The following is a 115343-nucleotide window of genomic DNA, read 5'->3' as shown; positions in this document are numbered from 1 at the left end:
CGCGCCGTGTTCGACTCGGTGCCGGGCCACGTACTCGCGCGCCCTCAGGTCGGGGTGGTCGCCGCCCTGGTCGCGATGGACGCGGGCGACGTCGTGGCCGCCGACCGCGTGCTCGCCGGGCTGGGCGGCGAACCGCTTGCCCTGCGCCAGGACCGGGTGCGCGTGCTGCACGCGACCGCGTTGCTGCGCCGCGGCCGGTTCGACGCGCGTCTTGGTGAGGCGCAACAGGTCATGGCCCGCACGGCGGCCGGGCGCGGCGGCCTCGACGCCGAGGTCGCCGCGCTGCTCAACCGCGGCGTCGCCGCACTGCTGTCCGGCGATCACGCCGGCGCGGAGCACGACCTGGTGCGGGCGGCCGCGATCGGCCGGCAGGAGCGGTTCGACCACGCCGTGCTGGACTGCCAGGTCCACCTCGCGGCACTGACCAGCGCTGCCGGCGACATCCAGGCGGCAGCGGTGCAGGCGGGCGTGGCGGTCGAGTTCGCCGAGGAGAAGGGCTGGCAGTCGCACTTCGTCTGCGCGCTCGCCTACGCGTTGCTCGGCGCGCAGGCCTACCTGCGCCTGGACGATGTCCGCGCCGCGGAGCTCGCGGGTCACGCCGTCCGCGCGCTGGGCGACCGTCCCGACCCGGCCACCGGGCTCGCGGTGTCCACTTTGGACGCGGCGGTGTCGTTCCCGACGGCGGGCGATCCGCGCGCGGTCGTCGGCCGCATCCGCGAGCAGTGGCGCGATGTCGCGGCCCGCCAGGTGATTCCGCACGTCGTCGCGCACATCGCGCCGACCGTGCAGCGCATCGCGTTGCGCTCGGGCGACGAACAGTGGGCCACCGCCATGTCCGACCAGGTCGAGGCGATGTTCGGCCCGTGCGGGGAACAGGCGGTGCTGCGCGCCGTCGTGCACACCCTGCACGCCCGTTTGGGCCAGGCCCGCAAGATCCTCGAACCGCTGCTGTCCGGCGAACTCCCCACCGTGGCGGCACCGACGATCGTCGAGGGCTGGCTGCTGGAGGCCGTGCTCGTCGACCGCTCCGGCGACCAGCGCCGGGCGCACGAGGCCCTCACCAAGGCACTGGCCTTCGCCGAGCAGGCCGGCGCGCTGCGCCCGTTCCTCAACGCGGGCCAGCCGGTCCGCGACCTGCTGGCCCGCGGCGCCGGCCGGTTCGGCAGGCTGGAACCGTTCGCCACCACCACGATGACCGCACTGCCCGCCGCCGACGCCGCCTCGACCGATGTGCTGACGAGCAGGGAACGCGACCTGTTGCTCGAACTGCCCTCCATGCGCACCGCAGAGGAGATCGCCGACTCGCTGTTCGTCTCCGTCAACACCGTGAAGACCCACCTGCGCGGCATCTACCGCAAGCTCGGCGTGAACCAGCGCCGCGACGCCGTCCTCGTGGCCAGGCGGCTGGGCCTCATCTAGCGGGGGAATGGCCCCTTGGGGGCACCGGCGCCCCGCGCCACACTTGATCCACGCGAGCCCGCCGACACAATCGCCCGGCTCGTCTCACTCGCCATCGGCGAGCTTGCACCCACCCAACGGCACCCCCGGCCGTGCGTCGCTTTGGCGTGCGCACGGCCGGGTGAGGTGCCGCCACCGTCACAGCCGCCCGACCTCCGAGGCGGCGAGCAGGAAGGCGCCCACACCGAAGTTCGTGGTGTCGTTGCGCCCAACGGGCTGGTGGTCGGACGGCTGCTGCCCCACCCCCTGCACGTAGCCGAGCCTGCCGGTCGTCTGCAGGGCCAGGCGCAGCATCCCGTCCCAGCCCTTCATCGCGACCGGGCGGTAGGTCGCGTCGTTCAGCACTCCCCTGCGCACACCCCACGCCAGGCCGTAGGTGAAGAAGGCCGTCCCGCTCGTCTCCGGACCGGGGTAGTTGTTGGGGTCGCCCAGGTTGACGTTCCAGAACCCGTCCGCCCGCTGCACCCGCGCGAGCGCCGCCGCCATCGCCCGGAAGTCGGCGAGGTAGCCGGCCCGGTAGGGCGAGGTCTGCGGCAGGACCTCCAGCACCTTGGCGAGCGCCGCGAGGACCCACCCGTTGCCGCGCGACCAGTAGATGTTGCGGTTGACGAACCTGCTGTCACGCCACCAAAGGCCGAGGTTGTTGTTCCACAACCGCTGCCGCGACCACCGGTAGAGCCGGTCGCCGTACTCGGCCTTGCCCAGCCGCGCGAAGATCGGCATCGCCATGTGCAGCGCGTCGCACCACCACCAGTAGTCGACCCTGCCGGTGGCGATCGTCGCGTCGATCTCCCGCACGATCGCAGCCCGCCGGCGTGGTTCCGGGTTGTCCTCGTAGAGATCGAGGTAGGCCTGGCCCGCCGCCTGGTGGTCGGCGAAGTGCGGGTTGCTCGACGACGAGCGCAACGCGAAGTTGTGCCGGTTCGCCCAGGCCAGTGTGTAGTCGCGGTACCTGGTGTCCTGCGTGGCCTTGTACAGCGCCATGACGCCGCTGTGCAACGTGGCGTCGTGCCAGTCGTTGCCGCCCGAGCTCATGGTGCGCATCCAGTAGTCCGCCGCCAACCGGCCGGCGTCGAGCGGGCCGGCCAGTCCGGCGCCGACGAGTGGCAGGGCCGATGCCCCGAGGAGGAACGAACGCCGCCTCACCATCAGGTTTCTCCAACCTGGACATGGGCGGCGTCGTACGCCATTAGAGCGGGGGCCTGGGCCGCATGGCCAGGGTTTCGGCAGATCCCGGTCCACGAGAACGCCGGTGCGGCCGTGCGCAATCCGCCATTTCGACCATAAAGAAATGCCGATCGAATTGGACCAATTCCGCGTTCGCGAGGAAACGAATGGAGTCAATAGGCCAAGGGAGTGTCCTTGCGCACTTTCCGTAGTGTCGCACGCAACCCTGTTCGGATCTTCCGGACCGCGTGATGAGTTGAGAGAATTCGCGCGATTCCACCCCGCCGAGCCAAAGACCCGAGTCGCTCCCCTGCCGAGTAGGAGACCCCCAACTTGAGCGCGACACCCGTCTCTGTGCGCGATTTCGCTGTTCAGCAACTGCAGAACCTCCTCCACGCCGTCGATATGTCCGCCTCTTCCCAAAGGGCGGCGAAACTGCTAAGCGCCGCATTGGGCAGTGGCGGTCTCCGACCACTCGCACAAGGCCCGTTATGGCCATCCGGCGTAGCCGACGACCACTCACCTGTTGAATTCTCCGTGGCTTTCGCGGAAAACGAGCCCTCCATCGTGCGCATGATCGTCGAGTCTCTCGGGTCGCACCCGCACAGAGGTTCGAATCTTGCCGAGGCGATTGGTGTGCTCGACGTGCTGAATCGGGAGTTCGACCTGGATCCCGGGCAGCTCGACCTCGTGCGCGACCTGTTCCTGCCCCCGGACCCCCAGGGGCTCTTCACGTTCTGGTACTCGCTGATCATCCGGCCGGGCGCGGCACCGGCGATCAAGGTCTACCTCAACCCCGAGGTGCGTGGACGCGCCCGCGCCACGGGTCTCGTCCGCGAGGCCCTCACCCGGCTCGGCCTGGGCAAGGTGTACCCGACCGTCGCCGGGCACGCGTTGCGCCGCGACCAGCTCGACCGGTTCTCCTTCTTCGCACTCGACCTCGTGGACCAGCAGCGGGCCCGGGTGAAGACCTACGTCTCGCACGACGGCGCCGCGATACCCGACATCGCACGAGCGGCGGCCGCGGCACCCGGCGTGGACGCGGAACTCCTGTCGGACGTCTGCGAGCTGGCCTGCGGTGGCACCGGACCGTTCACCGGCCGGCCGCTCATGTCCAGCTACACCTTCCTGTCCGGCGACACCGGCCGGCCCAGCGGCTACTCCCTCTACATCCCGATTCGTGACTACGTGCGCGACGACCTCGAAGCGTGTGAGCGCGTCCACGCGATCATGGCCAGATACGGGCTCGACCCGGCGCCGTTCGACCGGGCGCTGGCGAGCATCGCCCGCCGGCCACTGGCCGAGGGGGTCGGGCTGATCGCCCACGTGTCACTGCGCCTGGGCAAGCCCCGGCCGGGAATCACGGTCTACCTGTCGTCCGAGGCGTACGGCGTCACGCCGCCCCGGAGCAACGCTCGTGCCGATCTAGAAGGAGCAGTGCGCACATGATGGAGCCGTACCGGATCAAGGTGGTCGAACCGATCCCCATCACGACCCGGTCCTACCGGGAACGCGTGTACGGCGAGGCCTGGTACAACCAGTTCAACCTCACCGCCGACGACGTGACGATCGATCTGCTCAGCGACTCCGGCACCGGTGCCCTGTCCGCGGAGCAGCAGGCGGCGGGCATGCGCGGCGACGAGACCTATGCGGGCGCGCGGTCGTTCTTCCGGTTCCGCGACGTGGTCGAGGACCTGACCGGCTACTCGCACATCTTCCCCGTGCACCAGGGTCGTGCCGCCGAGCGGATCCTGTTCACCGCGTTGCTCAAGCCCGGTCAGATCTCGCTCGGCAACACGCACTTCGACACGACCAGGGCGAACCTCGAACTGCTGGGCTGCGTGGTGCGGGACATCCCCTGCCAGGAGGCCAAGAACCTCGACAGCGACGACCCGTTCAAGGGCGACATCGACCTCGTCGCTCTCAAGAAGGCGTTGAAAGGGCCGGACGACGTCGGGATCGTGCTCATGACGATCACCAACAACGGCGGCGGCGGGCAGCCGGTGTCGATGGCGAACCTGAAGGCGGCGAGCAAGCTGTGCCGCAAGCACGGGGTGCCGTTCATCCTCGACGCGGCCAGGTTCGCCGAGAACGCGTGGCTCGTGACCCAGCGGGAGGAGGCCTTCCGCGACCACACTCCGCTGGAGGTCGCGAGGCTCGCGTTCGGGTTGGCCGACGGTTGCGTGGCCAGCCTCAAGAAGGACGGCATCGTCCACATGGGAGGGATGCTCGGGGTCAACGACCCGGAGCTGGCCAAGCGGTGCGAGCTCCTGCTGATGGCCACCGAAGGCTTCCGCACCTACGGCGGGCTTTCGGGACGTGACCTCGACATGATCGCGCAGGGCCTGCTCGAGGTGACCGACCCCGAGTACCTGCGGGCGCGCGCCGCGGCAACGGAGTACCTCGCCGAGTGCGCCCGTCAGGCCGGTGTGGACAGTGTGCGCCCGGCCGGCATCCACGCGGTCTACCTCAACGCGGGCCGGCTGCTGCCGCACATCCCGCCGAGCCGGTTCACGGGCCATGCCCTCGCATCCGAGCTCTACCTGGCGGGCGGAATCCGGTGCGCCGAGCTCGGTTCGCTCTACCTCGGGGAGATCACCGAGTCCGGCGAGCTGATCACGCCCGCGCCGTTCGAGCTCGTGCGCCTGGCGATTCCGCGCCGCGTGTACACCAAGAGTCACCTCGAGTACGTGGGCGAGACGCTCGCGGAGATCGCCAAGAACGTCGAGAAGGTGCCGGGCTACCGCCTGGTCGAGGCACCCGCGATTCTGCGGCCGTTCCGCGCGCGGCTCGAGCAGGTGCGCTAGTGCCATGAGGGTGACCTTCATGGACCTGAGGTCCATGAAGGTCACCCTCATGGCACACGAACGGCACTGCGGTGCCGGCGCCGACCTACACTCGCCGATGTGCTGATGGGGCGCGAGTCCGAGCGTCGACAGATCGAGCGGCTCGTCGCGAGCGCCCGGATCGGGCACGGCGGTGTCCTGGCCATCACGGGTGAGCCCGGCGTCGGCAAGACCGCGTTGCTGCACAGCGCGGATGACTGCGCCACGGGCATGAACGTCCTGTGGGCCGCCGGCAGCGAGCCCGAACGGGAGATTCCCTTCAGCGCCTTGCACCAGGTGCTGCGCCCCGCGCTGGACCGCCTCGACGAGATCCCCGAACCCCAGGCCCAGGCGTTGTCCGTCGCTCTCGCGTTGCGCCCAGGACCGGTGGGTGACCGGTTCGCGGTCGGCGCCGCCACGCTGAGCCTGCTCTGCCGGTTCGCGGAGGACCGGCCGCTCGCGGTCCTGCTCGACGACCTGCACCTGTTCGACCGGCCGTCCGCGGACGCGCTGGCGTTCGCGGCCAGGAGACTCGTGGCCGATCCGATCGTTCTGCTGGCCACCACGCGGTCACCGGATCCCGGGCTGCCGACGCTACCGCTGGCGGGCATCGACCTGGCCGCCGCGGGTGAGCTGGTCTCCAGCCGGTCCGACGTGCCCGTGTCACCCGAGCTGCTCGCGCGACTGCACCTCGCGACCGCGGGCAACCCGCTCGCGCTGATCGAACTGGCCGCAGGGGCGCACCGGCTGGAACACGCCTCTCCCGAGGCGCCGCTCCCGGTGTCCGCGGCGCTGGCCGACGAGTTCGCCGAGCAGGCGCGGTCACTCGGCGCGGCCGGGCGCGCGGCGCTGACCGTCGTCTCGGTGGCGGGCAACGACCTGCGGGTGGTCGGCGGTGCGTGCCGGCTGCTCGGCGTCGCCGTGGACGCGCTGGCCGAGGCCGAGAGCGCCGGGCTGGTCCGGATCGCCGATGACCGGGTCGAGTTCCGTCATCCGCTGATCCGCGCGGCCGTGTACGGCGACGCCACACCTCAGCACCGCCGGTCCGTCCACCGCGCCGTCGCCGAGGTGCTCGGCCCGCACGACGCCGACCGGCACGCGTGGCACCTGGCCGAGGCGACGCTCGGGCCGGACGCCCGCGTCGCCGATCTTCTTGTCCTGGCGGCGAAGCGAGCACACGAACGAAGTGCGCACGACATCGCCGCGACCGCCTACGAGCGGGCCGCGCGGCTCAGCCCTGATGTCGAACGGCACGCGTCGCTGTGCGTGGCGGCGGCGGAGTCGGCGTGGCTGGCCGGCACCACGCCGCGCGCCATCGCGTTGCTCGACGAGTCCGGCGATCTGACCGAGCCGAAGGCCGTCGAACTGCGCGGCGCGATCGCGGCACGGACCGGCTCCCTGACCGAGGCGCGTGACCTCTGCCGGACGGCCGCGCGGCGGTCAGGCAACGCCGACGAAGGCGTCGTGCTCCTGGCTGACGCGGTCAACGCCTGCTTCTACCTCGGTGACGCCACGACCGGGGTCGAACTGGCCCTCGAGATCGAAGAACTGCTTGGCCAGGTGACAACGCCGCGGGCACGAGGCCTTGGCCAGATGGCCGCGGGCGCGGCGCGGATCCTCGCCAACCGCGGCGGCGCCGACCAGATCCGGGCCGCGATCGAGCTGCTCGCCACCTCCGGGCGGCTGCGCGACGACCGGCACCGGATGCCGTGGCTGATGATCGGGCCGTTGTTCCTGCGCGACTCGGACTCCGGGGCGGAGCTTCGGCGCATCGTCGGCGAGGCACGCGCGGACGCGGCCGTCGGGACGCTCCCGGCGTTGCTGTTCCACGTCGCGCGGGACGAGGCCACCACGAACCAGTGGGTCCGCGCCGAAGCGACCTACGACGAGGCCACCCGGCTCGCGAGGGAGACCGGGCAGAACACCGATCTGGCCATGTGCCTGGCCGGGCTGGCGTGGCTGCGGGCGCGCCTCGGCGACGAGGCGCAGTGCCGCGCGCTCGTGGCGGAAGCGCTGCCGATCTGCCGCGCCCGCGACATCCACGTCGGCCGGGTCTGGTCGCTCTTCGCGTTGGGAGAGCTGGAACTCGGGCTGGGCGACCCGCGCAAAGCGCTGGCACACCTGGAAGAGCTGGCCGCCCTGCTCGACGAGCTCCAGCTCACCGACCCGGACCTCTCCCCCGCACCCGAGCTCGCCGACGTGCTGGTGCGACTGGGCCGGCGCGAGGACGCCTGGCGGGTCGCGCGGCGCTACCGGTCCGAAGCGGCGGCGAAAGGCCAGCCGTGGGCGATGGCACGCGCCGAACGGACGATCGGCGTGCTCAGCCCGGCCTTCGACGTGCACTTCGAGGCGTCACTTCTGTTCCACGACCGAACCCTGGACGACTTCGAGACCGCGCGCACCCGGCTCGCCTACGGTGCCCGCCTGCGCCGCGCCCGGCGGCGGGTGGACGCCCGGCCACAGCTGCACGGCGCGCTGGAGACGTTCGAGAACCTGCGTGCGGTGAGGTGGGCGGATCTCGCCGCGATCGAACTGGGGGCGACGGGCGAGACGATCCAGCGACGCGCACCCAGTGACGCACAAGCCCTTACGCCACAAGAACTGCAGGTGTCGCTCCTGCTCGCGGAGGGCAAGACCACCCGCGAGGTCGCCGCCGCCCTGTTCCTGAGCCCGAAGACGATCGAGTACCACCTGCGCAAGGTCTACACGAAGCTCGGCATCAGATCACGCGCCGAACTGGCGACCCGGCTGCCCTGACGCTCTCACACGGAACTCTCGCGCAACTGCGCGAGCAGCTCGTTCTGCCCGGCCAGCAACTCCGTCAGGATCCTCCTGGCCGCCTTCATCAGATCGGCCACGTCACCGCCCGCGAGCGCGTACACCACCGTCGAGCCCTCACGGGTCGCCGTCACGATGCCGGATCTGCGCAACACAGCGAGCTGCGCGGAGAGGTTGGACGCCTCCACGTCGATCTCGGCGAGCAGATCACGCACGGCCTTCGGACCGTCCTGCAACAGCTCCAGCACCCGGATGCGCACGGGGTGGCCGAGCATCCGGAAGAACTCCGCCTTCGCCTGGTACAGCGGAACGGGCACCGCTCACCCCTCCTCGGGCGCGTCGAGGACCACTCCGTGCTCGGCGGCCAGGCGCCGCAGGTTGGCGAGATCGGCGCCGTGCACCTCGGCGGCGTACTCGTCCTGCTGCTCCACGGCCCGGCGCACCGCCTCCTCCGCCTGCTTGAGACGGATGAGCAGGCTGTCCTTGAACTCGTTCACAGCACCACAACCTGTCGAATTGAAGAATTCTTCAATTCGACACTCTACAAGTCCGACAACTGCCGTGCACGTCCCGAACAGGTGGTTGTAGCGTGGATCGATGATGGCGCTGACCGCAGACGACGAGCTAGCGATGGCACTGACCAACGCCATCCGCACCGGAGACGCCGACGGTCTCCGCGACCTCCTGCGGGACCGTCCCGACCTCGTCACCGCGCGCATCGACGGCCGCTCACCACTGCACATCGCCACCGACTGGCCCGGCCACTTCCCCCACGTCGCGACCACCATCGCCGTCCTCGTCGAATCGGGTGCGGAGGTGAACGCGCGCTTCCGGGGCACGCACACCGAGACGCCGTTGCACTGGGCGGCCAGCAGTGACGACGTCGAGGCACTCGACGCGTTGCTGGACGCCGGAGCCGACATCGACGCCGACGGCGCCGTCATCGCGGGCGGCACCCCACTGGCCGACGCGCGCGCCTTCGCGCAGTGGCGCACCGCCCACCGGCTCGTCGAGCGTGGCGCCACGACGACGCTCACCGACGCGGCGACGCTCGGACTCCTCGACCGCGTGCGGACCTACTTCCCAGGCGCCGCAAGCGAAGAGGTGAACCTGGCGTTCTGGGGCGCGTGCCACGGCGGCCGGCGGGAGTGCGCCGAGTTCCTCCTCGGCCAGGGCGCCGAGCTGAACTGGATTCCGCCGTGGGAACCGATGACGCCGCTCGACGCCGCCCAGCGCGGTGAATGGCACGACCTCGTCGCCTGGCTGCGGGATCAAGGCGCGACATCGGCTGCTCGCTGACCGCGCGGGTGATTCGCGGCGCGGTTCCACAACGGGCCGCTGATGCCGTCGTGAGGTGCCCACCCATCGCAGGGGTGCCGCTGACGGGAGAACCGGGTCCCGAGCCGCCTGGTGCGACCTCCACACCAAGACGCGGCGTGGTCGAGCGGCGGCACGGACAGGTCTATCATCGGTGGTGATCAAGTTTCCCGGTCCGGCGGTCCTCCGACTCGCCGGCAGGGTGTGATGCTCGGCCGCTCCGGACCCCGGCGGTGCCCCTTATCTCCCGTCTGCACGCCTGGAGACTCGCCGTGGCCGTTTCGGATGTCCTTCCCGTGCCCCGCCAGATCGGCGGTTCCGACGTGTCGCGGCTGGAGGCGGACATCCGCGCGTTGCGTGCGATGGACTACCGGCACGGCGGCGAGGCGTGCATCGGCGCCGTCCGCGCTCGGATGCGCGAATGCAGGGGAATGGCGGCGGCCTCCGCGACGGAACCGGTGCGTCAACGGCTGCGCGTCGCCCTGGCCGATCTGCACAACCTCGCCGGATGGGTGTGCTTCGACGCCGGTCTGGTCAGCGCCGCTCGCGCGTACTTCTCCCACGCCCTGGTGCTGGCGGGCCGTGGCCGCAACGACGGGCTGGTCGCCAACATCTGCTATCGGCTCGGCCGCGTGTGCCTGCACGAGGGAAGCCTCGCCGAGGCGCTGGACTACTTCGAGCTCGGTCACGTCGACGTGGCGCGGCCACGCGACGAGGTCGGGGCCAGCCTCCTGTCCATGAACGCCGCGTGGGTGCACGCCAAGCAGGGCGACGAAGCGACGGCGTGTGCTCTGCTCGATCGCGGCCGCGACCGGTTCGCCACCGCCGACCGCACCTCCGTGCCGGGGTGGGCCAAGTTCTTCACCGAGAACGACATGGCGGCGCTGACGGGTGCCGTCCACACCGATCTGGCCCGCACCGCGGATCCGCGGCACACCCGCGTCGCCGTTCCACTGCTCACCGGCGCGATCGCCGGCTACAGCAACGCGATGGCTCGCAGTCGCGCTTTCAGTCTGATCCTGCTGGCGACCAATCACCTCATCGAGGGAGACCTCGACCGCGCGGTGGACGTCGGGTTCCGCGCGCTGGTGTCCACAGAGGACCTGGATTCCGCGCGCGTCCGCGATCAGCTCCGCTCACTCGGCCAACACGCGCGCCGGCACGACTTCCACGCCGGCGCACGGGAACTGGCCGCTCGAACGGCCGCCGTCACCGCTCCCCCGTCCCGCGGCTGACACGTCACACGGGATCCGGCCCGATCGTCGCCGCGGCCGGTTCGTCACCGCCGGTGTCCAGCCGGAAAGGCGGATAGGTGTCGGTCATCAGCCCGGCGTAGGCGGCGACACGCAGTGCCCAGCGGTCCATGCCCAGCAGGAAGTCGAACAGTCCCTGCGGATAGCGCCCGGTGAACAGCAGCGCGACGCCCGCGAACAACGCGATCAGGCTGATCAGACCGCCGCCGGAGTTGTACACCCGCTGTCCTGCCTCGTAAGCGACGTAACTGCCGCCACCGACGAAGATTCCCACGATCGCGTAGTGCGGAATCGCGAGCAGCCACCACTTGACCAGCACCAGTCCACGCGAGAGGTGCTCGGGGTAGGCGACGTCGAGCGTCGCGGGGTAGTCGGGCTCCTCGCCGAGGCTGAACGGCGGGTACTTGTCGGTGGCCAGCGCACCGTAGGTGTAGTAGGCGACGCGCCACGTCCAGCGCAGCACGCCCACGTTGAACTCGAACAGACCGCGCGGGTAGCGCCCGGTGAACAGGATCGCGAAGAAGGCCACCACGCTCACCACGATGAACGCGAGCCACAGGAAGGCGAGCACGAGGTAGTGCGGGATCGCCAGGAACCACTTCACCAGCCACAGCCAGCGACTCAGTCCGGGGTCCAGCCTCCCGTGCACCCGCATCGGATAACCGGCTGTCGCCGTCGTCATCTCGTCCTCCTCGAGCAGCAGTACTCGTTGCGAGGTCGTGCGATGTCACGGCATCGTCCTGTTCGGACTGTTCCTGCGATTTTCGTCGACAGGTCCGCCGGCGGGACTCTCGTCGCGATGTGCCAGTCGACGACCCTCAGGCTGAAATCACACCGGGGTCCAGGGCACTTGTACCCGACCCTACGCCCTTCCACCCCAAAGCTCTACGTACTCGTTCGCCGGATCGCGGCGGGAGAACAACGGCACCGGAGCAGGGTCTTTCGGCACGCTCGCACGCCCCCGAACAAGCGCACTGTGAAGGAGACGGAGAGTCCGGCGTGTTTTTCGGCCGACCTCACCGCATCTGGATGGAGCGTTCTCATGAGTGCCTGGATCGTTTTCGGCATCATCGCCCTGGTGGTGTTGCTCCTGGGGCTGTCAGTGAAGGTGGTCAAGCAGTACGAGCAGGGTGTGTTGTTCCGCCTGGGACGGGTGCACGGGGTCCGCATGCCGGGCCTGCAGCTGATCATTCCGGTGGTGGACGTCCTGCACCGGGTGACGTTGCGGATCATCACGCTGCCGATCCAGTCGCAGGGGATCATCACCAAGGACAACGTCAGCGTCGACGTCTCCGCGGTCGCGTACTTCAAGGTCGTCGACGCGGTGAAGTCGGTCGTCGCGATCGAGAACGTCTACCACGCCATCGACCAGATCGCCCAGACCACGCTGCGCAAGGTCGTCGGGCAGCACACCCTCGACCAGACGCTGTCCGAAACGGACCAGATCAACATCGGCATCCGCGAGATCCTCGACGTCACCACCGTCGAGTGGGGCGTGGAGGTCACTTTGGTGGAACTGAAGGACATCCAGCTGCCGGACAGCATGAAGCGCGCCATGGCGAGGCAGGCCGAGGCCGAGCGGGAGAAGCGCGCGAAGATCATCAACGCCGAGGGCGAGTCGCTGGCCGCGGCGGCGCTCGGCGACGCGTCGGACACGATGATGGCTCACCCGCTGGCGTTGCAGCTGCGCAACCTGCAAACGCTGGTCGAGCTCGGCGTGGACAAGAACACCACGGTGGTGTTCCCCGCACCGTTGATGAGCACCATCGGCGAACTCGGCTCCTTCCTGGCCCGCGAGTCCGCCGCGGCGGCGTCCACGATGGACGGACCGGCCCCCATCCCGATGCAGCCGCTCGGCACACCACAAGCGAAAGAGATTCCGGCGAACGGCGAACCACTCCCCGCCCCGCGGTAGAAGTTCGCTCGCCCGGCCGGTTTCATCCAACCCCTATCGAAGAAGGCTGTCATGGCAGGTCTGCAGAGCATCAGTTTCGACAAACCTGAGGAAACACGCCCGTTCGAGCAGAACAAGGGCCACCTGGACCTCGTCAACATGGACGCCGGGCCGGTCGGCCGCGCGGTGTTCGAGCCCGGCTGGCACTGGGCAGAGCACGTCAAGCCCATCGCCAAGACCGAGAGCTGTCAGTCCGCCCACATGGGCTACTGCGTCTCCGGCCACATGAAGATCGTCATGGACGACGGCCAGACGGCCGAGTTCGGGCCGGGCGACTTCATGATCGCCCCGCCGGGGCACGACGCCTGGACCGTAGGCACCGAGCCCTGCGTCATGATCGACTGGCAGGGCGTGGCGGACTACGCCAAGAGCCACTGACACGGGCCGGCGTACGGGGCTTCTAGACCGATGGTGCCAGGTGGCCACCTGAACGAGTGGTGGCCACCGAGCGCCGCCGCTGTCGCGGCTCCTCGGCTGGCCTGGGTGAGATTCGTCGGGTCGAGTTCGGCGCACTCCGGCGATCCTGCGGCCGCTGAGCCACATCCGGCTGGACACCATGTTCGACGTGGTGCCCAGCCCCGAGCCGCGTCCGTCCGAAGTGGACTCAACCCGGCCCTTCGCTCACGGCCGCACGATCGCCAGAGGACAGGGCGCGTGGTAGACCAGCGCCTGACTCGTCGAGCCGATCAGCATCCCGGCGAACCCTCCGTGCCCGTGGCTGCCCACCACCAGCAACTGAGCCTGCTCACCGAACCCCATCAGCGCCCGCACCGGCCGATCTCGCACCACGACGCGCTGGACCTGCACGTCGGGATACTTCTCCTGCCACCCGGCGAGCCGTTGCGCGAGCAGCCGTTGCTGCTCCTCTTCGACGTGATCCCAGTTGATCTCGACCTGCGGCGCGCTGCCGATCATGAAGTTGTGCCACGCCATCACCACCGTGAGTGATGTGTCCCGCATCGAGGCGGCCTCGAACGCGAACGCGATCGCCGCCTCGCTCGCCGGTGACCCGTCCACGCCGACCACGACAGGACCGCGGGGAGGCGGTGTCCCGCGCACGACCACGAGCGGACACCGGCCGTGCGACGCCAGCGCCAGCGCGGTCGAACCGACGAGCAGTCCGGTGACGCCGCCGAGTCCCTGCGACCCGAGCACTATCAGCCGGGCTTCGCGCGATTCCTCGATGAGCAATGTCGCCGCGCCCCAGGTGGCGACGTGCGTCGTCACCTCGATGCCGAGTGCTTCGGCGCGTGCCACCTCGGCGGCCGCGTCGAGCCACGTGCGCGCTTGTGCCTCGATCGCGCGGCGGACCTCCGTGCTCGTCAGGAGTGCCTCCGGAAGGCCGTGGGTCGGCAGGAGATAGCCGTGCACCAGGCGCAGCGGGGCGTGGTGGCGGGTGCAGTCGTCCGCCGCCCACCTGACCGCCTCGAGCGCCGAGGACGAGCCGTCGACACCGACCACGACGGGAGCCGCGGGTCCCTTCATCACAGGTCTCCTTCTGCCAGAGCAAGTACGCGCGTGTGATGCCGGCGCTGTGCGAGGGAATGTCTCCACGACTTCCTTGACGCGTCAGCGATTCCACGCGAGTGCCGCCAAGGTCCGGAGCGGATGCATCACTCAGCGTAGACCTTCCCGGCTACCGCTGAACAGGATCGCCCTCGTCCGGCGGCGTTGGTCCACTGTGGATGGTTGTGGCGGCGCGTCCGGCACTCCGCCGAACGCCAGCAGCGTCCCGGGGTCGTGCCGGCACCCGCCTGGTGCCATTGGTCTCTGCCTCTGCGCCTTCACACGTAGCAGGCTTGAGGCGGAAGGGAACCCACTCGACAGGAGCGTCGGCATGAAGTCTCGTGTGATCGTGGTGGGCGTGGACGGATCGGCGGCCGGGCGGGCCGCGTTGCGATGGGCGCTGGAGGAGGCAGGACGTGGCGACGCCACCGTCCAGGCGATGATGGCGCGGCTGCGCAGGCGCGCACTGGTGGCCGTCGGGCCGTCCGGGGTGCACCCCTGCACCGAGTTGCCCAGCGGGCGGCACCCCGCCCACGAGTTGCACGCTCTCATCGTGGAGACGCGTGCCGAACTGCCCGGCGCACCGGAGACCGCGGAGATCACCGTCGTCGGCGACACCTCCGCCGCGTTGATCCAGGCGTCCCGGCGGGCCGATCTGCTCGTCATCGGGGCGACCGAGGCGTTCCAGGGCAGCGTGGTGGCGGACTGCGTCCAGCACGCGGCATGTCCGGTCGTGGTGATCCCACCCGGAGTGGCCAGAGCGTCTTCGGTTTGACGCCGACGCCGCCAACGTCCAGAGCGGAGTTTTCGTTGCACCACAATCCGCGTCGCTGGCCGGCGCGGCCGGCGGTGCGCTCGGGTCAGGTGACCGGTATTTCTCAGCGTAGACCTCCGCAGCACCTCTGAACAGGGCAGATGCCCGGCCGGGGAGGGCGCGCGAAGGTCTTCTGCCGCCCGGTGGGCGCCGGACCGGTCTAGGCTGGTGTTCTCATCCCTTCCGTCCGCCTCGACCTCGCGGTCGCACTCGACCGGAACCCAGCTTCACTCCACTAAGGACAGTGAGTAGATGAGCGTTCTGCCGGAAGACACCGCGGTGATCGCCCAGCGACTGCACCTCGCCACCGGCTTCCACGCGAACGAACGCGACTGGGTCGTGGACCGTCTGGCCGCACTCGGCGCGCGGCTGCGCTCGTTCCGCGACGATCAGGTCGAGCTCGAGATCAGCCTGAAGGACCGGCGCGGCGTCGAACAGCGAGTCACCCTGGAGTGCTGGATCAACCGCACTCCCCGGCTGCATCTCGTCGCCACCTCGACCGAGCACGACCTGCCTGCCGCGCTCAACGAGGTCCGCAACGAGCTCATCCGTCAGGTGGACGAGGCCAAGACCCGGACCGAACCGCGCCACAACCGCGCCCTGAGGTCGGTCCCCGATCTGCCCGAGCTCGGCCGGCCCCCGGCGTCGCCGAACTGAGGCCGATCGCGGTCACGGACGCGGCGGCGCGCCAGGCCTCCTGCGCGGCACCTTCGGCAGCGCGTCCTCGTCGAGCGTGCCGTCGATGATCTGTGCGGCGACGTCGGTCAGGCGGCGGTTGTGGCTGCGGGCGTAGTCGCGCATGAGCAGGAAGGCCTGGTCCATCGGCAGCCGGGCGCGTTGGGCGAGCACGCCTTTGGCCTGTTCCAGCTGGACGCGGCTGGTGAGGGCGGTCTGCAGCTGGACGGCGAGGAGTTCGCCGGCGGCGATGACGCGTTCCTGGATCAGCCCCACGGTCGCCACGTCGGCCATGGCCTGGCCGATGGCCAGATCGGCCTCGGTCAGCTTGCCGGGACGGGTGCGGAACAGGTTCAGCGCCCCGATGGTCTCCTCGCGCAGGCGCATCGGGAGTGCCTGTGCCGACTGGAAACCGACCTGCTGCAGCCGCTCGGTGAAGGTCGGCCACGTGACACGCATCGCGGCCGGGTCGTAGCACGCCACGGGAAGCCCCGTCCGGAAGCAGTCCAGGCACGGGCCTTCGTTGTTCTGCAGTTCGCAGAGTTCCAGCAGGCGCGCCTCTTCAGTGGAGGCGGCCATCACGTGCAGGCCGCCCTGCTGGTCGGCCAGCATGATCCCGGCGGCGTCGGCGTCGAGCAGCTGCACGCTGCGGGCGGCCAGGGTGTGCAGGAAGTCGATGACGTCGAAATCGGCCACCAAGGTGTCGGCCAGATCAACGAACGCGCTGGCCAAGAGTCGTTCCCTGCTCGTCATGAGCCTGCTGCCTCTGGTACGTCGATGCTCATCGCGATTCCTGCTGTGTCGTCGTGCCGGACTCGCTGTCGTCGAAGGACGTTCGGCGGTTGACCACATCGGTGGCCACTGCCGACACCGTCCGTCCCGCAGCGTACGCGTGCGCGCGGAGCCGCAGGAGTGCCTCAACGAGGCTGACATCGAGTTGGACCGAGATCATCCCGGTCGCCTGGTGGACCACGGCCTGGCTGTCGATCGGCCCGCCGAGCGCCGAATCCGTGCCAGCACGCCCGTCGTGCTCCTGCAGATGCAGCACCACGACGGTGGCCGCCTCCGCGAACGCCTGTGCGTCGGCCACTTCGAGGGTGGCGAGGAGTCCCGGGGTGTCGCGGTAGAGGTCCAGAACGCCGACGCGGATGGCGCCGACCCGCAGCGGGAACGCGAAAACCGCGCGCACACCGGCGGCGAGCACGGCCGCGCCGAAAAGGGGCCAGCGGGCCGGCCCCTGCACCGCGAGGTCCGGTTCGAGCACCGGGCGACCGCTGTTGGAGGCTTCGACGCAGGGACCTTCACCGAGGGCGAACTGGAGCTCCTCCAGCTTCCTGGCCCGTGCGTCGGTGGCAGCGAGCACGACCCCGCTCGGCCCGGCCGCGGTCATCAGCGCCACCCCGGCCCCGCTGACCGGCAAGACGGACAGGCATTCCGCGCACAACCTGGCGGGCAAAGTCGTCCGTTCGCCACGGTCCTGCGCGATCACGGACAGGATCCCGGCGACCCGCAGACTGCGCATGGAGTGCTATCCGCTCAAGCGCAGCAAGGCGCCGGTGAGGTCGAGGTGGAGGTCGAATTCGTCGTTCAGCCCCGTGATCCTCAGCGGCCGCAACACCGAGCGGGTGTTCGCGACGACGCAGAGCCTGACCCTCGCCGCTGCCGCCGCGTCCCTGACGGTGACCAGGACGGTGAGACCGGCCGCCCCGAGGAAGCTCACGCCGGTGAGATCGATGATCAGTGGTGGACCTGTCGACCGCAGGTGCGCGAGGAGCCTGTCCTGCAGCTGGCTGCTGGTGCACGGGTCGACCTCGCCGCACACGGCCAGCACGACCACGCCGGGCACGTCCCGGCGGGCGGTGACGGTCAGCCGCTCCGCTTCCGCGGGGAGCAGCGGGACGAGGGTTGCGGGTGAAGGCTGGAGTACGGCGGTCATGAGGGCTTCTCCTTGGTCGAGACGACATTGCGCCGTTCCCGATCGTTCGAGGCGCGGAAGCGAGCACGACCGTAGGACCAAGGCCGAGATGTGCCGCGGAACGACTCCTCGGTCGGCTGTCTTCACGCCGGGGTCCAGGGCACTTTCCTGAAACCATACTCGCCTTGACCGGGAAGATGTTCGGAACTTCCGGGGAACTTTCGGCTTCGGCACGCGGCGGGAGGATCCACAGTGGACGGGTCTGCTCCTCGGTTCTGGATGCGAAAGGTGAAACCCTTGACGAGACGATCACCGAAGTCCCCTGGCCCCCGGCGAAGCTCGCCCGCCACTCTGTCCACTCAGGACACCGACCAGGCACACGACGACCTGGAGCCGGCTGCAGTGGCAGTCACGGCAAGGTCGGCGAACGGCACTCCACCCACGCGATGTGGCAGCCGGAGCTGCGAGCGGAAACATCTCCGCGACCTCCCTGGCGCGTCAGCAACTCAACGCTTGCGCCGCCGAGGTCTGGGGCGGATGTTCACCGCACCACGATCCACCGCGTCGAATCGACGGGCCCGGCAAAGGCTCGGATCGGATGGGTCGTCTCGCAGCGTAGAACTCCGCGACCCCCGCTCAACAGGGCCGATGAGGTGACGGCGACCGATCCGCTGCCTGCTTTCGGGTAGGGCGGGTAAGCTTTGCGGAAATGCCCCGGACCCCGGCGTGAGCACATCCGACCGAGGACTGATCCATGGCACATCTCGATCTGAGCCCCACCACCGCGAAGGTCGAGGGGATCGCGGAACCCCACCAGAACACGGTCGCCGACATCCTGCGTGCCGTCGGTCTGGGCTTGGTCAGCACAGCCGAGGCCGACCTGATGATCGGCAGGATCCGCGCGCTCTCAGCCAGGTGGCACGGCGGGAACACCGCCGGTCCCGATGAGACAGTCGGATGACCATCAGGACCCGTTGCCGGGGAAAGCGAACCGAAGCACCCGCTTCCACACGCTCGCGGTCTGCCGCAGCAACGGCCCGGTGTTGTACGGCAGGCTGAAGCGCTCGCACAGTTCCCGAACCCTCGGCGCGATCTCGGCATAGCGGTTGCTCGGCAGGTCCGGGAACAGGTGGTGCTCGATCTGGTGGCTGAGGTTGCCGGTCATGATGTGGAACAGCGTGCCGCCGCCGATGTTCGCCGACCCGGACAGCTGGCGCAGGTACCACTCCCCGCGGGTCTCGCCGTCGAGCTGGTCCTCGGTGAAAACGACTGTGCCGTCCGGGAAGTGGCCGCAGAAGATGATCGTGTGCGTCCACACGTTGCGGATCACGTTCGCGGTCAGGTTCGCGAGCAGCGTCGGCAGCGCCGACGGTCCGGCCAGCAGCGGGAACGCGACGTAGTCCTTCACCACCTGGCGGCGGGCCTTGCCGAGGACGCCGCGCAGTTCGGTCAGTGCGTCGCGCCAGCTCTTCTCGCCGCGCCAGGCCTTTTCGAGCTCGACGTCGTAGATCGAGATGCCCCATTCGAAGAACATCGCGAGTGCCAGGTTGTAGAACGGCTGCGCGAGGTAGACGGGGTGCCACGGCTGCTCCGGGTGGATGCGCAGCGCGCTGTAGCCGATGTCGCGGTCCTTGCCGAGCACGTTGGTGTAGGTGTGGTGCACGAAGTTGTGCGAGTGCTTCCACGCCTCCGCCGGGGTCGCGAAGTCCCATTCCCAGGTGGTGGAGTGGATCTCGGGATCGCACATCCAGTCCCACTGGCCGTGCAGCACGTTGTGGCCGATCTCCATGTTCTCGAGGATCTTCGAGGTGGCCAGCGCCGCCGTGCCCACGAGCCACGCGGGCGGCAGGATCGACACGAACAGCAGGGCTCGGCCGCCGGCCTCCATTCCGCGCTGCACCGCGATCACCCGCCGGATGTACCGCGCGTCGTCCTCCCCGCGGGCGGCTATCACCTCGTCGCGAATCCGGTCGAGCTCACGGCCGAACTCGTCGATGTCGCACTCGGTCAGCTGCTGGGTGGTCGTCATGCGCAGGCTCCTCCAGGTCGATCTCGACCGCTTCGGCTCCTTTGCCGCTACGGAGGTCTCCGCCAACCTACGCCTACGTAGCCGTAGGTACAGATTGCGCACGTTTCCCGGAGGTGAACTGTTCCGCGGCACCCGTGGAGAGGCCGTCGCACCGGCGGCCTCTCCCCCTTCGTCAGCCGAGACCGATCTGCTGGAAGAAGGTCTGGTTGTCCCAGAACAAGAACTCCTCATCCATCGTGCGACCGCGGTTCCACAGGCCGATCGTGGCCATGTTGACGGCGTACGCGCGGCCGGTGGGCTTGATGAAACCGCCCTTGCCGTCCGGCATCGGCCTGGTGAAGGTGCCCTTCATGACCCCGGCGACGGCGGTCAGTCCCCCGTTGGCGACCCGCAGGTAGTGCGACTCGATCCGGGTGTCCGGCGCCCAGACGAACAGGCCCTTGAGGTCCTCGATGTGCCTGTCGATGCCGTCGGTGTAGTGGCCGTCCGGCCAGTGCACGCGGATGTTGCGCGCGTGGCTTTCGCCGAGCCTGTCCCACTTCTGGTGGGTGAAGACGTCGAAGTCGAGCTCGTCGAACGTCTCCAGGTTGCGCCGCTCCTCGCGGGTCAGGTCCTTGGCGAACGGCGGGTTGGGCACCGGCGTGGTGGCCGGGTCGGGCAGCGGCGTCCACGGCGAGTACCCCGCGGGAGCGGCCTCGGCGACACCGGTGCCGCTGGTCACCGCGGCGAGCGCCAGCGCACCGAACGCGGCGGTGCTGCCGTGGGTGATGAGCGATCGACGGTTGATCATCTCAAGTCCTTCCGTTTTGAACTACCTCGACAGACTTGCACTAACTTTTTGAAAGCGCAATACCCCGGTTAGCGGCGCCGAGTTTCCATTCGTCCAAGGCGGGAACGCCTGGGCGCTGCGACGATTGCGCGCATGGCGACGTGGGATGACGTGGTGACGACGGCCTCGCGGCTGCCCGAGGTCGAAGAGGCGACCTGGTTCCGGACGCCTTCGTTGAAGGTGGCGGGCAAGGGCTTCGCGCGGCTGCGGACTGAGGCCGAGGGCGGGCTCGTGCTGATGTGCGGCCTGGACGAGAAGGCGGCGCTGCTCGCGTCCGGCGACCCGGCTTTCTACACCACACCGCACTACGACGGGTACGGGGCGATCCTGGTCGACCTGACGAAGGTCGACCCCGAGCAGCTGGCCGAGCTGATCGAGCAGGCGTGGTGGATCAAGGCGTCCGCCCGGCTCCGCAAGGCAGCGGATCGTGAGTGAGGCGCTCGCCGCGGCCCGGCGGATCGCCGACGAGGTGCTGTTTCCCGCCGCACCCGCGGTCGACGCCGCCGATGAGGTTCCGCGGAGTCACCTGGATCTGCTGGCGGAGCAGGGTTTCTACGGTCTCGCGTCGCCGGAGTCCACTTTGGACGTGCCGGACTACCCGGCGGTGCAACGGATCGTGGAGACGTTCGCCGGCGGTTGCCTCGCCACCGCGTTCGTCTGGATGCAGCACCACGGTGCGGTGATCGCCGTGACGGAGTCGGGCAACGAGACCCTCCGCTCGAAGTACCTGTCCGGCCTCACCACGGGCACGGTCCGCGCCGGACTCGCCGCGGGAGCCGCCGTCCGGCCCGGCCCGCCGCTGCTGCGCGCCACACCGGCCGACGGAGGCTGGATCTTCGACGGCACGGCGCCGTGGGTGACCGGCTGGGGATTGGTCGACCTGCTGCACATCGCGGCCCGCACCGACGACGACACGCTGGTGTGGGCCTTGATCGACGCCGTCGACCGGGCGGAGATCACCACCACGCCCGTGGAGATGGTCGCGGCGCAGGCCAGCCGGACGGTGACGATGCAGGTCGAGCGACTGTTCGTGCCGCGCGACCTGGTCACCTCCACGATGCCGCTGGCCGAACACCGCAAAGGCGACCCGGAATCGTTGCGCTTCAGCGGATCGCTCGCGCTCGGCGTGGCCGGGCGGGCCACCGGGCTGGCAGACCTCGACCCCGCCGAGCTCGACGCGGCACGGGACGGGCTGCACCACGCGAGCCATGACGAGATTCCACGGGCTCGGGCGGTCGCGGCAGAGTTGGCCCTGCGATCCGCGGCCGCACTCGTCGTGCACGACGGAAGCCGGGCGGTGCTCACACATGAGCACGGCCAGCGTCTTCTGCGCGAGGCCGGGTTCCTGCTCGTGTTCGGGTCACGACCGGCGATCAAGGCCGCGCTGCTCGACCGCCTCAGCCCTTGATCGGCGTTCCGTAGTGGGTGGCGACCGCGGCGGCCCGATCGCGCAGCGACGTCCGCAACCACTGCGGGGCAAGGGCTTCCGCGTTCGTGGCGAGCTGCCACAGCGCCCACTCGGCGTGCCTCGAATCCTGGAAGGTCACCTCCAGCCGCAGCCAACCGTCCGGGTCGGCTTCCTCGGCCAGGACCGCCAGGGCAGTGCCCACCAGGTCCTCGCGCCGCACCGGGTTCAGCCGCACCAGCACGGCGACCTGGTCGCCGCCCGTCCGGAACCGCGTGCTGCGTTCCTGCCAGGCCCGGTCCAGGTCGACCCGGTCCGGCCGCTCCGCGGGTTCGGCGAGCTCCTCGGCGGCGAGGACCCGGGACAGCCGGTAGGTGCGGTCCGAGCCCGACCTCGTGGCCAGCAGATAACCCTGCTCGCGCACGGTGACCAGGCCGATCGGATCCACCGTGCGCCACTGCGGGGCCTGGCCCGCAGCCGCGTAGTGGATGCGGAGCTTGTGCCCGGCGAACACCGCGCGCCTGACCTCGGCCACCACGGTGTCCGGCACCTCCTCGGCGACGACCCGGCGCGAGAGCAGGTCGGTCCCGGGGTCGATGAGCAACCGCTGGGCCGCACCGGCGGCGGTGGCCCGATAGCTCGCCGGGAGCGCGTCCACCACCTTGCGCATGGCCGACGCGAGCGCCGAGCCGAGACCGAACGCCTGCGCGCCCCGCCGCGATCCGGCGACCAGCAGGGCGAGCGCCTCGTCGTGGTTCAGCCCGGTCAGCTCCGTGTGGAAACAGGGCAGCAGGGCGAAACCGCCGTGCCGGCCGCGTTCAGCGTAGACCGGGACGCCGGCCGCGGACAGCGCCTCGATGTCGCGCAGCACGGTGCGGGTGGACACCTCGAGCTCGCGGGCCAGCGCGGTCGCGGACAGCCGGCCGTGCTGGCGCAACAGCAGCACCAGCGAAACCAACCGGTCGGCGCGCATGCGAAAACTCTAGAGGAATACACGACACAGGATGTCGTGTATTCCTCGGCAGGCTGACCAGCATGACGAGCAAGACAAGGGCCACCGAGCCGAACGATCTGGGCAGGTACTTCATCGAACGCGGCAACGCGGGTGACGTCGACGGACTGGTGGCGTTGTACGAGCAGGACGCCGTGCTGGCGTTCCCGCCGGGCAACCTCGCGACCGGGCACGCGGAGATCCGCAAGGTGTACGAGCAGTTCGTCGCGGCCGCGCCGGCACTCGTGCCGGGCAGGCAGCACCCGGCGCTGGTGAGTGGCGACCTGGCACTCACGGTGTCCACGCTGACCACCGGTGAGATGACCGTCGAGATCGCCCGGCGCCAGCCGGACGGATCGTGGTTGTGGGTGCTGGACCAGCCGGTGCTCGTGCCGTAAGTCGGCGGTGGTGGGCGCGGCCGCGCCCACCGCCTCTCTGCGAGGAGGCAGCGATGAAGCGAATCGCGACCATCGGCGTCTACGGCCGCACGGCCGAAGCGTTCGTCGAGCAGCTCACCGGCGAGGGCGTGGGGCTGCTGCTCGATCTTCGCCAGCGCCGCGGTGTTCGAGGATCCGAGTACTCCTGGGCGAACTCGGCCCGGCTCCAGCTCGTGCTCGCCGCGGCCGACATCGGCTACCTGCACGTGAAGGAGCTCGCGCCGACGACGGAGTTGCGGCAGCTGCAGTACCGCGAGGACGACCGGCAGGGCGTGGGCAAGCGGAACCGCGTCGCGCTGGCGCCGGAGTACGCCGAGCGCTACACCCGCGAGATCCTCGATCCGTTCGACCTCGGCGCGCTCCTGGCCACGCTGCCGGACTGCCCGGTCGTCGGACTCCTCTGCGTCGAGCGCGACCCGGAGGCCTGTCATCGCTCGCTCGTGGCCGCGAGGGTGCACGCCGAGTTCGGCCTCCCGGTCACGAACCTCTGAGAGTTCATTATAGCGAACGTCACGTTCACCAGTTCGTCTGCGTTTGATATAGTGAACGCATGGTTCACCGAACTGCGCCCCGTCGATGACGCCCCCGCCCGCTCGCCAACCGGTGAGCAGCACCGCGGCCGCGGTCGGCGCGAAGATCCGCCTCCGCCGGCAGCAGCGCGGGATGAGCGCCGCGGAGATGGCCCGGCGCGCCGGGCTGAGCAAGGCCACGTTGTCGCAGCTCGAGGCCGGCAACGGCAACCCGACGGTCGACACCCTGGACGCGATCGCGATCGCCCTGCGCATCCCGATCACCGACCTGCTCGCGCGCGACGCCGACACCGGGCCGGTCTTCCGGCCGGGCACCGACGTCGAACCAGGCGAGGTCTCCCGGGAACTGCTGCGCCGCATCAGCAGCGGCAACAGCCTGGAGATCTGGCGGCTGCGCATCCCGGCCGAGACCGAACTGGCCGGCGTTCCGCACGCCACCGGCACGATCGAGCACCTGCTCGTCGCCACCGGGCACGTCATCGCCGGCCCCGTCGACGCGCCACAGGAACTGGGTCCCGGCGACATGCTCGCCTTCGCCGGCGACGCCCCGCACTTCTACCGCACCGATGCCGAGGAAGTGGACATCACCGTCGTCTTCGCCTCCCCCATCGTCACCTGAGCCAGGGAACGCCCTCATGAGCACCACCTTCGCGACCAACCGCGCCTTCATCAGCGACAACATGGCGGGAGCGTCCCCGCAGATCGCTCAGGCGGTGGCCGACGCGGCCGCCGGGCAGGTCCTGCCCTACGGCAACGATCCCTTCACCGCGAGCGCCCGCCGCAGGCTCAGCGAGATCTTCGAGCGGGAGGTCGACGTCTTCCCCGTCACCACCGGCTCCGCCGCCAACGGCCTGAGCCTGGCCGCCCTCACCCCGCCGTGGGGCAGCGTGCTCTCCCACCCCGACAGCCACATCAATCACGACGAATGCGGCGCGCCGGAGTTCTTCACCAACGGCGCCAAGCTCGTCGGCGTTCCCGGCCCCGACAGCAAGATGGACCCCCACGCGCTGCGGAAGGCGGTGCGCCGCAAGGCCGGTGACGTGCACAGCGTGCAGCCCTCCGCGGTGAGTATCAGCCAGGCCACCGAGAGCGGCAGCGTCTACACCGTGGACGAGATCCGCGACCTGTCCACCATCGCCAAGGACGCCGGGCTGCGCGTCCACATGGACGGCGCGCGTTTCGCCAACGCCCTGGACCACCTCGGCGCCACTCCCGCCGACCTGACCTGGAAGGCCGGCGTCGACGTGCTTTCCTTCGGTGCCACCAAGAACGGCGCGATGACCGCCGATGCCATCATCTCCTTCGACCCCGCGCTCGCGGCGGAGCTGGCCTTCCGCGCCAAACGGGGCGGTCAGCTCACGTCCAAGATGCGCTTCCAGACAGCCCAGCTCGACGCGTACCTGACCGACGACCTGTGGCTGCACAACGCCCGTCAGGCCAACGCCATGGCCACGAGGCTCGGCGACGGTCTCAAGGCCCTGCCGTGCGCCGGTCTGCTCGCCACACCACAGGCCAACATCCTGTTCTGCCGGCTGCCCCAGCAGGTCACCGAGGGGCTCCTCGCCGAGGGGTACGCCTTCTACCACGATCGCTGGGAGCCGGGGATCGTCCGGTTCGTCACCGCCTTCTCCCACTGCTCCGACGACATCGACCAGCTTCTCGGCGCGGTCGAGCGGTATTCCTAGGCATCTGGCCGCAGCCGTGTCCAGAACCTCCTGTCCTCGTTGGCGCCGTGCTCTCAAGCCCCAGTGGCCTGTTGGTGGTAGGAAAGTGCTTGTTGATGTTGAGCTGGTGGTACTTGCAGACGCCATCAGGGCAGGAGTGGGGTCGCTAGAGACGGGCGGTGGCGCGGGTCACGGGCCGTTTCGCCTCTCGAGATGAAACGGAATAGCTATTCCGGTATGCTCGCACCAACGACAGAGTGAGGTGCGATGTGAAGACAGCCCGACTGTGTGCCGGACTGATGGCCGTCCTGGTCCTGACGGTGAGCGGGTGTTCGGCGGCCGACCAGGCGCAGAACCCGTCCCCGACGAGCGCGGCGGCCCTGACCAGCTGCCCGGCGACCCCGCTGCAGGCACCGGCCGGCAACGGTCAGGCGCCGCAGGGCCCGCCGATGAACGAGCTCAAGGTGCCCGTGGACACCAGCACGAGCAAGGTGATCGACCCGGCGGGGGCCAAGCAGATCCAGTGTGGACGGACGCAGCTCAAGACGACCGATGACGTCGCGTACTCCACCGCGACGCTCGCCAACGGCACCGCGAAGCCGCTGCACCTCGACATCCAGGTGCCTGCGGGAGACAGCGCGAAGCCTCTTGTCGTGTACGTGCCCGGCGGTGGTTTCTCGTCGGCCAACCGCAAGCAGACGCTGAACCTGCGCACGTTCGTCGCGGAGTCCGGCTACGTCGTGGCGAGCATCGAATACCGCGTGCAGCCCGATGGCGCGACCTACGCGGACGGCCTCGCCGACATCAAGGCGGCGGTCAGCTATCTGCGTACCAACGCCGCCACGTACGGCATCAACCCGGACAAGGTGGCCCTCTGGGGCGAGTCCGCCGGCGGCTACCTCGCCTCGATGGCCGGGGTGACCGACACCGACCCGAAGAGCCGGGTGCAGGCGGTGATCGACAAGTTCGGTGCCTCCGACATCTCCAAGCTGATGGCGGACTACGGCCCGCAGATCGAGCAGGGGTTCGCCAACTCCCCCAACCCGATCGGCCAGTACATCACCGGCAGTCCGGCGAAGTCGCTCGCCGCGAGCCCCGAGGCCGTCACCGCGGCCAACCCCGTCACCCACGCCGACGCGGGTGATCCGCCGCTGCTGATCTTCCACGGCGACAACGACCGGGTGATCTCGCCGAGCCAGACCTTGCTGCTGCACAACGCCATGACGAAGGCCGGCGCGACGAGCACCCGGTACGTGGTGCACGGGGCCGATCACGGCGACCTCGCGTTCATCGGGGATCCCAACGCGGTCTCACCCTGGTCCACCGAACCGGTGGTCAGCGCGATGGTCGACTTCCTGAAGGCGACCCTGTCGTAGCGCGTTCTTATGCTGCTTTGCGGATTGCCTGCGATGCTGGTCGACCTGCACGGATGTGGGAGGTTGCCGTTTCTCGTCAGGTGCCGGAAGTGGTGGTCGTCGATGACGACAGGGGCGTGCGCGAGGCGCTGCTGCGCGGGTTGAGCCTGGAGGGCTTTCGCGTGCGGGAGGCCGCGGACGGCACCCTCGCGCTGGCGGAGATCGCCGCGCGACCGCCCGCGGTGGTGGTGCTCGACGTGGTGATGCCCGGCCTGAGCGGCGTCGAGGTGGTCAGCCGGTTGCGGGCGGAGGGACGCACCCTGCCGGTGTGCATGCTCTCCGCTCGCGACGAGGTCGACGACCGGGTCGCGGGCCTCGCCGCGGGTGCCGACGACTACGTGGTGAAGCCGTTCTCGCTCGGTGAGCTGGCGGCGCGGTTGCACGCGTTGATCCGGCTGCACGCCGCTCGGGACCAGCGGCCGCTCGTGCTGGGCGACCTCGCGATCGAACCGGTCCGGCGGGTCGCCACGCGCGAGGGCAGGGAACTCGGGCTGACCACCCGTGAGTTCGACCTGCTGCTGGCGCTGGCGCGGCGGCCCGGTCAGGTGCTCAACCGGCGGCAACTGCTGGAGCAGGTGTGGGGCTACACCTGGGACGTGGACAGCAACGTGGTCGACGTGTTCATCGGGTACCTGCGCAAGAAGCTCGAGGCCGCCGGCGAGTCCCGGGTGCTGCACACGGTGCGCGGTGTCGGGTTCGTGTTGCGGATATGACGGTGATTCCACGGGGTGTGCGCGCGCAGATCACGGTCTGCGTCGCGGTGCTGGTGATGCTCGTGGTCGCGGCCGCGGGGCTGGTGATCACGCTGCGGATCGACCACCGCGACCGGGAGGACGTCGACCGTCAGCTGATCGGCCGGGCGCAGAAAGTCCAGGAGGACACGGAAAAGCTGCTCTCCGGTGGCAACCAGCGAAACGACGACTACGGCGGTCTGCTGGCCGGTAGCGCCTCGCTGGTTCGGTTGCTGTCCGGTGGCCAGGTGGTCGCCGCCCGCGGTGAGGAACCTCGCGCGCCACTCCCCCTGCCCGACGCGGACGGGTTCAGCACGGTGACGGCCGGCGGGCAGATCTGGCGGTCGCTGGTCCTGCCCCTCGACAACGGGGCCGGGCACCTGCAGGTGCTGCAGAACCTCGACTCGCTGGAACACCGTCTCGCCGACAACCGGCGGGTCGCGATCGTGGTCGCGATCATCGCCACCGCGGTCGCCGCCGCGGGGGTCTGGCTGATCGCCGGGCTGGTGCTGGCGCCGTTGCAACGGTTGCGGGCGGGTGCCCGGCGGATCCTGCCCGGTGAGGTCGGCCAGCGGTTGCCGGAGGTGCACCGGCCGCGGGAGGTGGCGGACCTGTCCGCGACGCTCAACGGGATGCTGGAACGGCTGCAGGACAGCATGCTCGCGACCCGGCGGTTCACCGCCGACGCGGGGCACGAGCTGCGGACACCGTTGACCGGCCTGGGGATGGACCTGGAGACGTTGCGGCGCCACCCCGAGCTCCCCGACGCGGATCGGGTGCGGACGCTGGACGCGATGGCCGTGGAGCACCACCGGATCGTGACGCTGCTCGACGGACTGCAGGCGCTCGCGCGCGGGGACGCTGCCGCACTGCCGGCACCCGGCCTCGTCGATCTGGCCGATCTGGTCCGCGCGGCGGTCGTGCGGGCCCGGCAACGTCATTCCGGCGTCACCTATCAGGTCCACGGGGCATCGGCCGTCGTGTCCGGGTGGGACGCGGGTCTGCGGCTGGCCGTGGACAACCTCCTCGACAACGCCGCGCTGCACGGCCGTCCACACGGGACGGTCGACGTGTCGGTGTGGACGGACGGCCACGAGGTGCGGATCGCCGTCGCGGACGACGGTCCCGGTATTCCGCTCGACCGGCGCGAGGACGTCAAACGGCGGTTCGCCCGCGGTGAGCACCCGCGCGGCAACGGCTCCGGGCTGGGCCTCGCCCTGGTGGACCAGCAGGCTCACCTGCACGGCGGCACGCTGACCCTCGGCGACGCCCCGGGCGGGGGGTTGCTCGCCACCTTGACTGCACCGGCGGGACGCGACTCTTAGAGCAGTCACAAACACGCTCGTCACGCTGGATCACGTGACGAGCCAACCTGTTTCCGCGCAACCGGACGAGCGCACCGCGGTCACCGCGACGGTGGAGATCGTCGTTCCGGTGTTCAACGAGGAACGGTCGCTGCCGGGATGCCTCCGGGTGCTGCACCGGTTTCTCACCGACGAGTTCCCGTACCCGTGGACGGTCACGGTCGCGGACAACGCGAGCACCGACGCAACGCTCGCCGTCGCACGTGCCCTCACCGCGGAACTGCCTGGGCTGCGAGTGCGCCACGTGGACGGCAAGGGCCGGGGGCGCGCACTGCGCGAGGCCTGGGCGGCGAGCGACGCGGACGTCGTGGCGTACATGGACGTCGACCTCTCCACCGGACTCGAAGCGCTGCTGCCTCTGGTGGCACCGCTGGTCAACGGTCACTCCGATCTCGCCATCGGGTCACGGCTGGCGCCGGGTGCGCGCACGGTGCGCGGTGCGAAGCGGGAGTTGCTGTCCCGCGGCTACAACCGGCTGATCCGGTTGACCCACGGGGCGCGTTTCACCGATGCGCAGTGCGGGTTCAAGGCCGCCCGCACCGACGTCGTCCGTCCCCTGCTGCGGCACGTGCACGATGACGGGTGGTTCTTCGACACGGAACTGTTGCTGCTGGCCGAGCACAACGGGTTGCGGGTGTACGAGGTCCCGGTCGACTGGGTGGAGGACGTCGACACCAGGGTCGCCGTCGGGGCGACCGTCCGCGACGACCTGCGCGGCCTGATCCGGGTCGCCCGCGCGAAAGCGTCCGGCGGCGCACGGGTCGACGGCATTCCCCGGCGCCCGGAGCCGCGGGCGGTGCACCCCGACGCGGTGCTGGGACGCCGGGAAGGCGGACTGTCGTGGCAGCTGCTGTCGTTCGCGGCGATCGGGGTGGTGTCGACGGTCGCGAACCTCGCGCTCTACGCGTGCTTCCGGACGGTGTGGCCGGTTCTGGCGGCGAACCTGGCCGCGCTGGTCATCACGACGTTGCTCAACACCGAGGCGAACCGCCGGTTGACCTTCGCCGCACGCCACCACTCGACTGGCCGGGTGCACGCCCAGGGGTTCGTGGTCTTCGGCCTCTACTACCTGTCCACCTCGGCGGCCCTGCTCGTGCTGCACGCGGTCGAGCCGGATCCCGGCCGGCTGGTCGAGCTGTCGGTGCTGGGCGCCGCGTCCGTGCTCGGTACCGCGGGCCGGTTCGTGCTGCTGCGCGGCTGGGTTTTCCGCACCCCGCAAGGAAAGGAAACCGCATGAACCGCGAGAGGCTGGTGCTCCTGGCGCTGCTGGGAGTCACCGCGGTGCTGTACCTGTGGGGGCTCGGCGCGTCCGGGTGGGCCAACGAGTACTACGCCGCGGCCGTGCAGGCCGGCACGCGGAGCTGGACTGCGTGGTTCTTCGGCGGACTCGACGCGGGCGGTGCGATCACGGTCGACAAGCCGCCCGCCTCGCTGTGGGTGATGGGGTTGTCCGGCCGGATCTTCGGGTTCAACGCCTGGAGCATGCTCGTCCCCCAGGCGCTGATGGGCGTGGGGTCGGTCGCCCTGCTGTACGCGACCGTGCGCCGCTGGTCCGGCCCGGCCGCGGGCTTGTTCGCCGCCGCGGCACTCGCGGTGACGCCGGTCGCGGTGCTGATGTTCCGGTTCAACAACCCCGACGCGCTGCTGGTGCTGCTGCTCGTGGCCGCCGCGTACTTCCTCGTGCGAGCGTGCGACACCGGCGGTGTCTGGTGGCTCGCGCTGGCGGGCGGGGCGATGGGGTTCGCGTTCCTCACCAAGATGCTGCAGGCGTTCCTGGTGCTGCCCGCGTTCACGCTGGTGTACCTGCTGGCCGCGCATGCTCCGCTGCGGCGCAAGCTGTGGCATCTGCTCGTGGCGAGCGGGGCGATCGTGGTCTCGGCCGGGTGGTGGATCGCCGCAGTGGCGCTGTGGCCCGCCGCCGCACGGCCCTACATCGGCGGTTCGACCACCAACAGCGTCCTCGAACTCGCGCTCGGCTACAACGGACTCGCCCGTCTCGCGTCGGAGGATTCCGCCAAGGCGGGCGGCGGCAACGGTGGCGGGGACGAGTTCGCCGCCGGTGCCGGCCGGCTGTTCGGTCCGGGGATCGGCGAGCAGGTGGCATGGCTGCTGCCGACCGCTTTGGTGGCACTCGTCATCGGTCTGGTGCTCACCCGCCGTGCACCGCGAACCAGCCGGACTCGGGCAGGGTTGCTGCTGTGGGGCGGGTGGCTGCTGGTCAGCGCCGCGGTGTTCTCGATCATGGGCGGCAAGTTCCATCCGTACTACACGGTGACGTTGGTGCCCGCGCTCGGCGCCGTCGTCGCCATCACCAGCGGGGAGCTGTGGCGCCGCCGGGATGAGTGGACCGGTCGCGGCGGGCTCGCCCTGCTCGCCGCCACGACCGGGGCGTGGGGCTTCGTGCTGCTCGCCAGGGCACCGGACTGGCATCCCGAACTGCGCTATCTCCTAGCGGCGGCAACGGTCTTCGCGGTCGCGGCACTGCTGCTCCCCGGCCGGACCGCGCGAATCGGTCTGGCCGCCGCCCTGGTCACGGCCCTGGTGGGCACCAGCGGCTTCGCCGTCGCGACCGCGGCCGTCCCGCACACCGGTGCGGAGCCCACTGCGGGTCCGGCCGTGGCCCGGTCCGGTGGCGGACGGAAACCGCCCGCCGATCAACAGGTCAGCGGCGAGCTCGCCGCCCTGTTGCGGGAGACGTCGACCCGCTGGGCCGCCGCGACCAGCGGTGCCCAGTCCGCCGCTCCGCTCGAACTGACCAGCGGGCGTCCGGTGATCGGCATCGGCGGGTTCACCGGCATCGACCCCGCGCCCACCCTCGCCCAGTTCCAGGACCACGTCGCCAGCGGGGAGATCAGCTACTTCGTCGCCGGTGGTGTCGAGGAGGGCAAGACCGGCCGCGGGAGCACGGGCAGCGGCGCGGAGATCAGTGCTTGGGTCGCGGAGAACTTCACCGCGACTTCCATCGGCGGCGCGTCCGTCTACGACCTCACGGAGGAGAATCGATGACCAGGCTGTTCGTGGTGGTCGCAGCGTGAGCGCCACCCTCACCCGCCCGGCCAGGACCCGCTCGAGACGCCGCCCGTTCGGGTGGGCCGACCTGCTCGGCCCGCTCGGCATCGGCACCATCGTCGCCGTCCTGTTCCTCTGGCTGCACAACCAGGGCCTCGCGAGTGTCTACAGTGGATCAGGGCGCACGATCGGCTCGCTGGGCCTGCTGACCGGGTTGCTGTCGGCGGATCTGATGCTGCTGCAGACGTTCCTGCTGGCCCGCATCCCCTGGGTAGAACGGGCCTGGGGCCGCGATGTGCTCGTGCAGCGGCACCGATTGTTCGGGTTGTGGTCGTTCTGGCTGATGGTCGCCCACGTCGCGCTCTTCGCCGTGGAACGCTGGGGCCGCAACGGGTGGGCCGCGGTGTGGGCGGTGTTCGTCACCGACTCGTGGATGCTGTTCGCCACCGCCGGCACCGTCATGATCATCGGGGTCGTCGTCACGTCGATCCGCTGGGCGCGGCGGCGGTTGCGGTACGAGTCCTGGCACCTGCTGCACCTCTACGCCTACCTGGGCATCGGGTTCGCGTTCCCGCACCAGCTGGTCGACGGCGCCGATTTCCACGGCCCGATCGCCCTCGCGTTCTGGTGGACGCTCTACCTCACCGCGCTCGCCGCGGTCCTCGTCTACCGGGTCGGGCAACCGTTGTGGCGCTCCTGGTACCACCGGCTGCGCGTGACCGGGGTGGTCACCGAGGCACCCGATGTCGTGTCGGTCACCGTCCACGGCCGCCGGCTCGAGAAACTCCGCACGCGTTCCGGGCAGTTCTTCACCTGGCGCTTCCTCGGCGGGCCTGGCTGGACCCGCGGTCACCCCTACACCATCTCCGCCGCCCCTCGCCGCGATCACCTGCGCGTCACCATCCAGGTCGTCGGCGACGGCAGCGCCCGCGCCGCCCAGCTCGAGCCCGGCACCCGTGTGCTGGTCGAGGGCCCCTACGGCACGATGACCGCCAGGCAACGAACGCATCCGCGCATGGTGCTCATCGCGGCCGGTGTCGGCATCACCCCGATGCGCGCCCTGCTGGAGGACTCTCCTTACGCACCAGGCGAAGCGACGCTGATCTACCGGTTCCGGGAGCACGCGATCTTCGTCGACGAGCTCAACGCCATCGCCGACAAGCGCAAGGCCGAGCTCCTCTACCTCCCAGGGCCTCGCCGCGCGGACGGCTCGTGGCAACCGGCCGGCAGCCGTCGTGACGACGCGCAGGCGTTGACCGACCTCGTGCCCGACCTCGCCGATCGCGACATCTACGTGTGCGGCCCACCCGCCTGGAACGCGGCCGTCCGTGCCGCGCTGCGCCGCGCCGGAGCCCGTTCCGACCAGATCCACAGCGAAGATTTCGGCTGGTAGCAAAGGAGAAATGGCATGAAGCGCATCACGATCTGGATCACCGCCACGCTCGCCGCGGTCGCCCTGCTGGTCGCCTTCCAGCTCAACGCGACCGGGAACGGGGGCAAGTCCGGCGAGAACGACCGGCAGCATTCCGTGTCCCCCAGCGGCAAACCCGGCGAGAACAAGTGACGGCACGCCGTCAGCCGGTGGGCAGCGTCACGCTCGATCCAGCGCAGTCGATCGTGTACTCACCGGCTTCGGGATTGCGGGCGAAGCGCGGATACGCCCCGCCCGAGATCTGCAGGCGGATGCGGTGCCCGGCACGGAACCTGTGCGAGCACGAACCCAGTGTCAGCCGCACGGTGCCGGATTCGACGCGGCTGAACGTCTCGGCCACGTTCCAGGAGCGGCCGCGGGAATCCACGTCGCACAACCGGACGAACAGGTCCGGCCGGGAACTCGTCGCGTCGAGCACGAGTTCCACCTCCGGTGCACCGAAGACGTCGAACGGGGCTTCGAGCACACCCGAGGTGAAGGTGATGACGTCGGCGCGGCTTTCCAGGGGGCGGTTGTCGCGCCGGCCGGCCTTGGGGGACATGTGGCGGCCGCCGAGTGACGGGGTGGGGTCGGCCGGGTCGTAGTTGAAGGCGACGGTTCCGGTGCGGCGGTGCTCGCCGAGGCGTCCGTCCGGGCGCAGGGCGAACTTCAGCCCACCGGTTCGCGCGGGCCAGGAGTCCGTGCCGCGCCACAGGTTCGCGCCCGTCTGGTAGAGGCGCACCCGCGCTTCACGGGTGGCACCGAGGTCGGCGACGTGCTGGTCGAACCACGCCAACGTCTCGACGTCGGTCACCCGCGCGGATTTCGCGGTGGTGTCCAGGTGGGTCCACGGGCCGATGGTCAGGGCGGCGTCGGCGAGGCTGCCGAACTGTTCCAGGGTCTGGTCGAGGAACACGTCGTGCCAGCCGCTGATGAGCAGCGTGGGCACCTTCGTCGCGGCGAGCGCGGGCGTGGCGTTGTACGGCTCCCAGAACGGGTCGTCGAGGTCGGGGTGGCTGAGCCACTCGGAGAACCACGTCGGCTCATCCCCCAGTGCCACCCGAGCCGCCTCTCCGGGGGACGACGAGCGCAACGCTGTCTTGAGCCGGCCTTGGACCGCGAGGAGCGCGCGCAGGCCGCCCTTCTCGCGTGCCTTCATCATCGCGCTCCACAGGAGGAAGTCCGCCAGCGCCAACGATCCCGTGCCGTGCAGCGCGCGGGAGAAGTCGTGCGGGCCGACGAGGACCACGCTGGCGCGAAGCTCCGGCGGAGGGTCCTGCAGGAGCGCCCACTGCGTCCAGCCCAGGTACGAACCGCCGAAGGTGGCCAGGCGTCCGGTGAACCACGGTTGCTGCCGCAGCCAGGCGACGGTGTCCTGGGCGTCGGAGGACTCCTGCGCCATGGGCCTGAACTCACCGGTGGAGCCCGCGGTGCCGCGGACGCTCTGGAGCACGACCTGGTAGCCGTGGTCGGCGAACGCGCGGCCGTGGAACAGGCTCACCGGCAGGCCGCGGCCGTAGGGCGTGCGGATCAGGACGGTGCCGCGTGCCTCGCCGACCGGCCGGTACACGTCGGTGAGCAGCGAGGCGCCGTCCGCGGCCGGAACCTCGAGGCCGCGTTCAACGGTGTACGGCACTCCCCCTGGCGGCAGGCCGAACACCTTCCGGTGCACCGCGGTGAGGAACTTGGCCATGAGCACTCCTCTTCGGATACAAGGTAGCGATGACGGCGGCCAGCGCCAGTGCAACGGCCGCGCCCCAGAACGCGGCGTGGTAGCCGGCGAGGTCACCGCCGGAGCGGGTGGCCGACAGCGACAGGCCGGTGAGCAGGGCGATGCCGATCGAGCCACCGATCTGTTGGGTGGTGTTGATCGTCGCCGAGGCGATTCCGGTCTGTGCCGGGGAGACACCGTCGGCCGCGGAGCCCATCGTCGAGCCGAACACCGCGCCGAGGCCGAGCCCGGCCATGATCATTCCGGGTAGGACGGTCGCGTACGAGCCGCCCGCGGCGGTGAGCGCGACGAACCCGATGGCGGCCACGAGAGCGCCGCCGGCGACGGGCGGGCGGATGCCGAACCTGGGCACGAGCACGGCGCCGGACGTCGCCGAGCCCACGGCGACGGACACGGCCATCGGCAGGAACGCCACGCCCGCGAGCACCGGGGTGAAGCCCAGGGTGCGTTGCAGGTAGTAGGCGAGGAACAGGTACACCGAGAACATGCCGACCGCCGCGAGGAACATGACCGCGTAGGACGTGCCGCGCACTCGGGAACGCAGGATCGTCAGCGGGAGCAACGGGGTCTCGGTCCGCGCCTGCACGATCACGAACGCCACCAGCAGCACCAGACCGGCGCCGAGCGTGATCAGCGTGGTGGCGCTCCCCCAGCCCAGCGCCTCGGTGCGGCCGAACCCGAGCACGAGCGCGAACAGGCCGGCGACCGCCAGACCCGTTCCCCACCAGTCGGTCCGCGGCTTCACCCTGGTCGTCGACGGCAGGGCGAACAGGCCGCCCGCGATCACCACGACCGCGATCACGACGTTCACGAACAGGCACCACCGCCACGACAGCAGGTCGGTCAGCACGCCGCCGAGCAGGAGCCCGATCGCTCCGCCGCCACCGGCGACCGCCCCGTACACGCCGAACGCGCGGCCCTGGTCCGGCGTGCCGCGGAAGGTCAGCGACAGGACGGCGAGCGCGGCCGGGGCGAGCAGCGCGGCGAACACGCCTTGGGCCGCGCGGGCTGCGACCAGCACGGCGAGGTTCGTCGCGAACCCACCGACCGCGGACGCGAGCGCGAACCCGGCCAGCCCCACGACGAACCCGGTCCGGGCGCCGAGGCGGTCGTTGAGGCGGCCGCCGACGAGCAGCAGGCTGCCGAAGCACAGCGAGTACGAGATGACGACCCACTGCCGGTCCGCGTCGCCGAAGCCCAGATCGGCCTGCGCCGCGGGCAGGGCGATGTTCACGATCGTCGCGTCCAGCACCACCATCAGCTGGGCCAGCGCGACCACCGCGAGCACCCATCCCCGTCGCTCGACCGAAGCCATGGACACCTCCGTTGCGGAATAGCTATTCCGGATAGTATCCGGTCGGCCCGTTCGACGGAAGAGGGGTGGCTCACAGTGGACAGGCGCCAGGCCGTCGCACCACAGAGGACCGCAAACGCAAAGCCCCCAAGATCAAGTGCCATGAGGGTGACCTTCATGGACCTCAGGTCCATGAAGGTCACCCTCATGGCACTTGGGTTCCTGGCGAGCGGGCGCGCGAGTGACCGAGGCGGTGATCAGCAGTGACCGCGAGCGCCGCTAGCATCGGTCAGATGAGCACCCCTCGCCGCCGCGACGCGCAGGCCAACCTCGCGCGGGTCCTCGCCGCCGCGGCAGAGGTCTTCGCCGAACGCGGCTGTTCGGCGACCCTGGCCGACGTCGCGAAGGCCGCCGGCGTGGGGGTCGCCACGGTGTACCGGACGTTCGAGACCAAGGACGACCTGATCTACGCCGTGTACGAGCCCAAGGTCGCGCAGACGCGGCAGCAGGCGCGGGAAGCGAGCGAGGATCCGGACCCGTGGCGCGGCATCGTCTCGCACCTGGAGCAGTCGGTGCCGACGCTGGCCGCGGACCGCGGGTTCCGGGAGCTGCTGAGCGGCTCCTACGGCGAGACCCTGGGGTGGTCGCGGCCGCGGACGCCGCACCGGCTGGCGAAGCTCGTGGAGGACAGCCACAACCAGACCGGCCAGCACCTCGAGCGGCTCGTCGACCGGGCCCGCGAGGCCGGTCTGGTGCGGGACGACCTGGTGGCCGGGGATCTGCTGCTGTTGTCGATGGCGGTCCACACGGCGGTCGAGTTCGGCGGGCCCACGCATCCGTTGCTGTACCGGCGGATGATCGGTTTTCTGCTGGACGGCATCAGGCCGTCGCGCGAGGGGCCGACCCCGCTCGCGGAGCCCGGCCTGACCAGCCCGCAGATCGCCGCGCTGGAGCGCGAGCGCAGCGAGCGGATGGCCGGGGCTCCGCAAGCGTGAGGGGTCAGACCGCCTCGGCGGCCTGCTTGATCAGGTCGGCGACGGCACCCGGCTGCGACTCGTAGATCGCGTGGCTGCCGGCCACCTCGGTCACCGTCGCACCGGCCCGCTCGGACATCTGGCGCTGCGCGGGCGGCGGGATCATCTTGTCGTCCGTGGCGACGAGGTACCAGCTGCGGTTGATGCGCCACGCGGGCTCGCTGACCGCGCCGGCCAGTGCGCCGACGCCCCACGGGACCTGCGAGTCGGCGAGGAACCTCGCGCGCGCCTCCGGCAGGTCGCCGGCGAACGACTCGTGGAACTTCTCCTTGTCCAGGAACAGGAAGCCGTCCTGCGGGGGCAGGATCGGCGGCACCGGCGCGCCGGGCGGCGGGTCGGCGATCAGCGTGTTCACCGACTCGCCCTTGTCCGGCGCGAAGGCCGCGATGTACACGAGGGCGGCGACGCGTTCGTGGGTGCCGGCCTCACTGATCACGGCACCGCCGTAGGAGTGGCCGACCAGCACGGTGGGGCCGTCCTGCTGGTCGAGGATCAGCCGGGTCGCGGCCGCGTCCCCCTCCAGCGACAGGGTCGGGTTCTGCACGACGCTCACCCGGTAGCCGTCCGCGACCAGCAGGTCGTAGACCGCCTGCCAGCCGGCGCCGTCCACGAAGCCTCCGTGAACGAGAACGACGTTGCGCGCACTCATTTTTCCTCCTCAGGATCGGTGATGCGATACCGAGGCTAGGTCGGTGCCGCGTGGCCCGAATCAGTCAAATGACTGCGTCACTCCGTGTGGTCGTCGAGCTCCGTCAGGGCGTCGCGCAAGGCGGCGCGGGACGTGATGCCGAGTTTCGGGAACAGCTGGTAGAGGTACGCGCCGACCGTCCTCGGCGAGAGGAAGAGCTGCGCGCCGATCTGCTTGTTCGTCAGTCCCGCCGCGGCCAGCGTGGCGATCTGATGTTGTTGTGCGGTCAGCGCAACGGACGGTCGTGGCTGGTCGGATCGTGCTCCGGTCGCCCGCAGCTCTGAACGGGCCCGCGCCGCCCACGGCTGGGCGCCGAGGCGGTCGAACCGTTCCAGCGCGGCGGCGAGGTGGCGCCGGGCCGCGGCGACGTCCCGGTCGCGCCGCAGGCGTTCGCCGTAGTACAGCTCGGCACGCGCCAGGTCGAACGGCCATCGCTCCAGGCCGGGTGCGGCCAGTGCCGTTTCGAACAGCTCCGGCCGCTGCGCCATCGCCTCCGCCACCAGGCTGACGAACGTCAGGCGGGGTGAGATGGCGCGGATCTCCCGTGCGGCGAGGGCGTGGGCGAGGGCCTCGGCGTGCCTACCGGAGTTCTCCGCGGACTCGACGAGGTCGAGGATCGTCCACAACGCCGTCGGGGCGTGCGGTGCGAACGTGCCAGGTGGCGTGATCGAGGTGGTGCGGCGGTACGCGGTCTCGAAGTCACGCCGGCCGAGGGCTTCGAGCGCCTCGACGTGCCACGCGTGGTGCTGGTCGAGCCCCTTCTCCGTCGGCTCGCCCCGCGCAGCGGCGACCAGCGCGCCCCCGTACTCCCACTGACCGGTCTGGAAGGCGTCGGCGGCCAGCAGCGACCTCGCCTCGGCCGCCTTCGTGGCCGGACCGCGCCGGACCACGCGGAGCAACGGCTCGCGGCAAGCCGACAGCCGGTCGACGTACATGGCGGCGACACCCGTCTGCACGATCCGAGCCGGGGACGTCTCGTTGGCCAGGCCGGCGATCATCTCGTCGAGACGGTCGAGCAGGGGCCGCGTCGACCTGGCCGGATCGCCGGACGTCGTCGCCGCGATCTCCAGCAGTTCCGGACTCGCCGGCAGGTCGTCAGGCTCACCGGCGACGACGAGCAAGCGGATGCTCGTACCGGCCAGCCGTCGTGCCACGAACTGGAGAACCTTCGAGGTCTCCCACTGAACTTCGTCCACGATCACCAGCAGCGGACCGCCGACCTCGGTGATCCGCGCCAACGCGCGGTGCGCCTCGGCCAGATCGCCCAACTCACTGCCGAAGTCCGCCCCGGTCATGCGCAACACCTTGTTGCCCGCCGTGGCCGCTTCCAGCTGGTCACGATCAACGAACGTGAGCACGTCGTTCATCCGCGGTCCAACCGCCGCAACGCGTCGCGCAAACCTGCGCGCGAGGCCACGCCGAGCTTCGGGAACACCTGGTAGAGATGGGTTCCGACGGTCCGCGCGGACAGGTTGAGCCGCTGCCCGATCTCCTTGTTGGTCAACCCCTCCGCCGCCAGCCGCACGATGGTGAGCTGCTGGGCGGTCAGCTCGCTGTCGGGCCGGTGCGCGTCGGCCGGTCGCAGTTCGCGTTCCGCCCTGGCCACCCAGCGCTCCGCACCGAGGCCGGCGAAGATCTCTCGTGCCTTCGTCAGCTGCACCCGCGCGAGCTGGTTCTTCCTGGCTCGCCGCAGCTGTTCGCCGTGCAGCAGCAGGACTCGCGCGTGTTCGAACGGCCAGTTCTCCACGCCGGGCTGCGCCAGCACGTCCTCGAACGGGGCCGACGACGTGAGCGCCTCGGCCGCACCGACCAGCAGGACGTGCCGCGGTGAGATCTCCTCCAGCCGAGCCGCCCTGGCCGCCTTCACGTGTGCCGCGGCCTCGTCCCGCAGTCCGAGCCGCAGCGCCGACTCGACGAGGTCGAGCACGAACAGCGGCGCGGCGGGCACGTGCGAGGCGAGTTCGCCCGACGGTGACACGGTCGAGGCGTGCCGGTACGCCGACTCGTGGTCGCCGCGGCCGATCGCGGCCAGGGACAACGCCTGGGCGGCCAGGCTGGTCAGCAGCGTGGCCCCGCGCGGGGCGGCCCAGCCGATGATGCGGTTGGTCAGTTCGGTGACGGCGCGGTCGTCACCCCGGCCGGCCGCGACCATGGCCCGCGGATAGAGCCCGAGACAGCGCAGCAGGCCGTAGCCGTGCGCGTCGGCCAGCCGCACGTGCTTGTCGGCGAACTCCACCGCTTCGTCCCAGTCGCTGGCCGCGAGGCGTTCCAGCGCCAGCAGTGACATCGTGTGCAGCTCCGCGGTCGCCGGCAGCCCCGGTCTCTCACACAGGCGCCGCAACGGTTCACAAAAAGCGGCCAGCCGGTCGACGAAGACGCCGGTGAGGCCCGTGCGCACCAGGTCGACCGGCGGCACGTGGTCGTCCAGCGCCTCGATCATGCGGTCCAGGTCGTCCAGTGTGGACAGTGCGGTGCGCACCGGGTCGGCGCAGAACGCGCGCAGGAGCTCCACCAGGGTGGGCAGCTCCCCCATCCGCGAGGTGATGTGGTGGAACGCCTCCCACCAGCGCGGCCCGCCACCGAAGTAGCAGACCCAGCCGAGCGTGATCACGGCGTCGGTGACGGTGTCGTCCGGCTCCTCGAGCTTCTGCATCTCCAGCGCGCCCGCCAGCAGCCGGTGCGCGGTGTCGATGTCACCGTCACCGCTGAACAGCAGATAGTGGGCGGCGGCCACGGCGATCTCCAGCGACGGCAACTCGTCGCCGTGCCGCACCTCGTCGAGCAGTTCGGGAACGCGGCGCAGCTGCCCGTCGGCCAGCGCGCCGATGTACGCGGCCTCGGCGAGCCGGCGCCCGCGATCGGCGATGGACGCGCTGAGTTCCGCCGCCCGGATCAACGCGGACACGGCACCGACGGTGTCACCGCGCCGCCGCGCGTACGCGGCGGCCTCTTCCAGGAGCGTCGCGATGTGCTCGTCGTGTTCGTCGGCCGTCTGCGCCAGGTGCCAGGCGTGGCGGTCGAGCCGGTCGGGCATCCGTTCCGCGAGAACGGCATGCGCCCGCCGCCGTTCCTCACTCGTCGACAACGTCACGACTGCCGACCGCGCCAGCGGGTGCCGGAACACCACGACACCGCCGGTCAGGTCCACCAGGCCGATGCGCTCGGCGGGCGCGAGGTCCCGCGCCGAGGTGAACAGGTCCAGGCGGGCGGGGCTTTCCAGCGCTGCCAGCAAAAGACCCTGCCGGGTCGCGTCCGGCAGGGCGCTCACCCGTGCCGCGAACACCTCGCGCAACCGCTCGGAAACCGTGTCCTGCCGTTGTTCCGAGGTCAGCGCGGCCGGGAGTTCGAGCAGCGCCAACGGGTTGCCGCAGGCGTCGTCCACCAGCCGCTGACGCACCGCCGGTGCCATCGCCGGGAACCGTTCCTCCAGCAACTCCCCCGCGGCACCGTCGGACAGCGGCCGCACCACCCGGATCTCCGCACCGGCGACGTGGCCCGCCTGCTCACCGCGCATCGCGAAGAGGAAACCCACGCCGCCCAACGACCTCTGCACGACCTCGTCCAGCACCATGACGCTGGGCCGGTCGAGCCAGTGCAGGTCGTCCACGGTCACCAGCAACGGCCCGGCGGCGGAGAGCAGGTCGCAAACCGCCTCGACCACCCCAGGCCGGTTGGGCGGCGGCCCCTGCGCCATGCCGAGCGCGACGGCCAGCGGTGGCGCGATCTCGGCGCCCGGCAACAGACTCACCAGCTGGTGCAGTCCCGCGAAGGCGAGCTCGGACTCGAACTCGGCGCCCGACATCGGCAGGACCCGCAGGTCCAGGCTCCTGGCGTACTCGGCGGCCGCGTCCAGCAGGGCCGTCTTGCCCACGCCGGGATCGCCTGCCAGCACCAGCGCGGTCGTCTCCGCCGATGCCCGGTCCACGAACGCGTGGAGCGCGGCCAAGTCGTCGTCGCGGCCGATGAGGCCCATCAGGCGCCGCGCACGCGCAGGCCGTTGAACGGCACCGCGATCATCGTGCCGGCAGACTCGGCCTTCCGCGGCCACGCGTGGTCATGGCCCGCCCTGCCCCGCCGTCTGCGCATCACCGGTATGACCCTCCCGCCGCAAGTCCAGGCCCACGATATCCGTGGTGCGCGACGGTCCGCGCCCAGTGCCTGGCTCGCGAACGGACGGCTGGACCGGCTCGGGACCCGTTGGCCACGTGTCGCGCTGAGCCCTTCTCCGGATCATCGAAACCCCTCCAGACCTCCGATCTGTTCCCCGAAACCGGGACAGATCCGGTCCGCAGCCCCCTTGACCGTGGTTTTACATCGGATGTTGACTGGTTGCGGCACCGCCCGTTCACCTTCACCCTGCCTCGGAAGGTGCTCCATGAGGTCGCTACGCCTGTTGCCGGTCGCCGTGCTCGTGGGTGCCACGCTGACCGTCGTTCCCGCCACGGCCGCACCCACCGACGCCGCGTTCTCCACATCGGCGGGCCGGCTCGACGTGGACCACGCGAGCTACCTGGCGAAACACGATGTCGTCTACAACCGGCCGAACACCAACCCGGATCACGGCCTGACGGTGGGCAACGGCCGGACCGGTGCGATGGTGTGGCAGTCCGGCGGGCTGACGATGCAGGTGTCCAATGTGGATGCTTCACAGCAGACGGCGTTCGGCGCCGGGCTGCTCAACCTCGCCACCTCACCGGCGATGGACTCCGGGTACAGCACGTTCCAGCAGCGGCTCTCGCTGTACGACGGCACGTTGACCACCAAGTACGACAACAACCGCACCGTCACCATCATGGGGCAGCCCAACTCCGAGGTGATGGGCATCCACGTCGAGGACACCCGTGGCGGCGTCAACGCCGTGACGCTCGAGTTGTCACTCTGGGACGTGGCGAACCTCGGCAACAGCGGCGACGTACCGGACATCAACACGTGGCGGACGGTCAGCGGTTACGCCGACGCGACCGGCGCGGGGATCAGCCGGGGCCAGGCAGACCCACAGCGCTTCGGCTACACGCTCGCCGCCACGGTCGAAGGCGCGAACTACAGCGCGTCGGTCGTGAACAACAGCCGCGTCCGCCTGTCGATCACTCCGTCGCCGAGCTACACGGTGTGGTTCACCGCCTCCACCCGGCTCAACGCCCCCGGCAACAACTCGGTCGGCCAGGCGAGGAGTGCCCTGAGCGCGGTGAAGTCCACCGGCTACGCCACGACCTTCGCCAACTACCGCAACTGGTGGCACAGCTTCTGGGACAGGTCGTTCGTCCAGTACGGCGGGCTCGGCGGCGACGCCGACTACCTGGAGAACGTGTACTACCTGTCCACCTACCTGATCGCGGCGGGAGGGTACGGGAACTACCCGTTCCACTTCATCAACGGTGTGTTCCGCGCGACCGGTGACGCGACGAAGTGGAGCAACGCGTACTGGTACTGGAACCAGCGCGATGTCTACAACTCGTTCCTCGCGTCCAACCACATCGATCTGATGAACACCTTCAACAACCTCTACAGCCGCAACTACGCCGCACTGAAGGCGTACACCCAGACGCGCTACGGCGTGGACGGCCTGTGGGTGCCGGAGACCATGGGCTGGGACGGCAACGCTCGCGGCACGGTGAACAGCGACTACACCAAGAACGTGCTGTCGACCGGGTACGAGGCGGCGTTCAACATGTACCTCCAGTACCGGTACACCAACGACGGCGCCTACTTGCGAAACGTCGTCTATCCCTACATCCGTGAGGTCACGAAGTTCTACTCGCGGATCCTGTCGGTCGACGGCAGCGGCAAGTACTACATGGCGAACTCCAACTCCCACGAGACCTACTGGAACGTGCGCAACGCGATCACCGACCTCGCGGCCGTGCGCAGCCTTTTCCCGATCGCCCTGGCGGTGTCACAGCAACTGGGTGTCGACGCCGCGCTGCGACCGGAATGGCAGCGAATCCTGGACAACCTGGTCGCCTACCCGCAGGAGAACGGCGCCTACCTGCCGCACCAGCCTCCGTTGTCGCAGACTCGCAACAACGAGAACGTGGCGGCCGAGCTGATCTGGCCGTACAACACCACCGGGATCGGCTCCCCCGACCACCAGACCGCGCTGAACACCTGGAACACCAGGCCGTTCCCGTACGGCAACGTGTGGGCCAACGACGCGATCCAGGCCGCCCGCCTCGGCCTGGGCGACCAGACGTTCGCCGGCCTGAAACGAATGCTGCAGCAGTACCAGAACTACCCCAACGGGTTCACCAACAACACCAACGGCGTCTTCGAGTACCACGGCGTGCACCTGTCGGCGATGAACGAGGCGTTGCTGCAGTCGTACAACGACAAGATCCGCGTGTTCCCCGCCGCGCCCGCCGGCTCGTCGTTCGTCGGCAAGTTCACGCTGCTGGCGAAGAACGGTTTCCTCGTCAGCTCGGAACGGGAGGCGAACGAGACCAAGTACGTCGGCCTGCGCAGCCAGTGGGGCGCCACCGCGCGGGTGGTGAACCCGTGGGGTACCCAGCAGGTCCGCGTCCGGCGAGGATCGGACAACGCGGTTCTGCTGACGACCTCGGCCGCCGAGTTCGAGTTCGGCACCACCGCGAACACGACCTACGTCGTCGAGCGGACGGCCAAGCCGCTTGGTTCGTACGCGACCACCCGTCTCACCGGCAGTTCGAACCAGGGTGCGAAGTCGTTGAGCGGCACGGCCTCCACACTCGGGCTCGACGCGACCGGCAGCGGCCTGGTGAACAACACCCAGGGCAACTACGACAGCAACTGGCACCTGACGACCGGCCGCGGCTACGGCGACTACAACGACGACACCCACCACTCGACCACCGTGAACGCCACCGCCACGTACACGTTCACCGGCACCGGTATCCAGTACCTCTCCGAACGCAACGGGGACATGGGCACGGTCGACGTCTACCTCGACAACGCGTTCGAGGCCACAGTGGACCTTCGTGCCGCCGGTGCCCGCCAGGTGCAACAGGTCGTGTGGCAGAAGTCCGGACTCGCCCGCGCACAACACACCATCCGCATCGTCAACCGCAGCACGTCCGTGGGCATGATCGACGCATACCGCATCACCCCCTGATCCCAGCACGCCCGGCCGTGGTCGCGTGCATCACCAGCCGCGGCCGATGAGACCCATCAGGCGCCGCGCACGCGCAGGCCGTCGAACGCCACCGCGATGACGGTTTCGGCGAGGTCGGCGGGCTTGAGACCGCCGTCCGGCCGGTACCACTCGATGAGCGAGTTGACCATGCCGAAGAGCAGCCGCGTGGTCGTGGCGGGATCGACGTCGGCGCGCAGATCCCCGTCGGCGGCGGCCTGGGCGACGAGGTCGGTGACGATGCGGTCGAACTCGCGGCGGCGGGCCAGTGCGGCGCGCTCGGTCTCGGTGTTCCCCCGCACCCGCAGCAGCAGCGTGACGAACGGCAGTTCCGCGACGAGCACCGCGATGCTGCCGCGGACCAGCTGTTCGAGGCGGTCGACCGCTCGGCCGCCGCCGAGCTTCGCCACCTCGGCGAACAGGCTGTCGAGCGCGCGGCCGACGGCCAGGCCGAGCAGGGCCTCCTTGCTCGGCACGTGGTGGTAGATCGCGGACTTCCCGACGCCGAGGCGGTTCGCGAGGTCCTGGATGCTGGTGCCGTCGTAGCCGCGCTCGTAGAACAGTTCGGCGGCGGCCGTGAGCAGCCCCTCCAGGTCGTAGCCCGGCCGGCCGCGCCGCCTCGCTGTCTCCGTCACCGCTGCAGTGTCCCAAACATCGTCACCACCGGTAGAAACCCTCTCCGGTCTTGCGGCCGAGGTGCCCGGCCGCGACCTTGTCCCGCAGGACCTGCGGCGGGGCGAAGCGCGGCCCGAGTTCGCGTTCGAGGTGTTCGGCGATCGCCAGTCGCACGTCGAGGCCGACGATGTCGGTGGTGCGCAGTGGTCCGACCGGGTGCCGGTAGCCCAGGGTCATCGCGTTGTCGATGTCCTCCGCGCCGGCCACGCCTTCCTCGACCATCCGCATCGCTTCCAGTGCGATCGCGACGCCCAGGCGGCTGCTGGCGAAACCGGGCGAGTCCTGCACGGTGATCGCGTGCTTGCCCAGGCCCCGCACCCACTCCTGCGCCTGGCCGACGAGCGCGGGCGCGGTGCGCGCGCCGACCACGACCTCCACCAGGCCGCTGGCCGGGACGGGGTTGAAGAAGTGCAGTCCGATGAGGACGGACGGGTCGGGCAGCGCGGACGCGAGCGCGTCGATCGACAACGAGCTGGTGTTCGTGCCGATCACCGCGTCCGGCGCGGAGCGCGTGATGGCCGCGAGCACGGCGTGCTTGATCTCGACGAGCTCGGGCACCGCCTCCACCACCAGGGTCGCGGACGCCAGGGCCGCCGGATCGGTGACCACGGAAACGGTTCCGCCGGCGGCGGCGCCCAGTTCGGCAGACTTCGCCAGGCTCTTCTCGACCCTGGCACGGGCGGCCGCCGCGGCGGGCTCGTCGTTCTCCACGACGGTGACGGCGCTGCCCGCCACCGCGAACGCGTGGGCGATGCCGGCGCCCATGCGTCCACCGCCGTACACACCAACAACGGCAGGAACTGTCATCGGAACTCCTGAAGGCGACGATTTACTGACCGATCGTTCTGTTATACCGTGGCGACGGCCGCCCACGAAAGGATCCCGACCGTGACCGCATTGCTGGAGAGCTACGCCGCAGGCAGCTGGTACCGCGCGCAGGCCGACGGCGAACCGCTGCTCGACGCCTCGACCGGCGAGGTCGTCGCGCGCCTGTCCAGCCAGGGTCTCGACCTGCGGGCCATGGTCGAGCACGCGCGGCGCGTCGGCGGGCCGGCCATCCGCGAGCTGACGTTCCACCAGCGCGCGTTGCTGATCAAGGAAGTCGCCAAGCACCTCAGCGCGGACAAGGACTTCCTCTACGAGCTGTCGTTCCGCACGGGTGCCACCAAGCGCGACTCGATGGTCGACATCGACGGCGGGTTCGGCACGATGTTCAGCTACGCCAGCAAGGGCGTGCGGGAACTGCCGAACGACACCGTCGTGCTGGACGGCGGCCTGGAGCGGCTCGGCCGGGAGGGCACGTTCCTCGGCCAGCACATCTACACCTCCCGTCCCGGTGTCGCGGTGCAGATCAACGCCTTCAACTTCCCCGTCTGGGGCATGCTCGAGAAGCTCGCGCCCGCGTTCCTCGCCGGCCTGCCGAGCATCGTGAAGCCCGCGAGCCAGACGTCGTACCTGACCGAGGCCGTGGTGCGGCGGATCATCGAGTCGGGCATCCTCCCCGAGGGTTCGCTGCAGCTGCTGTCGGGCAGCCCGCGCGGCCTGCTCGACGAACTGACCGAGCAGGACTCCGTGGCGTTCACCGGATCCGCGCACACCGCGGGCATCCTGCGCAACCACCCGTCGGTGCAGCACGGCGGTGTACGCCTTGGCGTGGAAGCGGATTCGCTCAACTGCTCCATCCTCGGACCGGACGTCACCCCGGCCGACCCGGAGTTCGGCCTCTTCGTCAAGGGCGTCGTCACCGAGATGACGGTGAAGGCGGGCCAGAAGTGCACGGCGATCCGGCGCACGATCGTGCCGGAGGCCATCGCCGACGCCGTCGTCGAGGCGATCAGCGCCCGGCTCGCCAAGATCACCGTCGGCAACCCCGCCGACGAGAGCGTGCGGATGGGTCCGCTGGCGTCGCTGGCCCAGCGCCAGGAGGTCCGCAAGGCCATCGAGTCCCTGCGCAACGCCGCCGACGTCGTGTTCGGCGACAGCCAGGCCGACCTGGTGGACGCCGACGCCGAACGCGGCGCGTTCCTCTCCCCCGTCCTGCTGCGCGCGCGGCCCGGAGCCGCCGAACCGCACGACGTCGAGCCGTTCGGCCCGGTCAGCACCGTGCTCACCTATCGTTCCGTGACCGAGGCGATCGAACTCGCGGCGCGCGGCAAGGGCAGCCTCGTCGGCTCGCTCGTGACGCACGATCCCGGTGTCGCGCGGCAGATCGTGCTGGGCGCCGCGCCGTGGCACGGCCGGATCTTGGTGCTCAACCGCGACGACGCGGCCGAGTCGACCGGGCACGGCAGTCCGCTGCCGATGCTGGTGCACGGCGGACCGGGTCGTGCGGGCGGCGGCGAGGAACTGGGCGGCATCAGGGGCGTGCTGCACCACATGCAGCGCACCGCCGTGCAGGCCTCCCCCGACATGCTCACCGCGATCACCGGCCGCTGGACGACCGGCTCCCAGCGGACCGTGGACGAGGTGCACCCGTTCCGCAAGAGCCTCGCGGGGCTGCGCATCGGTGACACCGTCGTCTCCGCGACGAGGCAGGTCACGCTCGCCGACATCGACCACTTCGCCGAGTTCACCGGCGACACCTTCTACGCGCACACCGACCCGGAAGCGGCGGCGGCCAACCCGTTGTTCGGCGGCATCGTCGCGCACGGCTACCTGGTGGTGTCGCTGGCGGCCGGGCTCTTCGTCGAGCCGAACCCCGGTCCGGTGCTGGCCAACTTCGGCGTCGACCACCTGCGGTTCCTCACGCCGGTGAAGGCCGGTGACACGATCGCGGTGAAGCTGACCGTCAAGCAGATCACGCCGCGCACCAACGCCGAGTACGGCGAGGTCCGCTGGGACGCCGTCGTCACGAACCAGGACGACGCGCCGGTCGCGACCTACGACGTACTGACCCTGGTGGCGAAGACGTACAGTTGAAAGTGACATCACTTTCACCGTGACGGGTTCGGGAGGCCAGCCGTGACCAGGTCGAAGTCGGACCGCGCAGCCGAGGAGTTCAAGGAGGCGGCACGGCGGGTCTTCGCCAGGCAGGGCTACACGGCCACGAAGATCACGGACATCACGGCGGAGGCCGGTCGCGCCACCGGTGGCATCTACCGGTACTTCGACTCGAAGGCCGCCGTGCTCAAGGCGCTCGCGACCGACTTCCTCGAAGCCCGGCACGACCGGGTCGTGCACGCGTCCGGCCACGACCACCTGATGGAGACCGAGCAGGACGTCCGCGACCACGTGCGGGCGTACTGGAAGTCCTATCAGGACTATCTGGCCGAGATGGTCGCGATCTACGAGGCCGCCGCGTCCGACCCGCAGTTCGCCGAGATCCAGCACCAGATCCGGGCCAAGGACCTCACCATCTGGCGCGCGCACATCAAGGAGCTGCGCGCGCACATCGGCAAGCCGGTGACCAACGCCGCTGCCCTGGCCGACATGGTGGTGAGCCTGCTGGAGAGCTACTGCTACACGACCCTGCGGCTGGGCAAGGCCACGCGCAAGAACGTCGACACACTCGCCGGGTTCGTCTACGGAGGCATCACGAACTGATCGGTTTACATGTAAACTCGTTGGTGTGGCAGACAATCTGACGAACGGCGAGCTGGAAATCTGGCGCTCCGCTCTCAAAATCGCCGACCTGTTGCGCTACCGGGTCTCGCTGGACGTCAAAGAAGTCTCCGACCTGTCACAGGCGGAACACAGCGTTCTGATGCACATCAAGGAAGCCGGGGCCTCGATCGGGCAACAACGGCTCGCCGACGCGATGTACTGGTCCAAGAGCCGGCTCTCCCGGCAGCTGACGAGGATGCAGACCAAGGGGCTGATCGACCGGCTGCTGTGCGACGACAAGTCGGTGCTGGTCAAGCTGACGACGCAGGGGCGTGGCGCTCTCGACGTGACGGACGCGATCCACGCGGAGTCGGTGCGGCGCAACCTGTTCGCGGTCGCGACCGAGGAGGAGCTGACGACGTTGCTGCGTCTGGCCGATCGGCTGGTCCGGGAGGATCAGTAGGGCCCCGCCGGCGGGGCTAAGCCAGGCCCGCCGGCGGCGACCACGTCAGCCGCGGGTCGGTCTGCACCACGACGCCGAGCAGGTGGTCGATGCGGGTGAGCACGTCCAGGTCGAGCCGCACCCCCGCGGCCTTGGCGTTCTCGGTGACCTGGGCCGGAGTGCTCGCACCGACGACGGCGGAGGCGACCCCGGAGTGCTGCAGGGTCCACGCGATGCCCAGCTGTGCCAGGGAAAGCCCCGCGTCGTCGGCGACGCCGCGCAGCAGCTCGATGCGGTCGAGCACCTCGGGGATCAGCAGACCGCGCACCGCCACCTGCTGTTCCTCGGTGCCGGCCGCGCGCGAGCCGGCGGGGATCCGGCCGCCGCGGTACTTGCCGGTCAGCACGCCCTGCGCCAGCGGAACGGACGCGAACTGCCCGATGCCCAGGCGTTCGCAGACCGGCATGACCTGGGACTCCGCCACCCGCCACAGCATCGAGTAGTGCGGTTCGTTGACCACGAACGGCACGTCGTAGCGCTCGGCGATCGGCGCCGCCCGCAGCAGCTGCTCGGCGGACCACTCCGAGGTCCCGACGTAGAGGATCTTGCCCTGCCGGACGAGGTCCGACAGCGCGAGGAACGTCTCCTCCAGCGGGGTCTGGTAGTCGAAGCGCAACAACTGGTAGACGTCGATGTAGTCGGTACCGAGCCGTCGCAACGATCCGTGCACCGACTTCACCAGGTGTTTGCGGCTCAGCCCGGAGTCGTTCGGCCCGGTCCCCTCCGCCCAGAAGACACCGGTGCACAGCACCAGGTCGTCGCGCCGCACACCATCCAGCGCCGTGGCAAGGCTTTCCTCGGCTCCAGGCCACGCTGCGGCGGTGTGGAACGTGGTGATCCCCGCGTCGAGCGCGGCCTGCACGCAGTCAGAACGGTGGTTCAGCCAGTTGCCGTAGGCGACCTCGCTGACCGCGAGACCGCTCGCACCCACCCTGCGAAACTCCATGATCAGAGTCCTTCCGCGATCATCTGGTCGATCCACTCGCCGGGGTCCCTGGCCTTGCGCGCGTAGCGTTCGCGCACGGATTCGTGGGGCAGGATCAGGAAGTCCTCGTCCCGCATCCCGCGCACGGTGGCCTCCGCGACCTCGGCGGGTTCGAGCAGCGGCGCCTGCCTGGCGATGGCCAGTGCGGCCGGATGTCCTGCCAGCACAGCGGGTTCGAGCAGGGCCGTCCGGACGCCGAGCGGGCACAACGCGCTGACCGTGACGCCTTTCGGCCGGTAGGTCATGGCGAGCCACTCGGCGAGCCCGATCACCGCGTGCTTGGTGACCGTGTACGGCGCATCCCCCGGCGCGCCCAGCAACCCCGCCGCGGACGCGGTGATCAGCAGGTATCCCTCGCCGCGGCGGGCCATCGCGGGGAGCACCAGCTGGGCCGCGTACACGTGTTGCATCACGTTGACCGCCCACGACGTCGCCCATTGGTCGCCGGACGCGTGCACGCCCGTGCCGAAAGCAACGCCCGCGTTCGAGCAGAACACGTCGACCGGCCCGAAGTGTTCTTTGGCGGCCCTCACCAGCGCTTTCAGGTCTTCCTTCGACGAGACGTCCGCCGGGTGGGCGATCGCCTTTCCGCCGGAGGCGACGATGTCGGCCGCCACCGCCTCGGCGCCGCCGGGGTCCAGGTCGGAGACGACGACCCCGGCGGCACCCTCCGCGGCGAACCGGCAGGCCAGCGCGGCGCCGATCCCCCTGGCGGCCCCAGTCAGCACCACCACACGTCCAGCCAGTTCCACAGCGGCTCCATTGCCGATATCGCAGGTGGTTGACATGTATACCCACAATGCGTCATCGCGGACATCTCCACATGGAGAGGGTCGGAGAATTTCTCCGGCTTCCCTATTGCATTTGTCACAGATGATGCGTTCTCCTTACACCCGCCCTGGTGAACAAGGAGGTACGCCAGTGAGCGGCGATTTCCCTGCGCGATCAAGAATCCTCGGACTGTGCCCTGACACCCGGCTCGTCACCGCGGTCGCACGCGGTGGGGGATTCGGGTTCCTCGACCTGACCGGCATGACCGCGGCCGACCTGACGGCGGCGGTCACCCTGCTCGACGGAGTCCCGTTCGGCGTCCGGATCCCGGCGGACTGCGCCATCCCGCCCGAGGTCATCCGGTCCTGCGGCGCTTCTGTTGCCCTGCAAGGAGATGGCAGTTGCGGACTGCCGTTCCTCGCCGAAGTGTCGTCGTTGCAACAAGCGGCGCTGGCCGTCGCGAGCGGCGCGTCCGGGCTGGTCGCGATGCCGGGCGAGTTGTCCGCTTTCGTGCTGTTGCAACAGATTCTCGCGAAGAACACGGTGCCGGTGTGGGCGACCGGCGTCGGCCCGCGCACGGCCGTCGGCGCTGTCGCCGGCGGTGCCGCCGGCGTGCTGCTCGCCGAACAGCTCACGCTGCTCGCGAACCCTGGGAGCCGACCGTCCTCAACGGACTCTTCGCTGGCTCCCCTGTTCGCCCAGCGGTATCGGGACGTCGAGAGCGCGGTCCGCTCGCTTCGGGCTGCTGTGGAGCACGTTCCTGAGTCGGTCGACGGCGCGCCCCTGTCGTTGGGCAGCGCCTTGCCGATCGCCCAGGGGCCGATGACCAGGGTGAGCGATCAGCCCGGGTTCGCGGCCGCGGTCGCCGAGCACGGCGGTTTCCCGTTCGTGGCGGTGGCGACCCTGTCCGGGAAGCAGACGGCCGATCTGCTGGCGACGACCTCGCTGGCGCTGGGTGATCGGCCGTGGGGTGCCGGGATGCTCGGCTTCATCGACGCCACGACCAGGGACGAGCAGCTCGCCGCCGTGCTCGCGGCCCGGCCGCGGTGCGCGTTGCTGGCGGGCGGAAAACCCGCCCAGGCCAAGACACTCGAAGCAGCGGGCATCGCCACGTACGTGCACGTGCCGTCGCCGATCCTGCTCCAGCAGTTCCTCGACGCGGGGCTGCGCCGGTTCGTGTTCGAGGGTGCCGAGTGCGGCGGGCACGTGGGACCGCGGCCGAGTTTCGCGTTGTGGGAGCAGCAGCTCGACGTGCTGCGCGGGCACGGGCCGGGGCTGGAGATCCTGTTCGCGGGCGGCGTGCACGACGCGCGTTCCGCCGCGATGGTGTCGGCGAGCGCGGCCGAACTGGCGGCCGCCGGCGCGGGCATCGGTGTGCTGATGGGTACCGCCTACCTGTTCACTCAAGAGGCCGTGGCCACCGGTGCCATCACGGATCTCTTCCAGGACCAGGCGATTCAGGCCGATTCGACGGTGACGCTGGAGACCGCGCCCGGTCACCGCACGCGCTGCCTGCCCAGCCCGTACACGGAGCGGTTCGAGGAGCTGAAGTGGGAGCTCGGCGCCGAGGGCGTGCCGGCTCAGGAGGCCTGGCAACGGTTGGAGGAGTTGAACACCGGGCGGTTGCGGATCGCCAGCAAGGGGTTGACGCGTCAGGGCGCTGAGCTGGTGGCTGTCGACGCCGACGCTCAACTGGGGCAGGGCCTGTACATGGCGGGCCAGGTCGCGGCGCTGAGAGACGCCCGGACGACGATCGCCGAGCTGCACACCGCCGTCACGGATGGTGCGGCGGAGCTTCTGCGGAAACGAGGCACAGCACGCGTTCCTCGTGAAGTGACCGGAAACCGGGACATCGCCGTGGTCGGCATCGCCTGCACCTTCCCCGGAGCCCCCGACCTTCCCGCGTTCTGGTCCAACATCCTCAACGGCGTCGACTCGGTCACCGAGGTCCCCCAGGACCGCTGGGACCCGGCCGTCTACTCGGGACAGTCCGCTTCCCGCTGGGGAGGTTTCCTGCCGCCGGTGGAGTTCGACCCGCTGGCGTACGGCATCCCGCCGACGTCGATGGCGAGCATCGACCCCGCCCAGCTCGTCTCCCTCGAAACCGCGCGCCGCGCGCTCGCCGACGCCGGCTACGACGAGCGCGACTTCGACCGCGAACGCACCAGCGTGATCTTCGGTGCGGAAGCGGGCAGCGACCTCGCGAACGCCGAGACGCTGCGCGCTCTGCTGCCCTCCTACCTGACCGAGGTGCCGGCCGAACTGCTCGACCAGCTCCCCGAACTCACCGAGGACTCCTTTCCCGGCACGCTGGCCAACGTCATCTCCGGCCGCATCGCCAACCGGCTCGACCTGCGCGGCGCGAACTACACGGTCGACGCGGCCTGCGCGTCGTCGTTGGCAGCGCTGGACATCGCGGTCAAGGAGCTGCGCTCGGGCACCAGCTCGATGGTGCTGTGCGGCGCGGTCGACCTGCACAACGGCATCAACGACTACCTGAACTTCACCTCCGCCGGCGCGTTGTCGCCGACCGGCCGCTGCCGCCCGTTCGACGCCACCGCCGACGGAATCGCGCTCGGCGAAGGCGTGGCGTGCCTCGTCCTCAAGCGGGCGAGCGACGCCGAGCGGGACGGCGACCGCGTGTACGCGGTGATCAAGGGGGTCGGCGCGGCCAGTGACGGCAAGGCGCTCGGCCTGACCGCGCCCCGTCCGGAGGGGCAACGGCGTGCCCTCGAACGCGCATACGAAGACGCGCGCTCGTCGCCCGCCGACGTCCGCCTGATCGAGGCGCACGGGACCGGCACCGTCGTCGGTGACGCGACCGAACTCCGCACCCTGACCGAGTTCTTCACCGACTCGGGCGCGCGGCCGGGCTCGATCGCACTGGGCTCGGTGAAGAGCCAGATCGGCCACACGAAGTGCGCGGCGGGGCTGGCCGGGCTGATCAAGGCCGTGCTCGCGCTGTGGCACGAGGTCGTGCCGCCCACGCTCCACCTCACCTCGCCGAACGCCGCTTGGGAGGCCGGCCGCAGTCCCTTCACGTTCACCACGACCGCCCGCCCCGCTCCCGGCACCAAGGGCCTCGCCGGGGTGAGCGCGTTCGGGTTCGGCGGCACCAACTTCCACGCCGTCCTCGCGCGCGGCCCGATTCCCCCGGATCGCGCGCACGGCCTGCGCGACTGGCAAGCCGAGCTGCCCGCCACCAGCGTGACCGTGCAGGAACCCGGCAAGATCGCGTTCCTGTTCCCCGGCCAGGGCAGCCAGCGCACCGGCATGCTCGCCGAGCTGTTCGTGCACTTCCCCGAACTCGCGGACAGCATGCGAGCGCACCCCGAGCTGGTGTCGGCGGTGTTCCCGCCGAGAGCGTTCGACGACGCTCACCTCGCGGCGCAGCACGACGCCGTGACGGACACCCGCGTCGCCCAGCCAGCGCTGGGCGTCATGGAGTCCGCGCTGTGCCGGTTGCTGGCCGAACTCGGTGTCACACCGGACTTCCTCGCCGGGCACAGCTACGGCGAGCTGGTCGCGCTGTCGGCCGCCGGAGCGTTCGACACCGCCACCCTGATCGAGCTGAGCCACGCCAGGGCGGCCGCCATCGCCGGCATGCCGTCCGGCGCCATGGCCGCGGTGAGAGCACCGCGCGACGTGGTGGCCCGCGAACTCGCGGACCTCGACGTCGTGCTGGCCAACCACAACGCGCCGGACCAGGTCGTGATCTCCGGCAGCTCGTCCGCCGTCGACCACTGCGTCGGGCACCTGCGCGAACGAGGCATCGCGGCCAAGCGGATCCCGGTCGCCTGCGCCTTCCACAGCCCGCTCGTGGCCCCGGCCGGTGACCTGTTCGCCGTTGCCCTGCAAGGCGCGTCCATCCACGATCCCCGTTTGCCGGTGTGGTCGAACCGCACCGGCAAGCGGTACCAGCCCGGTTCCGTCCGGGACGAGCTGGCCGCGCAGATCTCAGCGCCGGTCCGGTTCGTCGACCAGATCGAGGACCTCTACGAGGCCGGCGCACGGATCTTCGTCGAGGTCGGGCCCGGCCAGGTGCTGTCGAGGCTGACACGCGAGATCCTCGCCGACCGCCCGCACACGGCGCTCGCCTGCGAACCAGGCCTGCGCGGATTCCTCACCACGCTCGGCAAACTCGCGGCCGCGGGCGTCGCCGTGCGCACCGACCGCCTCGCCCGCAGCCGCCCCGAGCCGCGCACGAACACGTGGACCGTGAGCGGCCACCTGGTGCGGCAACCGGACGGACAGATCCCCGCCAACGGACTCACCCCGGCCCGGCAGATCACGAGGACGACCATGAACGAGCCAGCGCGCGACCAGGTGATCGTGGAGTTCCTGCGCACGAGCCGCGAGTTCGTCGCCAGTCAACGCGATGTGATGCTCGGCTACCTCGGCTCGCCCGTCGTCACGGCACTTCCGGAGCCCGCGCCCAGGGTGATCAACGCCCCGGCCGCGCACACGCCCAGGGTGATCAACGCCCCAGGCCCGCACACGCCACAACCGGCCGCGGTCGAAGTCCCGCAATCGACCGATGTCTGCGGTTCGGTGCTGGCCGTGATCAGCGACCGCACGGGGTTCCCGGCGAGCATGATCCAGGGCGACCTCGACCTGGAAGCCGACCTGTCGATCGACTCGATCAAACGCACCGAGATCGCGGGCACCCTGCTCACCCGGCTCGGACTGACGGGCAGCGACACGGACCTGCTCGTCCGCGAACGGACCGCGAACGGGCTCGTCGCGCGCCTCGAACTCCTGCTCGAACCGGCGCAGCCCGCTCAGCCAGCGCCGCCCGCTCAGCCAGCACAGCCGGCTCAGCCAGCACCGCCCGCTCAGCCAGCACCGCCCGCGGGGAACGCCCCGTGCCGCTACGTCAGCCGGCCGACGGCCTGTCCCACGGCGATCGCCGACGTGGCGAAGCTGCGCGGCAGGACGTTCACCGTGCTGTCCGGACCGCCGCAGCTCGCCGACTCACTCCGGGCCGGTCTCACCGGCGCGGGCGCCGTGGCGGCCAACGGACCGGATGCGGACATCGTCATCTCCCTCGAGGCCCTCACCGACACCGGCGAGTCACCCGCACCACGACTGTTCACCCAGCTGAAGGCCACCCGCGGCACGTTCATCGCCGTGGCGACGACGTCGAGCGCCGGACTGCGCGGCCTCTTCCGCGCCGCCGCCCTGGAACGCGACACCACGACCAGACTCGTCCTGCTCGACTCGCTGACCAACGCCGACGCCGTCCTGATCTCCGAAGCGCTCACCACCGACGGACCCGTTGTCGTGCACCACAACGACGACGGCCGCTGGACCACCTCCCCGATGCCGGAAGAGCTCGGCTCACTGGCGCGCTCCGGCGCCGGCCCGGGCAGCGGCGAACTGCGGGCACTCGGCCTGGGCCCGAACTCCGTGGTCCTGCTGATCGGCGGCGCCCGCGGCATCACCGCACGCACCGCCATCGCACTGGCCGCCAGCGGCTGCCGCATCGAGCTAGCCGGGCGCACCCCGTGGCCCATGCTGTCCGAAGACGCCTCCTCTCTCGAAGGTGTTGAGGCCATCCGTCACCTGCGCACCGTCAAGGCGCAGCAGGAGATCGCCAGGACCCTCGACCAGATCACCGCGGCCGGCGGCCAGGCCGGCTACCAGAGCGTCGACGTCCGCGACGGCGAGGCCGTCCACCAGCTCATCAAGGACATCGTCACCCGGCACGGCCGCATCGACGGCGTCGTCTACGCCGCGGGCGTCATCGACGACAAACTCATGGCGGACAAGGACGAGACGTCGTTCCGCACGGTCTTCGAGACCAAGGTCGGCGGTGCGAGCACACTGCTGGCAGCGCTGGCCGAAGAGAAGATCGAGCCGGGCTTCGTCACGTTCTTCGGCAGCATCTCGGCGGTCCTCGGCAACCGCGGCCAAACCGACTACGCCGCAGCGAACGACGCGTTGGAAGCGCTCGGCGAGCAATGGCGCGGCCGCGCGCTGACCGTCCACTGGGGACCGTGGGCACCGGCCGACGAGCACAGCGGCATGGTGTCGCCCGAACTGGCCCGCGAGTACGAACGACGCGACGTGGCCATGATCGACCCCGACGAGGGCACCGCCGCGCTGCTGCGGGAACTCGCGTACGGAACCGAGAGCGCCGTGCTCTACACGGCATCGCTGTGGTGAGCCAGGAGCCGGTCGCCGTCGTCGGGATGGGGGTGCTGCTGCCTGGTGCCGCCAATGCCGGGCAGTACTGGCAGAACATCGTCACCGGCACGGACGCCATCACCGAGATCCCGCTGAGTCGGTGGGATGCCGGGTTCCACGGCGGCGGAGGCGGGGCGCCGGGCCGGGCTGGTGGGCGCCAAGATCAGGGCTCCCACGGGCTCGTGCCCGGCGAGGCCTACGGGCGCCGAGATGGCAACGCTCCCGGCCCCGCGCGCGACCAGGCCTACGGGCGCCGAGATCACGGTGCTCCCGGGTCCCAAGAGCTTGCGCCCGACCGGACCCACGGCCACCGCGGCGGCGCGGCACCGGGCCATGCCAGCGGGCGCCAAAATCACGGCGCTCCCGACCCCGCGCGCAACCACACCTACGCCACTCCCGGCTCCCCCGACCCCGCGCGCAACCACACCTACGGCACTCCCGGCTCCCCCGACCTAGCGCCCGACCAAACCTACGGCCACCGAGGCGGCTTCATCCCAGACACCATCGACTTCGACCCCCTCGCCTTCGGCATCCCCCCGGCCGACGTCAGCGCAATGGAACCCGACCAGATCGCAGCACTGGCCACCGCAGTAGCCGCAGTCGAGGACGCGGGCGGATTCGACCGCCTCGGCGACCGCTCAAAGGTCGGCGTCATCCTAGGCCGCGGTGGCTACCTCTCCCCCGGCCTGCTGCGGTTCGACCAGCGGGTGCGCACCGTCCGGCAGATCACCGCCACGGTCAGGGAGCTCGTGCCCTCGGCCGGGCCCGAGGTGCTCGAGCGGCTGCGCGCCGCGCTGCTCGAACCCCTCGGCGAGTTCCGCGCCCAGTCCGCCATCGGGCTCGTGCCGAACCTCGCTGCCTCCCGCATCGCCAACCGCCTCGACCTGCTCGGGCCGGCGTACACAGTGGACGCTGCCTGCGCGTCGTCGCTCGTCGCGGTCGACCAGGCCATCGGCGAGCTCGTCCGGCGCCGGTGCGACGTGGTGCTCGCCGGCGGTGTGCACCACTGCCACGACGACACCCTCTGGTCGATTTTCACCCAGCTCGGGGCGTTGTCTCCGAGCCAGCGGATCAGCCCGCTCTCGCACCACGCCGACGGCCTGCTCATCGGCGAGGGCACCGCGGTCGTGATGCTCAAACGCCTGGTGGACGCCCGGAAGGCCGGCGATCGGGTCTACGCCGTGCTGCGTGGTTCCGGAACCTCCAGCGACGGCAAGGGGGCCAGCCTGCTGAGCCCGTCGGTCACCGGACAGGTCCTCGCTCTCCGCCGGGCGTGGACGGCGGCGGCGCTCGATCCCGGCGACATCGGGTTGCTGGAAGCGCACGGCACCGCGACCAAAGCCGGTGACAGCGCGGAACTGGCGACCCTCGCCGAGGTGTTCGGACCGCCCGGCGAGACGCGGGCCGTCATCGGCTCGGTCAAGTCGATGATCGGGCACACCATGCCTACCGCCGGGATCGCGGGCCTGGTCAAGGTCGCCCTCGCGCTGTACCACCGGGTGCTGCCGCCGACGTTGCACTGCGATGATCCCAATCCCCTCCTGGACAAGACCCGGTTCCGCACGATCGCGACAGCCGAGGAGTGGACGTCCGACCGGCCGCGGCTGGGCGCGGTGAACGCCTTCGGGTTCGGTGGGGTGAACGCGCACGTCGTGCTGGAGGAGGCCGACACCGCGCCGAAACGCCGGGTTCGGGTCCACGAACCGGAGCGGGTGCTGCGGATCGCCGCACGGACGCCGGAAGAACTCCGCGACCTGCCGCGCGACGGCGACGGGCCGTGCCGGATCGGGATCGTCGGGCCCACCGACGAGAAGCTCGCGCTGGCCAGGCAGATCATCGCCAAGGGCAAGGCCTGGCGCGGCCCCAAGGACATCTGGTTCACCACCGAACCGTTGCTGCGTGAGCCGAGCGCGAAGACCGCGTTCCTCTTCCCCGGTCTCGAAGGCGAAGCGACGCCGAACTGCGGAGACATCGCGAAACACTTCGGGCTCGCCCAGCCGCTGTGGTCGACCGAGAGCCTGCTCGACCACGCCGAGAGCGTCACGCACGTCGGAACCCTGCTACACGACGCGCTCGGACGCATCGGCATCACGCCCGACGCACTGGCCGGCCACAGCGTCGGCGAGTGGACCGCCATGCAGGTCGCGGGCATGTACACGCCGGGACCGGCGGCGGACCTGGTCAGCCGGTACTGGCCGGGCGGCTTCACCGTGCCGGACACGGAGTTCCTCGTGCTCGGATGCTCGACCGCCAGGGCCGCAGAACTCTCCGCCGGCCTGGAGGTCGTGATCTCCCACGACAACGCGCCGCAGCAGACCATCGTCTGCGGCACACCTCAGGCGGTCCTGCGGCTCGCCGACGCCTGCCGCGCGGCCGGGGTGATCGCGCGGGCATTGCCGTTCCGGTCCGGGTTCCACACGCCGTTCCTCACTCCTCACCTGGCACCGTTCGCCCGGCTCGTCGCCGAACTCGACGTGCGGAAGGCGCGGATCCCGGTGTGGTCGGCCACCACGGTCAGCCCCTACCCCGACGAGCCGGCCGAGATCCGTGACCTGTTCCTCGCGCACCTGGTGCGGCAGGTCCGCTTCCGGGAGCTCGTCAAGACGCTGCACGGCCGGGGCTTCCGGGCGTTCGTCCAGGTCGGCGCCGGTCAACTTGGCTCGTTCGTCAGCGACACACTGCAGGACGCCGAACACCTCGTCATCGGCGCTGCCTCCGGGCTGAGGCCGGGGTTGAGCCAGCTCCGGCGGGTCGCCACGGCGTTGTGGGCCGAGGGCGCACAACCCCGGTTCGACCTGCTGGAGCCGCGGCAGGTGCGGCTCAACACGTCCACCGCCCTGCTGAAGCTGCCCGAGAACACGCGCGGGCTGCTGGAACCGAACCTGCCGACCGGGCTTTCCGACGGTGTAGCGGCGGAGTTCGCCGCGTTGCTCGGCGAGATCCGGCGCTCCGCCGCGGACGTGGTCGCCGCCGCGGCGAACCGCACGGTCGAGTCCACTGTGGACGTGTCGCTGGCGGCCATGCCGTACCTCCGCGACCACCGGTTCTTCCGGCAGCGCGACGGCTGGCAGGACGAGTCGGACTTCTGGCCCGTCGTCCCGGCGACCACGCTCGTCGACATCGCTTGCCGGGAAGCCGAAAAAGCCTGGCCGAACGAGCTCGCGATCGGCGTCCGGGACGCGACCTTCGCGAAGTGGCTGCTCGCCGAACCGGCCACGACCGTCCCGGTCTCCTTGCGCCGTCAGGGCGATCTCGTCGAGGTCGGCATCGGCACGTACGCGACGATCACGGTGAGCCTGGCTTCATCCTTCACTGAAGCTATAGTGCCAATGTCGATCGACGAGCCGGAGTCACCGCCTCCCCTGACCGCCGCCGAGATCTACACCCGCCGCGAGATGTTCCACGGCCCGGCGTTCCAGGGCCTCGCGAAGCTGCACGGCATCGGCCGCCGGCACATCCGCGGGACCCTCGTCGTGCCACCGGGACCAGGTGGGTTGCTGGACAACGTCGGGCAGCTCCTCGGCTGCTGGATGCTCGCCACCGACACCGAGAACCTGCTGGCCTTCCCGCGCTCGATCAAACGGGTCACCTGGTACCGGCCGGAACCGGCGCCGGGCACCGAGGTCGAGTGCGTCGCGAGGATCCACGCCCGGCCGGACCTGCTCGACCTCACCGCACAGCTGATCCTCGACGGCCGCGTGCTGGCCGAGATCGAGGGCTGGCAGGACGTCCGGTTCCCCTGCGACCGGCACGCCCACCGCGCCTACGCGTTCCCCGACCGGCACTTCCTGTCCATAGTGGACGGCTACAGGGCAACGGTCGAGGACCGGTGGCCGGGCAACGCCGCCCGCGAGTTCTACGCGGGCGTCTACCTCAACCGCGCCGAAAGGACGACGTTCGCCGCGTGCCCGCCACGTGAGCAACGGGAATGGCTGCTCAGAAGGATCGCGATCAAGGACGCGGTGCGGGCCAGGCTCGCCGAGCCGGTCTTCCCCGCCGAGATCCGCGTCCACGACGACGAGTCGGTCTCCGGCTTCACCCTCACCGTCACCTCCGACCGCAACCGCGCCCACGCCCTGGCAACACCCAACGGGAGCACAGCATGACGACCAGCATCACCGTCTTCGACACCGTCGCCGACCTGCTCGCCCCGTTACTGGGCGACGCCGACCTGCTGGCCGCCGAGATCAGGCCGGACAGCGCGTTCCACGAGGACCTCGGGCTGGAGAGCATCGACCTCGTCACGTTCGCGGGCATCCTCAAGGAGCACTTCGGGGACGACGTGAACCTCGCGGAGTACCTGGCGCAGAAGGACCTCGACGAGGTCATCGACCTGACGGTCGGCGACATCGCGGAGTTCGTCGCCGTCCGGCTCGGCGAGCGGGGTTGATGCCGATGCCCACGATGACCGTGAACGGGCTGAGCACGAACGTCCAGCTCGTCCCCGCGGACGGGACCCAAAGCAATCGGACCCAGACCGTGGTGTTCCTGCACGGCATGGGAACCGACAGCCTCGCGAGCTTCTACCTGACGCTCGCCCCGCCCGTCGCCGCCGCCGGGATCAACGTGATCAGCTACGACCTGCGCGGCCACGGCAAGACCGAGCGGCCGGCCAGCGGGTACACGATCGCCGACTTCGTCGCGGACCTGCACGACCTGCTCTGCCAGCTCGACGTCGAGCAGGTGCACCTGGTCGGCAACAGCTTCGGCGGCACGCTTGCGTTCAGCTACGCCGCGGCACATCCCAGCCGTGTGCGCAGCATCGTGTGCATCGAGTCGGAACCGGCCACCGAGGTGTGGGCGGACAAGATGACCCAGATCCTCGACCACACCGTGGAGTTCCTCGCCCACGAGGAGAGCTACGACTGGATCGAGGCGAACTTCAGCGCGCACCACCGGCGGCTCGCGCGGATGGCCGCCGACCGGATCATGACCACGAGCATCGCCCAGGAGGTGCCGCTCGGACCGTTGCTCAGCCTCGACGACATCGCCGCCATCGAGTGCCCGGTGCTGTCGATCCTCGGCAGCCACGGCTACCAGGCCAACGACCTCGAGGCCCTGACCTCGTCGCTGCGCAACGGGGAACTGCACGTCTTCGAGGGCCAGGGGCATTCGGTGCTGGTCGAACGGCACCGCGAAGTGCGCGAGCTCGTGCTGCGCTGGATAGATCGGCAGACCGGGTGAGGTTTCTGCTGGTGGTGCCGCCGCTCACCGGACACGTCACCCCGTTGCGGGCGGTGGCGGCGGCACTGCGCGCACGCGGTCACGAGGTCGCCTGGTGCGGCCCGGAACCGTGGACGTCCCAGGTCGTCGGTGAGTCCGCGTACCCGGCCGGCGACTCCGCTCCGTTCGCCGTGGAGCTGCGGCCCGCCGACGTGCGCGGCTTCGCGGCGTTGAAGTTCCTGTGGGAGAACTACCTCATCCCGCTCGCCGACGAGATGATGCCCGGCGTCCGCGCCGCGGCGACGAGCTTCGAACCCCATGTCGTCGTCGCCGACCAGCAGGCCCTCGCGGGTGCGGTGGTCGCGCGGCAGCTCGGAATCCCTTGGGCCACCTCGGCCTCCACGTCCGCCGAGCTCTCCGAACCGACCCCGAACCTGCCGAAGATCGCGGACTGGATCACCGGTCTGCTGCGGGAGCTGTGCCGCCGGTACAGCGCGCCCGTCTGCGATCTCCGGTACTCCCCCTCACTCATCCTCGCGTTCACGACCCGCGAACTCGCCGGCGCACCGTCGGTGCACCTCGCCCCTGTCGTGCACTACCTGGGCGCGCCGGAGACCGAACCATCCAAAGTGGACTTCGATTGGGAGGCACTCGACGAACGACCACTCGTGATCGTCACCCTCGGCACCGCGAACGCCGGTACGGGGCAACGGTTCCTCGGCGAGTGCGCCACCGCCCTGGCGTCGATGAACGAGGTTCAGGGCGTCATCGCCGGAACACCGCAAACACCCCAGATTCCTCAGGTCGAGCTGCTGCAACGCGCGGCGGCCATCGTCTGCCACGGCGGCCACAACACCGTCGTCGAGAGCCTGCACGCGGGTGTGCCACTGGTGGTCGCCCCGATCCGCGACGACCAGTCGGCGCTGGCGCAGCAGGTGGTCCAGTCGGGTGCAGGCGTGCGGATCCGGTTCGACCGGGCCAACGCCGGAGACATCCGCCAGGCGATCACCTGGCTGCTCACCCGCCCGCAGTACGCCAGGAGCGCGGCGAGGATCCAGCGCTCGTTCGCCGACGCCGGCGGGGCCACCGAAGCCGCCCGGCTCCTGGAACAGGAAGGACAGTCATGCAACCCGATGTCGAGATGACCGAGATCGAACGGCTCATGTGGGACGTCTACGAGCACGTCCGCAACAACGGCGGCCGCGTCTACGAGGGCGGTGCCAGCGTCCAGGAAGCCCAGTACCTGCAGGAGGTCGTCCAGCGGACGCACGCGCGGCGGATCGCCGAGGTCGGGTTCAACGTCGGGTTCTCGAGCATCGCCTTCCTGGAGAGCTCGCCCGACGTCACCGTGGTGTCGTTCGAACTGGACCGCAGGCACGCCGTGGACCTGGCGAAGCAGTACGTCGACGAACGCTATCCCGGCAGGCACGAGCTGGTGATCGGCACGTCGCTCAAGACACTTCCCGCCTACGAGGCCGGGCAGTTCGACCTCGTGTTCGTCGACGGCGGACACGAGTACGAGGTGGCGGCCGCGGACATCCGCAACGCCGCCCGGATCGCCAAGCCGAACGGCCTGGTGATCGTCGACGACCTCGTGCCCTGGTACCCGTGGGGCATCGGGCCCACCCAGGCGTGGGAAGAGGCCGTCGGTGACGGCCTGATCGACCCGATCGAATCCTTTGTGGACGGCCAACCCGTCGAGTTCATCGCCGAGCCCGGCGATCGTGCCTGGGCGCTGGGCAGGTTCCGCTAGACCCTCTCGCAGAACAAAGGAGTTCGGATGAGGAAACGCAGTCTCGCTGGCGCGCTGTTACTCGTGCTGGCCACGGTCGCCGTTCCTGCGGCGGCGCAGACCTCGTGGGTGCCGCAACCGGTACCCGCCACCTACGGTCGCAGCACTCCGGTGGTCGCGACCGTCACGATGGACGACGGCGTGGCGATCTCCACCCAGACCATCTACCCGACGAACCCCACGACCGGAGCGCGGGCGCCCGGTACCTTCCCGGTGCTGCTCAGCCAGAACCCGTACGGCACCTCCCCGATCGACCCCACCGTCGCCGGTGACTACTTCGTCAAGCGCGGCTACATCTACGTCGTCTCCGCCGTGCGCGGCACCGGCACGTCGGGCGGCCAGCTCGACTGGTTCGGCGAGCGGCAGGGGCGTGACGGCGCGGTGCTGGTGAACTGGGCGGCGCAGAACCTGGACGGGTCGGACGGCAACGTCGGCCTCGACGGCTGCTCGTACCTGGGCGTCAACCAGTGGTTCACGGCCGCGGCCGTCGGCCCGAACTCCGCGCTCAAGGCCATCGCACCGTTCTGCACGGACTCGTCGTTCTACGAAGACCTCTCGGCGGCGGGAGGTATTCCCACGCAGTTCGTGCCGCAGGTCGCCATGGTGATCCCGCGCGGCCCGCAGTCCACCCCGGGCAACGAGCCGATCACGGAGACCGTCAACGATCTCAAGAACGGCGGCCCGCGCTCGTACAACAACGACTACTGGCGCAACCTCAGCATCCAGAACCTGATGCCGAAGATCGTCGCGAACGGCGTGCCCGCGCTGTCGCAGTCCGGCTGGAACGACCTGTTCCCCGGCGGCAACATCGGCGCGTACGTGGCGGGCCAGAACGCCTACCACGGCAGGCCGCTCACGGCACCGGTGCGCGCGGGGCAGGCGGTCACCGGTCGCTACCAGGCGATCGTGGGTCCGTGGGCGCACGGTGCGAACGTCTCCGGTGACGTGCTGGCCAACATCCGCAAGGAGTGGTTCGACACGTGGCTCAAGAACAAGCCGACCGGCATGGCGAACACCACGAAACCGTTGCACCTCTTCCAGAACCAGGCGGCCCGGTGGGTGGACACGGCGGCCTGGCCACCGTCGCTGCGCACCGAGACGTTCTACCTCAACACCGGTGGCACGCTGACCGCGAACCAGCCCACCGCCGCCGGCGCGGACACGCTGTACTACTCGGCGCCGTGGTTCCCGTTGACCTACAACACTCCCGTCTTCACCGAACCCAAGGTGCTCGACGGGCCGATCAACGTGAGCGCGTACGTCAAGTCGACCACGCGGGACGCCCAGGTCTCGGTGGTGGTCAACCTGGTCAACCAGTGGGGCTTTGCGACCAAGCTGGCCGACGGCACCCAGCTCGCCAGCCTGCGTGAGCTCGACGCAGGACAGAGCTGGTACGGCGATGGCAACACCCTCATCAAGGCCAGCCACCCGTTCACCCAGGCGAGCCAACGGCTCCTCAACCCCAACGAGACGGTGAAGGTGGACATCTCGGTGCTGCCCAACTTCACCCTGATCCCGGCGGGCTACCGGCTGCAGGTCGTGCTGACCGGGCCGACGCCGGGGAACTTCCACATCCCGATGGCACCGACCCCGCAGCAGCAGGCCAACCTCAACTACGGCCAGTTCGCCATCAGCCGGGCGCCGGGAACGGCATCGTCGATCACGCTGCCGCTCGCGCCGCCCAGCATGTTCAGCACCAGCCCGATCAGCTGGGGTCCGTCGGCATGAGGTGAATCGGCACCACGTTGCCGCCACTGACGACGAACGCGACCCTCGAGATCGCCTGACCGGCCACTCCGATCTGCAACCGCAGATCGGAGTGGTTGTTCTGTCTGCTCGTGAAAGCCGCCTCCGGCAACGGGATCACGGCGGTCTTCCACGTCTCGGTGCCCGTGTTCGTGACGAACGCCGAGTCGCGGTAGGCGTTGTTGCCCACGTTGCCGTAGGAGTCGTACTGGATGTTCCAGTTCGCCGTACCGCGGTCGAAGTACGTGACGTGCGCGCTGGCCTGGTAGTTGCCGCCGGGGACCACGCTGTCGTCGATGTCGAAGTACATGAACGGTGACGCGGAACCCGTTGTGGTGCGGGCGGTCCGGCCGCCGATGGTGATCGGCGTGGTGCGGCCGTCGTCGCCGTCCTTGATCCACGCGCCGCGCGGGGTGTCCGGGTTGCCGAGCTCCGCCCCGACGATCGCGTCGGACGACTGCCCGATGCCCACGGCGAAGACGTGCATCGCCGGGTTGTTGGGCACCTGCCGTGGCGCGACGTCCGGCAGGATCACGTACTTCACCGTCTTGGCCGGGTCGAGCGGGGCCCAGGCCAGGTAGACGTGCACCCGCTGGTCCTGGCGCGAGCTGTTCGGCCCGACGTTCAGGTAAGCCGGCGCTGCCGCGATCGACGTGCCCGGCAGGGCGCTGCTCGACCACCAGTCCGCGAATGACAGCGAGTAGCTCTGCGTGCTGCCGTCGGTGTAGACGATCGAGCCAGAACCGGTGGTGCTGCCGAACGCGCTCGAGCCGAGGAAGCCGAGCAACCGGCCGGAACCGCTCACCGGCACCACCTGCCCGCCCGCGACCACGTTGTTCGCGACGTTGGACGATGGCCAGGTGAAGCCGATGCCGCCGACGTTGACCGGTCCGGCGTTGAGCCCCGCCGCGGCCAGTGCCTGCGCCGAGTAGTTCAGGCCGCTACCGTCGAACGCCCCGGCCGCCGGCTGGTTGTCGTTGCTGATGCCGATGTTGTTGAAGGCCGCTGCCACCGAGCCGTAGGGGACCTTGACCGTGCCGCCCGAGTCGAACGTGCCGAACGCGGATGTGGCGGTGAAGCCGAGTTGGTAGGAGCCGGGCTGTGCCGAACCCGCTGTGACCGTCCAGCGGACCGTGACCGACGAACGCGGCGGGACGCGGTCGAAGGTGGTCGGGGTCGTCGGCGTGGCCGTCCAGCCGGACGGCGCCGTGATCGACACCGACAGGCCGCGCACATCCTCCGCGCTGCCATTGGTGAAGGTGGCGGTCGCGGTGTCCGAGGCGCCGGAGGCCAGGATCGACGGTGTGGTGCTGGTCAGCGTGCCGGTCACGAGGATCGGTGCCGAGCCGGAGACGCCGTTCACCGTCGTGGTGATCGTGGCGGCGCCGTCCTTGATCGCCCGCACGACACCGCTCGCGTCCACGCTGGCCACCGCCGGATTGCTGCTGCGGTAGGAGATCTGGGCGCGGCTGAGGTCCACGAAGGTCTGGTCCTCGTTGACCGCCTCGACCACCCGGTCCGCCGTGACGGTGGTGTCGGTGGCCAGCCAGCGGTTGCGGCCCTTGAGGTCGAAGCTCTCGCCGGGGCGGTAGACGACACTCTCCGGCTGGACGGTCACGTGCTTCACGCGTGCCGTCGGCGTGCCACTCACCTGCACGTCCTTGCGCGCCACGATGTTCGCCGCGTCGGTGCCCACCCGGAACTGGTAGGTGCCCGCCGGGACCGCCTCGCGCTTGTTCGCCGTGTCCCACTGGGCGAGGTCGCGGACCTTGACCGGCAGCACGACGCGTTGCGTCTGGCCGGGGCCGAGCTGGCGGGTCTTCTGGAACCCGGCCAGTCGTTGCAGCGGGACGTCGCCGGTGCCCGCGCCGGGCGTGGCCGCGTAGAGCTGGGCGACGGTGGTGCCCGCGCGCTGACCGGTGTTCGTCACGTCGAGGCTGACGTTGACGGTGTCGTTGGGCGTGGCCGTCGTGCGATCGGCCGTCACGTTGGAGATGCGGAACGTGCTGTAGCTCAGGCCGTGACCGAACGGGTAGGTCGGCGTGCCGGTGAAGTACTGGTAGGTGCGGCCGAGCCCGCCAGTGCCCGCGGCGTTGAGCCGGTAGTTCTGCATCGCCGGGAGCTGGGAGTCGTCGCGGTACCAGGTGAAGCTGAGGTGCCCGTCCGGGTTGTGCTTGCCGAACAACACGTTCGCGAGCGCCGTGCCCTGACTTTGGCCGTTGTAGCCGCTGAAGAGGATCGCGGTCACCTTCGACGTGTCGAACGTGACCGGGCCCATGGCCTGCACGGCGAGCGCGGTGCGCGGGTTGCCGAGCGCGCTGACCTGGTCGATCAACGAGTTGTAGTTGCCGGGCATGGCGATGTTCTGCCGGTCCTTGCCCTCGCGGGCGACCTCCATGTCCGTGCCGGCGAAGATCACGACCAGGTCGGCGGCGCGGACCGCGGCCTTGGTCGCCTCGCTCAGCACGGCCGGACCCGTTGCCGTGGTGGAGGTTCCGGCCGCGTCGAAGACGACCGACGCGTTCGGGAGCGCGGCGGTGATGCCCTGCACCGCGTTGGCGGTGTGGGTGGGCTTGCCGCTGTAGCCGCCGAGCGTGACCTTGCCGGCGAGGTCGCCGAGGATCACCACGCGAGAGGTCGTGGCCGGGTTGGCCGGTAGCAGGTTGTTCTGGTTCTTGAGCAGCACCAACGAGTTGTCGGCGACCTTCGTGGCGAGTGCCTGGTTGGCGGCGCTTTCGACGACCGACTTCGTGATCTTCGTGTACGCGACCTGGTCCGCCGGGTCGAACTCACCGGTGGCCATGCGCATCGTGAACACCCGCACGAGGGACGCGTCGAGCACGCCCTCGGAGAGGATGCCCGCGTCGATGGCGGCCTGGACGTTGGCGAGCGTCGCGTTGGCGCCCTCGCAGTTCAGCTGTGTTCCGGCGCGCAGGCCCCACGCCAGTGCGCCCGCGGCAGCCGGGATCTTGCGGCCGGTGGTGTTGTTCGTCCACACGACCTGGGCTCCCTCGATGGCCGAGCGCCAGCCCGGCGCCGCCCAGAGGTGACCGGTCGGCGGCGGCTGCCACACCGTCGCGATGGCGTCGCAGTCGGACACCGAGTAGCCGTCGAACCCGTAGGTGCGCTGGGCGAGCTGGTTCACCAGGTAGCCGTGGACCGCGCCGGGCGTGCCGTTGATCGAGTTGTACGACGTCATCAGCCCGCTGGCGTTGTCGTGCTCGATCAGGTCCTTGAACTGCTTGAGGTAGTACTGCCGCATGTCGGCCTCGGTGGTGGCCGAGTTGCCGGAGAGCCGGTCGTCCTCGACGTTGTTGAGCGCGTAGTGCTTCAGCGTGGCGGCGACCTTCAGGTACGGCGTCATCGCCGTGCCGTCGATCGTGTTGCCCTGGTAGCCGTTGACGAACGCGCCGGCCATCTTCGTGACGAGGTGCGGGTCCTCACCGAAGCCCTCGTCGGTCCGGCCCCAGCGCGGGTCGCGGTCCATGTTCACCGTCGGCGCCCAGTAGGTCAGGTCGCCGTACTCGTTGACGTCCGGGCCGATGTTGTTCTGCCCGTTGCCGAACAGGGTCTTGTCGAGGAAGCCCCTGGCCTCGTCGGAGATCGCCGTCGTCTCGGCGTGGACGAGGCTCGGATCCCATGTCATCGACGTCGCGAAGTTGACCGGGAAGCTGGTCGCCTTCACGTTGTCCACCGAACCCTGGCCGCCGCCCATCGCGTCGCCACCGAGCCGGTTGATGCCGTGCTGGCCCTCGCTCCAGTAGGTGTACTGCTGCACACCGAGTCTCGGGATGGCCGGGGCGTTGTTGGTGTGCAGCTGGCGCACCTTCTCCGGCAACGTCATGCGCGACACCAGATCCGCCGCACGTTCGGCGAACGTGTAGCGGGTGTCGCGGTAGATCGGTGTGCCCGGCGCCGCCTGTGCGGGGCCGACCGGAGTCAGCGTCGCCGCCACGAGGCTGAACGCGAGCATGCGAATGAACAGCGTGCGGGCCATCAGGGACCTCCGCCAGGACCGAAGGTTGAACCGTGTAACGCGGATTTCACCGTTCCGCCGTTTGCGGACACAAGTCAAGGAAAGTGGCGAGTTCCGGTACAAACTTTTGCTCAAAGTCGACAGAACTCCGTTGCTAGAGTTGCCCGATGTCCTCCCCCGCCAACATGCGGCGCCTCGGCCGGCTGCGCGTGCTGCAGGCGCTGGCCGAAGCCGGCGAGGTCTCGCGCGGCGACCTGGTGCAGCTCACCGCCCTGTCGCGGGCCACGATCAGCTCGCTCATCGCCGACCTGATCCGCGAGGGCGTCGTCCGCGAGGAGATCGCGGCGTCGTCGCGCCCCGGCCGCCCGCCGCTGGTCGTGTCGCTCGCTCCCGCGGCCGGGTACGCCTTCGGGCTCGACCTCGGCCACGACCACGCGCGGCTCGTCCTGAGCGATCTGGCCGGGACGCCGGTGTGGGACGACACCGTCGAGATCGACGTCGACAGCTCCGCCGAGGACACCGTGGCGGCGGCCACCGAGCTCATCGACGCCGCGCTGGAGGACACCGGGATCGACCGCGGCACCGTGCTCGGCCTCGGCGTGGGCATCGCCTGCCCGGTCGACCGGCGCACCGGGGTGCTGCGGGCCGAAGGGATCATGCCTGCCTGGGTCGGCACGAAACCGGCGGAGATGTTCACCGAGCGCACGGGTCTGCGCACGCTGGCGGTCAACGACGCCAACGCGTGTGTCGTCGCCGAGCGGCGCTACGGCGTGGCGCGAGGGTGCGACGACGTGGTCTACCTGCGGTTGTCGGCCGGTATCGGCGCCGGTGTGGTGTGCGACGGGCGGATGCTGCTCGGGCACGACGGCCTGGTCGGCGAGCTCGGCCACATCTCGGTCGACCCGCGCGGCGAGGTGTGCCGGTGCGGCAACCGGGGCTGCCTCGAGACCATCGCGAGCCCGGCCGCGATCGCGAAGCTGTTGTCCCGCAGCTGGGGCCGCCTGGTCACGAACGCCGAGCTGATGGCGCTGGTCGCCGACGGCGATCGCGGGGCGACGCGGGCCGTGGAGGACGCGGGTGACGCGGTGGGCCGCACGCTCGCGATGACCGTCATGACGCTCAACCCCCGGCTGGTCGTCGTCGGTGGTGAGCTGGCAGCGGCCGGGGACGTGCTGTTCGACCCGATCCGCCGGGCGTTGCGGCGCAACTCCGTCGGCGATCTGCACGGTGAGCTGCAGGTCATGGACAGCGCGCTCGGCGATGGCGCGAGCGCCAGGGGCGCGGCGGCGCTGGTTCTCGCGGAGGCGCCCAATCTCCTGACTATTGACAAGGTTTGATCAAAATCCGATAGTTGAAGACCATGCGCTGTGCAACTGTACTGTCACGGAGCGTGGTCGCGATTCTCGTGGTGCTCGGTGTCCTCACGCCACCGGCCCACGCGGTTTCCCTTGTCACCGACCCGGTTTCCCACGTCGACCCGATGATCGGCACCGGCAACGGCGGCGAGACCGTCGGGCAGATCAACAACTTCCCCGGGCCCGCCGTGCCGTTCGGCATGCTCCAGTGGAGCCCGGACACCCCCGGCGCCTACGCGGGCTATTCCTACGACAGCGACAAGATCCGCGGCTTCAGCCTCACGCACGCCTCGGTCGGCTGCACGCAGTACGGCGACATCCCGATCCTGCCGGTCGTCGGCGACATCGGCGCGGCGCCGTGGAACCGCACCGAGAAGTTCTCGCACAGCACCGAAACCGCGCGTGCCGGTGAGTACGCGGTCACGCTGGAGGACTCCAACGTCCGCGTCGACATGACGTCCGCGAACCGCACCGGCCTCGCGGCGCTGAGGTTCCCGGCGTCCGAGCAGGCACGCGTCCTGGTCAAGGCAGGGGCGAGTCTCAACGGCAACAAGGCCGCGTCGCTGCGCACGGTCGGCGACCGTGAGGTCGTCGGATCGGCCACCACCGGTGACTTCTGCGGCAAGCAGCACAGCTACACGATCCACTTCGCGCTGACGTTCGACCGTCCGTTCACGACGGTCGGCAGCTGGGACGGCACGACCGTCACGCCGGGAACCTCGATCGACGTGTCCGGACCGCGGTCCGGCGGATACCTGACGTTCGACACGCGCGCCGACCAGACCGTGCGGGCGAAGGTCGCGATCTCGTACGTCGGCGTCGAGGGTGCCCAGCGCAACATGCGGACCGAGATCCCGGCCTGGGACCTCGCCCCGGTCAAGGCGGCCGCGCGCAAGCAGTGGCACGACAACCTGTCCCGCATCCAGATCGGCGGCGGCACGCCGGAGCAGGTGCGCACGTTCTACACCGCGCTCTACCACTCGCTGCTGTACCCGACGACGTTCAGCGACGTCGACGGCCGCTACATCGGGTTCGACCAGAAGATCTACTCGGTGAAGAGCGGCCAGCGCGCGCAGTACGCGAACTTCTCCCTGTGGGACACCTATCGCTGTCTCGCCGCGCTGCAAGCCCTGCTGCGGCCCGACATCGCGAGTGACCTGGCGCAGTCGCTGGTGAACGACGCCGAGCAGTTCGGCTGGCTGCCGAAGTGGCCGGTCATGAACTCCGAGTCCGGCGTGATGAGCGGCGACAACGCCGTGCCGTTCCTGGCTTCGCTGCACGCTTTCGGCGCGCGGAACTTCGACACCGCGACCGCCTTGCAGTACATGCTGAAGGGCGCCACGACGCCCGCACCACCCGGATTCCCCTACCAGCAACGGCAGGGCGTGGTCGACTACCAGAAGTACGGCTACGTGCCGAACGACCGGTCCGAGCAGGGGCACGTGCGGCTCGGCGGATCACAGACCCTCGAGTACGCGGTAGACGACTTCGCGATCTCCAAGTTCGCCGCGGCACTCGGCAAGCCCGACACGGCGCGCACCTACGCGGGTCGCGCGCAGAACTGGCAGAACGTCTTCGACGGCAGCACCGGGTACCTGCGTCCCAAGGACAGCACCGGAGCGTTCCCGGCCGGCCCCGGTTTCGTGCCGCCGCGGCCCGGTCAGTTCGGGCAGGACGGCTTCGACGAGGGCAACGCCGCGCAGTACAACTACTTCGTCCCGCAGAACATGGCCGGACTCATCAGCGCGATGGGCGGCCGCGACTCGGTCAACAACCGGGCCGACACGTTCTTCCAGCAGCTCAACGTCGGGCCGAACGCGCCCTACCAGTGGTCGGGCAACGAGGTCGACTTCGCGACGCCGTGGCTCTACGACTACACCGGCCAGCCCTGGAAGACCCAGGAGGTCGTGCGCCGCATCGAGAACCAGCTGTTCTCGGCGACCCCGAACGGCGAGCCCGGCAACGACGACCTGGGCGCGCAGTCGTCCTGGTACGTCTGGGCCGCGCTCGGCGCGTACCCGGTCACGCCGGGCACCACGGACCTGGCGCTGGCCAGCCCGTTGTTCCCGAAAGCCGTGATCCACCTGGCGAACGGCCGGTCGATCACGATCAACGCCCCGGCCGCCGCCACCGACCACCCCTACGTCCAGCGGCTCACGCTGAACGGCAGGACGTGGGACCGGACCTCGCTGCCGTCATCGGTGCTGCGGGACGGCGCGACGCTCAACTTCGACCTCTCCGCACAGCCGAACACCGCGTGGGGAACGACTTCCCCTCCACCGTCCTATTCGGAGGGTCAGGTCGGCGCCATCGGCTACACCAGCCCGACCGGCCAGGTGGTCGCGCGCCAGGGCACGTCGTTCCCCGCCACCGTCGGCGCGGTCGACGCCGACGGGCGGCCGGATGTCGTTCGCTGGACGGCCAAACCACCGGCCGGGATCACCGTGACACCGTCGTCCGGGGTGTTGCGCGGCCAGACTCAGGCGATCACGGTCGCGGTCGCGGCCGACACGCCCTCCGGCTATCACCCGGTGCCGGTGACCTTCACCGACGAGAGCGGGCGGGCGCTGCCTGGCGGCACGATCACCGTCACCGTGGCGGCCGCCGACGGCCAGGCGACCGTGTGCACCATCCTCGCTGCCACCGACACCGAGTGCGGGTTGCAGCGGCGGGACAACGACGACGGGCGCAGTGAACCGGTCGACGGCGGCCGCAAGACGTTGAACGGCTACCTGTACTTCGCCGTGACGGACGACCTCGTGCCGGCCGGTTCCGCGCACACCGCCACGATGACCGTCGACTACCTCGACCAGGGCACCGGCACGTGGAACGTGCAGTACGACTCCACCGGCGAGGCCTACAAGGGCAGCGCCTCGGTCACCAACACCGGTACCGGCACGTGGAAGACGGCGACGTTCACGCTCCCGGACGCCGGATTCGGCAACCGGCAGAACGCCGCCGCCGACTTCCGGCTCTCCACCGGTCCCGGGTTCGTGATCGCCAAGGTGCACGTGGCGGTGTCCGGCGGGACCGTCCTGCCGATCCACCTCTGCTGATGTAGTGGTGTGGCTCGGAAGGTTGCCGGGGAATTCGCGGTCAGACGGGTGCATCGCGGTGCCGCCCCACGGCCTCGTACTGGTTTGTACGGGGGCGTGGGAGCGGCGCGAGGCGCCCTGCTGAGCGTGAATCACCCGCCAACGGGCCGGGCCACACCACTAGCCCGGCACACCGCCGAGGAACAGCTCGCCGATCTCCTGGTTGGCCAGCAGTCCCTCGGCGGTGTCCGTGAGCAGCACCCGGCCGCTCTCCATGACCACGCCGTGGGTCGCCAGCCCGAGCCCGAACCGCACGTTCTGCTCCACCAGCAACACCGTCATCCCGGCCGACCGCATGGCCGCGACCGACTCGTTGACCAGCCCGAGCGACCGCGGATCCAGCCCGAGCGACGGTTCGTCGAGCAGCACCACCCACGGGTCGATCATCAACGCGCGGGCGAACTCCACCATGCGGCGCTGCCCGCCGGACAGGTTGCCGGCAGGATCGGAGGCCCGTTCGCCGACGATCGGGAACATCTCGGACAGCTCGTCATACCTGCGGCGCAACAACTCCTTGTCGCGCCGCCGCACGTACCCGCCGAGCAGGACGTTCTCCCGCACGGTCATCGCCGGGAACAGCCCGTTCTGCTGCGGCACCTGCACCACGCCGGCGGTCAGCACGTCGGCCGGGTGGAGGCCGCTGATCACCTTCTCCCCCAGCCGGATCCGGCCGAGCCGCGGCTTCAGCAGCCCGCTGATCGTCCGCAGCACCGTCGACTTCCCGGCACCGTTGGGCCCGACGATGCACGTCACCGAGCCCTCTTCCACGGAGAGGTCCAGGCCCTGCAGCACGTCTCCCGAGCCGTAGCCGGCGAACACACCCTCGATGGTGATCATGAGTTCGTCCCGTGCAACTCGCGGAAGTCGGCACCCAGGTAGGCGTCCAGCACCAGCGGGTCCTGCTGGATCTGCTGCGGTGTGCCGGACGCGATCCGGTGGCCGCCCGCCAGCACGTGCACCTCGTCGCACAGGCTCAGCACCAGTGGCATGTTGTGCTCCACGATCAGGAAGGTGGTCCCGGACGAGTTGAGTTGCCTGATCAGGCCCGCCATCTGCTCGATCTGGGTCGGGTTGATGCCGCCGGCCGGTTCGTCGAGCAGCACGAGGTCCGGGTCGAGCATCAGCACCTGCGCGAGTTCGACGAGCTTCTGCTGGCCGTAGGAGAGGCTTCCGGCGAGTTTGTCGGCGTAGTCGGCGAGACCGATGAAGTCCAGCAGTTCCTCGGCTTTCTCCGGCCGGCGGGCGCCGGCGAGCAGGTTCTCCCGCACGGTCAGGCGCGGGAAGAGCCGGGTCAGCTGGTAGGTCCGCGCGAGCCTGGCACCCGGCAACGAGATCGTGCCGGAGTCGGCGCGCAGCGTGCCGTGGATCAGGTTGAACACCGTGGTCTTGCCGGAGCCGTTCGGGCCGATCAGACCGGTGATCGAGCCGCGCCTGACGTCGAACGAGCACCCGTCGAGCACCCGCAGTCCGCCGAAGCTCTTGTGCAGGTCGGTGACCTCCAGCAACGCCGGACCGATCGTCCGCGGACCGACGGGTTCGGCGACCGGCAGGTTCTCGAGGCGCTTGCCGACCGGCGCGGTCATGGGCGTCCGCTTCAGGCGTTTCTGGATCTCCGGCAGGATGCCGTGGGGCAGGAACAGCACGACGAGCAGCAGCACGCCACCGAACAGCACCAGCCGCCACGCACCCGCGTCGGGTCCGGTGAACTGCTGGTTGGTCCACTGGGAGAACGGCTCGACCAGCAGGGCTCCGAGCACCGGGCCCCACAGCGTGCCGGCACCGCCGAGCAGTGCCGCGAGGACCAGGGTGATGCTCGCGACGACGGTGAACATCGCCCGCGGGTCCAGGAACGACAGGTAGTAGCCGTAGATCCCGCCCGCGACGCCGATCGGCACGCTGCTGGCGACGAACGCGAGCAGCTTGTGGCGCGGGGTGTTGATGCCGAGTCCCGCGGCCTTCTCCTCGTCGTCGCGGATCGCCAGCAGGCCGATCCCGAACTTGCTCCGGCGGATCGCCCACGACATCAGGACGGTCAAGGCAAGCAGCCCGAGCAGCACGTAGTAGAACGGCCAGTTGGCGTAGGCGGCGTCCCACGTCGGGATCGCCAGCACCAGGCCGTGGCTGCCGTTGGTCAGCGAAGACCAGTTGACCGCAACGATTCCGAGCAGAGCCAGCAGTGCGAACGTCACGATGATGAACACCGTGCCCCTCGCCCGTGCGGTCAGCAGGCCGAGCAACGCCGCCAGCACACCCGCGGCGACCCCGCCGAGCGGCGCGGTGAGGAAGGGCGAGATCTCCCAGGCGTTGGCGAGAATGCCCGTGGTGTACGCACCGAGACCGAGGAAAGCGCTCTGCCCCAACGAGATGTACCCGGTGTAGCCGCCCATGATGTTCCACCCGCTGGCCATGATCGCCAGCAGGAACACCATGATCAGCATGTTCTGGTAGTAGCTGTCCACGAAGAACGGCGGCACGCACGCCACCACCAGTGCGGCCAGCGGAAGGAGCTTTTTCATACCGCCATCACGTCCCTTCGGACCGCACGGCCGAAGATCCCCTGTGGACGGACCAGCAGCACGACGATGATCACCACGAACGGCACGGCTGTGGCCCAGGCGGTGGAGAGGTAGGTCGTGGTCATGGTCTCCGCGATGCCGAAGAGCAACGCGCCGGCAAGTCCACCGGCGAGGCTGCCCATGCCGCCCAGCACGACGATCGCGAGGCCGATGCCGATCCACCGGTCACCCGAGTCCGGCGTGAACGGCGCCAGCACCGCCACGATCGACCCGGCCGCGCCGGTCAGCGCGACCCCGATCGCGTACGTCGCGACGTTGACCCGCTCGACGCGGATGCCGGTCAGGGTCGCCCCTGTCGGGTTCGCCGCCGCGGCGCGCACTCCCCTGCCGAGCCAGGTTCCGTTGAGCAGCAGGTACAACGCACCGAGCAGCACGCACGCGACGACAAATCCGATCGCCTGCACGGTCGGGAACACGATCGGCCCGACCCGGAACGCGGAGTTCACGTAGGACGGTGTCACGTTGTGCGGCTCGGCGCCCCACACCAGTGCGAGCACGCCCTCGATGATCATCGCCAGAGCCAGCGTGGCCAGGATGATCGACGCCTCACCGCCGCGCCAGGCGAACCGCATGACCCCTTGGTAGAGCACGCATCCGACGGCGAACAGGACCGTGCACACCAGCGGGATCGCCAGGAACGGATCCAGCCCGGTGGAGTCCCAGATGGTGTAGGTGAGGAACGCGGCGGCGACCATCAGGCCGCCGTGCGCGAGGTTCACGATCCGCATCACGCCGAAGATCAGCGAGAGGCCGGACGACGCCAGTGCGTACACACCGCCGACGAGCAGCCCGAACACGAGCGACTGCAGGAACGTGATCACGTCAGCCCGCCCATCCGGGCTTCGGGCGGACGACGTTCTGCGTTGTCGCCGCCTCGGCCGGCGCGACCACCTCGATCTGGCCCTTCTGCCACTGCACCAGCAACATCGACGCCTTCGGCACCCCGCGCTCGTCCCACGCCAGCGTCCCGGAGACCGTCGGCACGGAGTTGGCGTGCAGCCACTGCGCGATGGCGTCCTGGTCGATCTTCCCGACGGCCTTCACCCCGGCCTCCAGCACCTGGGTCGCCGTGTAGGACGAGGCCCCGTCCTCGGTCGGTTCCTCGTTGAACTGGGCCTTGTACGCCTCGACGAACTCGGCGTTGCCCGGCGTCTTGGCCTTCGGGTGCCAGGCGGCCGTGGTGAAGATGCCCTCGGTGTTGTTCTTGCCGATGCCGTCGGGGAACGTCAGCGGGTCGGACGGCGACTTGGTCTGGAACAGGAACTTCGGGCTGAACCCGACCTTCTGGAACGACCTGATCATGCCGACGCCGTCCGCGGCCACCGCGCCGTGCACCACGAGGTCCGGTGCGGCCTGCGCGATCGTCGAGGCCATCGCGTCGAAGTTCGCCGTGTCCGCCGGGTAGTTCGAGCTGTGGACCGTGCGGATCCCGAGCGCCTCGAACTTCTGCTGGAAGATCTGCACCACCACGTCCGCGCTCGGGTCGTTCTGCGTCGAGTACGCGGCGGTCTTCGGGCGCTCGTCGGCCGGGAGCTTCGTGAGGTAGTCCACGAACCGGTCCGGCACGTCCTTGGTCGTGCCCGGCTGGGCGAAGAAGAGCTTCTTGAGGCCTCGTTCGAAGATCTCCGCCGCGCCGCCGGACGGTTCGATGTAGAGCATGCCGTGCCGCTCGGCGATCGTGGACGCCGGCAGGTTGAGGAACGACGAGAACGTGCCGAGCAGCAGGTCCACCCGGTCCTGGCTGATCAGCCGGTTGTAGTTGGCCACCACGGTGTTCTGGTCGAAGCCGTCGTCGAGCACGACGAACTCGACCTGCCTGCCGAGCAGGCCGCCGGCCGCGTTGATCTTCTTCTGCCAGGCCTGGTAGCCCTGGTAGCCGGGTTTGGACACGTCCGCGACCGGTCCGGTCAGCGGCAGCGACGCGCCGATCCGGAGTGGGCCGGTGCTGCCTCCTGTGCCGGATGTTCCGGCGTTGCACGCGGTCAGGAGGACGGCACCGGAGCCGAGGAGGAAGGTGCGCCTGCTGAGTTCTGGGATGCGCCGTTGCATGAGGGGTTCTCCAGTCAGGGCTGTGCAGATCAGTTCTGGGCTGGGTAGTGCACGCCGGTGAGGCCCGGCACGATGACCTTCGCCGGGTCGTTGTCGTTGGCCACCAGCTGTTCCACGGCGAAGTCGGTGACTGCGGCGGACAACAGCTGGCGCGGGTCCTCGAGCACCAGGCGCAGCCTGCCGACGAGGGCCTCGAAGTCGTTCGCTGAGTGGATGACGGACGTGGTGTGGCCGTCGGGTTCGAAGCGGGGGTGACCCGGGAACATCGTGCCGCCGAGCTCGACGGTCGCCCTGATGCTGGACCAGAGCGTGCGCAGTCCGGTCTCCATCGCCGCCACGTGCGAGACGTCGCCGTTGACGGGAGTGTCGAACACGGGTGCGTGTGGTGCCATGTAAAGCCGTTCGAGCGGGAGCTTGCCGCGGGCGGCGCCGAGGATGAACGTGGCGACGCTGCTGGTGTTCCAGGTGACGCCCGCGGTCGGCCTGCCCTGCCTGCCCGCGATGAGCACCATCGCGTTCGGCCAGTCGAGGTCCCACTCGTCGAGCCACCGCAGCACCCGGTGCGCGGCGTCCATGCCGGCCAGGAAGAACGTCGCCACCATCATGTGGTTGATGGGGACGGGGGTGCCCTCGAGGTAGTCCCGGTGCAGCGTCTCCGCCGACAGGTAGTCCTCTTCGGACAGTGCACGCTTGAGATATCTCGTGGTGACCGCGCACGAGTAGTCGACCATGTCCGCGATCTGCTGCTCCATGCCGCGGAACGCGTCCACCGCCAGCACGTCCTGCCACAGACCGGCGCTGTTGGCCTCGCGGGCCTTCTGCACGTCGGCCAGCAGCTGCTCGCCGTCGCGCCGCCACGCGTCGTCACCGCGCATCTCGCGGATCATCACGAGCGAGCCGACCGCCGGTCCGAGGTGCGAGATCGCGGTCAGCTCCTTGAAGCCGCGGGCGCCGAGCCGGAAGCTCTCGACCTCCGGCGGCCACCCGGAGCCGGGGAACAGCGCGATGTCCCGCCCGGTCGCGACGATCAGCGGGTCGTCCTTGGCGAGGTCGCGGTGGGCCTGCGCCAGACGCACACCGATGGTGTCCGAACCGCCGGTGTAGGTCTCGAACAAGGCAACGAGCTCAGGGCTGGTCATGGCGTCCACCGGTAGATCACTGTGTCGGTGCGGAACCGGACGTCCTCGGTGAGGCTGTTGGAGATGGCGACCAGCGGTTCGACGCCGTACACGGACACGGCCGTGCCGCCCGAGGTCGGGAAAGTCTCGGCGACGGTCAGCTCCTCGCCGTTCCACTCGTAGATCTGCGAGGCGAGCCGCGTGACCGGGTTCTCGCGTGGACCGGTGATGAAGTTGACGCGGATCAGGTGACGCCCGAACACCGCCCACTCCCGGCCGCCGGGACCGTCGAGGACCTGGTGCAGCGTGAACACACCGTTGTCCCAGCGGTAGAGCAGCGAGTCGTTGTCGATCACCGCGACCGCGAGGTAGAGCCGGCCGTCCGCGTGGAAGGTCGCGAACGCCCGTCCGCCGGACCTCGCCAGGGTCTGGTGTTCCACGAACCGGTCGCCGTTCCAGCGGAACAACACCGAGCGCACGACGTGGTCCGCGTGCGCCAGGTAGTGCTCGTCGCCGGCCACGAAGTGGTGCCAGTTGTAGGACCACTGCGAGTCGATCACCTGGAACGGCACGAACTCGGTGCCGTTCCACTCGAAGATCACCGATGCCCGGTTCTCCTCCGGCCGCACGGCGACGCCCTGCGCTAGGGCGAGGAAGTCCCGGTCGCCGATCGCGAAGTGCTTCCACTGCTTGGCCGCGTATGTCGGGATCTCCTGGAAGGGCAGGAACTTCTCGCCGTCCCAGCGGTGGATCACCGAGTTGATCGCGTACTCGTACGGCCCGCATCCGGTCCTGATGCTCGCGGCGGCCAGGAAGACCTCGCCGCCGATGCTGAAGACCTCGGCGTCCTCCCCGCCCGGTGCGGGGATGCGCTGGTACTCGGTGTAGCCGTCCGCCTCGCGGAGGAGCACCAGGAGGTCCGTGACGCTGTCGCCGCCGTTCATGCCCGGCGGGGTGCCCTCGGCGTCCATCGCGAGCTGCGGGATCGCCAGGAACTCCTGGTCACCGATGGTGAACGGCGTGACGCCGCGGGCGCCCGACGTGGGTATCCGCCACAGCTCGGTCAGAAGAGACACGCGCCACCTCGTTCGACGTTGGGGACTGAGTGTTGAATCTGAATTCATTTTCACGGTAGCGTCGGCCACGGCTGTGACGCAAGCAACGATCGGGAGGCGACAGGTGAGCTCGTTCCTGCAGCGGCTGCACGAGGGCAGGCCGACGCTGATGCTGTCGATCCGCAGCGCCCGGACCCCGGACGTCGTGCGGATCGCCAGGGCGACCGGTCACCACGCGGTGATGATCGACCTGGAGCACTCCACGATGCCGCTGGACGTCGCCGCCCAGCTCGCCGCGACCGCCGCCGACCTGGGGCTGACACCGTTCGTGCGGGTCCAGGAGCGGGAGTACGGCGCGATCGGCCGGCTCCTCGACTGCGGGGCGCAGGGCATCGTGGCCCCCCGCGTCGACACGGCACTGGAAGCCCGGACCGTCGCCCGTGCCTGCCGGTTCCCGCCGCGCGGGCAGCGATCTCAGCTCTCGATGGTCCCCGCGCTGGACCTGCGCCCGACCCCCGCGACCGAGCTCAACCCGTGGCTCGACGACACGACGATCGTGCAGATCCTCGTCGAGACCCCGGACGGCATCGCCGGCTCGGACGAGATAGCCGCGATCGACGGCGTCGACATGCTCGGCATCGGCGCGAACGACCTCACCGCCGAGCTGGGCTTTCCCGGCGACTACCGGTACATCGCCGATCACGTCGCCACGGTGGCCGAGTCGTGCCGCGCGCACGGCAAGTTGCTACAGCTCGGCGGCGTCGGCGACCTCGAGCTGCTGAAGTCGCTGCTCCCCCTGGGCGTCTGCCCGCTGTTCATGACCGGCACCGACACCGATCTGCTGTATTCCGGCACGTCCGCGCGCGCCGGACTGATCCTGAAGGAGTTCGCGTGACGATCGCGCAGACCACGCCGATGCGACCGGCGGACAGCAACACCAAGCCCACGTTCGTCGTCCCGCCGGGCAGCTGCGACACGCACTTCCACGTGTTCGAGGCCGGTTACCCCCACGTCGACGACCCGCAGTACACGTTCCCGGACGCCACGCTCGAGCAGTACCTCGCCGTCACCCGGTTCCTGGGCATCGAGCGGATGGTCCTGGTCCAGCCGACCTTCTACGGCAACGACAACAGCCTCACCCTCGACGTGCTGGAGAAGCTGGGCGACCGGTGCCGCGCGGTCGTGCGCATCGAGGACGACATGACCGGCGCCGAACTGGACCGGTTCCACGAGCTGGGCGTGCGCGCCATCCGGCTCGACCTCTTCGCCCGCGCCGGCTGGCCGGTACCCGCGCTGATCGACTACATCGAGCAGATGGCGGCGCGTGCCCGCCCCCGAGGCTGGCACCTGCAGTTCTACACGCCGGGCGCGGTCCTCGAACGCCTGCTGAACTTCCTGCCGCGCCTGCACGTGCCGTACGTCGTCGACCACATGGGATACGGCCTCGACACGGTGGAGCTGCTGGCGCTGCTCGCCCAGGGCAACTGCTGGATCAAGCTGTCCGGCGCGTACCGGCTCGCCAAGAACCTGCCCCTGTCCACTGTGGAACCCCTGGCGCAGGCGCTGGCCGACGCACGGCCCGACCGGCTGCTGTGGGGTTCGGACTGGCCGCACCTGCCCAACGGCCAGCGCGACACCGGCGAACTGCTCAACCTGCTCCCCCGCTGGACGCCCGCCGACCTGCGGCGGATCCTCGTCGACTCCCCCGAGGAGCTGTTCTTCTCGTGACCAGGGCGGCGGAGGACTTCAAACAGGCCGCGCGCCGGGTGTTCGCGAGGCAGGGCTACACCCTCACGAAGATCACCGACATCACCGAGGAGGCGGGCAGGGCCGCCGGCGGGATCTACCGGTACTTCGAGTCCAAGTCGGCCCTGCTCAAGGCACTCGCCGACGACTTCCTCGCAGCACGGCGCTCGCACGTCGTGCACTCGTCCGGTGATCACCACACCATGACGACGGAGGAAGACGTCCGCAAGCACGTCCAGGCGTACTGCCAGACCTACCGCGACTACCTGCCGGAGATGGTCGCGATCTACGAGGCGGCCGCGTCCGACCCGCGGTTCGCCCTGGTCCGCGAGCAGATCAGGGACGCCGACCTGAAGATCTGGCGCGACCACGTCGCCGAGACGCGCGCCCGCTTCGGCAGGCCGGTCGCCGACGCGGCGGGAATCGCGTTGATGATCATCAGCCTGCTGGAGCTCTACTGCTACAACGCGCTGCACCTCGGCACGACCAAGGCCGACGAGGACGCGCTCGCGGCGTTCATCTACGGCGGCATGACCCACTAACTCCCGAGCAGCCTCGCCACGCCGTAGTCGAACCGGGCGTCGAAGGAGTCGTTCATCAGCGGCGAGCCGACCTTGGCCAGTGCCGGGTAGCCGCTGAAATCGGCGGTGATCGTGCCCGGACTCGTCTGCTCCTCCTGGGTGAGGCCGAGGCTGAAGTAGACGAGCGCCCAGCACAGCCGGGCGGCCTCCGGTTCCGCGTGCCCGGCCTCGAGCAGCGCACCGACGATCGCCTCCGCGACCCGGAAGGTGTTGCCGGTGCCGGTGAACGTGCCCGCGACCAGCCTGCCGCCGTCCCGGTGGGCGAGCATCGCCGCCCGGTACCGGCCGATCACCACCCGGACCCGGCCGACCGGATCTGCGGGCAGGTCGTCGACGCCGACCTCGCCGATGATCGCGTCCGCCATGGTCTCGATCAGGCTCTGCTTGGTCCTGACGTAGTGGCTGACCGAGTTGAGGTGCGACCCGAGCGTGCGTGCCACTCCCCGCAGCGACAACCCTTCGAGTCCCTCGCGTTCGAGGGTGGCGAAGGCGGCCGAGATGACGTCGTCCTGGGTCCAGCGCATGGCCGGAATCCTACGAAGTCAGACGCCGAACGCTGCCCTGGACACGTCGTCCCAGCGCCGCCACTCGTCCAGCCTGGCCTCGTACTCCTTCGTGATCACGGCCAGCGGCCCCTCACCGAAGAAGATCCGCAACGGCGGCTGCTCGGCGTCGACGACCTTCAGGATCGCCTCACGCGTGGCCCCGGGGTCGCCGCGCCTGCCCGACGGCCGGGCCATGGCCGCGCGGAAGTCGTCGTAGACCGGGGACCGCTCGGCCTGCACCGCGGACGGTCCGGCCCAGTCGGTGGCGTACCCGGCGGGCTCGACCAGCGTGACCTTGATGCCGAAGTCCTTCACCTCGGCGGCGAGGCTCGCGGTGAACCCCTCCAGGCCGAACTTCGACGCGTGGTAGATCCCCAGGCCCGGCAACGAGAAGACGCCCGCGATCGACGACACCTGGATGATGTGCCCTGATCCGCGCTCGCGCAGGTGCGGCAGCACGGCCTGAGTCACCCACAGCGGCCCGTAGAGGTTGACGTCGACCTGGTCGCGGGCCTGTTGCTCGGACACCTCCTCGACCATGCCGAACAGGCCGTAGCCGGCGTTGTTGACGACCACGTCGAGCGCGCCGAAGTGGTCGATCGCCTGCTGCACGGCCTTGAACACCGCGCCGCGGTCGGTGACGTCGAGCTGGATCGGCAGCAGGGCGTCGGGGTACTGGGCGACCAGGTCGTCGAAGGCGCCGGTGGATCGGCTGATCGCGGCGACCCGGTCACCGCGGTCGAGCGCGGCCTCCGTCCACTCGCGACCGAAGCCCTTCGAAGCGCCTGTGATGAACCACGTCTTGGACATGATGATCTTCCTCTCGTTCACGGAATGACGGCGAAGGCGTCGATCTCGATGAGCCACTCAGGCGCGCCGAGCGCCTCTACGCCGAGGAATGTGCTGGCAGTGCGCGGCCAGTCGGCGCCGAAGACCCGGCGGCCGGCCGCGAAGATCGGGCCGACCAGCTCTGGCCGGTGACCGACGACGTGCACGGTGTACTTGAGCAGGCCGGCGGGACCGCAGCCGGCGGCCTCCAGCGCGACTTTCAGGTTCTGGAACGCCTGCTCGGCCTGGGCGGCGTGGTCTCCCTCGCCGACGAGCTCGCCTTCGGCGTCGACGGCGATCTGGCCGGCAATCGCGACGACGGCGGAGCCGCGGCCGATGGCGATGTGGTGGTAGATGCCGAGCACCGGCGGTGCCAGCTCGGGCGGGTCGATGTGCTCCACGGTCATCGTCGTTGCCTCTCAAGGAGTTCGTAGTCGGGCAGTTCGAACCGGTTGGACAGCTGAACCTGGCCGCGCATCGCGAAGTCGGCGGCCGGCAGGAGTTCCAGGCCGCGCAGCACCGCCCGGCGGGCCAGAATCCCCAGCCACGTCCTGGGGGCCATGGCCGCGCCGTTGCCCTGGCCGAACCGCTGGACCTGCTCGATCCACGGCCGCAGCCGCGCTTCGTAAGCACGGAGCCCGGCCGCGTGATCGCCGTCGGCGCGGGCCAGCTCACCGGCGAGGACGTACGCGCCGACGAGCGCGATGGTCGTGCCGTGGCCGGACAACGGTGATGCGCTGTAGGCGGCGTCGCCGACCAGGCCGACGCGGCCGCGCGACCAGGCGGGCAGCAGCACCTGGCTGGCCGAGTCGAAGTAGAAGTCGGTCGCCTGGTCCAGCCCGGCGAGCATCCGCCCGGCCTCCCAGCCCATGCCGGCCTGCTTGCAGCGGACCACGGTCTTGAGCGCGTCGAGATCGCGGTAGTCGTAGGCGAACGCCTCCGAGGTGAAGGCCGTGAACGCCATCACCGCGTTGTTGTCGTGGATCGCCCGCATGCCGACCGTGCGGCCGGGTTCGGAGTAGACCTCGGTCCAGTTCCGCAGCCCGAGGTGGTTCTCGGCGGTCCAGAACGACAGGTACATGCCCAGGTGCCGCAACGCGACCGGCCCGAACAGCAGCCGCCGCACACCGGAGTGCAGGCCGTCCGCGCCGATCACGACGTCGAACGCCCGCTCCTGCGCCCGTTCGAACGCGACGTGCACGCCGTCCGGCTGTTCGTCCAGGGCGGTGATCCTGTCCCCGAACACGTACTCGACGTCGGCGCACGTCGCGTCGTAGAACACCCCGGACAGCGCGCCACGCAGGATCTCGATCTCCACGACCGCCCCGTTTCCGCCTTGGTCGCCCGCTCGCGTCGACGCCTGCCGGCGACCGTCCGCGCCCACCAGGGACAGGCCGTCCGCCGCCGTGGTCGCCGCCCGCACCGCTTCCCCGAGGCCGGACCTGGCCAGCACCTCGTGCGCGGCCCTGCCCCGGACGTCGACCAACTGCCCGCCGCTGCGCAGTTCCGGCGCCAGTTCGACGACCGTCACTTCGGCCCCGTAGCGCGCCAGCCAGAACGCGAGCGACGGCCCGGCGATGCTCGCTCCCGAGATCAGGACTCTTGTGCCCTGCACGTCGACCTCCCCAACCAGACTTGGTCACTGACCAACTCCAGTAAACTTGGTCAGTGACCAAGTGTCAACCGGACCGGGAGGCGCGGCGATGAATCCGAATTCATTTTCATGCGCTACGCTGGGTGGACCGGCCGTCACCGCAGCCTCTCCACCTGGAGATACCGTGTTCGAACCCCGATGTGCGAAGGTCACCGGGTGACCGCCGAGCGAGCTGCAGACCGGGTCGCCGAACGTCTGACGGCGCTCGACGAGTTGTTGCGCGAGCGCGACGGCCTCCTCACCGTCATGGACCGGGTGGTCGCCCTGCACGGCACGGCCAGGTTGATCAGGAACATGGTGGGTGCCGACTCCGGGTTCGTCGCCGACATGGAGACCCCGGACCGGGCCGTGGTCAGGTGGATGTCCGGCACCAGGACCGACCAGCTGCAGAACCTCGTCGTGCCGATCGGCCAGGGCATCGGCGGCCGCGTGCTCGCGACCGGCACGGCCCAGCGGGTCACCGACTACATCAGCTCGTCCTCGATCACCCACCACTTCGACGCCCAGGTGCGGCACGAAGGCATCGGCGGGATGCTCACGGTGCCGATCATCGACCGGGACGGCCGGACGCTGGCCATCGCCTACGCCGCCATGCGCAAGTCGGCCTCGTTCGGCGACTTCGCGGTCGACCGGATGCACGAGATCGCCGGGCAGGCCGCCACCGCGTTGCGCATCGCCGAGGCGACCGAGGCGCGCGAAACCGATGCGGTCGCGGCCGAACGGCAGCGCATGCAGAGCGCCCTGCACGACTCCGTCGGCGCGATGCTGTTCCTGATCGGCGTCCAGGTCCGCGATCTGCACCGGTCCATTGAGGACAATCCCGCGATGGCGGACAGGCTGCGGCGGCTCGAGTGCGACGTCTCCGCGGCGTCCAACGCCCTGCGCGAGTCGTTGCTCGTGATGGCCGACACGACGCCGGAACGGGCGCTACCGGTGGAGATCGCCGAGTACGTCCGGTCGTTCGAGGCGCGCTCCGGCGTGCCCGCGCGGTTCGTGCAGCTCGGCAACGTGGCGCCGCTCGACGCCGAACGCACGGCGTTGCTCGTGGCGGTGGTTCGCGAAGGCCTGCTGAACATCGAGAAACACGCCAATCCCCAGTCGGTGATCGTCAGTCTCGGCTCGTGCGAGGACGGTGGTGTGCACGTGGTCGTCGCCGACGACGGCACGGGAGACGCGGCCGGCACCCCCGGCAGCGGCCTGGGCATCAGGACGCTCGCCGAACGTGCGGTGCGGCTGGGCGGGCAGGTGAGTCTGGTGCGCGATGACGACGGAGGCTGCACACTGCGCGGGTGGCTGCCTCGATGACGGCGAGCGTGTTCGTGGTGGACGACCACCCGGTCGTGCGCGACGGCGTGACACTGCTCCTGCAGAGCGATCCGACCCTGCGGATCATCGGGTCCGCCGAGTCCGGCCGGGCCGCGATCGAGCGGATCACCCAGCTCAAGCCCGACCTCGTCCTGCTCGACCTGCGGCTGCCGGACATGCTGGCGCCCGAGGTGATAGCGGAGCTGCGCAAGGTCCACCCGCCCGGCAAGATCGTCGTGTTCACCGCGCACGCCGACCACCACGGCATCACGACGTCGCTGGAGGCGGGGGCGAACGGCGCTCTGGTCAAGGACGTCGCGGGCACCGACCTGATGGCGGCACTGCGGCAGGTGCTGCGCGGCGAACGCGTCATCGATCCGCGGATCGCGCCGCACCACGCCCAGCGCTCGGAAGCGTTGGCACGCAGCGGGTTGACCCGCCGCGAGTACGAGGTGCTCCGCCACGCCGCCCAGGGCCGCACGAACCCCGAGATCGCCGAGTCGACCGGCCTCACCCGCAACACCGTGAAGACCTACCTGCAGTCCGCTCTGCACAAGCTGGGCGCCCGCAACAGGGTCGAGGCGATCGGCAAGGCCAGCGAAGCCGGGTTGTTATAAGGAACGTCTCCACCTGGGGGTGTGAACGCACGCCAGGTTCTCCGCAGACTGTCGGCCGACAGGAGCGGAGGGATGTCGGTGCTGACAGTCCGGAATCTGCGGGTGCGCTACGGCCGTTCGGTGACGGCGCTGCACGGCGTGGATCTCGATGTTCCCGGTGACGGCGTGCTGGCGGTGCTCGGCACGAACGGCGCGGGAAAGTCCACTTTGCTCCGTTCGATCTCGGGAACGCTGCGGCTGCACCGTGGTTCGGTGATCGCCGGAACAGTCCACTATGGAGACACCAGGACCGACCGGCTCGACCCCGCCGAGATCGTGCGGCTCGGGGTCGTCGGAGTTCCTGAGGGACGCCAGATCTTCGGTCGGATGACCGTCGCCGAAAACCTCCGTGCAGGAGGGGTCGCTGCCCGGTCTGCGGCGGACCGGGCAGCGGCTGGGCGGCGGGTGCACGCGCTCTTCCCCGTGCTCGCCGACCGCGCCGCTCAGAAGGCCGGCCTGCTCTCCGGTGGTGAGCAGCAGATGCTCGCCATCGGCCGGGCGTTGATGTCGAGCCCGAAGCTGCTGCTGCTCGACGAACCGTCGCTGGGCCTCGCGCCCAAGATGGTCGAGCGGATCGGCGAGACCATCAGGGAGATCCACGCCCAGGGCACGGCCGTCGTGCTCGTCGAGCAGAACGCCACGATGGCACTCGAGGTCGCCGACCACGCGGTCGTGCTGAACGTGGGCAACGTCGCGGCGTCCGGGCCGTCGGCCGAGATCGCCGACCACGTGCACCACCACTACCTCGGTGTCCCCGCGCACGAGCGCCGTTCGCTGGCCAGGTGGTCGTGATGCTGCACGTCGAGAAAGTGACGCTGAGATTCGGCGGGTTGATCGCGCTCGACGAGGTCTCGTTCACCGTCTCCCCCGGCTCGCTGCACGCGTTGATCGGACCGAACGGCGCCGGGAAGTCCAGCTGCTTCAACGTGATCAGCGGTCTCTACCGGCCGACCTCCGGCACGGTCCGGCTCGGTGAGCAGGACCTGACCAAGGTCCGGCCGCACCGGCTCGCCCGCCTGGGGGTCGGGCGGGCCTTCCAGAACACCGCGCTCTCCGCGCACTCCACGGTGCTCGACAACGTGCTGCTCGGCCGGCACAGGCTGACCCGCGGCGGGTTCCTGGCGGGCGGGCTCGGCCTGACCCGCCGGGAGGAACGCCGCCACGCCGCGCGGGCCAGGGAGATCTGCGACTTCCTCGGCATCGGCGACACCGTCGACCAGCCCGTCGGCGCGCTGCCGTACGGGGTCGTGAAGAAGGTGGACATCGCCAGGGCTCTGGCCGTCGAGCCGTCGTTGCTGCTGCTCGACGAACCCGCGGCCGGGCTGAACACCGAGGAGACCGCCGAGCTCGCGGGCACGATCGGCCAGATCCGGGCCGACCTGGGCATCGCGGTGTTGCTGGTGGAGCACGACATGGACCTGGTGATGGGCATCGCCGACCGGGTCACGGTGCTCGACTTCGGCCGGGTCATCGCCGACGGCTCCCCTGCCGACGTGCAGACAGATCCCGGCGTGATCAAAGCCTATCTCGGGGTGACGACGTGACGACCTTCGTGCAGCTGCTCGTGAACGGACTCGGCAAGGGCGCGGTGTTCGCCCTGCTGGCGCTCGGGTTCGTGGTGATCTTCAAGGCGACCGAGGTGGTGAACTTCGCCCACGGCTCGCTCGTGCTCTTCGGCGGCTACCTCGTGCTGGTCACCAAGGACACGCTCGGCTGGGCCGGCGCCGCGGTCGTCGGGATCGCCAGCGCCGGTCTGCTGGCGCTCGCCGTGGAACGGTTGCTGCTGGCCCGATCGCGGCACGCCGACCCGTTCAGCCTCGCACTGCTGACCATCGGCATAGACGTGATCATCACCGAGGAGGTGGTCCGGCGCCTCGGCGTCTCGCTGCCGTTCATCGGCGACGCCTGGGACGCCCAGCCTCTCCAGATCGGCGGCATCACGCTCTTCCGCACGCACCTGGTGGCGTTGCTGGTGGCGGCGGTGCTGATCACCGGCTTCTTCCTGCTCCAGCGCTACTCGTCGTGGGGCATCGCCATGCGGGCGCAGTCGGAGAACCGGGAGGCCGCCGCGCTGGCCGGCATCCGCAGCGCACGGGTCACCGCCTCGGTCTGGCTGGTCGCCGGGCTGCTCGCCGGAATCGCGGTGCTGTTCATCGCCACCCAGGACTTCTCCGGCTCCGGCCTGTCCCGCGGCACGCACTCGATCGCACTGGCCGCGTTCCCGGCCGCGATCATCGGCGGCCTCGACTCGACGGCGGGCGCGATCGTCGGCGGGATCACCGTCGGTCTCGTGGACGCGTTGTCCACGCACTACATCTCGTTCGCCTTCGCCAAGAGCGCCATCTTCCTGGTGATGCTCGTGGTGCTGGTGGCACGGCCGGCCGGGTTGTTCGGCACGAGGGAGACAACCCGTGTCTAAGCGCATCGCCTGGCTCGCGGCCGTGATCGTGCTGCTCGCGTTGCCCCTCTACCTCGAAGCACAGTGGCTCAAGGCCGGTCAGTACATGATGATCGGCGCGGTCGGCGCGATCGGCCTGACGCTGCTCACCGGCCAGGCCGGCCAACTGTCGCTGGCACACGGGTTCTTCCTGCTGGTCGGCGCCACGTCGTACACCGTCCTTTCCGGACCGGGCGACAAGCTGGCCGGGCTGGGGCTGGATCCGCTGCTCGCGGTGATCGGCGCGGTCGTCATCACGGCGTTGACCGGGATGGCGTTCGCGCCGGTGGCCGGTCGGCTGCGCGGGATCTACCTGGGCGTCGCCTCGCTCGCGCTGGTGTTCCTCGGGCTGTTCCTGGGCCAGGAGTGGGAGACGCTGACCGGCGGCACCTCCACCGGGCGCTCCCCGGCGGCGTTCTCGCTCTTCGGGTTCTCGTTCTCCAACGAGGGTGAGCTCGTCATCGCGGGCGTGCCGATCCGCGGCGCCGAACGACTCTGGTACCTGTTCCTCGCGCTGCTCGCGATCGCGTACCTGCTGGCGCGCGGCGCGGTCCGCACGAGGGTCGGCCGGTCGTGGCGGGCGGTGCGGGACAACGAGGCCGCGGCCACCGCGATGGGTGTCGACGTCGCGCGCACCAAGGCGGCGGTGTTCGCCGTGTCGTCGGCGTACGCGGGCCTCGCCGGCGTGATGACGGTGCTGTGGTTCGACATCCTCAAACCCGATGAGAGCGAGTTCGGCACCTACGGCGTGAACACGTCGATCGCGTTCCTGGCCATGGTGATCATCGGCGGCCTCGGCTCCGTGACGGGCGCGGTGGTCGGCGCGCTCGTCGTCTTCGGCCTCCCCCAGGTGCTGACGCTCTACTCCACCGACCTCGGCTGGTTCACCGGTTCGATCACGCCGGTGCTGGTCAGTTCTTTCGTCTACGGCGCCGCCATCGTGCTCGTCGTGCTGTTCGAACCCGGCGGGCTCGCTGCCGTCGGCCGCAGACTCAAGGAGATCAGACGATGAAGAGATTGCTGGTGGCATCGCTGTTGCTGCTCACCGCGTGCAGCACGAAAGCGGGCAACACGACGGACACGAGCTCTGGCGACGTGAAGTCCGGTATCGGCGTGACCGACACCGAGATCACCCTCGGCGTCATGACCGACCAGACCGGGCCGTTCAAGAACATCTCGACCGCCATCACGCACGGCAACGAGCTGTGGGTGAAGGACTTCAACGCGGCGGGCGGGGTCTGCGGGCGGAAGGTGAAGCTGGAGGTCGTCGACCACGGCTACAAGGCCGACACCGCGAAGACCCTGTACCCGCAGCTGGAACCGAAGGTGCTCGGGATGGTGCAGCTGGTCGGTTCGCCGATCATGGCGGCGCTCGGCAAGAACATCGAGACCGACAAGCTGACCACCACCCCGGCCTCGTGGTCGTCCGAGCTGCTCAGCAACCCGTACGTGATGATCGTCGGCACCACCTACGACGTCGAGATGATCGACGGGCTGAGCTACCTCCAGAAGGAGGGCATGATCGCGGATGGTGACGCGATCGGGCACATCTACGTCGACGGCGAGTACGGCGCGAACGGTCTGCGCGGCTCGAAGTACTACGCCCAGCAGCACAACATGAAGCTCTCCGAGGTCAAGATCACTTCCACCGACACCGACCTCACCAACGTGGTCACCGGTCTCAAGGGCCAGGGCGTGAAGGCGATTCTGGTGACCACCACGCCGACCCAGACCGGATCGGTCGCCGCCGCGAACAAGGCGCTCGGGCTGAACATGCCGATCCTGGGCAACAACCCGAGCTTCGACCCGGTGCTGCACCAGAGTCCCGCCGCGAGCGCGTTGGACAAGATGTACATCGTCGCGAGCACCGTGCCGTTCTCCGCGGACATCCCGAAGGCGAAGGAGATCGCGGCGAAGTACACCGCGGCCGGGTTCAAGGAGCCGCCGCACGCCGGCGTTCCGTACGGGTACGCCGTCGCCGAGGTGTGGGGTGCGGTGCTGAAGGAAGCCTGTGGCATCAAGGATCTGACCCGCGACGGCATCCACTTCGCGATGCAGCGGACGACGTCCGCCGACACCGGCGACCTGGTCGCGAAGCTGGACTTCGGCAAAGCCGGCGCTCCCGCGACCCGTCAGGTCTACGTGGCCCAGCCGGACGCGTCCGCGCCGGGCGGCCAGAAGTACGTGCAGCAGCTCTTCGAGGCCGACCAGGCCAAGACCTACAAGGCACCCCACGAAAAATGATCCCAGATCTGAGCACAGACGCGCTCGCCGCACTCCAGCTCGACCGTCTTCAGTGGACACTCCGGCACGCGTACGCGAACGTGCCGCTCTACCAGGCCAAGTTCGACGCGGCCGGAGTGCATCCCGACGACTGCCGCAGCCTGGACGACCTGGCGAAGTTCCCGTTCACCACCAAGCAGGACCTGCGTGACGCCTACCCGTACGGCATGTTCGCCGTGCCGCACGAGGACGTCCGGCGCATCCACGCCTCCAGCGGCACGACGGGCCAGCCGACCATCGTCGGCTACACCGCGGCCGACATCGAGACGTGGTCGGAGGTGATGGCCCGGTCGTTGTGGGCCGCGGGTGGGCGTCCCGGCGACAAGGTGCACGTGGCCTACGGGTACGGGCTGTTCACCGGCGGTCTCGGCGCCCACTACGGCGCCGAACGGCTGGGCTGCACGGTGATCCCGGCCTCCGGCGGGATGACCGCCAGGCAGGTCCGGCTGATCACCGACCTGCGGCCGGACATCATCATGGTCACGCCGTCGTACATGCTGACGCTGCTCGACGAGTTCGAGCGCGCCGGCCTCGATCCGGCGGCCAGCTCGCTGCGGATCGGCGTGTTCGGTGCCGAGCCGTGGACCGAGCAGATGCGGGCCGAGATCGAGGGCCGGGTCGCGCTCGACGCCGTCGACATCTACGGCCTGTCCGAGGTGATCGGCCCCGGCGTGGCGCAGGAGAGCGCGGAGACCAAGGACGGCCTGCACATCTGGGAGGACCACTTCTACCCGGAGGTGCTCGACCCGGCGACCGGGCAACCGGTCGACGGTACCGGCGAGCTGGTGTTCACGTCACTCACCAAGCAGGCCATGCCGATCATCCGGTACCGCACGCGGGACCTGACGGAGTTGCTGCCGGGCACCGCTCATCCCCCGTTCCGCCGGATGGCCAAGGTCACCGGCCGCACCGACGACATGATCATCCTGCGCGGGGTGAACGTGTTCCCGACCCAGATCGAGGAGATCGTCCTCACGACTCCCGGTGCGGCACCCCACTTCCAGCTGGTTCTGTCCAAAATGGACAGGATGGACCACCTCACGGTCCGCGTCGAGGCGGACGGCGAGATCTCCTCCTCCGGCCTGATCACCAGGATCAAGGAGGACATCGGCGTCACCGTGGCGGTGGAGATCCTGCCGTCCGGAACGCTGGAGCGATCCACCGGAAAGCTCCAGCGGGTCGTGCGGCTATAGCAGCTTGTCCTGGGTGATCGGCAGGTCCCGGACGCGGCGGCCGGTGGCGTGGTAGATCGCGTTGCCGATCGCCGCCGGGACGCCGGTCATCGGGGTCTCGCCGAAGCCCCGTGCGCCCAGGGCCGTGCTCACCGGGTCCGGCTTGTCCACGAACAGGACCTGGAGGTTCGGCACGTCCGCGTTGACCGCGACGAGGTACGTCGACATGTTCGGGTTCGTGACCCTCGCGGTGCGGCCGTCGTACATCGTGTGCTCCATCAACGCGGTGCTGATCCCCCACGTCATGCCGCCGATCACCTGGCTGCGTGCGGTCCGGCGGTTGAGCACGCGGCCGCAGTCGTAGGCGCCGACCATCTTCGTCACCCGGACCCGGCCGTACCTGGCATCGACCCGGACCTCGCAGAACACCGCCCCGCAGCTGTTCCCGCCCACGTTGGAACTGGTGGCCGTGTTCTCGACGGGTGCGCCGTGCTTCGTCACCACGTCGCGGTAGCTGACGCGGCGGGACCGGTCGGCGGCCGCGAACAGATACCCGTGCTCGGCGACCACCTGTTCTGGTGTCAGGCCGTGCAGCGGTGATGTCTCATCGGTGATCGCGAGCTGGATCACCGCGCCGCGCACGGCTTGCGCCGCCTTGTCGACCGCTCCGGTCACGCTCGGGACCGTCGCCGAGGACGCGGAGGTGCCCGCAGCCGGGTAGTTCGAGTCGCCGAGCTGGAACGTGACCTGGGCCGTCGGAATGCCCAGGGCCTGAGCGGCGACCTGGGTCATGACCGTGTAGGTGCCGGTGCCGATGTCCTGGGTGCCGCACTGGGCGAGCGCGGTGCCGTCCGGGTTGACGCGGACCATCGCAGCAGCCTGCCCGCCTTCGTAGGCGTGCATCTCGGTGGCCATGCCCCAGCCGATGAAGTCGTTGCCGTCCCGGGTGACCCCCGGCCGGGGGTTGCGCCGGTGCCAGCCGAACTCGTTGCGGCCCAGCAGGTACGCCTCGCGCAGGAACTTGCTGCTGAAAGGTTGCCCGGTCGACGGGTTGGTGTCGGTGTAGTTGCGCAGGCGGAGTTCCACCGGGTCGAGTCCGAGCTCGTAGCTCAGTTCGTCCATCGTGGTCTCCAGCGCGAAGTGGCCGCAGACCTCCGGTGCGCGCATGAACTGGGCGGTCGGCAGGTCGAGCCGCACGCCTTGGGCGCGGGTGTGCATGTTGGGGGTCGCGTAGAGGCGCTGTACCGAACGGTTCGGGCTGTACAACGTCTCGCTGGCCCGCGAGAGCTGCTGGGTGCCGGTGTGGATCAACGCGGTGAGCGTGCCGTCCCGCTTCGCGCCGAGGGTGACCTCCGCTTCGTACTCCGCGCGCTGGCCGATCACGGAGTACGTCTGCGCGCGGGTCAGCACGAGCTTCAGCGGTCGGTTGAGCAGCCTGGCGATCGCCAGGGTGAACTGCGCGTACGGTCCGGCGGCGACGGACGTCTTGCCGCCGAACCCACCGCCGAGGTACTCGCAGACGACCCGGCCGTTGGCTTCGGGCACCGCGACCGCGCCGGCCAGGGTGCGCCGGGTGCCGCCGACGCCCTGGGTGGCGACGTGCGCGGTGAACCGGTCGCCCTCCCAGTGGGCGACGATCGCGTGCGGCTCGATCGCGTTGTGGTGGTGCGTCGGGGTCGTGAAGTGGCTGGTGACCTTGACGTCCGCCTGTGCCAGCCCGGCCTGGGGATCGCCCACGATCAGTTCCTGCTCGGGACGGAGGTAGATCTCGCCGCGAGCGTCGTCGATGAACGTCTTCGGTGCCTGCTGCTGGCCGTAGGTCACGGTCACCATCGCCGCGGCGTCCTGGGCCTGCTCCAGGGTCTCGGCCACCACGTAGCCGATGATCTGGCCGTTGGTGTTCACGGTCGCGTCCTGCATGGGCAGCGGGCTGCGGCCCGGGGTGAGCCGCGGCGCGTTCTCGTGGTTGTAGACCGCGACGACGCCGGGAGCGGTCGTCGGCAAGGTCATCGAGGTGATCACCCCGCGCGGGATGGTGCTCAGCACGAGTGCGCCGTGCAGCATGCCGGGGAGCGTACGGTCGGCGGCGTACCGGGCGGCGCCGGTGACCTTGGCGATGCCGTCGACCCGGTCGAGCGGACGGCCGACTGGCTGGCTCATCGCACGCCTCCGAGCTCACGCAGGTGCCCGGCCAGGGCCCGGTGCACGAGGTCCACCTTGAACGCGTTGCCCGGCCTGGTGATCGCACCCGTGGTGAGGGCTCGTCCGGCCGCTGCCAGCGTCTCGTCCGTGATGCGCTTGCCGCGCAGTTCGTTCTCCGCCTCCGGTGATCGCCACGGCTTGGTCGCGATGCCCCCGAACGTCAGCCTGATGTCGCGGACCACGCCGCCGCGCAGGTCGAGCGCCGCTGCGACGGCCACCACCGCGAACTCGAACGTGGCCCGGTCGCGGAGCTTCAGGTAGCCGGACTTCGCCGCCATCGCCGTCACGGGTACCTCCACACCGACGACCAGTTCCCCGTGGGCGAGCGCGGTTTCCCGCTGCGGGGTCGTGCCGGGGAGCACGTGGAAGTCGCTCATCGGGATCCGCCGCGCTCCGGCCGGGCCCTGGGTCAGCACGACCGCGTCCAGCGCCAGCAGGGCGACGGCGAAGTCGGACGGGTGCACGGCGATGCAGTGGTCGCTGCCGCCGAGGACGGCATGCCCGCGGTTCTGCCCCTCCAGCGCCGGGCAGCCGCTGCCCGGAATCCTCTTGTTGCAGGCGGATCCCGCGTCGCGGAAGTAACCGCAGCGCGTGCGCTGCAGGATGTTCCCGCCGATCGCGGCCATGTTGCGCACCTGCGGTGACGCCGACGCCAGCAACGCCTGGGACACCACGGGCAATGCCTTTCGCACCGCCGGGTGCGCGGCCACGTCCGCCATCCTGGCCAGCGCGCCGATCCGGATGACGTTGCCGGTCTGCACGACGTCGCCGAGCGGCAACGCGTTGATGTCCACGATGCGGTCGTGGGCCTGGGCGCCGTCCTTCATGAGGTTCAGCAGGTCGGTGCCGCCGGCGATGAACCCGGCACCCGGCCGTTCGCCGACCAGCTGGACAGCGTCGGCCACGGTGCGTGGGCCGGCGTACTCGAACGCCTTCATCGGCCGAGCTCCTTCGCGGCGTCCTGCACAGCGGTGACGATGTTGGCGTAGCAGGCGCAACGGCAGAGGTTCCCGCTCATCCACTCGCGGATCTCGTCCGCCGACTTCGTGTGGCCCTCCTCGATGCACGCGACACCGGACATGATCTGGCCGGGAGTGCAGCCGCCGCACTGGAAGGCGTCGCGGCGGATGAACGCGCTCTGCAACGGGTGCAGCTTTCCGCCCTCGGCGAGTCCCTCGATCGTGGTGATCTCCGCGTTCTGCCGCATCACGGCGAGGGTCAGGCAGGACTTGATCCGGCGTCCGTCCACGAGCACCGTGCACGCGCCGCACTCGCCCCGGTCACAGCCCTTCTTCGTGCCGGTGAGGTCGAGCCGCTCGCGCAACGCGTCCAGCAGGGTGACCCTCGGTTCGACGGACAGGTGGTGGCTCTGCCCGTTGACCTTCAGGGTGATGTCCACTGTGTCCGGTGTGTCTGCTGCGTCCACTGTGGATGGCTCGGCGGCGTGAACAGGTCTGGCAGGCAGTGTTGTCGTGAGGGCGGCAGCGCCGCCGGCCTTCAGCACAGTCCGCCGTTTCCACTCCGAATCAGCCACCATGACAACGCCTCCGTCAGCTGGGAACGCTGCCGACGTTACTCATGATCCGATTCCTCGCCAGGCGATTCGCCCGTTACGGGCCCTGCCTTCAGGGACCTGACAGGAACCTCGCAGAACTTGAATTCACATTCAGCACTGCTCCGTTCGGCCCAGCCGCCCGTCGTTCCGGTTGGTCAGTTTCTTGCATCTTTCTGCGAAGTTCTTGCACCCTGGTGTCGACCGTCGAACAAAGGAGTTCGAGATGCCCCTGTCCCGTCGAACACTCCTGAGCACAGCCGCGGCCCTCCCCGCCCTGCAGCTCCTGCCGTCCGAGGCCCACGCGGCCAGCCCGCCCGGCGACGTCGTAGGCAAGATCACCGTCGGCTACCAGGGCTGGTTCGCCTGCCGCGGTGACAACTCCCCCATCAACGGCTGGTGGCACTGGAACAACGACTGGAGCCAGCCGCCGGCCCCGCCCACCAGTTCGATCATCTCCTGGCCCGACGTGCGCGACTACGCCCGCACCTACCAGACCGCGTTCCCGAACCTCGGCGACGGCCGCCCGGCGACCCTGTTCTCCAACTACGACCGGCAGACCGTGGACGTCCACTTCGGCTGGATGCGCGACAACGGTTGCGACACAGCGGCTCTGCAGCGCTTCAACCCCACCGGCGGCGAAGGTCCCATCCGCGACGCGGTGACCGCGCACGTCCGTGCCGCCGCCGAGGCCACCGGCCGCAAGTTCTACATCATGTACGACGTCACGTGGTGGCTGAACATGCAGTCGGAGATCAAGACCGACTGGCAGAACAAGATGTCCGCGTACACCTCCTCCCCCGCCTACGCCCGGCAGAACGGCATGCCGGTCGTGTGCATCTGGGGCTTCGGCTTCAACGACCCCGGCCGCCCGTTCAGCCCGGAGGCCTGCCAGGACGTCGTGAACTGGTTCAAGGCGCAGGGCTGCTACGTGATCGGCGGCGTCCCCACGCACTGGCGCACCCTGGGCGAGGACTCGCGGCAGGGTTTCGCGAACGTGTACCGCTCGTTCCACATGATCTCGCCGTGGATGGTCGGCCGGATCACGACGATCGACGGCGTGGATCACTTCTACACCAACGTGAACTCGCCGGACCAGGCCGAGTGCAACGCCCGCGGCATCGACTACCAGCCCTGCGTCCTGCCAGGAGACCTGTCGCAACGGCATCGCGTGCACGGCGACTTCATGTGGCGGCAGTTCTACAACATGACCCGCCTCGGCGTGCAGGGCATCTACATCTCGATGTTCGACGAGTACAACGAGGGCAACCAGATCGCGAAGACCGCCGAGACGCAGGCCGACGTCCCGGCCGGCTCCGGCTACCTCGCCCTCGACGAGGACGGCACCCGTTGCTCGTCCGACTACTACCTCCGCCTCACCAACGACGGCGGCCGCATGCTCAAGGGCCTCATCCCCCTGACCGCCACGAGGCCCACGCCGACGATGATCGGTGGTCCGCCCGCGCCCGACGTCGATCTGGCTGCAGGCCGCCCGACGTCCCAGAGCTCGCAGACCCAGCACTACGGCAGCGGCTACGCCGTCGACAACGATCCACGTTCGTACTGGGAAAGCGCGAACAACGCGTTCCCGCAATGGATCCAGGTCGACCTCGGTACCGCCGCGGCCGTGCGCAGGGCCGTGCTGACGCTCCCGCCCGACCCGGCCTGGGGACGGCGGACCCAGACCATCACCGTTCAGGGCAGCACCAACGGCCAGACCTTCACCACGCTGAGCCCGTCGGCCGGGCTGGTCTTCGATCCGGCGACCGGTAACACGACCACGGTCACGTTGCCGGGCACCCAGGTCCGCTACGTCCGGCTCACCTTCACCGGCAACACGGGATGGCCGGCCGGCCAGCTGTCCGGCCTCCGCCTGTACGTCTGACGCCGGACGCCCGCCGGCTTCGGGCCCGTGCCCGGATCCGGCGGGTGGCGGCACGTGCGGCGTCCGTCCGACGGATCTTCGCCCAGCCTGGTTTGCGCCGGTGACGCCGGGGGCACAGGACCGCTCAGTGCACGAACACAAGTGCGGAGCGGTGAAGATGATGGTGTCGTACTGGGAGACCGCTCGGACCGGGTTCTTCGCGTTCGTGGGCATCGGCCTGCTCGCGCTCGTTCCCCTGGCGCTGCTGCACTACTTCCGCTTCGGACGCGTGGAGCCGCGCCGGGCGCTGGTGCTGTACGGGCTGCTGGCCTACGGGCTCGTCGCGCTGGCACTGATCTTCCTGCCGTTCCCGGCCGACCGGGCGCAGGTGTGCCAGGGCGACCAGATGCTGTCCACGGTCCCGCTCCAGTGGGTCACCGACATGCGCGCCAACATGGCGGCCAACGGGCGTTCCGGCATCGCGGCGATGGTGACCTCGCAGGCGTTCCTGCAGCAGATGTTCAACGTCGTGCTGTTCGTCCCCTTGGGAGTGGTGCTGCGCAAGGCTTACGGCAAGGGCCCGTTCGCCGTCCTCGCCATCGGCCTGGGGATCTCGCTGGCGGTGGAAGTGGTGCAGTACACCGGCAATCTCGGCTACTACGCGTGCCCGTACCGGATCGCCGACGTCGACGACCTGATGTCGAACACCTTCGGCGCCCTGCTGGGGTGGATGATCGCGCCCGCCGCACTCGTGGTGCCCAGGGTTCCCTCCTCCGGCGACTCGGCCGCCCATCCCGGCACCGTGACCGTGCCCCGCAAACTGCTCGGCCTGGCCGTCGACCTGATGCTGGTGCTCGTGATCGCGAAGCTGCTGCTGCCGCCGGATCCCCGCTGGGGCCTAGGCGTGCTCGTGGCGTTGCGCGTCGTGCTGCCGGCCGCGACGGGCGGGACGACGGTCGGCGGATGGCTGATGCGCTACCGGATCCGCGGCGTGGACGGCTCGCGCGCCAACCCGGCTCGGCTCGTGCTGCGTGAGCTGCTCGGCGTCACCGGTCTGGCGGTCTACGCGATCGTCGCGTCACCGTTGATCGGCATCGGCCTGCTGGACCTCGTGGCCGTGGGACTGATCGTCCTCGGCACGTTCGTCGTCCCGGTTTTCCGGCGCGACCAGCGCGGCTGGCACGAACACGTAGCGGGGACCCAAAACGTTCACACTCCGGTTTCGCCAAAGACGGTCTTGCATGCATAGATGAGTGATGTTTCCATCTCATATGGACATGGGGACCTTCACACCGATCGCGGCCTATCTCGCGTCGTGCCTGGGCTCTGCCCTGGGTCTCCTGTCCGCCGAGCGCGCCCGGAAAGCGACCGGTGCCTCGCGGAACTGGTGGCTGGCCGTGGCCGCGGTGTCGATCGGCGGGCTCGGCATCTGGGCCATGCACTTCACCGCGATGCTCGGCACGTGGATGGGCGCGAACGTCGCCTACGACGTCCCCCTCACGCTGCTGAGCATGGTCGTCGCCATCGTGGTCGTCGGCATCGGACTGTTCGTGGTCAGGCTCGGCAACAACGGGCAGGACGACGAGCCTCTCTGGCCGCTCGTGGCGGGCGGCCTGGTGACCGGGCTCGGCGTCGCCGCGATGCACTACACCGGCATGTCGGGGATCGTCATCGGCGCCCAGGTCACCTACGACCCCGCCAGGGTGGTGCTCTCGATCGCGATCGCCGTGGTCGCCGCGACCGCCGCGCTGTGGGCCACGACGAACGTCCGCGGCCCGCTCGCCGTCGCCGGCGCCTCGCTGGTGATGGGACTCGCCGTCACGGGCATGCACTACACCGGCATGCACGCCATGAACATCACGCTCGACCAGGGCGCCCCGGTCATCGTCAGCAACTCCCAGGAGCTGATCACGTCGTTGATCATCGGTGGCGCCGGGGTCAGCGTGATCATCGTCTTCCTGCTCGCCCTCACGTCCTCGGCCGACGAACGCCGCGAGGAGGCCGAGTTGCTCGAGCGCGTCGTGCAGCGGACCAAAGCACGGCGGCTCGGCACGTAGCGGGGCCTGTGTCGAAGTCCCGTTCGATGAGAGTCGCGCCTAGTGGCGTGGTCGCCGGGTGTTCGCGAGCACGAGCCGGATGTTCCGCCGCAACTGCCCGCCCAGATGCGCCCAGTCGACCATCTCGTTCAGCCTCGACCGCACCTCCGGGTAGCGCCACGGCTCCAGCTGCAGCACGACGTTCGCGGCGAAGTGCTCCTCCAGCCGCGGCAGCAGCCCGAGCAGGTCCAGCTGCTCCTGGAGGCCGGTCCCGGACAGGAGCCCGGTCATCGCGCTGCGCCAGCGGATCGCGGTGTTCCGGCGAGCCTGGTCGCTCACGCCCTTCAGGCCGGTGGCGAAGTCCGCCACGAACCGCACCGCGACGGGGAACGGAAGCGGTGGGCTCCCCCTCCGGTCTCTCCTGACGAAGTTCGACGCGGTGGCGAGCCTGGTGTGGTCGATCGGTTTGGTGAACGCCAGCCGCAACAGCTCCTCCGCGTCCTGTTCCCCTCCCCACACCGAGATCAGCTCGACGAGCTCGCGACGAGCGAACCTGTCGCTGCCGAGCAGGGCCGTCAGCACCGGCCGGGCCTCCTCGTGCGGGTAGCGGTGCTGCCTGAGCCCGTCTCCGATCAGGCCGACGAGGACGTTCCGCGCGTGCGGCATCACGGTTTCCTCGAGCCAGGCCTTCAGGTCCGTCCACTCGGGAAGGTCCACCGCGCCGCGCCGGAAGGCCGCGTCGAAGAGGACCACCGCCGCCTGTTGCTGCCGGGTGCTGCCCCTCTCCCGGTGCGCCGCGACGAGGTCCAGGATCGCCGGCGCCTTCGCCTTGATCAGCTCGGCCGGCACCTCCTGCCGGTCGACGAGCTCGGCGAGGTGGCCCAGCCGGCGCCACCGGAGCAGCAGGTCGAACAGCAGGTCCAGATCAGCGAGTGGCCCCACCGCGATCGGGACCGAACCCACCAGGTCGTCGCCCTCGTCCGCAGGGTCTTCGAGGGCGAGTTCCAGCACTCGCCGCGCCGAGGCAGATCCGCCCGCGAACGCGCGCATGACCAGCCGCCGCAACGAGTTCTCGTCGCGCCACGAGCCCGAGGTCAGCTGCGAGGCGGCGGCGTCCGTGATCGTCGCGACGGCGGTCAGCGGAACGGCCTGGAGTTCCAGCGTCCTGCGGATCGTGTTGGCCCACAGCTGGTTCGCCCCCGCCTCGGGATAGCGCGCCGCCGGAAGTCCTTCCACCAGCCAGGCGATCCAGTTCTGGGTCATGGCGTTCGGGCACCGGACGGCGAAACCCACCAGCCACCCCTGCCGGAGCTCGGCGTGCAGCGCCCGCGAATCGGCGGTCCGCAGCACGGCGGCGACAGCTTCCGCCGTGTCCAGCGGCGCGTCGTGACCGAAGGCGAGCAGCAACCCGGCAAGACGTGGGCGGTCGCGGGACACCAGGCGTTGCCGGCCGTTCAGCAGGCCCACCAAGGCCTTCAGCTCGTCGAGCTGCCCCGCCCAGTCGCCCTCGTCCCCGGCCGCCAGGCACACCTGGCGGCGGTGCAGTTCCGCGTGAGCGCGCATCCCGGCCGGCGACTTCCACGAGACATCGCCCGCGACCTCGTCGGCCCACGCGGCGAAGTCGATCTCTGACGACGTCTCCGCCTTCGCGGCGATCACCCGGAACACGTTCGTGGTCCACTCGGCCTCGGCGGGGTCACCGCACATGCGTCGGAGCAGCCCGAGCGCATCGGGCTCGTGGGCCGCTCGCACCAGCAGCTCGGCCAGCTCGGTGTGCAGGTTGAGCCCCCGGCCGGCGAGGCTCGTCACGCGCTCGACGAGATCGAGGCGCCGCACCGCCGGCACGGCCAGCCGGGGATCACGCTGGGCAAGCCTGCCCAGCACGCCCAGGACCGCGATCCACGCCTTGTCCTCCCGCCCGGCGCAGGGCACGAGCGTGGTGATGTCCGACTCGGTCCAATGCCGGGACGGCACGGGCATCAACCTCAGGCAGTCCCGCAGCAGCGGCAGTTCCACGTCCCGGAGAACGTCACCGAACTTCTTGTGGCACGAAGGCGAGAGCTTGGCCGCGAGCGCGAACACCGACAGGACGGAACGCCGCAGCGAGTACGGGAACTGCTCCCCCGTGGTCCACCCCAGCGGCCCCAGCCCGCGGCGGAACTCGTCCAGGAGGTTCTCCGCGACCTCCGAAACCCTGGCGAACGCGGTGTCGTCACGCCAGGCACACAGCCAGGTCTGCTCGTACACCGCCAGCAGGAAGTAGTCGTCAGGCGTGCTGCGCGCGCGGTCGCCGAGCTCCACGAGTGCCGCCGGGCCGCGTCGCCGCCACCACGCCTGTGCCGCCGCGAACTCGAAGAAGGTCTGGTGGAAGAACCGGAACACCCGCTCGCCCGCGACCGGCGTGACCTCACCGACCCCGCGCCGCACCAGCTCCGCCACGCCGTCCTCGACGGTGATCGAGCCGGCGTCGGCCGTCGTGCCGACCGCGCGCAACGGCGCCTCGGGAATGCCCGCGGCGAGCATGTGCTCGGCCAGGCGCAGCACCACCGGCGTCAGGTCGGCATCGGTGTCCGATGTGGAACGGCTCCCCCACGCACGCCGATCGCGCTCCACCCGATCGCGCCAGAACCGCTGGTAGAGCGCGGTCACGTCGACGTGGTCCGGCAGTGACGCCGGGGCGTAGAGCTCGAAGAGCATCCTCATCGTCAGCGGGCGGGAGCACAGGTGCGCCCCGGGACCTTCCCGCAGCACCAGGGACACGAGCTTCGCGGCCATCTCGTGCGCGCTGCGCGCCGTCGTGTTGTAGACCAGGCAGTGCGAGGCGACGGCACGTTCGAACTCACTGGCCTCGCCCGGTTCCGCCGTCATGCCGTAGTGGCCGAGCGTGATCACGTCCCACGCGGGGAGAAAGCGCGCTTCGGAGGGCCTCGTCGTCACGAGCACCGAGGCGCCCGCGGCCTCGGCGACGTCGACGACGCCGGCCAGTTCCAGCAGCGCGGGCAGGTCGTTCACCACCAGGTCCGCGGTGTCGACCAGCACCGTGCTCGCGCGGCCCTGCGCGGCCGCGGCCCGGATCGCCTGCGCCACGACGTCGCGCCGCACCATCGGCTGCCCGTCGAGGGCGAGCTCGCGCAACCACGGCGCCGCCAGCAGGAGGACCTCCCGGTCACCGTCCTGGAGCAACGCGGAGGCGACTCCCCAAAGCAGGCTCGACTTGCCCACCCCTGGCTCACCCACGACCAGCAGCGGCTGGGCGCCCGGCGTCCGCAGGTGCGCCAGCAGCCCCGATTCCACGTCGCGGCGCACGTAGAGCCCTGCTTCGAAGCTCACCCCGGCGACCTGCCCGATGTCGGTGCGCGCCTGATCGCTGAGGAAGCGCAACCTCGGCAACGGACCGTCCGAGACGTCGAGCCGCTGCCGCGTCACCGCCGCCGGCGGCGAGCTCAGCAGGGCCTCGATCCGCTGTGTCCGGCGGGCCGCTTCGCCCGCGTACCCCGGGAACGCCGGAGGTGCGGGCTCGGCCTGCCCCAGCCCCAGCGCGGTGAGCAGCGCGGCGGCGGCCTCCTCGCGGCCGAGGCCGTCCAGCCGCACCGGGCTCAACGCACCGAGCAGGGCGTCCGGCGTGCACGGCCCGACGAGCACGGGAATCAGCCGGCGAGCGCTGCCGGTGGAGTCGAGGTTCAGCACGGCCGCCCAGTGCCCGCGGCATCGGGGGTCCCGCAGGGCCTCTTCGGACACGACGGCGATCATGCGATCGCCGCGGGCCACCATCAGGTCCAGCTCGACGACCACGTTGCTGCCGGGCTCGTAGTCGACGTGCACCGCCACGCCCGCCTGTTCGAGCTGGAAGGCGATCCACTTGGCCCAGCGGCGGTCCACGTCGGTGTAGCTGACGATCAACCGGTCCGGCGGCACTCGGGTAGCTTAGCCAGGTGGACACGGCTCCTGACTTCTTCGTCAGCTTCACACGTGACGACATCGAGTGGGCGCGCTGGATCACCTGGGTGCTCGAGGAGGAGGGCTTCCAGGTCGTCTTCCAGGAACTGGACATGCGGCCAGGGCACAACATCGCCCGGCAGATGCAGACGGGCACGTCGGCGACCCGCACGATCGCCGTGCTCAGCCCCGCCTACACCGACCGCCCGTTCCCGCTGTCGGAGTGGGCCGCCGCCTTCGTCCAGGACCCCGACGGGCTCGCGCGCAAGCTGATCCCCGTCCGGGTCGAGGAGTGCTCACCACCGGGACTGCTCGCCCCCATCGTCTACATCGACCTGGTCGGCGTGGAGCGCGACGAGGCGCGGCAACGGCTGCTGAGCGGCATCCAGTCCGAACGGCCGCGCGTCGTGGCGGAGCCGCCGTTCCCCGGCGGACGCTGACACACCGTCCACACTGGACGGGGGTGCGGCAGGAGCCGCCCACCCCGGATCGGCATGATGAGCCGAGGCCCGCGACGTGGAGGTGCCGGTCATGACAGGGTTGGTCGAGCAGGAGTCGGCGAGGGCTGCCCGCATCCTGGCCGCCGCCCGCGAGCTGATCCTCAAGCGCGGGTTCAAGGCGGTCACCATCGCCGCGATCGCGGAGCGCGCCCACGTGGGCAAGGGCACCGTGTACCTGTACTGGCCGACGAAGGAGGACCTCGCGGTCGGCCTGTTCAGCCGCGACTTCCTCACCGCGATGGAGAAGTGGACCGAGCTGCTCGGTGCCGACCCGGCGGTCGCGCGGCCGGAGCGGATGATCTCGTTGCTCGTCGGCTCGATGAACGAGCACCCGTTCATGCAGGCCATCCAGACCGGTGACCAGGACCTGCTGGGCGTGCTGGCCCAGCATCCGCGCACCAGGGAACTGCTCGACATGGCCGGTCCCGGCGCGCTGGTGACCGTGGCGCTGCCGGTCTGGCGCAGGCACGGGCTGGCCCGCACGGACTGGACCCAGCAGGATCAGGAGTACGCGTTGCGCGCGCTGATCCTGGGGTTCTTCACCCTGGGCAACCGGCCGTCGGTGTTCGTGCCGGACCTGGCCATCGAGGACCCCGCGGCGGTGCTGGTGCGGGCGGTCACCACCCTGCTCGGCCCGTTCACCGCGACCGAGGCGGACGTCGACGCCACCGCCCGTGCCGCCTTGCAGCTCCTCGCGGACTACCGGCGGAGCATCCTCACCTCGCTCGCCCCGGCCAAGGACTGACACCCGCACGTCCTGCCCCGGCTGTGCCGCGCGTCACCAACTGACCAGATGACAGATCTGGTCAGTTGGTCGTACCGTTGGGGTCATGGGAAAACGAGCTTTGGTGGTCGGACTGGGCATCAGCGGCATGGCCACCGCGATCACACTGCACCGGCACGGCTGGCAGCCGGTCATCGTCGAGAAGGCTCCCGACCGCCGCAAGACCGGCTACTTCGTGCTGGTCTACGGCGCGGGCCGGGCGGCGGCGGGCCGGCTGGGCATCCTCGAGGACATGCCGAACCGCGCGGCCGAGCTGGCCGACGTCTTCAGCTACGACCGGCTCGGCAACCGGTCCAGGACCACGAGCTTCGACGACCTGCCGAACCCGCCCTACCGGATGCTGCGCACCGACGTCGAGGAGGCGGCCTTCGCGCACCTCCCCGCGGACGTCGAGATCCGCTACAGCACCTCACCGACCAGGATCGACCAGGACCCCGACGGGGTCGACGTCGAGTTCGACGACGGCTCCACCGAGCGCTTCGACCTGGTCGTGGGCGCCGACGGGCTGCGCTCCACCGTCCGCAGGCTGGCGTTCGGCCCGGACGAGGACTACCTGCACCCGATGAGCCACGTCATCGCGGCCTTCCAGCTCGAGGGACCGCTTCCCGGACTCGCCACCGAGGACATGGCGATGCTGCTCGAGCCCGCCAGGGCGTTGTGGGTCTTCGGGTTCGAAGGCCGCAAGCCGACGGTGATGCTCACCTACCGGACCGACGACGTCGACGCCGAGTTCGCCGAGCCACCGGTGACGAGGCTCCGCAAGGCCTTCGGCCCGGAGCCGACCGGAAAGATGCTCGGCGAGGTGCTCGACCAGGCCCAGCGGACGCCGAGCCTGCTGTTCGACCAGCCGGAACAGGTCAAGATGGACCGGTGGTCGTCCGGCCGCGTCGTGCTCGTCGGCGACTCGGCCTGGTGCGTGACCCTGTACGCGGGCATGGGCGTGTCCGCGGGGCTGACCGGTGGCGACCTGCTCGGGACGATGCTCTCGAAGCACCCCGGCGACATCCGGCGCGCCCTGACCGAGTGGGAGCACCAGTTGCGCCCGGCCATCGGCCACTACCAGCAGCGCGGTCACGCGATGCGGCTGTGGTTCAACCCCCACGACCGCCGCGAGATGTTGGTGCGCAAGCTGTTCGTCGATGGCGGGCGCCTCCCGGTGCTGGGCCCCGTGCTCAACCGTCAGCGGGCCAGGAACCTCGCCGAGTTCGACCGGGACGTGGCGGCGTGACCCACGATGACACCGCGTCGCGACTGGAACCGCTGTGCTGAAGGGGTGGACGACATGACGACTACCTCTCTCGTGTCTGTTCACAGTGGACCGTCGTGTTGCTGACGGCCGTTGAGGCTCGTTAGCGGGCAGCGAGAGTGAAGGCGAGCAACGCGGTCGAGGTGAAGTCGATCGCCACCTCGGCACTCGCCCACGCCCCGGCGTGATCGAGGAACCGCGCACCCTTCCCGTCGAACTCGCCGTACGGGTTCTTTCCGTCCGCCGGGCAGGCACGCAGCGTGGGGAACTCGTTGAGCTCCTCGAACTGCTTCGCCGCGTTGGGGCCGTTGACCACGGCCCCGACCGGGACCTCACCGGTCAGGTTCGCCACCTGGTGCGAGGCACAGCTCAGCGACGTCGTACCGGCGCCGATGACGAACGAGACGCCCCACGGGTTGGCGCCGAGCGCCCAGTTGCGTTGCCGCGTCAGGAAGTCGTCGAAGGTGGTGTCCCCGGTGAGCTTCTTGTTGAGCAGGCCGGTGATCATCAGGCCGAACGTGTGCGGCACCGCGTCCCAGTCCCAGTAGGCGACGCCGGAGGCGAACCGGTCCTGGCCGGCGAGCTTCACCGCGTCGCCCAGCGGCCTGCGGATGTCGTCGATCAGCTGCTGCCGCCGCGTGCCGCCGACCAGCCCCGCCAGATCGGCGTGCGCCATCGCGCTCACGTCCGCGAGACCGGCCGGGCCCCGGCTGTCGGACTGCACGTAGCGCGCCGCCCACTGCTCGGCCTCGCCGATCCAGCCCTGGGCCCGCGAATCGCCCAGCGCGCGGGCCGCGAGCGCGAGCTCCGTCGCACCGAACTCCATGTCGTCGAGCCACGAGTTCTCCGGGTAGTACTCCGGCGGGTACGCCCTGATGAGCTCGCCGGGATTGTGGTCGGCACGGCCGTAGATCGCCGCCGCGATCCGCAGGTGCTCGTTCGCCTTCGCGCGATCCGTCTTGGCGTTCAGCTGCGCGGACAGCGCGAACACGGCGGCCACGCGGCCGGCCAGGTTCGGGCTGATCGGCGCGCCGGGCTTGTTCGCGGGGAACACCGGCCGGTGCTTGATGTGGTGGTCGACGGAGCCGGGCGGCGCGTCCAGCTTGTCGTCGTCCTCCGGCAGCCGCCACACGTCGTGGTCCGTGCGGACGGTCTCGTTGCCGACGCCGATGCCGACCTGGGCGTACAGGACGTCGCCGGTCCACATCTTCTTCAGCCACTCGACGCCGTGCCGGGACTCGGCGGCCAGCTCCGCGCTGCTCGCGCTGTCCCGCTGCGCCAGCAGGAGCTGCGCGGTGGCGTAGGAGGTGGTGTGGGTGAACTTGAGGAAGTCACCCGCGTCGAACCAGCCGCCCTCGACGTCGACCGGCCCGCCGATGCGGGTGAGGGCCGGGTCGAGCAGCTTGTAGGCCTCCATGTCGATGCGAGGCGGGTTGTAGACGAGCGCCGACCGGTCGGCGAGGTGCGAGGGCTTGCGCCGCAACAGGCTTCCGTCGACGTTCGCGCCGTCGCGCTGGGAGCGGAAGAACCGCACGTTGCTGGCGGCGAGGCCGCCGAACAGGTCGCGCGCGGCGGCCACCCGGAACTCCGGGGACTTGCCGGTGACGGCACCGCTGACCTCGACCCGGTACCGGCCGGGCGTGGTTACCGCGGACAGGTCGAGGACGCTCACCGCGCGGTACTTACCGTTCCACGAGCCCGTGGGCCCACCGGCCGTGCCGCTGAGCACCGTCTTGCCCGACTCGTTGACCACGCGGAACCGCGCACCGGCCGAGGTCCGCTGCGACACGACGTAGGCGTGCTTCGTCTCGCTCGCCGTGTAGCCGGTCTGGTCGACCCGGATCACGGCAGCGCGCGGGTTGGGGCTCGCCGCGGCAGTGCACCCGCCCACACCGACGAGCACCACCATCGCGATCAATGGGATTCTCATGGCCAGAGGGTGGGGCCAGGCCTATGAGGAATTCATGAGGCCGCCACCCGGAGTTCGGCGCGCACGCCGCCACCGTCTCGATCGGTCAGCTGCACCGTGCCGCCGTGCAGCGCGGCCACCCAGCGCACGATCGCGAGCCCGATCCCGTGTCCCGTCCCGGACTTGGACCGGCCGAGGCCCGCTCCACCGTCCACGACGGACACCAGGCCCCCGGAAGGGGCTACGGACACCGCCACCTCCACGTCACCGCCTCCGTGGACCAGCGCGTTGTCGACGAGGTTGCGGACGGCTTGGGCGAGCAGCTCCGGATCACCTTGAACCACCACGGGTTCGGCCGTCACCGTGACCCGGCCGGACGGCAGCTCGTCCACGACCTGTTCCACCAGCTGGTCGAGCCGCAACGGGGTCCGCTCGATCTCCTGGGTCCCGCCCCTGACCCGTGCGCGGGTGAGCAGACCGGTGACGAGGTACCCCAGCCGGTCGACGAGCCGCCGCACCTCGGCGGGGTCGCGCGCGCCCGCGTCGGCCACCAGCCGCAGGGTCGCGAGCGGGGTGCGCAGCTCGTGCGCCGCCTCGGCCAGGAACTGCTCCTGTTCCGCGAGGGTGCGCACCGCGGGCCGCATGCTGAGCTTCGACAGCAGGTGCCCGGCCGCCGCCGCGACCACGACGAGAGCCAGGCAGCCGATCCACAACCACCTGACCAGCACCGAGTGTCCTTCGCCTGGCGGTCCCGCGCTGACCAGCACCACCGCGCCGATCTTGTTCTCGTCCCACACCGGTGCCGCCGCGAGCCGGTCATCGCGACCACCGGCCAGCACGACGTCCTCGGCGTCCAGCACCTTCTCGATCGTGGCGGGCTCGGCCACCAGCTTGCGGCCCCGCTCGTAGCGGACCTCCCAGCCGGTCCCGCCGCGCGCCACGACCAGGACGCCCTCGGCGTCGCGCGCCAGGTAGTCCTCCCCCAGCGGTTCGAGGTGCAGCGTGCCGTTCAGGTAGTAGACAGCCCTGGACAGGCCGGTGGCCTGCCGGTTGATGTCGGCGTCGGCCACGTCCTCGCGCGACCTCTGGTCGATCACGCCCGCCAGGATCGCGAGCACCGCGAGGCAGACGGCCGTAGTCAGCGTGAACAACGCGGTCAGCTGCCAGCGCAGGCGCCGCAGCCGGTTCACCCGGCAGACCCGACGATGAAACCGGCACCGCGCGCCGTGCTGATCAACGGCGGGTCGCCGAGCTTGCGGCGCAGCTGGGCCACCACGACGTCGACCACGTTGGACATCGGCTCGGCCATCTCGTCCCAGCAGTGCTCGATGAACTCCGACCGCGTCACGACGTGTCCCGCTCTGGTGAGCAGCAGTTCGAGCACGGCGAACTCCTTGCTGGTCAAGGACAGCAACACGCCGTCACGGCGCACGCGCCGCCGGGGCAGGTCCATCTCCACACCGAGCACCCGCAACACGGTCTCCCGCGGCGGTTCCGCCCGCCGGCACAGCGCGCCCACGCGCACCACCAGCTCGTCCATCGCGAAGGGTTTGCCGAGGTAGTCGTCGGCGCCGTCGGAGAACCCGGCGATCCGGTCCGGCAACGCGTCCAGCGCGGTCAGCACCAGCACCGGAATCCGCTCCTGCCGCGACCGCCACGCGCGCAGCAGGCCGAGCCCGTCACCGTCGGGCAGTCCCCGGTCCAGCACCACGCAGTCGTAGGCGTGCACCGACTGCTTGAGATCCGCCTCCGCCACGCTGGGCGCCCAGTCCACGGCGAACCCGGCCGCGCGCAGCCCGGCGACCACCGCCTTACCCAGCTCGTGGTCGTCCTCGACGAGCAGCACACGCACGAGGCGCGAGAGTACACATCAGCGCAAGGTCCCGCCGACCATGCTTAAGAGTACGAAAGGTCCATCCAAAGGATGATTTCCCCAGCTCACAACCGTCCTGAGTAGACCTACGGATGTCGGGCGCGCGTCCGGTCCCTGATGCTCGTCCCATGAACCTGACCAGGACCCCATCCGCCAAACTCACTCTTCGCGAACTGCTCGCCACCCTCGTACTGGCCGTCCTCTCGGCGTCGATCACGTGGTTGTTCCTCGGCACGCACGCGCCACCGACCGTCAACCCGGTGAACGGCGAGTGGACCGACGCCGCGGTACCGCTGATCACCGGCCTCACCCTCTCCATGATCGCCCTCGTCATCGCCGCGACGTTCTTCGCGCGCCCACTGCTGGTCACGCCCGCGTTCGCGCTCCCCTTCACCGCCGCCTTCGGGGTGGCCGGTTTCTACACGGAAACGGAAGACGCGAACCTGTTCCTCGTCAGCACGATCATGTGGCTGTTCGGGTCGCTGCTCATCGCCACCATCCTGTCCACCTTCACCGACGTGGCGCGCAAGCACTTCGCCGACCGCCGCCACTGACGAGTGGCCAGCCGGCGTTCCGACTATCGTGCCGCCGATCATGGCCGACCGGCTCGGCGTCGTGGCCGATCGGGCCACGCGGCCGGGCTGTCGGCGTTCCTAGTGTCGGCCTGGACCGAACCGACACACCGGGAGCAGGAACATGGACGCACCACCGGACCACACCGCCACGGCGGTCCCGTACCACCTGATCGGCCGGGACGCCCGGTACCGGTGGTGGCGGCCGCTGGTCGAGATGCTGCTCTTCGTGGCGCTGTTCGGGGCGTTCATGCTGGCCGGCGTACTGCTGTCCCTCGCACTGGCCGCGCTCTTCGGCATCGCCTACACGGACATGACGTTCGCCGATCCGGTGTTCGACCTCGCCATGAACTTCGGCATCGTGGCGGTGGCACTGCCCGCCGTGCTGCTGACCGTGCGCTGGGCAGGTGGCCGGCGGCCGGGCTCGGTGTCCAGTGTGGCCGGTGGGCTGCGGTGGGACCGGCTGCTCGACTGCTCGCGCTGGGCCCTCCTGGCCATCGGCGCGGTGCTGGCCGTCAGTCTGGTCCAGGACGGCTGGCAGGCCGCGAAGTGGCCCGGCTGGGGCCTGTGGGCGCAGTTCCTGGTGGTCGTCGTGCTGATCGTGCCGCTGCAGGCCGCGGCGGAGGAGTACGTGTGCCGGGGCTGGCTGTTCCAGGCGATCTCGTCGTGGACCCGCTCCCCGTGGCCAGCGGCGGTGCTCACCACCGCGCTGTTCGTCGGGCTGCACGAGTACACCGACCCGCTGGTGATCGCCGACCTCGTGGTGTTCTCGCTCGCGATGTGCTGGCTGACGGTCCGCACCGGCGGGATCGAGGCCGCGATCGCGCTCCACGTCGCGAACAACGCGGTGGGCCTGCTCGTGGTGACGACCCAGGGCGTCCCGGACCTCAGCCAGGGCGGGGACTACACCGCGGCGCAGGTCCTGCCCAGCATCGCGGCCACGCTGGCCTACACGTGGTGGGTCGATCGGCGGTCTCGGAGCGTTGAAACGTTCAATTCACGACAGGAAAGCGTCCTCAATTGACAAGATAAGACAAACATACCTGTAATTGAAACGTTTTATTGACAGTCGCGCAGGGCGCGCACGACCATCGAACTCCCTGCATCGGTTCCCCTGCCGAACCAGGCCATCCCTGGACACGTCGACCCGGCGCGTCCCCTGCATCAGGGAGGCACACATGAAGATCAAGCGCGCCATCGTGGCGGGACTCGTCGCCGGCACCGCACTGGTGGCACCGGTCGCCCAGGCGGCCCCGGTGACCGACACCGCCTGGTCCTATCTGGACCGCGGCACCGGCGAGATGGTGGTCACCGTGACCACATCCGCTGAGGCACAACGGGTTCGCGCCACCGGCGGCTCCGCCCGGATCGTCAAGCACAGCGGCGCGACCCTGCGTGCCGCGACCGACGAGCTGCGCCGCACGGCCACCATCCCCGGCACGTCCTGGTCGGTCGACCCGGTCACCAACCAGGTGCGCATCACGGCCGACAGCACCGTGAAGGGCGCCGAGCTCGATCGGCTTCGCACGGCCGTCTCCCGGCTAGGGGACAAGGCGCGCCTCGAGTCCGCACCCGGCGTCATGAAGCCGTTCATCGCCGGTGGTGACTCCATCCACAACGGGCCCTGGCGCTGCTCACTCGGCTTCAACGTGGCGTCCGCGGACGGCACCGCGTACGCGCTGACCGCCGGCCACTGCACCAACATCGGCGTGGACTGGACCGGGACGAGCGGCCAGTTCCTCGGC

95 protein-coding genes and 1 pseudogene (2 of these 96 running past the window's edge) are annotated in these 115343 nt (G+C 69.9%); 58 read left to right on the top strand and 38 right to left on the bottom strand.

Translation table 11 applies throughout. The features are described from left to right. Positions 1-1419, top strand: the 3' portion of a protein-coding gene (locus ACIA8G_RS13310) for a LuxR C-terminal-related transcriptional regulator (protein WP_396418643.1). It extends 1062 nt beyond the left edge of the window; the window shows 1419 of its 2481 coding nt (coding positions 1063-2481); its start codon lies off the left edge, out of view; its stop codon occupies positions 1417-1419. Positions 1420-1596: 177 nt separating this feature from the next. On the opposite strand, the gene ACIA8G_RS13305 is transcribed toward ACIA8G_RS13310, so the two are convergent. Then, entirely contained in the window at positions 1597-2607 is a 1011-nt protein-coding gene (locus tag ACIA8G_RS13305) for a glycoside hydrolase family 105 protein (RefSeq protein ID WP_396418642.1), read from the bottom strand. 423 nt (positions 2608-3030) lie between these two features. Here ACIA8G_RS13305 and ACIA8G_RS13300 point away from each other — a divergent pair, with 423 nt between their 5' ends. The 3 genes from ACIA8G_RS13300 to ACIA8G_RS13290 all read left to right on the top strand — a co-directional run bounded on the left by ACIA8G_RS13300 (position 3031) and on the right by ACIA8G_RS13290 (position 8207). Continuing rightward, positions 3031-4074, top strand: a complete 1044-nt coding sequence (locus ACIA8G_RS13300) for a tryptophan dimethylallyltransferase family protein (protein ID WP_396418641.1) — start codon at positions 3031-3033, stop codon at positions 4072-4074. Continuing rightward, positions 4071-5432, top strand: coding sequence for a tryptophanase (locus ACIA8G_RS13295; RefSeq protein WP_396418640.1), 1362 nt, complete (start codon positions 4071-4073; stop codon positions 5430-5432). Before ACIA8G_RS13300 ends, ACIA8G_RS13295 begins: the two co-directional genes overlap by 4 nt. 105 nt (positions 5433-5537) lie before the next feature. Further along, the gene (locus ACIA8G_RS13290) at positions 5538-8207 is read left to right on the top strand and encodes an ATP-binding protein (protein WP_396418705.1); all 2670 of its coding nucleotides are present in this window, start codon (positions 5538-5540) and stop codon (positions 8205-8207) included. A gap of 5 nt (positions 8208-8212) precedes the next feature. Here ACIA8G_RS13290 and ACIA8G_RS13285 read toward each other — a convergent pair whose 3' ends face one another. After that, the gene (locus ACIA8G_RS13285) at positions 8213-8545 is read right to left on the bottom strand and encodes an ArsR/SmtB family transcription factor (RefSeq protein ID WP_396418639.1); all 333 of its coding nucleotides are present in this window, start codon (positions 8543-8545) and stop codon (positions 8213-8215) included. A gap of 3 nt (positions 8546-8548) precedes the next feature. Further along, positions 8549-8725 (bottom strand): hypothetical protein, encoded by a 177-nt coding sequence (locus ACIA8G_RS13280; RefSeq protein WP_396418638.1) that lies wholly within the window; start codon positions 8723-8725, stop codon positions 8549-8551. A 100-nt stretch (positions 8726-8825) separates the two neighbouring features. On the opposite strand from ACIA8G_RS13280, the gene ACIA8G_RS13275 reads away from it, so the two are divergent. Further along, positions 8826-9527: an ankyrin repeat domain-containing protein gene (locus ACIA8G_RS13275; RefSeq protein ID WP_396418637.1), complete on the top strand. Its 702-nt coding sequence runs from the start codon at positions 8826-8828 to the stop codon at positions 9525-9527. Between the two features lie 290 nt (positions 9528-9817). After that, positions 9818-10780 (top strand): tol-pal system YbgF family protein, encoded by a 963-nt coding sequence (locus ACIA8G_RS13270; RefSeq protein ID WP_396418636.1) that lies wholly within the window; start codon positions 9818-9820, stop codon positions 10778-10780. 16 nt (positions 10781-10796) lie between these two features. On the opposite strand, the pseudogene ACIA8G_RS13265 reads toward ACIA8G_RS13270, so the two are convergent. After that, positions 10797-11480: pseudogene (locus ACIA8G_RS13265) on the bottom strand (DUF4389 domain-containing protein); the annotation flags it as partial. A gap of 360 nt (positions 11481-11840) precedes the next feature. Here ACIA8G_RS13265 and ACIA8G_RS13260 point away from each other — a divergent pair. Together ACIA8G_RS13260 and ACIA8G_RS13255 are read left to right on the top strand one after the other, a co-directional pair. Then, positions 11841-12713, top strand: coding sequence for a slipin family protein (locus ACIA8G_RS13260; RefSeq protein ID WP_396418635.1), 873 nt, complete (start codon positions 11841-11843; stop codon positions 12711-12713). Positions 12714-12764: 51 nt separating this feature from the next. Beyond that, positions 12765-13130 (top strand): cupin domain-containing protein, encoded by a 366-nt coding sequence (locus ACIA8G_RS13255; RefSeq protein ID WP_396418634.1) that lies wholly within the window; start codon positions 12765-12767, stop codon positions 13128-13130. A gap of 243 nt (positions 13131-13373) precedes the next feature. Here ACIA8G_RS13255 and ACIA8G_RS13250 read toward each other — a convergent pair whose 3' ends face one another. Further along, complete coding sequence (locus ACIA8G_RS13250) at positions 13374-14237, bottom strand: universal stress protein (protein WP_396418633.1); 864 nt, start codon at positions 14235-14237, stop codon at positions 13374-13376. Between the two features lie 352 nt (positions 14238-14589). Between ACIA8G_RS13250 and ACIA8G_RS13245 the strand changes: the two genes are divergently transcribed. Together ACIA8G_RS13245 and ACIA8G_RS13240 are read left to right on the top strand one after the other, a co-directional pair. Beyond that, complete coding sequence (locus tag ACIA8G_RS13245; RefSeq protein WP_396418632.1) at positions 14590-15033, top strand: universal stress protein; 444 nt, start codon at positions 14590-14592, stop codon at positions 15031-15033. Positions 15034-15324: 291 nt separating this feature from the next. Beyond that, entirely contained in the window at positions 15325-15729 is a 405-nt protein-coding gene (locus ACIA8G_RS13240; protein WP_396418631.1) for an HPF/RaiA family ribosome-associated protein, read from the top strand. Positions 15730-15741: 12 nt separating this feature from the next. Here ACIA8G_RS13240 and ACIA8G_RS13235 read toward each other — a convergent pair whose 3' ends face one another. The 3 genes from ACIA8G_RS13235 to ACIA8G_RS13225 are packed head-to-tail and all read right to left on the bottom strand — an operon-like array spanning position 15742 to position 17683. Next, the gene (locus tag ACIA8G_RS13235; RefSeq protein WP_396418630.1) at positions 15742-16479 is read right to left on the bottom strand and encodes a GAF and ANTAR domain-containing protein; all 738 of its coding nucleotides are present in this window, start codon (positions 16477-16479) and stop codon (positions 15742-15744) included. Positions 16480-16528: 49 nt separating this feature from the next. Then, positions 16529-17269, bottom strand: coding sequence for a GAF and ANTAR domain-containing protein (locus ACIA8G_RS13230; RefSeq protein ID WP_396418629.1), 741 nt, complete (start codon positions 17267-17269; stop codon positions 16529-16531). Between the two features lie 6 nt (positions 17270-17275). Next, positions 17276-17683: an STAS domain-containing protein gene (locus tag ACIA8G_RS13225; protein WP_396418628.1), complete on the bottom strand. Its 408-nt coding sequence runs from the start codon at positions 17681-17683 to the stop codon at positions 17276-17278. A gap of 733 nt (positions 17684-18416) precedes the next feature. On the opposite strand from ACIA8G_RS13225, the gene ACIA8G_RS13220 reads away from it, so the two are divergent. Then, positions 18417-18623: a hypothetical protein gene (locus tag ACIA8G_RS13220; protein WP_396418627.1), complete on the top strand. Its 207-nt coding sequence runs from the start codon at positions 18417-18419 to the stop codon at positions 18621-18623. Between the two features lie 3 nt (positions 18624-18626). Here the strand turns inward: ACIA8G_RS13220 and ACIA8G_RS13215 are convergent, their stop codons facing one another. Together ACIA8G_RS13215 and ACIA8G_RS13210 are read right to left on the bottom strand one after the other, a co-directional pair. Further along, a complete protein-coding gene (locus ACIA8G_RS13215) occupies positions 18627-19691 on the bottom strand; it encodes a fatty acid desaturase family protein (protein WP_396418626.1) in 1065 nt (354 codons plus the stop codon). Between the two features lie 172 nt (positions 19692-19863). Continuing rightward, a complete protein-coding gene (locus ACIA8G_RS13210; RefSeq protein WP_396418625.1) occupies positions 19864-20481 on the bottom strand; it encodes an ester cyclase in 618 nt (205 codons plus the stop codon). Between the two features lie 132 nt (positions 20482-20613). Here ACIA8G_RS13210 and ACIA8G_RS13205 point away from each other — a divergent pair, with 132 nt between their 5' ends. Both ACIA8G_RS13205 and ACIA8G_RS13200 read left to right on the top strand, forming a co-directional pair. Beyond that, complete coding sequence (locus tag ACIA8G_RS13205) at positions 20614-20955, top strand: MmcQ/YjbR family DNA-binding protein (RefSeq protein WP_396418624.1); 342 nt, start codon at positions 20614-20616, stop codon at positions 20953-20955. Then, positions 20948-21928: an acyl-CoA dehydrogenase family protein gene (locus ACIA8G_RS13200; protein ID WP_396418623.1), complete on the top strand. Its 981-nt coding sequence runs from the start codon at positions 20948-20950 to the stop codon at positions 21926-21928. The genes ACIA8G_RS13205 and ACIA8G_RS13200 overlap by 8 nt, the downstream gene beginning before the upstream one ends. Here the strand turns inward: ACIA8G_RS13200 and ACIA8G_RS13195 are convergent. Further along, entirely contained in the window at positions 21918-22898 is a 981-nt protein-coding gene (locus ACIA8G_RS13195; protein WP_396418622.1) for a helix-turn-helix transcriptional regulator, read from the bottom strand. The two genes, ACIA8G_RS13200 and ACIA8G_RS13195, sit on opposite strands and share 11 nt — an antisense overlap. Positions 22899-22960: 62 nt before the next feature. Here ACIA8G_RS13195 and ACIA8G_RS13190 point away from each other — a divergent pair, with 62 nt between their 5' ends. From ACIA8G_RS13190 to ACIA8G_RS13140, 11 genes are all read left to right on the top strand, one after another. Continuing rightward, positions 22961-23314: a YybH family protein gene (locus tag ACIA8G_RS13190; protein WP_396418621.1), complete on the top strand. Its 354-nt coding sequence runs from the start codon at positions 22961-22963 to the stop codon at positions 23312-23314. Between the two features lie 53 nt (positions 23315-23367). Next, the gene (locus ACIA8G_RS13185) at positions 23368-23844 is read left to right on the top strand and encodes a DUF488 family protein (RefSeq protein ID WP_396418620.1); all 477 of its coding nucleotides are present in this window, start codon (positions 23368-23370) and stop codon (positions 23842-23844) included. A 112-nt stretch (positions 23845-23956) separates the two neighbouring features. Next, entirely contained in the window at positions 23957-24502 is a 546-nt protein-coding gene (locus ACIA8G_RS13180) for a helix-turn-helix domain-containing protein (protein WP_396418619.1), read from the top strand. A 16-nt stretch (positions 24503-24518) separates the two neighbouring features. Then, entirely contained in the window at positions 24519-25568 is a 1050-nt protein-coding gene (locus tag ACIA8G_RS13175; protein ID WP_396418618.1) for a threonine aldolase family protein, read from the top strand. 248 nt (positions 25569-25816) lie between these two features. Beyond that, positions 25817-26923, top strand: coding sequence for a prolyl oligopeptidase family serine peptidase (locus tag ACIA8G_RS13170; protein ID WP_396418617.1), 1107 nt, complete (start codon positions 25817-25819; stop codon positions 26921-26923). A gap of 53 nt (positions 26924-26976) precedes the next feature. Beyond that, positions 26977-27675 carry a response regulator transcription factor gene (locus ACIA8G_RS13165; RefSeq protein ID WP_396418616.1) on the top strand — a complete coding sequence of 233 codons (699 nt, stop codon included), beginning with the start codon at positions 26977-26979 and terminating at the stop codon, positions 27673-27675. Then, a complete protein-coding gene (locus ACIA8G_RS13160; RefSeq protein WP_396418615.1) occupies positions 27672-29018 on the top strand; it encodes an ATP-binding protein in 1347 nt (448 codons plus the stop codon). The genes ACIA8G_RS13165 and ACIA8G_RS13160 overlap by 4 nt, the downstream gene beginning before the upstream one ends. Positions 29019-29052: 34 nt before the next feature. Continuing rightward, positions 29053-30294, top strand: a complete 1242-nt coding sequence (locus ACIA8G_RS13155) for a glycosyltransferase (protein ID WP_396418614.1) — start codon at positions 29053-29055, stop codon at positions 30292-30294. Continuing rightward, positions 30291-32063, top strand: coding sequence for an ArnT family glycosyltransferase (locus ACIA8G_RS13150; protein WP_396418613.1), 1773 nt, complete (start codon positions 30291-30293; stop codon positions 32061-32063). The genes ACIA8G_RS13155 and ACIA8G_RS13150 overlap by 4 nt, the downstream gene beginning before the upstream one ends. 25 nt (positions 32064-32088) lie before the next feature. Beyond that, entirely contained in the window at positions 32089-33459 is a 1371-nt protein-coding gene (locus tag ACIA8G_RS13145) for a ferric reductase-like transmembrane domain-containing protein (protein WP_396418612.1), read from the top strand. A gap of 15 nt (positions 33460-33474) precedes the next feature. Continuing rightward, positions 33475-33630, top strand: a complete 156-nt coding sequence (locus ACIA8G_RS13140; protein WP_396418611.1) for a hypothetical protein — start codon at positions 33475-33477, stop codon at positions 33628-33630. A 10-nt stretch (positions 33631-33640) separates the two neighbouring features. Here ACIA8G_RS13140 and ACIA8G_RS13135 read toward each other — a convergent pair whose 3' ends face one another. Together ACIA8G_RS13135 and ACIA8G_RS13130 are read right to left on the bottom strand one after the other, a co-directional pair. Further along, positions 33641-35170 carry a CocE/NonD family hydrolase gene (locus ACIA8G_RS13135; RefSeq protein WP_396418610.1) on the bottom strand — a complete coding sequence of 510 codons (1530 nt, stop codon included), beginning with the start codon at positions 35168-35170 and terminating at the stop codon, positions 33641-33643. Continuing rightward, positions 35097-36524 (bottom strand): MFS transporter, encoded by a 1428-nt coding sequence (locus tag ACIA8G_RS13130; RefSeq protein ID WP_396418609.1) that lies wholly within the window; start codon positions 36522-36524, stop codon positions 35097-35099. Before ACIA8G_RS13130 ends, ACIA8G_RS13135 begins: the two co-directional genes overlap by 74 nt. Positions 36525-36796: 272 nt before the next feature. Here ACIA8G_RS13130 and ACIA8G_RS13125 point away from each other — a divergent pair, with 272 nt between their 5' ends. Beyond that, positions 36797-37498, top strand: coding sequence for a TetR/AcrR family transcriptional regulator (locus tag ACIA8G_RS13125; RefSeq protein ID WP_396418608.1), 702 nt, complete (start codon positions 36797-36799; stop codon positions 37496-37498). A 4-nt stretch (positions 37499-37502) separates the two neighbouring features. Here the strand turns inward: ACIA8G_RS13125 and ACIA8G_RS13120 are convergent, their stop codons facing one another. From ACIA8G_RS13120 to ACIA8G_RS13110, 3 genes are all read right to left on the bottom strand, one after another. Further along, on the bottom strand, positions 37503-38186 hold the full coding sequence (locus ACIA8G_RS13120) for an alpha/beta fold hydrolase (RefSeq protein WP_396418607.1): 684 nt from the start codon (positions 38184-38186) through the stop codon (positions 37503-37505). A 77-nt stretch (positions 38187-38263) separates the two neighbouring features. Beyond that, positions 38264-39592, bottom strand: coding sequence for a LuxR C-terminal-related transcriptional regulator (locus tag ACIA8G_RS13115; RefSeq protein WP_396418606.1), 1329 nt, complete (start codon positions 39590-39592; stop codon positions 38264-38266). Continuing rightward, positions 39589-42198, bottom strand: a complete 2610-nt coding sequence (locus tag ACIA8G_RS13110; protein WP_396418605.1) for an AAA family ATPase — start codon at positions 42196-42198, stop codon at positions 39589-39591. The genes ACIA8G_RS13115 and ACIA8G_RS13110 overlap by 4 nt, the downstream gene beginning before the upstream one ends. Before the next feature lie 402 nt (positions 42199-42600). Between ACIA8G_RS13110 and ACIA8G_RS13105 the strand changes: the two genes are divergently transcribed. Continuing rightward, on the top strand, positions 42601-45309 hold the full coding sequence (locus tag ACIA8G_RS13105) for a glycosyl hydrolase family 95 catalytic domain-containing protein (protein ID WP_396418604.1): 2709 nt from the start codon (positions 42601-42603) through the stop codon (positions 45307-45309). A gap of 56 nt (positions 45310-45365) precedes the next feature. Here the strand turns inward: ACIA8G_RS13105 and ACIA8G_RS13100 are convergent, their stop codons facing one another. Both ACIA8G_RS13100 and ACIA8G_RS13095 read right to left on the bottom strand, forming a co-directional pair. Next, positions 45366-45962, bottom strand: a complete 597-nt coding sequence (locus ACIA8G_RS13100; RefSeq protein WP_396418603.1) for a TetR/AcrR family transcriptional regulator — start codon at positions 45960-45962, stop codon at positions 45366-45368. A gap of 22 nt (positions 45963-45984) precedes the next feature. Next, the gene (locus ACIA8G_RS13095) at positions 45985-46809 is read right to left on the bottom strand and encodes a 3-hydroxyacyl-CoA dehydrogenase family protein (protein ID WP_396418602.1); all 825 of its coding nucleotides are present in this window, start codon (positions 46807-46809) and stop codon (positions 45985-45987) included. 81 nt (positions 46810-46890) lie between these two features. Between ACIA8G_RS13095 and paaZ the strand changes: the two genes are divergently transcribed. The 3 genes from paaZ to ACIA8G_RS13080 are packed head-to-tail and all read left to right on the top strand — an operon-like array spanning position 46891 to position 50008. Next, positions 46891-48921 (top strand): phenylacetic acid degradation bifunctional protein PaaZ, encoded by a 2031-nt coding sequence (paaZ, locus tag ACIA8G_RS13090; protein WP_396418601.1) that lies wholly within the window; start codon positions 46891-46893, stop codon positions 48919-48921. Between the two features lie 42 nt (positions 48922-48963). Beyond that, on the top strand, positions 48964-49545 hold the full coding sequence (locus ACIA8G_RS13085; RefSeq protein ID WP_396418600.1) for a TetR/AcrR family transcriptional regulator: 582 nt from the start codon (positions 48964-48966) through the stop codon (positions 49543-49545). Positions 49546-49570: 25 nt separating this feature from the next. Then, the gene (locus ACIA8G_RS13080) at positions 49571-50008 is read left to right on the top strand and encodes a MarR family winged helix-turn-helix transcriptional regulator (RefSeq protein ID WP_396418599.1); all 438 of its coding nucleotides are present in this window, start codon (positions 49571-49573) and stop codon (positions 50006-50008) included. A gap of 16 nt (positions 50009-50024) precedes the next feature. Here ACIA8G_RS13080 and ACIA8G_RS13075 read toward each other — a convergent pair whose 3' ends face one another. Both ACIA8G_RS13075 and ACIA8G_RS13070 read right to left on the bottom strand, forming a co-directional pair. Then, positions 50025-50993, bottom strand: coding sequence for an aldo/keto reductase (locus ACIA8G_RS13075; RefSeq protein ID WP_396418598.1), 969 nt, complete (start codon positions 50991-50993; stop codon positions 50025-50027). Between the two features lie 2 nt (positions 50994-50995). After that, entirely contained in the window at positions 50996-51784 is a 789-nt protein-coding gene (locus tag ACIA8G_RS13070) for an SDR family oxidoreductase (RefSeq protein WP_396418597.1), read from the bottom strand. 280 nt (positions 51785-52064) lie between these two features. Between ACIA8G_RS13070 and ACIA8G_RS13065 the strand changes: the two genes are divergently transcribed. From ACIA8G_RS13065 to ACIA8G_RS13035, 7 genes are read left to right on the top strand one after another with little or no spacing between them, the layout of a single operon-like run. After that, a complete protein-coding gene (locus tag ACIA8G_RS13065) occupies positions 52065-57971 on the top strand; it encodes an SDR family NAD(P)-dependent oxidoreductase (RefSeq protein WP_396418704.1) in 5907 nt (1968 codons plus the stop codon). After that, positions 57968-62098, top strand: a complete 4131-nt coding sequence (locus tag ACIA8G_RS13060; protein ID WP_396418596.1) for a beta-ketoacyl synthase N-terminal-like domain-containing protein — start codon at positions 57968-57970, stop codon at positions 62096-62098. Before ACIA8G_RS13065 ends, ACIA8G_RS13060 begins: the two co-directional genes overlap by 4 nt. Next, positions 62095-62382 carry an acyl carrier protein gene (locus ACIA8G_RS13055; protein ID WP_396418595.1) on the top strand — a complete coding sequence of 96 codons (288 nt, stop codon included), beginning with the start codon at positions 62095-62097 and terminating at the stop codon, positions 62380-62382. Before ACIA8G_RS13060 ends, ACIA8G_RS13055 begins: the two co-directional genes overlap by 4 nt. Before the next feature lie 5 nt (positions 62383-62387). Continuing rightward, positions 62388-63176, top strand: a complete 789-nt coding sequence (locus tag ACIA8G_RS13050) for an alpha/beta fold hydrolase (protein WP_396418594.1) — start codon at positions 62388-62390, stop codon at positions 63174-63176. Further along, on the top strand, positions 63173-64300 hold the full coding sequence (locus tag ACIA8G_RS13045) for a glycosyltransferase (protein ID WP_396418593.1): 1128 nt from the start codon (positions 63173-63175) through the stop codon (positions 64298-64300). The genes ACIA8G_RS13050 and ACIA8G_RS13045 overlap by 4 nt, the downstream gene beginning before the upstream one ends. Continuing rightward, on the top strand, positions 64279-64908 hold the full coding sequence (locus tag ACIA8G_RS13040) for an O-methyltransferase (protein WP_396418592.1): 630 nt from the start codon (positions 64279-64281) through the stop codon (positions 64906-64908). Before ACIA8G_RS13045 ends, ACIA8G_RS13040 begins: the two co-directional genes overlap by 22 nt. 27 nt (positions 64909-64935) lie before the next feature. Continuing rightward, complete coding sequence (locus ACIA8G_RS13035; RefSeq protein WP_396418591.1) at positions 64936-66675, top strand: CocE/NonD family hydrolase; 1740 nt, start codon at positions 64936-64938, stop codon at positions 66673-66675. On the opposite strand, the gene ACIA8G_RS13030 is transcribed toward ACIA8G_RS13035, so the two are convergent. Further along, positions 66653-70690, bottom strand: coding sequence for a glycoside hydrolase family 3 C-terminal domain-containing protein (locus tag ACIA8G_RS13030; protein WP_396418590.1), 4038 nt, complete (start codon positions 70688-70690; stop codon positions 66653-66655). The genes ACIA8G_RS13035 and ACIA8G_RS13030 overlap by 23 nt on opposite strands. A 146-nt stretch (positions 70691-70836) precedes the next feature. On the opposite strand from ACIA8G_RS13030, the gene ACIA8G_RS13025 reads away from it, so the two are divergent. Continuing rightward, positions 70837-72006: an ROK family transcriptional regulator gene (locus tag ACIA8G_RS13025; protein ID WP_396418589.1), complete on the top strand. Its 1170-nt coding sequence runs from the start codon at positions 70837-70839 to the stop codon at positions 72004-72006. Positions 72007-72059: 53 nt separating this feature from the next. Continuing rightward, on the top strand, positions 72060-75080 hold the full coding sequence (locus ACIA8G_RS13020) for a GH92 family glycosyl hydrolase (RefSeq protein ID WP_396418588.1): 3021 nt from the start codon (positions 72060-72062) through the stop codon (positions 75078-75080). Between the two features lie 159 nt (positions 75081-75239). On the opposite strand, the gene ACIA8G_RS13015 is transcribed toward ACIA8G_RS13020, so the two are convergent. Genes ACIA8G_RS13015 through ACIA8G_RS12990 form a run of 6 tightly spaced genes read right to left on the bottom strand, consistent with a single transcriptional unit; the run spans position 75240 to position 81938 of the window. Continuing rightward, on the bottom strand, positions 75240-75956 hold the full coding sequence (locus ACIA8G_RS13015; protein WP_396418587.1) for an ABC transporter ATP-binding protein: 717 nt from the start codon (positions 75954-75956) through the stop codon (positions 75240-75242). Further along, a complete protein-coding gene (locus tag ACIA8G_RS13010; RefSeq protein WP_396418586.1) occupies positions 75953-77635 on the bottom strand; it encodes a branched-chain amino acid ABC transporter ATP-binding protein/permease in 1683 nt (560 codons plus the stop codon). The genes ACIA8G_RS13015 and ACIA8G_RS13010 overlap by 4 nt, the downstream gene beginning before the upstream one ends. Then, positions 77632-78516, bottom strand: a complete 885-nt coding sequence (locus tag ACIA8G_RS13005; RefSeq protein WP_396418585.1) for a branched-chain amino acid ABC transporter permease — start codon at positions 78514-78516, stop codon at positions 77632-77634. The genes ACIA8G_RS13010 and ACIA8G_RS13005 overlap by 4 nt, the downstream gene beginning before the upstream one ends. 1 nt (position 78517) lies before the next feature. After that, positions 78518-79744 carry an amino acid ABC transporter substrate-binding protein gene (locus ACIA8G_RS13000; protein WP_396418584.1) on the bottom strand — a complete coding sequence of 409 codons (1227 nt, stop codon included), beginning with the start codon at positions 79742-79744 and terminating at the stop codon, positions 78518-78520. A 29-nt stretch (positions 79745-79773) separates the two neighbouring features. Continuing rightward, entirely contained in the window at positions 79774-80883 is a 1110-nt protein-coding gene (locus tag ACIA8G_RS12995; protein ID WP_396418583.1) for a DUF5624 domain-containing protein, read from the bottom strand. Further along, positions 80880-81938, bottom strand: a complete 1059-nt coding sequence (locus ACIA8G_RS12990) for a hypothetical protein (protein WP_396418582.1) — start codon at positions 81936-81938, stop codon at positions 80880-80882. The genes ACIA8G_RS12995 and ACIA8G_RS12990 overlap by 4 nt, the downstream gene beginning before the upstream one ends. 103 nt (positions 81939-82041) lie before the next feature. Here ACIA8G_RS12990 and ACIA8G_RS12985 point away from each other — a divergent pair, with 103 nt between their 5' ends. From ACIA8G_RS12985 to ACIA8G_RS12975, 3 genes are read left to right on the top strand one after another with little or no spacing between them, the layout of a single operon-like run. Continuing rightward, positions 82042-82812 carry an HpcH/HpaI aldolase/citrate lyase family protein gene (locus ACIA8G_RS12985; protein WP_396418581.1) on the top strand — a complete coding sequence of 257 codons (771 nt, stop codon included), beginning with the start codon at positions 82042-82044 and terminating at the stop codon, positions 82810-82812. Next, positions 82809-83645: an amidohydrolase family protein gene (locus ACIA8G_RS12980; RefSeq protein WP_396418580.1), complete on the top strand. Its 837-nt coding sequence runs from the start codon at positions 82809-82811 to the stop codon at positions 83643-83645. The genes ACIA8G_RS12985 and ACIA8G_RS12980 overlap by 4 nt, the downstream gene beginning before the upstream one ends. After that, entirely contained in the window at positions 83642-84205 is a 564-nt protein-coding gene (locus ACIA8G_RS12975) for a TetR/AcrR family transcriptional regulator (RefSeq protein WP_396418579.1), read from the top strand. The genes ACIA8G_RS12980 and ACIA8G_RS12975 overlap by 4 nt, the downstream gene beginning before the upstream one ends. Here ACIA8G_RS12975 and ACIA8G_RS12970 read toward each other — a convergent pair. The 4 genes from ACIA8G_RS12970 to ACIA8G_RS12955 are packed head-to-tail and all read right to left on the bottom strand — an operon-like array spanning position 84202 to position 87232. Next, positions 84202-84768: a TetR/AcrR family transcriptional regulator C-terminal domain-containing protein gene (locus tag ACIA8G_RS12970; protein WP_396418578.1), complete on the bottom strand. Its 567-nt coding sequence runs from the start codon at positions 84766-84768 to the stop codon at positions 84202-84204. The genes ACIA8G_RS12975 and ACIA8G_RS12970 overlap by 4 nt on opposite strands. Positions 84769-84786: 18 nt before the next feature. Continuing rightward, positions 84787-85599 carry an SDR family oxidoreductase gene (locus ACIA8G_RS12965; protein WP_396418577.1) on the bottom strand — a complete coding sequence of 271 codons (813 nt, stop codon included), beginning with the start codon at positions 85597-85599 and terminating at the stop codon, positions 84787-84789. Between the two features lie 17 nt (positions 85600-85616). Beyond that, positions 85617-86024 (bottom strand): RidA family protein, encoded by a 408-nt coding sequence (locus ACIA8G_RS12960; RefSeq protein ID WP_396418576.1) that lies wholly within the window; start codon positions 86022-86024, stop codon positions 85617-85619. Next, a complete protein-coding gene (locus ACIA8G_RS12955; protein ID WP_396418575.1) occupies positions 86021-87232 on the bottom strand; it encodes an FAD-dependent monooxygenase in 1212 nt (403 codons plus the stop codon). Before ACIA8G_RS12955 ends, ACIA8G_RS12960 begins: the two co-directional genes overlap by 4 nt. 195 nt (positions 87233-87427) lie before the next feature. Here ACIA8G_RS12955 and ACIA8G_RS12950 point away from each other — a divergent pair, with 195 nt between their 5' ends. The 8 genes from ACIA8G_RS12950 to ACIA8G_RS12915 all read left to right on the top strand — a co-directional run bounded on the left by ACIA8G_RS12950 (position 87428) and on the right by ACIA8G_RS12915 (position 95145). After that, a complete protein-coding gene (locus ACIA8G_RS12950) occupies positions 87428-88576 on the top strand; it encodes a GAF domain-containing protein (RefSeq protein WP_396418574.1) in 1149 nt (382 codons plus the stop codon). Continuing rightward, positions 88573-89193 (top strand): response regulator, encoded by a 621-nt coding sequence (locus ACIA8G_RS12945; RefSeq protein ID WP_396418703.1) that lies wholly within the window; start codon positions 88573-88575, stop codon positions 89191-89193. Before ACIA8G_RS12950 ends, ACIA8G_RS12945 begins: the two co-directional genes overlap by 4 nt. A gap of 78 nt (positions 89194-89271) precedes the next feature. Then, entirely contained in the window at positions 89272-90024 is a 753-nt protein-coding gene (locus ACIA8G_RS12940; RefSeq protein ID WP_396418702.1) for an ABC transporter ATP-binding protein, read from the top strand. Further along, complete coding sequence (locus ACIA8G_RS12935) at positions 90024-90776, top strand: ABC transporter ATP-binding protein (protein ID WP_396418573.1); 753 nt, start codon at positions 90024-90026, stop codon at positions 90774-90776. Before ACIA8G_RS12940 ends, ACIA8G_RS12935 begins: the two co-directional genes overlap by 1 nt. Further along, on the top strand, positions 90773-91651 hold the full coding sequence (locus tag ACIA8G_RS12930; RefSeq protein WP_396418572.1) for a branched-chain amino acid ABC transporter permease: 879 nt from the start codon (positions 90773-90775) through the stop codon (positions 91649-91651). Before ACIA8G_RS12935 ends, ACIA8G_RS12930 begins: the two co-directional genes overlap by 4 nt. Further along, positions 91644-92681 (top strand): branched-chain amino acid ABC transporter permease, encoded by a 1038-nt coding sequence (locus ACIA8G_RS12925; protein ID WP_396418571.1) that lies wholly within the window; start codon positions 91644-91646, stop codon positions 92679-92681. Before ACIA8G_RS12930 ends, ACIA8G_RS12925 begins: the two co-directional genes overlap by 8 nt. Next, positions 92678-93913: an ABC transporter substrate-binding protein gene (locus tag ACIA8G_RS12920; RefSeq protein WP_396418570.1), complete on the top strand. Its 1236-nt coding sequence runs from the start codon at positions 92678-92680 to the stop codon at positions 93911-93913. The genes ACIA8G_RS12925 and ACIA8G_RS12920 overlap by 4 nt, the downstream gene beginning before the upstream one ends. Next, a complete protein-coding gene (locus ACIA8G_RS12915) occupies positions 93910-95145 on the top strand; it encodes an AMP-binding protein (RefSeq protein WP_396418569.1) in 1236 nt (411 codons plus the stop codon). The genes ACIA8G_RS12920 and ACIA8G_RS12915 overlap by 4 nt, the downstream gene beginning before the upstream one ends. Here the strand turns inward: ACIA8G_RS12915 and ACIA8G_RS12910 are convergent. The 3 genes from ACIA8G_RS12910 to ACIA8G_RS12900 are packed head-to-tail and all read right to left on the bottom strand — an operon-like array spanning position 95140 to position 98725. Next, positions 95140-97284 (bottom strand): xanthine dehydrogenase family protein molybdopterin-binding subunit, encoded by a 2145-nt coding sequence (locus ACIA8G_RS12910; RefSeq protein ID WP_396418568.1) that lies wholly within the window; start codon positions 97282-97284, stop codon positions 95140-95142. The two genes, ACIA8G_RS12915 and ACIA8G_RS12910, sit on opposite strands and share 6 nt — an antisense overlap. Next, positions 97281-98264: an FAD binding domain-containing protein gene (locus ACIA8G_RS12905; RefSeq protein ID WP_396418567.1), complete on the bottom strand. Its 984-nt coding sequence runs from the start codon at positions 98262-98264 to the stop codon at positions 97281-97283. Before ACIA8G_RS12905 ends, ACIA8G_RS12910 begins: the two co-directional genes overlap by 4 nt. Further along, positions 98261-98725, bottom strand: coding sequence for a (2Fe-2S)-binding protein (locus tag ACIA8G_RS12900; protein ID WP_396418701.1), 465 nt, complete (start codon positions 98723-98725; stop codon positions 98261-98263). Before ACIA8G_RS12900 ends, ACIA8G_RS12905 begins: the two co-directional genes overlap by 4 nt. A gap of 379 nt (positions 98726-99104) precedes the next feature. On the opposite strand from ACIA8G_RS12900, the gene ACIA8G_RS12895 reads away from it, so the two are divergent. From ACIA8G_RS12895 to ACIA8G_RS12885, 3 genes are all read left to right on the top strand, one after another. Beyond that, positions 99105-100763, top strand: a complete 1659-nt coding sequence (locus ACIA8G_RS12895) for a discoidin domain-containing protein (RefSeq protein WP_396418565.1) — start codon at positions 99105-99107, stop codon at positions 100761-100763. A 127-nt stretch (positions 100764-100890) separates the two neighbouring features. Beyond that, a complete protein-coding gene (locus tag ACIA8G_RS12890; protein WP_396418564.1) occupies positions 100891-101991 on the top strand; it encodes a VanZ family protein in 1101 nt (366 codons plus the stop codon). A gap of 28 nt (positions 101992-102019) precedes the next feature. Next, the gene (locus ACIA8G_RS12885) at positions 102020-102799 is read left to right on the top strand and encodes an MHYT domain-containing protein (protein WP_396418563.1); all 780 of its coding nucleotides are present in this window, start codon (positions 102020-102022) and stop codon (positions 102797-102799) included. Between the two features lie 39 nt (positions 102800-102838). On the opposite strand, the gene ACIA8G_RS12880 is transcribed toward ACIA8G_RS12885, so the two are convergent. Next, entirely contained in the window at positions 102839-106693 is a 3855-nt protein-coding gene (locus ACIA8G_RS12880; RefSeq protein WP_396418562.1) for a TIR domain-containing protein, read from the bottom strand. A 17-nt stretch (positions 106694-106710) separates the two neighbouring features. Here ACIA8G_RS12880 and ACIA8G_RS12875 point away from each other — a divergent pair, with 17 nt between their 5' ends. The 3 genes from ACIA8G_RS12875 to ACIA8G_RS12865 all read left to right on the top strand — a co-directional run bounded on the left by ACIA8G_RS12875 (position 106711) and on the right by ACIA8G_RS12865 (position 109226). Continuing rightward, positions 106711-107154, top strand: coding sequence for a toll/interleukin-1 receptor domain-containing protein (locus ACIA8G_RS12875; RefSeq protein ID WP_396418561.1), 444 nt, complete (start codon positions 106711-106713; stop codon positions 107152-107154). Between the two features lie 91 nt (positions 107155-107245). After that, positions 107246-107959 (top strand): TetR/AcrR family transcriptional regulator, encoded by a 714-nt coding sequence (locus ACIA8G_RS12870; RefSeq protein ID WP_396418560.1) that lies wholly within the window; start codon positions 107246-107248, stop codon positions 107957-107959. 85 nt (positions 107960-108044) lie between these two features. After that, complete coding sequence (locus ACIA8G_RS12865; protein WP_396418559.1) at positions 108045-109226, top strand: FAD-dependent monooxygenase; 1182 nt, start codon at positions 108045-108047, stop codon at positions 109224-109226. Between the two features lie 121 nt (positions 109227-109347). On the opposite strand, the gene ACIA8G_RS12860 is transcribed toward ACIA8G_RS12865, so the two are convergent. The 3 genes from ACIA8G_RS12860 to ACIA8G_RS12850 are packed head-to-tail and all read right to left on the bottom strand — an operon-like array spanning position 109348 to position 113005. Next, positions 109348-111174 carry a glycoside hydrolase family 9 protein gene (locus ACIA8G_RS12860; protein ID WP_396418558.1) on the bottom strand — a complete coding sequence of 609 codons (1827 nt, stop codon included), beginning with the start codon at positions 111172-111174 and terminating at the stop codon, positions 109348-109350. Positions 111175-111206: 32 nt separating this feature from the next. Continuing rightward, positions 111207-112343: a sensor histidine kinase gene (locus ACIA8G_RS12855; protein WP_396418557.1), complete on the bottom strand. Its 1137-nt coding sequence runs from the start codon at positions 112341-112343 to the stop codon at positions 111207-111209. Beyond that, positions 112340-113005 (bottom strand): response regulator transcription factor, encoded by a 666-nt coding sequence (locus ACIA8G_RS12850; protein WP_396418556.1) that lies wholly within the window; start codon positions 113003-113005, stop codon positions 112340-112342. Before ACIA8G_RS12850 ends, ACIA8G_RS12855 begins: the two co-directional genes overlap by 4 nt. A gap of 149 nt (positions 113006-113154) precedes the next feature. Between ACIA8G_RS12850 and ACIA8G_RS12845 the strand changes: the two genes are divergently transcribed. The 3 genes from ACIA8G_RS12845 to ACIA8G_RS12835 form a co-directional block, all read left to right on the top strand. After that, a complete protein-coding gene (locus ACIA8G_RS12845) occupies positions 113155-113580 on the top strand; it encodes a hypothetical protein (protein WP_396418555.1) in 426 nt (141 codons plus the stop codon). 142 nt (positions 113581-113722) lie between these two features. Next, positions 113723-114622 carry a lysostaphin resistance A-like protein gene (locus tag ACIA8G_RS12840; RefSeq protein WP_396418554.1) on the top strand — a complete coding sequence of 300 codons (900 nt, stop codon included), beginning with the start codon at positions 113723-113725 and terminating at the stop codon, positions 114620-114622. 154 nt (positions 114623-114776) lie between these two features. Then, a protein-coding gene (locus tag ACIA8G_RS12835) for a S1 family peptidase (protein ID WP_396418553.1) crosses the window boundary here: on the top strand, positions 114777-115343 show its 5' portion. Its footprint extends 411 nt past the window's final position; only the first 567 of its 978 coding nucleotides appear in the window; its start codon is at positions 114777-114779; its stop codon lies beyond the right edge, outside the window.

The organism is Lentzea sp. NPDC051213 (assembly GCF_044455585.1).
In the GTDB taxonomy this organism is placed as follows: Bacteria; Actinomycetota; Actinomycetes; order Mycobacteriales; family Pseudonocardiaceae; genus Lentzea.
The sequence above is the reverse complement of the archived record's forward strand: the minus strand, read 5'-3'. Positions and strand labels throughout refer to the sequence as shown.

What these genes read in the sequence shown, in the direction of transcription:
- ACIA8G_RS13305 (WP_396418642.1), bottom strand. Translation starts at nt 2,607, where the DNA reads ATGGTGAGGCGGCGTTCGTTCCTCCTCGGGGCATCGGCCCTGCCACTC.
- ACIA8G_RS13300 (WP_396418641.1), top strand. Translation starts at nt 3,031, where the DNA reads ATGTCCGCCTCTTCCCAAAGGGCGGCGAAACTGCTAAGCGCCGCATTG.
- ACIA8G_RS13295 (WP_396418640.1), top strand. Translation starts at nt 4,071, where the DNA reads ATGATGGAGCCGTACCGGATCAAGGTGGTCGAACCGATCCCCATCACG.
- ACIA8G_RS13290 (WP_396418705.1), top strand. Translation starts at nt 5,538, where the DNA reads ATGGGGCGCGAGTCCGAGCGTCGACAGATCGAGCGGCTCGTCGCGAGC.
- ACIA8G_RS13275 (WP_396418637.1), top strand. Translation starts at nt 8,826, where the DNA reads ATGATGGCGCTGACCGCAGACGACGAGCTAGCGATGGCACTGACCAAC.
- ACIA8G_RS13260 (WP_396418635.1), top strand. Translation starts at nt 11,841, where the DNA reads ATGAGTGCCTGGATCGTTTTCGGCATCATCGCCCTGGTGGTGTTGCTC.
- ACIA8G_RS13255 (WP_396418634.1), top strand. Translation starts at nt 12,765, where the DNA reads ATGGCAGGTCTGCAGAGCATCAGTTTCGACAAACCTGAGGAAACACGC.
- ACIA8G_RS13250 (WP_396418633.1), bottom strand. Translation starts at nt 14,237, where the DNA reads ATGAAGGGACCCGCGGCTCCCGTCGTGGTCGGTGTCGACGGCTCGTCC.
- ACIA8G_RS13245 (WP_396418632.1), top strand. Translation starts at nt 14,590, where the DNA reads ATGAAGTCTCGTGTGATCGTGGTGGGCGTGGACGGATCGGCGGCCGGG.
- ACIA8G_RS13240 (WP_396418631.1), top strand. Translation starts at nt 15,325, where the DNA reads ATGAGCGTTCTGCCGGAAGACACCGCGGTGATCGCCCAGCGACTGCAC.
- ACIA8G_RS13230 (WP_396418629.1), bottom strand. Translation starts at nt 17,269, where the DNA reads ATGCGCAGTCTGCGGGTCGCCGGGATCCTGTCCGTGATCGCGCAGGAC.
- ACIA8G_RS13225 (WP_396418628.1), bottom strand. Translation starts at nt 17,683, where the DNA reads ATGACCGCCGTACTCCAGCCTTCACCCGCAACCCTCGTCCCGCTGCTC.
- ACIA8G_RS13220 (WP_396418627.1), top strand. Translation starts at nt 18,417, where the DNA reads ATGGCACATCTCGATCTGAGCCCCACCACCGCGAAGGTCGAGGGGATC.
- ACIA8G_RS13215 (WP_396418626.1), bottom strand. Translation starts at nt 19,691, where the DNA reads ATGACGACCACCCAGCAGCTGACCGAGTGCGACATCGACGAGTTCGGC.
- ACIA8G_RS13210 (WP_396418625.1), bottom strand. Translation starts at nt 20,481, where the DNA reads ATGATCAACCGTCGATCGCTCATCACCCACGGCAGCACCGCCGCGTTC.
- ACIA8G_RS13205 (WP_396418624.1), top strand. Translation starts at nt 20,614, where the DNA reads ATGGCGACGTGGGATGACGTGGTGACGACGGCCTCGCGGCTGCCCGAG.
- ACIA8G_RS13195 (WP_396418622.1), bottom strand. Translation starts at nt 22,898, where the DNA reads ATGCGCGCCGACCGGTTGGTTTCGCTGGTGCTGCTGTTGCGCCAGCAC.
- ACIA8G_RS13190 (WP_396418621.1), top strand. Translation starts at nt 22,961, where the DNA reads ATGACGAGCAAGACAAGGGCCACCGAGCCGAACGATCTGGGCAGGTAC.
- ACIA8G_RS13185 (WP_396418620.1), top strand. Translation starts at nt 23,368, where the DNA reads ATGAAGCGAATCGCGACCATCGGCGTCTACGGCCGCACGGCCGAAGCG.
- ACIA8G_RS13175 (WP_396418618.1), top strand. Translation starts at nt 24,519, where the DNA reads ATGAGCACCACCTTCGCGACCAACCGCGCCTTCATCAGCGACAACATG.
- ACIA8G_RS13165 (WP_396418616.1), top strand. Translation starts at nt 26,977, where the DNA reads ATGTGGGAGGTTGCCGTTTCTCGTCAGGTGCCGGAAGTGGTGGTCGTC.
- ACIA8G_RS13160 (WP_396418615.1), top strand. Translation starts at nt 27,672, where the DNA reads ATGACGGTGATTCCACGGGGTGTGCGCGCGCAGATCACGGTCTGCGTC.
- ACIA8G_RS13150 (WP_396418613.1), top strand. Translation starts at nt 30,291, where the DNA reads ATGAACCGCGAGAGGCTGGTGCTCCTGGCGCTGCTGGGAGTCACCGCG.
- ACIA8G_RS13140 (WP_396418611.1), top strand. Translation starts at nt 33,475, where the DNA reads ATGAAGCGCATCACGATCTGGATCACCGCCACGCTCGCCGCGGTCGCC.
- ACIA8G_RS13135 (WP_396418610.1), bottom strand. Translation starts at nt 35,170, where the DNA reads ATGGCCAAGTTCCTCACCGCGGTGCACCGGAAGGTGTTCGGCCTGCCG.
- ACIA8G_RS13130 (WP_396418609.1), bottom strand. Translation starts at nt 36,524, where the DNA reads ATGGCTTCGGTCGAGCGACGGGGATGGGTGCTCGCGGTGGTCGCGCTG.
- ACIA8G_RS13125 (WP_396418608.1), top strand. Translation starts at nt 36,797, where the DNA reads ATGAGCACCCCTCGCCGCCGCGACGCGCAGGCCAACCTCGCGCGGGTC.
- ACIA8G_RS13120 (WP_396418607.1), bottom strand. Translation starts at nt 38,186, where the DNA reads ATGAGTGCGCGCAACGTCGTTCTCGTTCACGGAGGCTTCGTGGACGGC.
- ACIA8G_RS13115 (WP_396418606.1), bottom strand. Translation starts at nt 39,592, where the DNA reads ATGAACGACGTGCTCACGTTCGTTGATCGTGACCAGCTGGAAGCGGCC.
- ACIA8G_RS13110 (WP_396418605.1), bottom strand. Translation starts at nt 42,198, where the DNA reads ATGGGCCTCATCGGCCGCGACGACGACTTGGCCGCGCTCCACGCGTTC.
- ACIA8G_RS13105 (WP_396418604.1), top strand. Translation starts at nt 42,601, where the DNA reads ATGAGGTCGCTACGCCTGTTGCCGGTCGCCGTGCTCGTGGGTGCCACG.
- ACIA8G_RS13095 (WP_396418602.1), bottom strand. Translation starts at nt 46,809, where the DNA reads ATGACAGTTCCTGCCGTTGTTGGTGTGTACGGCGGTGGACGCATGGGC.
- ACIA8G_RS13075 (WP_396418598.1), bottom strand. Translation starts at nt 50,993, where the DNA reads ATGGAGTTTCGCAGGGTGGGTGCGAGCGGTCTCGCGGTCAGCGAGGTC.
- ACIA8G_RS13065 (WP_396418704.1), top strand. Translation starts at nt 52,065, where the DNA reads ATGACCGCGGCCGACCTGACGGCGGCGGTCACCCTGCTCGACGGAGTC.
- ACIA8G_RS13055 (WP_396418595.1), top strand. Translation starts at nt 62,095, where the DNA reads ATGACGACCAGCATCACCGTCTTCGACACCGTCGCCGACCTGCTCGCC.
- ACIA8G_RS13050 (WP_396418594.1), top strand. Translation starts at nt 62,388, where the DNA reads ATGCCCACGATGACCGTGAACGGGCTGAGCACGAACGTCCAGCTCGTC.
- ACIA8G_RS13040 (WP_396418592.1), top strand. Translation starts at nt 64,279, where the DNA reads ATGCAACCCGATGTCGAGATGACCGAGATCGAACGGCTCATGTGGGAC.
- ACIA8G_RS13035 (WP_396418591.1), top strand. Translation starts at nt 64,936, where the DNA reads ATGAGGAAACGCAGTCTCGCTGGCGCGCTGTTACTCGTGCTGGCCACG.
- ACIA8G_RS13030 (WP_396418590.1), bottom strand. Translation starts at nt 70,690, where the DNA reads ATGGCCCGCACGCTGTTCATTCGCATGCTCGCGTTCAGCCTCGTGGCG.
- ACIA8G_RS13025 (WP_396418589.1), top strand. Translation starts at nt 70,837, where the DNA reads ATGTCCTCCCCCGCCAACATGCGGCGCCTCGGCCGGCTGCGCGTGCTG.
- ACIA8G_RS13015 (WP_396418587.1), bottom strand. Translation starts at nt 75,956, where the DNA reads ATGATCACCATCGAGGGTGTGTTCGCCGGCTACGGCTCGGGAGACGTG.
- ACIA8G_RS13010 (WP_396418586.1), bottom strand. Translation starts at nt 77,635, where the DNA reads ATGAAAAAGCTCCTTCCGCTGGCCGCACTGGTGGTGGCGTGCGTGCCG.
- ACIA8G_RS13000 (WP_396418584.1), bottom strand. Translation starts at nt 79,744, where the DNA reads ATGCAACGGCGCATCCCAGAACTCAGCAGGCGCACCTTCCTCCTCGGC.
- ACIA8G_RS12995 (WP_396418583.1), bottom strand. Translation starts at nt 80,883, where the DNA reads ATGACCAGCCCTGAGCTCGTTGCCTTGTTCGAGACCTACACCGGCGGT.
- ACIA8G_RS12970 (WP_396418578.1), bottom strand. Translation starts at nt 84,768, where the DNA reads ATGCGCTGGACCCAGGACGACGTCATCTCGGCCGCCTTCGCCACCCTC.
- ACIA8G_RS12965 (WP_396418577.1), bottom strand. Translation starts at nt 85,599, where the DNA reads ATGTCCAAGACGTGGTTCATCACAGGCGCTTCGAAGGGCTTCGGTCGC.
- ACIA8G_RS12960 (WP_396418576.1), bottom strand. Translation starts at nt 86,024, where the DNA reads ATGACCGTGGAGCACATCGACCCGCCCGAGCTGGCACCGCCGGTGCTC.
- ACIA8G_RS12945 (WP_396418703.1), top strand. Translation starts at nt 88,573, where the DNA reads ATGACGGCGAGCGTGTTCGTGGTGGACGACCACCCGGTCGTGCGCGAC.
- ACIA8G_RS12935 (WP_396418573.1), top strand. Translation starts at nt 90,024, where the DNA reads ATGCTGCACGTCGAGAAAGTGACGCTGAGATTCGGCGGGTTGATCGCG.
- ACIA8G_RS12920 (WP_396418570.1), top strand. Translation starts at nt 92,678, where the DNA reads ATGAAGAGATTGCTGGTGGCATCGCTGTTGCTGCTCACCGCGTGCAGC.
- ACIA8G_RS12915 (WP_396418569.1), top strand. Translation starts at nt 93,910, where the DNA reads ATGATCCCAGATCTGAGCACAGACGCGCTCGCCGCACTCCAGCTCGAC.
- ACIA8G_RS12910 (WP_396418568.1), bottom strand. Translation starts at nt 97,284, where the DNA reads ATGAGCCAGCCAGTCGGCCGTCCGCTCGACCGGGTCGACGGCATCGCC.
- ACIA8G_RS12905 (WP_396418567.1), bottom strand. Translation starts at nt 98,264, where the DNA reads ATGAAGGCGTTCGAGTACGCCGGCCCACGCACCGTGGCCGACGCTGTC.
- ACIA8G_RS12895 (WP_396418565.1), top strand. Translation starts at nt 99,105, where the DNA reads ATGCCCCTGTCCCGTCGAACACTCCTGAGCACAGCCGCGGCCCTCCCC.
- ACIA8G_RS12885 (WP_396418563.1), top strand. Translation starts at nt 102,020, where the DNA reads ATGGGGACCTTCACACCGATCGCGGCCTATCTCGCGTCGTGCCTGGGC.
- ACIA8G_RS12870 (WP_396418560.1), top strand. Translation starts at nt 107,246, where the DNA reads ATGACAGGGTTGGTCGAGCAGGAGTCGGCGAGGGCTGCCCGCATCCTG.
- ACIA8G_RS12865 (WP_396418559.1), top strand. Translation starts at nt 108,045, where the DNA reads ATGGGAAAACGAGCTTTGGTGGTCGGACTGGGCATCAGCGGCATGGCC.
- ACIA8G_RS12860 (WP_396418558.1), bottom strand. Translation starts at nt 111,174, where the DNA reads ATGAGAATCCCATTGATCGCGATGGTGGTGCTCGTCGGTGTGGGCGGG.
- ACIA8G_RS12845 (WP_396418555.1), top strand. Translation starts at nt 113,155, where the DNA reads ATGAACCTGACCAGGACCCCATCCGCCAAACTCACTCTTCGCGAACTG.
- ACIA8G_RS12840 (WP_396418554.1), top strand. Translation starts at nt 113,723, where the DNA reads ATGGACGCACCACCGGACCACACCGCCACGGCGGTCCCGTACCACCTG.